Source organism: Labrys sp. HAY1-8F (assembly GCF_056754975.1).
Genome location: NZ_JBPGWZ010000001.1, coordinates 1,146,265 through 1,260,645 on the forward strand (window position 1 = coordinate 1,146,265; position 114,381 = coordinate 1,260,645).

Genomic DNA, 114,381 nt, shown 5'->3' on the forward strand with positions numbered 1-114,381 from the left:
CGATCACGCTCGCCCAAAATCGCTTGACTGGGACGGCCCCGTTACCGAAGATGAGCGATCACAAGGGCGCACGCCTCGTGCTCGGCGCCCTCCCGTCCGCCAAAGACCTCATCGCCGATCGCGGCTACGACAGCGCCGCATTCCGCCAGGCGCTGGTCGCCAAAGGCATCGAACCGTGTATCCCATCGAGCCGAAGCCGGAAAATCCCTTACCCTTACGACAAGGCGCTCTATCGCCAGCGACACAAGGTCGAGAACCTCTTCGCTAAACTCAAGGACTGGCGGCGCATCGCAACCCGCTACGACCGATGCGCTCACACCTTCTTCTCGGCCATTTGCATCGCCGCCGCCGTCATCTTCTGGCTCTGATCAACGAGATGCCGTAACGGGGTCTGCGTCGCGCACCGCTCGTTGCCGCTTGCAAGATCAGGGCAGGCTGTCGCTGTTCCCGTATCGGATCCAGAAGGAGGACTGCGGGATGAGACTGTTTGTCGGTTTGGATGTGTCGTTGGCGAAGACCGCGATCTGCGTGATCAGCGAACATGGGAAGATCGTGAAGGAGGCACAGGTCGCCAGTGAGCCCGAGGCGCTCGCGAGTTGGATCGCAGAACAGCATGGCAGCATCGCCGCCATCGGCCTCGAGGCCGGCCCCTTGTCGCAATGGTTGCATCGTGGATTGGCCGAGGCGGGCCTGGACGTCGTTTTGATGGAAACTCGGCAGGTCAAGGGCGCCTTGAAGGCCATGCCGATCAAAACTGACCGGCGCGACGCGGAAGGAATTGCCCGCCTGCTGCATCTGGGCTGGTTCCGGCCGGTTCACTGTAAATCCGTTTCGGCGCAGGAGGTCCGTACCGTGCTCGGAGCTCGCAAAGCAGTCCAGCAGGGTATGATCGCACTGGAGATGTCCCTGCGTGGGCTTCTGCGGAACTTCGGGCTGAAGGTAGGTGCCATCTCGCGCGGCCAGTTCGAGCATCGCATCCGCGAACTGACAGTCGGCAATCGAATGCTCGAAGCCGCAACGGAGCCGATGCTGCGAGCGCGGGCCTCTCTGCGGCGCGAACTAGCGGAACTGGAACGATGCGTCCGCCAACTCGCCCAGGATGACTCGGCATGCCATCGGTTAATGTCCATGCCCGGGATCGGCGCAGTCGTGGCTTTGACCTTCCGCTCTGCAATAGATGATCCCGCCCGTTTCACGTCATCGAAAAAGGTTGGCCCTTGGGTCGGCCTGACACCTTCACGCAATCAGTCTGGCGAACGTGATGTATCGGGCGGCATCACAAAGGCCGGAGACGTCAGTCTGCGCCGCGCTCTCTGTCAGGCCGCGACCGTCATGATGAATCGGGGGTGCTCGACATGGCTCAGAACTTGGGCAGCACAGATAGCGCGCCGTCGCGGTCGGAAGCGCGCCATGGTGGCGCTTGCTCGCCGCATCGGAGTGATCCTTCACCGGATTTGGGTCGACGGTACCACCTTCCAGATAGTGGCACCGGTCATCCCGCAAGAGGTTTAACGAGCTGAACCTCGCACAGTTGCCTGCTTGACCGCAGGCCTTCGAGGTCCCCCAGGGACGCGATTCCGATGATGCCGAGGTCAGGACTGTTGCCGATCTTCGTCGAGCACGCCAACGAGATGGGCACATCGGAAACTGCATCGAACCAGCATCATGTTGGCAGCTCGCGGGCTGACCACGGACCGAAGCATGCACCCGGGTGATCTCACAGGAAGGCCGCGGCTCTAAGCACACACTGCGCCGCTCAGCATCAAGACGTCAACACACCCGCCTACAAGCGGACGATCACGCTCGCCCAAAATCGCTTGACTGGGACGGCCCCGTTACCGAAGATGAGCGATCACAAGGGCGCACGCCTCGTGCTCGGCGCCCTCCCGTCCGCCAAAGACCTCATCGCCGATCGCGGCTACGACAGCGCCGCATTCCGCCAGGCGCTGGTCGCCAAAGGCATCGAACCGTGTATCCCATCGAGCCGAAGCCGGAAAATCCCTTACCCTTACGACAAGGCGCTCTATCGCCAGCGACACAAGGTCGAGAACCTCTTCGCTAAACTCAAGGACTGGCGGCGCATCGCAACCCGCTACGACCGATGCGCTCACACCTTCTTCTCGGCCATTTGCATCGCCGCCGCCGTCATCTTCTGGCTCTGATCAACGAGATGCCGTAACGGGGTCTGCGTCGCGCACCGCTCGTTGCCGCTTGCAAGATCAGGGCAGGCTGTCGCTGTTCCCGTATCGGATCCAGAAGGAGGACTGCGGGATGAGACTGTTTGTCGGTTTGGATGTGTCGTTGGCGAAGACCGCGATCTGCGTGATCAGCGAACATGGGAAGATCGTGAAGGAGGCACAGGTCGCCAGTGAGCCCGAGGCGCTCGCGAGTTGGATCGCAGAACAGCATGGCAGCATCGCCGCCATCGGCCTCGAGGCCGGCCCCTTGTCGCAATGGTTGCATCGTGGATTGGCCGAGGCGGGCCTGGACGTCGTTTTGATGGAAACTCGGCAGGTCAAGGGCGCCTTGAAGGCCATGCCGATCAAAACTGACCGGCGCGACGCGGAAGGAATTGCCCGCCTGCTGCATCTGGGCTGGTTCCGGCCGGTTCACTGTAAATCCGTTTCGGCGCAGGAGGTCCGTACCGTGCTCGGAGCTCGCAAAGCAGTCCAGCAGGGTATGATCGCACTGGAGATGTCCCTGCGTGGGCTTCTGCGGAACTTCGGGCTGAAGGTAGGTGCCATCTCGCGCGGCCAGTTCGAGCATCGCATCCGCGAACTGACAGTCGGCAATCGAATGCTCGAAGCCGCAACGGAGCCGATGCTGCGAGCGCGGGCCTCTCTGCGGCGCGAACTAGCGGAACTGGAACGATGCGTCCGCCAACTCGCCCAGGATGACTCGGCATGCCATCGGTTAATGTCCATGCCCGGGATCGGCGCAGTCGTGGCTTTGACCTTCCGCTCTGCAATAGATGATCCCGCCCGTTTCACGTCATCGAAAAAGGTTGGCCCTTGGGTCGGCCTGACACCTTCACGCAATCAGTCTGGCGAACGTGATGTATCGGGCGGCATCACAAAGGCCGGAGACGTCAGTCTGCGCCGCGCTCTCTGTCAGGCCGCGACCGTCATGATGAATCGGGGGTGCTCGACATGGCTCAGAACTTGGGCAGCACAGATAGCGCGCCGTCGCGGTCGGAAGCGCGCCATGGTGGCGCTTGCTCGCCGCATCGGAGTGATCCTTCACCGGATTTGGGTCGACGGTACCACCTTCCAGATAGTGGCACCGGTCATCCCGCAAGAGGTTTAACGAGCTGAACCTCGCACAGTTGCCTGCTTGACCGCAGGCCTTCGAGGTCCCCCAGGGACGCGATTCCGATGATGCCGAGGTCAGGACTGTTGCCGATCTTCGTCGAGCACGCCAACGAGATGGGCACATCGGAAACTGCATCGAACCAGCATCATGTTGGCAGCTCGCGGGCTGACCACGGACCGAAGCATGCACCCGGGTGATCTCACAGGAAGGCCGCGGCTCTAAGCACACACTGCGCCGCTCAGCATCAAGACGTCAACACACCCGCCTACAAGCGGACGATCACGCTCGCCCAAAATCGCTTGACTGGGACGGCCCCGTTACCGAAGATGAGCGATCACAAGGGCGCACGCCTCGTGCTCGGCGCCCTCCCGTCCGCCAAAGACCTCATCGCCGATCGCGGCTACGACAGCGCCGCATTCCGCCAGGCGCTGGTCGCCAAAGGCATCGAACCGTGTATCCCATCGAGCCGAAGCCGGAAAATCCCTTACCCTTACGACAAGGCGCTCTATCGCCAGCGACACAAGGTCGAGAACCTCTTCGCTAAACTCAAGGACTGGCGGCGCATCGCAACCCGCTACGACCGATGCGCTCACACCTTCTTCTCGGCCATTTGCATCGCCGCCGCCGTCATCTTCTGGCTCTGATCAACGAGATGCCGTAACGGGGTCTGCGTCGCGCACCGCTCGTTGCCGCTTGCAAGATCAGGGCAGGCTGTCGCTGTTCCCGTATCGGATCCAGAAGGAGGACTGCGGGATGAGACTGTTTGTCGGTTTGGATGTGTCGTTGGCGAAGACCGCGATCTGCGTGATCAGCGAACATGGGAAGATCGTGAAGGAGGCACAGGTCGCCAGTGAGCCCGAGGCGCTCGCGAGTTGGATCGCAGAACAGCATGGCAGCATCGCCGCCATCGGCCTCGAGGCCGGCCCCTTGTCGCAATGGTTGCATCGTGGATTGGCCGAGGCGGGCCTGGACGTCGTTTTGATGGAAACTCGGCAGGTCAAGGGCGCCTTGAAGGCCATGCCGATCAAAACTGACCGGCGCGACGCGGAAGGAATTGCCCGCCTGCTGCATCTGGGCTGGTTCCGGCCGGTTCACTGTAAATCCGTTTCGGCGCAGGAGGTCCGTACCGTGCTCGGAGCTCGCAAAGCAGTCCAGCAGGGTATGATCGCACTGGAGATGTCCCTGCGTGGGCTTCTGCGGAACTTCGGGCTGAAGGTAGGTGCCATCTCGCGCGGCCAGTTCGAGCATCGCATCCGCGAACTGACAGTCGGCAATCGAATGCTCGAAGCCGCAACGGAGCCGATGCTGCGAGCGCGGGCCTCTCTGCGGCGCGAACTAGCGGAACTGGAACGATGCGTCCGCCAACTCGCCCAGGATGACTCGGCATGCCATCGGTTAATGTCCATGCCCGGGATCGGCGCAGTCGTGGCTTTGACCTTCCGCTCTGCAATAGATGATCCCGCCCGTTTCACGTCATCGAAAAAGGTTGGCCCTTGGGTCGGCCTGACACCTTCACGCAATCAGTCTGGCGAACGTGATGTATCGGGCGGCATCACAAAGGCCGGAGACGTCAGTCTGCGCCGCGCTCTCTGTCAGGCCGCGACCGTCATGATGAATCGGGGGTGCTCGACATGGCTCAGAACTTGGGCAGCACAGATAGCGCGCCGTCGCGGTCGGAAGCGCGCCATGGTGGCGCTTGCTCGCCGCATCGGAGTGATCCTTCACCGGATTTGGGTCGACGGTACCACCTTCCAGATAGTGGCACCGGTCATCCCGCAAGAGGTTTAACGAGCTGAACCTCGCACAGTTGCCTGCTTGACCGCAGGCCTTCGAGGTCCCCCAGGGACGCGATTCCGATGATGCCGAGGTCAGGACTGTTGCCGATCTTCGTCGAGCACGCCAACGAGATGGGCACATCGGAAACTGCATCGAACCAGCATCATGTTGGCAGCTCGCGGGCTGACCACGGACCGAAGCATGCACCCGGGTGATCTCACAGGAAGGCCGCGGCTCTAAGCACACACTGCGCCGCTCAGCATCAAGACGTCAACACACCCGCCTACAAGCGGACGATCACGCTCGCCCAAAATCGCTTGACTGGGACGGCCCCGTTACCGAAGTCCTGAGCCTAGTGCCCTAAATCGTATTTCTTTTGTGACCCGCTTGAAACCTAAGGCAGAAGGTGCATGGCTGCCGCAATAATTGCTGCAGCAATGCATAGGGCGAGAAGCATCAAAGCAAAAGACACCTGACGAGCCGCTTCCTTTCTCGAAACACTTATGAATGACACGGTCTTCGCTAGCTTTCGCGCGGGCGGCAAATCAACAGGCATAAGGCCTCGCTAGTGACGGGCTACAAGATTGCAATCCCAGCCGGCCATACCCTAATAAGGACCTTGCTCGCCTTATAGCCTCGGCATTTACCTAGATGTCGCTGAGGCTTCGATATCCACCCGGCGTTGGCTTACCGATACTGGCAGACGCGTTTCCCAAGCAAGCTGCTATAATGGCACCTGCTGCCGCGATGTCGTGGCCTGGTTACGTCCGCGACGACAGCGCCAGCTGCAGCGCCGATAGCTCCGCCAACAATCGCACCGCCGGCAGAACGAGTAGCGACACCACCGATGAGCGCGCCACCCGCGCCGCCGAGAAGCGCGCCCTTGGACATACGCGTATCTCTGGCATTGGCACACGCAGCGACAGACAGCGCTACAACGCACAGTATGATGATATTTTTCATGTCGGTCTTCCGGTCAAGGCATCGAAATGCACATGCGCGGATCATCAATCCGATCCGCTCTGAGACGACTTTATCCCCGAACCGATGCCCGGGAAGAGGATCGGAAACTACTCAGAGCAACCCCGATCCGCGTCGACCAAGGATCCGAGTTCATCTCCCGCCACCTCGATCTCTGGGCCGACCAGAAGGACATCGTGCTCGACTTCTCGCGGCCGGGCAAACCGACCAAAAACTCGCTTATCGAGTCATTCAATGGCAAGTTTCGTGCAGAGTACCTGAACGCCCATTGGTTTCGGACGCTTGACGACGCTCGCCAGAAGATGAAGCAATGGCGTAGGAACTACAGCGAAGTTCGTCCTCATAGCGCCATCGGCACCAGGGTGCCGATGGCGCTGACAAATGGCTCTGGAGCATCCCATCCGCCATGAGCCTCAGCCCGGAAAATATTCCAGCTGGGCGCTTCAAATTCTGGGAGCACCTCACCTACTCATACGGATCGCCTGTCACATTCTTTCAGAAGATGTTCGGACTCCTCCAGCGAAATACGCAGGCATCAAGGGCAACTGTGGCGGGCCCCATCATATCCCAAATAGGTGCCAGTAGCCCTGTTATACGATCTGAAGCGGGCAGCACAGGAATTTCCGGGCGCTCCATGGTGGTCCATCGCTCTACCCATCAGGGCACCTGCAGCCAACCCCAGAATGCCAGCCCCAACGATGGCGCCGGTATTATCATCTTCGCCGTCGTAATACCCCCCGCCATAGTAGCCCCCTCCTCTCCTGCCATAATAGCCTCGTCCGCCTCGATAATGATGCCCGCCCTGAAGGAACCTCTGACCTCCGCTGTGAAATCCATGACCTCCACCGTGGAACCCATGACCACCGGGCGCATGCCTCAATATGCCGGGATTGCGAGCCTCTGCCGGAGCCGGGCTCATCAAACCGGCGATACCGATGGTCGCGGCGAAAACGCTCGTGAGTATTTTACGCATCACTCAGATCCTTTCATACAAAATAATTATAAAGCCATATTATTACTTATTGATACAGGGATTCTTTTCTAAGATATACTTGACATCACCCTTTATTTCCAAATATTATTATCAATATTAAATATATAATCCGTATCAATTTAAAATAATATCACAAAAGTACTAAAAATTGAGATCAATAATACGTTACTTTCTGTATATTTTTCGCCTAAATTTCTGCGAATATTAAGTTATGTTTACTTGGATATCGTCCTGACGGCCCCCCTCTCGGATAAGCAGTTGGTCGACACGCCGCGAGGACCCAGGCGCTTGAGCAGTAATGGGAGCCTGGCGAGCCTATTTGGGAACGCGTTGGCTAGCCGCACCTATATCGAGAAATGACATCGGGAATACTACCCAGACGGTCATCGCCTCGCCTATCTGATCCACTCACCCGCCACAGCTTCGGCGGTGTCCTTGATGGGGCATGTACCGCAATGCCCGCGGCGTGGAGGCATGCAGATCCCGGCTTGTCCCTCGACGCTTCGAGACCGCGACTGTCGAGTGTATGTCGTTGGCAAAAACGATTGCAGGATCGGAAATTACCCAGATACGCCTGCCAGCGCGCTTGATCGCAGTTACCTCTGCATTGATGCGGCAGGCCTTCGATCGAAGCGAGAGATTGACGAGGAGCCGGCATTTTCATGAGATCTTCGAGAGCGTGCCGGAATGAACAATTTGCGATTCTACCCGTTGGCTCTTGGTGCTCGGAGGAGGACCGACTCCTCATCGCGGAACCTGCGAGCCCTCGCGCGCTTTAGGTAGATTCCGATTCTGTGATATTCGAGAGTTTACGAGTATACTTATTTTTTTGGAGGTCACTGCTCCATCGCCGATCAAAATACAAATACTTGCTAATTCCTCTCTTGCTTGAAATGCATCTGTATACATTCTTCACGAATATTTTCTCGCCGTCACTGTACGGGATAGCTTCAGCCGATAGTCCCGGTTCCAGGACCCGGCGGGGACGCAAGCCCTCTCCCCATCGTCGCTAGGCTTAATCTATCAGGGCTGGCCTCGATCCGGTTCGTAACCTCGACGAAAGCATAGGTAGATGCTCTCTGCCTCGGATATTTGGTGCCCTATCGCCTTTTTCCAGCCACCCAGCGGTGCTCGCCTTCCCGCTGCCACGTCACGGAGCATCGGCGCGGCGTCCGAAATCCGCAACGGTTTGGAGGAGGAGTGAAATGGATCTCCGCCTTTGCTTGCCGGTTGCGGCCGTCATCGCCACAGTTTCGACGTTCGGATATACGGCTCATATACTTCGAGTATCGGCCACAGACCGAGTCAATCTCAAGGCCGAGAGAACGCATAGTGTCGTCGTAGAAAAGACCGCACAGTCGCGTGAGGTCGCTGCCAAAGTCTTGATGATTGCGACAAGGCCAGCGTCATGCGTGACCTTCAGAAGCGCGGCATTTTCCAATTCGATAATGCGACACACGGCCTGCTCAAGAAAAGAATGCACAGAGACCATCAGGGGAGCGAGCGGAGTTTCACATGGCCAGGACAACCCTTGGATCAAGCCGTTCCGATATTCCCAACGGTAGAGATATGACAGTCACATGCAGCCCCTACTATAGGATGAGAGCTGATGTACAGAGATCTATGAAGAATCTACCTCCCGTTATTTCCGTAAATAAAAACACGAGCCGTATCAGTACTGCTCTGGTCTGGCGTGAGATGAATAACCTGACTGTCGAGGATCTTGCTCGCAACGCGGATATCTCAATTGAAGAGGTCGCGAGCATCGAGGGTGGAAGTACCGACGCCCCACTCACCACCTACATCAAGATCGCCAAGGCTCTCAGGATCAACGTGGCTAAACTTCTTGACTTGGACAGGAATTCAAATTCCTGACGCACGCCGATCTTCTTGCTTTTTGAGCTTTTCCTGGCCCTTAGCAAGTGTCCGGCGCAGTCATGTTGACATCCCGATCGGAATTTCCAGCCAGATCAGCAGGTTCTAAGATTCGGGGACCCCCCTGACCCGCAGCACTCCTTCAGCCAGACCATGATCCGTCACTTCGGCATGGCAAGGCGCTGCTCTTCCACGTTAAAAGCCGCATCGACAGGGAAGGGGTGCCAGGAAAGAGTTATCTTAAATGAAGACGCTGATCGTAATAGGCCTCTTGCTAAAGATCATGGTGCAGGACTGAGTGCGATTGTGGGAATAAGCGAACCTACAGAGGTGGCTCTCTAATTTTCTGCTTGCCTACCGTGTTCTTGGTAATTCGCCAACTTGAAGGGATACGTCCCGTTGAACGCAGGCTATCGCAGTACGGTCCTGAAGCGGCCTGCCGTCTGGGCAGTCGTGGTTGCACTGCCACTCTCGGCTTGCGCCGATCACGCAAACCTGTCGGTGGCCGCCGGCTCAGGCCCCTCCCCACAACTGCCGCCGCAGAAAACCACACTCCTGCCGACACTCAAGATTGCCCCTGCCAGAGGTTGGGCTTCCGGCGCGGCTCCAATCGCTGGCAAGGGAGTGAGCATAACCGCGATTGCCCAGGGGCTGGAGCATCCTCGCTGGCTCTACGTCCTGCCGAATGACGACATCCTCGTCGCCGAGACCAATGCGCCACCAAAACCGGAGGATTCCAAAGGATTGAAGGGATGGATCACAAAGCTGGTGATGAAAAGGGCCGGTGCCGTCACGCCGAGCGCCAACCGTATCTCGTTGCTGCGCCGGCATCCCGGACGCGAGACCTATGACCGCTTCATTCTCATGGACGGCCTCAACTCGCCCTTTGGCATGGCGCTGCTCGGCGATGGACTCTATGTCGCGGATAGCGATGCGCTGTTGCGGTTTCCGTTTCGGCTCGGACAGACACGCGTCAATGACGCCGGAGTGAAGGTCACGGGTTTGCCGGCCGGGCCCATCAACCACCATTGGACCAAGAACGTCGTTTCCAGCGCGGACGGTAGGACACTCTTTGTGGCCGTCGGCTCCAACAGCAATGCCGGCGAGAATGGCATGGCTGCAGAAAGCGGCCGCGCGGCGATCTGGGCCGTCGATCCGAGGAACGGGAGCCATACGATTTTTGCCTCAGGCCTGCGTAATCCGGTCGGGATGGGCATCGAACCCAGGACAGGAGCCCTATGGGCTGCCGTTAACGAGCGCGATGAACTCGGCAGCGACCTGGTGCCCGACTATATGACCCGGGTGCGCCGAGGCGCCTTCTATGGCTGGCCGTATTCCTACTATGGGCAGCATGTCGACCCGAGGCCGCAGCCGCCGCGGCCAGACCTGGTTGCCAAGGCCATCCCTCCGGATTACGCGCTGGGACCGCATACAGCGTCACTCGGCCTAGCATTTGGCGAGCATGGCGCCTTCATTGGCCAGCACGGTTCCTGGAACCGCAATCCGCCCAGCGGCTACAAGGTGATCTTCGTTCCCTTCCACAAAGGCAGGCCCTCCGGTCGGTCCAGAGACGTACTGACGGGATTTCGGGATGAACACGGGAACGCCTATGGAAGACCTGTGGGCGTGGCGATCGATGGCAAAGGCGCTCTGCTGGTGGCGGATGATGTCGGAAACACGGTATGGCGTGTATCGCCTGCGTTGCCCACCGATTGATATCCAGGCTGGTTGAGCTGGAGGAAGAGGCTTTGCCGGTGGCGGCGCCTTAACCGGTTAGAGCGGGCAGAGTGGAACGATATTTGAGAGACATGACCGACGGCTCGCGCCGGTTAAGGCGACGCCCCCCATCAGCGCTGCGCGAGTTCAGTGACCAGTTTCGACGGCCAAGCCTTGCAGCTTTCCAGTACGCGAACCCATCCGGGAAATAGCATGGTTGGGTACCCTTTGCCTGCGGAACGGTAACCGCATCCGGTGCCGATATGCATCGTGGGCCGCGGCAATGGGCAATAACCTCGTTGTCGCGCAACAACTCAAAACAAACGCTCTTCCAGCTCTTCGTAAGGCATATTGATGGCGGGGACATTGATATTGGCAGCGGGAATGGTTGGAAACAGGGAGGCATCCCAAACACGCAGTCCGTCGAGCCCCTTCACTCGGCCCTGGGCGTCAGTAATGGCCAGGGGGACCCGTTCGCGCCCATCCGGCAAGTTCCGAAGCATGCTACACGCCAGTGACAGCCTCGTCGAGGAAACCATTCAGGGCGACTTCATCGCCGATCATGCGCTCGAGCAGGGTGTCCGTGAGCGGACCGCCCAGATCGAGCAGCATGCCGGCCAGGCCGGTGAGAGCCGTGTTGCGCAGGCTCGGAAAGCCGAAGCGCCGCGCGCGATCGGAAAGGCGCGCCGCCAGGACCCTTGTGCGCGCCCCTTGCTTCTCCAGCGCGCGCAGGACGCCCGCGCCCAGGCGAAAGGCATCGGAAAGTCGCACCCGGTCACGCTCATCGCTCATCATTCGAAAGTCGACATGCATGCCGGGCGTGCCCTCGGCCTGTCTCACGAGACCGACCGTACCGCTCGAATAGAATTTGTTGACCCAGAAGAACAGCAACCGGCACGAGGCAGGCGCGAGCGCGCCGGCAGGTGACAGATCAGGCCTGATGAGGAGTGTTCGAGCAGGTTCTTTCCCACCCCCGGCGCGTCGAGAATGGGAGCAAGCCCGAACTCCTTAAGTTGTTCGGCCGATCCCACGCCGCTCTGCTGGCGAACTTCCGCCTCACGAACCGGGCAAGCGAGTCACATGGGAATGCCATCATGAAGCACCGGGCCGTCTTCAATGCCATCCGATTGCGCGAGCCCGAGGCTGCCCGGCAGGCGATGATGTAGCCCGCGATGAGATCACCGAAGCGTTGCGCAAGGCCAAGACCTAGACCCTATAGCATTGGTCAACCGAAGACGTGGGCCGATCCTGCATCGAACCGCAGCCACGCGGCGTCTCCACGCCCCAGGCTGGCAATGGCCTCGTGGCCGAACGGCAACCGCACGGACAATTCGTCACCCCTGCCCGTCCTGGTCACGACGTGAATGTTGTTGCCCAGGAAGGTGATGTCGCTGACCGTGACGGGCAGTCCCCGTTCCTGCTGGGTCTTCGACAGGAACAAGCGCTCCGGACGCAACATGACGGAGGCTTTGCTGCCCGTGGAGGCCAAACCGTGTACGGGCACATCGGACACCGTCATCGAATCGCAGATCGAAATATCGGCGCGGCCTGTGGTGGTCGAAAGCACGTCGCAGGGCAGGAAATTACTGTCGCCTATGAATTCGGCCACGAAGCGCGTCGCCGGATTGGCGTAAAGTTCCGGCCCGGTTCCGATCTGGTCGATCACGCCCTTGGAAAAGACGGCAATGCGATCGGACAGGCGCAGTGCCTCCTCCTGATCGTGCGTCACATAGAGGATCGTTACGCCGGTCTGCTGATGGATGCGCCGGATCTCGTACTGGATTTCCTCGCGAAGCTTCTTGTCGAGCGCAGACAGGGGTTCGTCCATCAGAAGGACCGGCGGATCGTAGGCCAATGCCCTGGCGAGCGCCACGCGCTGCTGCTGGCCGCCCGACATGTTCGCCGGCTTGCGATCCTCGTAGCCCTCCAGCCGGACCAGCCGCAGCATCTCCTTGACCTTGGCATCGACCTCGGCCTTGGACTTGCGCCGGACCTTGAGGGGAAAGGCGATGTTTTCGCCGACGGACAGATGCGGAAACAGGGTATAGCGCTGAAACACCATGCCGATATTGCGCTGATGAGAAGGGGTGGACAGCAGGGTCGTCCCGTTCAGCCTGATATCGCCAGCCGTCGGGTTGTCGAAGCCGGCAAGAATGTAGAGCGTCGTGCTCTTGCCCGAGCCGGAGGGACCGAGAAAGGTGAGGAATTCGCCCTTCTCGACCTCGAGATTGACGTTCTGAACCGCGACGACCGCTCCGTATTCCTTGCGGATGCCTCGGATTTGCAGGAAGGGCTGCGTCATGATTTCAATCCTTTGCGCACAAGTGCGACAAGCGCCATGAGGACCAGGGTCAACAGGATCAGCAGTGTCGAAGCCGCCGCGACGACCGGTGTCAGATCCTGGCGCAAGGTCGCCCAGACCTTGACCGGCAAGGTCTGCAGAGTGGGGCTCGCCATGAAGATCGCCACCACCACCTCGTCCCACGAGGTCAGGAAGGAGAAGATGGCGGCCGAAAACAGGCCGTGGCTGATCGAAGGCAATGTGATCCTGATCTTCGCCTCGAGCGGCGACGCTCCGCACAGGATGGCCGCGTCCTCAATCGACTTGTCGAAACCCTCGAGCGCACTGCTGATCGAGAGGATGGAGAAGGGCAGCGCGAGCACCAGATGGGAAATCACGAAACCCGTCATGGTGCCGTTCAGCCCGATCTTCAGGAAAAAGGCATAGAGGCCGACGGCCAGCACCACCACCGGCAGGATCATCGGCGTCAGGAACAGGGCCTTCAGCCCTTCGCGGAACCAGAAGCGGCCGCGCACCAGGCCGAAGGAGGTGACGAGTCCCAGCAGAACAGAAAGCACCGTCACGATGGCCGCGATCTTGAAACTGGTCCAGGCCGACTGCAGCCAGCGGGGATCGGCGAACAGATCCGAATACCATTTCAGCGTCCAGCCCGGCGGCGGAAAGATCAGCCATTGCGACGAGCCGAACGACAGGGCCGCGATGAACAGGATCGGCAGGAGCAGGAAAGCAGCCGTCAGGGCGGTGATGGCGAGCAGGACAAATTTCCACCAGCCCAGGCGTTCGAAATTCAACAGCATGCTAGCGCCCTCCCGGATTCTGGCCGCCGAAGAACCGCAGTTGCACGGCATATAGCGCTAGCGTCACGACGAGGAGTACCAGCGCCGCTGCCCCGCCCATGCCCCAATTGACCAGCGATTGCACGAACTGGGCGATGAGTTCCGCCAGCATCATGTTGGCCGTACCGCCAAGCAGCGCGGGGGTGACGAAATAGCCGAGCGACATCACGAAGACCATGAGCGCGCCCGCAACCATGCCCGGTATCGCCAGCGGCAGGAGAATGCGCGTCAGCGATTGCCAGCGCGTGGCGCCGCACAGGGCCGCAGCCTGCAGGATGGCCGGATCGATCTTCCGGATCACGCCGTAGAGCGGCAGCACGATGAAAGGCAGCATGATGTAGACCATGCCGATCGTCACGCCGACGAGATTGTTGACCAGGGCGAGCGGCTTGTCGATAAGGCCAAGGCTCATCAGCAGCTTGTTGATCACGCCGGTGCGCTGCAACAGCACCATCCAGGCATAGGTGCGGGCGAGCAGGTTCGTCCACATCGACAGCAGCAGGATCGCAAAGACGAGGGCGGCGAGCTTCTTGGGCATGATTGCCAAGGCCCACGCCACGGGAAAGCCGATGGTGAGCGACACGATCGTCACCACCGCCGACACCAGGAACGTGTTGAGGAAAATCCGCAGATAGGTGGAGGAACCCAGCAGTTCGGCGTAGTTGCCGAAACCGGCTACGGGCTCGAGGACACTGCGCAGCAGCAATAGGGCTACGGGCACGACGAAGAAAAGGGCGACGAAGACAAGGGCCGGCATGATCCAGGCCAAGCCTCGCGGCCGCGCCGGAAGCGAAACGGCCAGCGCCGCGGCGCTGGCTTGTATCTGCTGGGACATGGCCGTCCTTTCCGCATGGAGCTACGTCGGAATATGGGTGCCGTGGAGCAAAGCCCGTCCTGTCAATGTTCGAGGTTTCCACCGAACCTCGAACGCCCTGGACAGGAGACAGGTGGGAGGGATCGCCCCTCCCCTCCGGGGCCGATGCGATCTACTTTGCCTGCCAGGCGTACCAGCGCTCGCCGATCGCATCGCGGTTGGTAGCCCAATAGGCCATGTCGGCGTTGATCTGGCTCGCCTTCTGCTGATCCGGAAGTGTCTTGACCGTCTCCGCATCCATGATCTTGGCGGAATCGAGATTGATCGGGGCATACCCCGTCGCAGCAGCCATATCCGCCTGGGCCTGGGCCGAGGTAGCGAAGGCGATGAACTGCATGGCAGCATCCTTGTTCTTCGTGCCCTTGGGCACGACGAGCGAATCCGCTGCCGTGATGTTCTGCTCCCAGGAAGTCTCGACCTTGACGCCGGTCTTCGCCAGAGCCGTCATGCGCCCGTTCCAGACGCTGCCGAACGGCGCTTCCGCGGATGCGATGAGCTGCTGCGATTGCGCACCGCCCGACCACCAGATGATGTCAGCCTTGATGGTATCGAGCTTCTTGAACGCGCGATCGAGGTCCAGCGGGTAGAGCTTGTCCGCGGGCACGCCGTCAGCCAGCAGGGCGGCTTCGATGACGCCCGGCGCCGACCATTTGTAGAAGGTACGCTTGCCGGGAAACTTCGTCGTATCGAACAGATCCGCCCAGGTCTTCGGGCAGGTCGCAACCGCATCGGCATTGCAGCCGATCACGAAGGAATAATAGAAGCTGCCGACCGAATAGTCGGTCACAAAGCGCGGGTCGAGCTTGGACTTGTCGATGACGCCGAAGTCGAGCTTTTCGAGCAAGCCTTTCGGACCGGCCTGCGCAGCGTAGTCACCTTCGACGTCGACCACGTCCCAGGTGACGCTGTTGGCCTCGACCATGGCCTTGATCTTGCCGTAGTCGGTCGGGCCGTCCTGCACGACATTGACCCCGGCCTTGGCCGTGAACTTGTCCGCCCATGCCGCCTTCTGGGCATCCTGGGTGGTTCCACCCCAGCTCGAGAAGACCAGGTCCGCTGCGGCTGCAGGCGAAGCCATGATCAGCAATACCGCACAGGCGGCGACTATCGACGTCGATTTCATGTTCCCACGCTCCGGTTGTCAGGGCTCTTGTCTGGATGCGCCATGGTGACCGGCCACCTTCGAAGGGGAGAAGGCAGCCGGTTTCATGATCTTGTTTTCGGCGATTTCAATGAGGTCGCGGATTTTTGGCAGGAAGGCCTGCCAGCGCGGATCGGCGGCGAGCGAGGCCCGGCGCCGTTCCCGGTCATCGAGGCTCGTATAGGCCCAGATATGCATGATTTCGTTGATCGGCCCGATCTCGGAGAAGAAATAGCCGACCAGATGCCCCAGATGCTCCTTCTGGATCGCGATGCCTTCCTCCTCGACGACCTTGAGGTAAACGGGCACGGCACCGTTCCTGAGCCTGTATGTGCGCACCTCGTAGTACATGGTGTCACCGCATCACGAAGGGATCGGGGATGGGATCGTCGGAGGTTCGGAGCCAGACCGTCTTTGTCCGGGTATAGTCCAGCGCCGCGGCCAGGCCGCCTTCGCGGCCATGCCCGGAAAGCCCGAAGCCACCGAAAGGCGCGATCGGCGAGACGGCGCGGTAGGTGTTGACCCAGACGACGCCGGCCCGAATACCCTTCATCAGCCGATGGGCCCGGGTGAGGTTCTGGGTGAACACGCCGGACGCGAGCCCATAGGCGGTGTCATTGGCGAGACGCAGGGCTTCCGCTTCGGTCTCGAAGGAGACGATGGAAAGAACCGGCCCGAAGAATTCTTCCGCCAGCGACGGCGAATCCACGCCGTCACAATCAAGAATGGTGGGAGGATAATAGAAGCCCTCCCCTTCGGGCACCCGGCCGCCGGTAACGATCCTGGCACCCATCGCGGACGAGCGCTCGACCAGCGCGTCGATATGCTGGCGCTGGCGCGCCGTGGCGAGGGGCCCGACCTCGGTTGCCATGTCGAGCGGGCTGCCGATGCGCACGGCTTCCGCCTTGCGCTTGAGGATGGCGATGAACCGGTCCTTGATGCTTCGTTCCACGATCAGGCGCGAGCCGGCGACGCAGGACTGGCCGGTTGCGGCAAAGATCCCCGAGACCTGGGCATTGGCCGCGCTTTCGAGATCGGCATCGGCGAACACGATGAAAGGAGATTTCCCTCCCAGTTCCAGCGAGGTGGAGGCCAGGTTCTCGGCGGAGTTGCGCACGACATGGCGCGCGGTTTCCGGCCCTCCGGTAAAGGCCACATGGGCGATCTTGGGGTGCCGCCCGAGCGTCGCGCCGCAGGAAGGGCCAAAACCGGTGATGATGTTGACGACCCCCGGTGGGAAGCCGGCGTCATGCACCAGCCGGGCGAATTCCAGAAGCGGCGCCGGCCCGTCCTCGGAGGCCTTCAGCACCAGGGTGCAGCCGGCGGCGAGCGCCGGGCCGACCTTGACGGCAGACAGGAAGAGCTGGCTGTTCCAGGGCACGACCATGGCGACCACGCCGATCGGTTCACGACGCAGCCAGACCTCCATGTCCGGCTTGTCGATCGGCAGATAGGCACCCTCTATCTTGTCGGCGATGCCGGCATAATAGCGGTAATACTCCGCGACATAGGCGATCTGGGCGGAGGTCTCGCGGATGATCTTGCCGGTGTCGCGGGTCTCGAGTTCGGCCAGCCTGGGCGCGTTGGCGGCGACGAGATCGGCCAGCTTGTAAAGCAGCTTTCCACGCTGGGTAGCCGTCATCCCTGGCCAGGGGCCTTCGTAAAGCGCCCTGTGCGCGCTCTCGACCGCCCGGTCGACGTCGGCCTCGCGCGCTTCGGGCATATACGCCCACGCGGTGCCAGTTGCCGGGTCGATACTTTCGAAGGAAGCCTCGCCATCGCAAAAGGCCCCGTCGATGTAGAGCTGGAAACGCTGCATCGCCTCAATCCTTGAAGGCAGGCATGACGTCGGCGATGAAACGTTCGAGCGAAGCCTTCTTGCGCTCGAAACTCACGCCGGTATCGATCCAGAACGAATATTCGTCATAGCCCAGCGCCTCGTAGTGCTTGAGGCGGGCGATGATTTCGTCGACCGTGCCGAGCGCCAGATTGGCGCGCATGACTTCGGGCGAGAGCGTGGCGTTCGCCGCGATCTCCTCCTCGCTCAGCCGCTGGATCAGCCCCTGATGGATCGGCCGCTCATTCTTGAACCAGGCGAAGAAGTAGTTGTAGTAGACGCTCAGTTCCCGGGTCGCCTGCACCACATCGGCCGCGTCCGCGCCGACATAGGTGTGCAGTAGGAGCATGATCTTCGGCCTGGGGACCTCGGGCGCCTTGGCACGGGCCGCCTCGAAGCGTTCCATCAGGCTTTCGATCTCCCGATCGCCGTTCCAGAGCGGGGTGACCTGCACATTGCAACCATTGACGACTGCAAACTCATGGCTGTTGGGGTCACGGGCGGCGACCCAGACCGGTACCGGATCCTGCAATGGTTTGGGCGCGGAGGTGGTGGCCGGGAATTTCCAGAACTCGCCCTCATGGGCATAATCCCCAGCCCAGATACCTCTGACGGCGGGAATGAGTTCGCGCATGCGCTGGCCGGCCTGCCAGGCATCGAGACCGGGCAGCAGGCGTTCATATTCAAAGGAGTAGGCGCCGCGTGCGATGCCGAGGTCCAGACGCCCATCGCTGATCAGGTCCGCCATCGCGGCCTCGCCGGCCAGCTTGATCGGATGCCAGAACGGCGCGATCACCGTGCCGGTGCCGAGGCGGACATGGCTGGTGCGCCGTGCCAGATCGGCAATGGTGACGAAGGGGTTGGGCGCAATGGTGAAATCCATGCCGTGATGCTCGCCGGTCCAGATGGCGTGCATGCCTCCCTTGTCGGCGATTTCGCACAATGCCACGAACTCGTCATAGAGCTGCTTGTGGGTCTGGCCGGCATCCAGACGCTCCATATGGACGAACAGCGAGAACTTCATGGGCGGGCCCCCTTCATGGGAATGGAATGCACCTTGCCGGCCGTCTCGTTCCCGAAATAAACGCCGAAATTGCCGATGGAGCTTTCCAGGGCAAAGCGCGAGAGGATGTCAAAAGTGGCCTGGTCCTTGACCTCGCCTGCCCCGATCGCGTCCGGGCGGACGAACCGTCCTGTCCGTGGCTCGCCCTCGCCAGCAAAGGCACGGTAGACGATGTGCTGGCAGCCCGACGTCTTGTCCTCATAGACCGAATAGAGGAAGCCGATCGTAACGGGCAGCCCCGTCAGGTTCCCGAGATGGTTCGCCAAGACCTCGGTGGGATTGCCATCGCCGCCCAGGCAGGCCGGCAAGATCATCGGCCGGTCGCCGAGCAGCAGCACCTCACCCTCGCGCTCGAGAACGGCGGCGAATTCGATCTTGCCCTCGGCCGCAGCCGATACCGCCCTGGCGGACAGGTTGGGCGTGAAGTAGCCGCCGCGCGCATAGCCCAGGCCGTTCAGGCCGGAATTATCGAAAGCAAGGATTCGCCCGACGAGGATGACATGGTCTCCGGCCCCGACCACCTCGTGCATCGCGCACTCGAACCAGGCCGATACCCCGGACAGGATAGGACAACCATTTTCGCCAACCCGCCAGTCCACTGTCGCAAAGCGATCATCGACCGGTCGTGCGAAGGTGTTGGACACATCCTTTTGCACCTCGGACAGAATATTGATGGCAAAGGAGGCCGCCCGCGTCATCGCCTCGTAATTGCGCGAACTCCTCGCGAGGCAGACGAGCAAAAGGGGCGGGTCGAGCGAAACGGACGTGAAGGAATTGGCCGTGAAGCCAATGGGTTTTGCGCCAGCGTCGTGCGTCGTCACCACGGTCACGCCGGTGGCGAAAGCGCCGAAGGCATCCCGCAGTGCCTTGGGATCGAAGTTTTGCGCGTTCATGCCGGCCTCTCCTCTGCCACCAGCCATTCCGCCAGGAAGGCATTGACCGCATCGGGCGCCGTCAGATTAACCATGTGGCGATGCCCCTCGATGATACGGGCCCATCCCTTCGGGGCGGCGGCAGCCATCGCCCTTGCCATCTCCGGCGTGGAATTGGGATCGCCCGAGGCGGTGAGGAAAAGCGCGGGGCAGGCCACCGAGGGCCAGCAATCGGCATATGCTTCATCTCCGCCGGCAAAGGCGGTGTAGGCGGCCGCATATCCTTCCGGATCGACCTGTTCGAGCCAGGTTCGGGTCAGGTCGCGTGCTTGGCGATTGTTAGGTTCGTCATCGAACCATCGCGCCAGCGGGCCTTCCTTGTCGATGCCTGCCGCACGGATGGCCTCGGCCCGGGCCAGCACGGCCGCCTTCGCCTGAGGATCACGCCGATAGACACCGTTCAGGCAAGCGACACGGGCGATAAGCCTGGGAAAGTTGGCAACGGCGCCCCCCGAAATCATCGCACCCATGGAATGGCCGGCGAGGCTGGCGCGATTGAGGTTCAGATCGTCGAGAAATCGGCCAAGCCAGGCGACAAAATCCGGGATGGCGCTCCCCGCTGGCAGCCTTTCGCTCTCGCCATGCCCGGGCATGTCCACGGCGATGACACGGTGCGTTTTCGAGAATTGCTCGATCTGGGGGGCCCAGGCTTCAAGACGCATGCCGACGCCATGGATGAGGACCAGCACGTCGCCCTTGCCCGCTTCGAAATAGGCGGCGCCCCTCGAACTCTTCTTGCGCGGGAGTGTCTCGCCCTGCGCCCGACCGATATCGGCGGATGTCGTCGCGGACTCAGTCTGCATGACGGCCCCCGCTCGTTCAGACGCCGGCCGGATTGGCGATATCCTGTCCAAGATCCTTCAGATCCTGGTAGCGATCACCGATACGGTGATGGGGGCGCCCGCCAACGGAGGCGCCCAATGCCACGACGATCTCGTCAGCGGCAGGAGCATCCGCGATAGCGGTTTGAATGGTCAGGTAGTGGGAACGTCGCCCCTCATCATTCTTGTCCATCAGCGGGATCATGATGGGAGCATTGGCCGGGCCGCGTGTGTTGCAGAAGGCGAGATAGGATTTGGCACCAACTGCCTGACGATAATGATTGCCGAAGCGCAGCGTATGGATCAGGGCGGAGGCATGCTCAATCTCGCCGTCCAGTCCGACCACGGCGGACTTGCCGTAGCCTTCCACCGCCTCGCCAGAGCCGACCGCGTCAAGGATCATCTTGGTCAGCAATTCACCCAGGACGGGTGCGGCGGCATGGATCTCGGGCTTCAAATCATCGACGAAGCCTCTGCCCGCCCAGGGGTTCTTCACCACGGCCATGGCCGCGAAAAGCTTCAAGGGCGTGGAGGCAGCCCTGCCCCCCTCGATCAGCGTTGTTTCGACATGGAGCAATGTCTTGCGGACCTGAGCAGTCATGGCATGTCCTCACATAATCATGCTATCTTATGGTATACCATATTATCACGTGTCAATGCCTTGCCGGGATGATTTTTTGCGGCTACACCAAGACATGAGCAAGAACGCTGACAATCTCGCCGCCCTCAGAATCGAGAATCCGCCTGCGACATTGCGAGAGATCGCCCTCGACAGGATGCGGCGGGCGATCATCAATGGCCTCTTCGAGCCTGAGGAGCGGCTCGTCGAACGCACGCTGTGCGACCAGCTCGGCGTTTCCCGATCCGTCATTCGCGAGGTCATTCGCCATCTGGAAGCAGAGGGGCTGGTGACGATGCTCCTCAACAAGGGGCCGATCGTGGCACGGCTCGATTGGGACGATGCTCGCCAGATTTATGCCATTCGCGCTGCAGTTGAATCGACGGCCGTTGCCGACTGCGCCCGCCTCGCCGATGCGAACGTGAAGAGGCGGCTAAGGAAGGCACTGGACAATCTCGATCGCACGTCGCGGCAGCGTTCCCCGGCCGCCATCATCGACGCGACGACCGAGTTCTACAAGATCATCTTCGAAGCCGGTGGCCACAAGATCGCCTGGGATATCGTCAGCCGTCTGAACAGCCGCATCTCGAGGTTGCGCGTGATGACGCTTTCGACCGCCAATCGCATGGTCACCGGCCCGGCGCAGATACGCGAGATCTTCGACGCCATCGAGAAGAACGATCCGGACGCCGGAGCCGCGGCCTGTCGACGGCACATTTCGGCCGCTGCGACGATTGCCGAGGTGGTTTTGGGAGATATGCGGCCGAAAGCCTAGTGCTCTGAAGCGGATTACGAAGATGCGCTCGCCGAAGTCGAACGGCTTAGGGGAGCCGAAACCGGCACGCCCGAGGGTGGTCGCCTCGATGTCCTCGCGACTTTGATCGATGTCCATGAGGCCAAGTATCATCCGATAGACCCGCCGGATGCGATGGAGGCAATCCGCTTCAACATGGAGCAAAGGGTCTCACCCGGAAGGGTCTTGAGCCAATGATCGGGCCGCTCAACCAGGTTGCGGATATCCTGAGCCGCCAGCGCAGCCTTGCGATCGAGATGATCCGGCTGGGCCGGTTCGACAAAGCCGCGTAAGAGGAAATGGCTCTGTTGCAAACTGGAAGCAGAGACGTGGGATTCCAGTTCGTTAACCCCGTATCACGCAGCGAGGATCTCGAATTGTTCGGCGAGCGATGGAGCTGGATTATAGGCGTATCTTGCCTGTCGTTTTCGCATCATGTGGATCATCTCAATCCATCCAGGATGTCCGAGGCGTAAGTCGTTGATTTGAAGTCAAGCATGGAATGTACATGGCGTTTGATAGCGCAGGTTGGCTTGGGGGCAGACGAGGCTCACATGGATTACGGCGGGCTATGGCTGGATTGCCTTGGTCGTACCGATCGGCGTGGCGGCACCGGCCTATTTTTCCGGAACTCTCTCGTTCGGCGGCCTGATGGTTACAGTCGGTGCATTCAATCAGGTCCAATCCTCGCTACGCTGGTTTATTGATAATTTCAGTGTGATCGCAGATTGGCGAGCCACGTTGCTACGGGTTTCGAGTTTTCGACGGGCAGCGGCAGAAGATGACGAGGCAGGCGAGGAGAGCGATCGAATCGTCTTGGCGGAAGGAGATTCCGGACACTACCGCCTGGATCGTCTCGCCGTGTTCTTTCCAGGTGGAAGCACGCGACTGCGGGAGGAAAGCGCCAACCTCGAGGCCTGCGAGAGGGTGGCAATTCTCGGAGAGCGACGCAGTGGCAAGACATCGCTTTTTCGGGCCTTGGCCGGGCTTTGGCGGTGGGGATCGGGTACGGTAACCCGCCCGCGTGGAGAGGCGATCATGTATATGCCACGCACCCCTTATCTGCCGCCGGGCAGTTTACGAGAGGTTCTCGCCTACCCCGACCCCATACACCTCTTTGAGACCAGCGCTTACGAGACAGCTCTCAAGGAAGTTGGCTTGGCATCTCTCTTCCCCGCCCTCGATACATCAAAACGTTGGGATCGCGATCTGAATGAAGACGAGCAGCAAGCGGTCGCGTTCGCCCGCCTTGTGCTGCACAGGCCAGCCTGGATCATCATGGACGAAGTGCTGGATTCGGTAACGGGAGAGGCACATCGACGCTTCCTCCAGATCCTCAATGAGGATCTAAGACATAGCGGCGTCCTCCACATCGGCCGCAGTGAAGGGCACGATCATGTCTTCGGGAAGATCCTCCACCTCATTCTTGCAAGGACACCCGTCGAACCGACGGAGAAGGTGCACACCGCACCTGCATGATTGGCCGAGCACGAACACGTATAGCTCCCGCGAGCAGGCCCCCTATTTTTCTCCCATGAACCTTCAAACATCTGCAGTACCGCACTTGAACCCCGTTCCTTTGCGATAGATCAACGTCATCATCCCTGCTCCAATCAAAATAAGAAGACCATCGTGTCCGGGCCGGGCCGCTATAGCGGGCATCAAGAGTATTTTAGTCGGCTGAACAGGATGTCCATAGTCACTCAAGGCTGTCGTCCATGACGTTGCCATCCTCAAGACAGGCAGAACCCCAGCAAAGGAGAGGCCATTATGATCGAAGCCATCGTGGACCAATTTACGGCCGACCTGAGGACGTTGGCCTGGTTGATAACGCTTCTCGTCGCAGGCAGTCTGACTACCCTTGTCGTCTACAGGATCCTGCGCCGGCGCTGAGCCCTTTTCTCCCTGGACGGTAACCAGTCATGCCATATCCCACGACTGAAGATCTACCGCCCCTGTTGCGTGCGAGGTTGCCCTATCATACGCAGGAAATCTACCGGGCAGCGTTCAATCACGCATGGGAAAGCTATAGCCGGTGCACGCGAGACCGGCGCGAAGGGATGGCCCGCCGGGTCGCCTGGGCCACCGTCAAAACCAGATATTACAAGGATGGCGATTACTGGATCGAGCACGCATGACCGTCCTCTTCTTTCGAGCGCCTATTTCATGATTGCTCGTACCAAGGCACAGGACAGCATCATGGAAATCGAGACCTGAAAATCTCCCTCCGATTGCCTTCCAAATCAATTGCCAGTTCTGGTACCGAAACGATCATGCAGCAGCATCCCCAACGTCATTGCTGCCACAAATGGGAAGACTGGCGCCCGCCCCGTCGACAGTGCGGCTACCGCAGGTCCAGGACAAAATCCAGCAACGCCCCATCCCACGCCGAAGATCGCCGCCCCGAGAAGCAGCGGCCTATCGATCTTCGTATTTGTAGGAAGGTGGAAGCGATCATCCAGACATGGGCGGGATAAATGGCGTTGAAGGAAGACACCAGGAATCGCAACCATCGCCGCACCGGCGAGGACGAAAACCAGGCTCGGATCCCAATGACCGCTGGCAATATTCAAAAACCCAAGCACGCGGGCAGCATCGATCATTCCCGATATCGAAAGGCCCAAACCAAAAAGGGTGCCGGCCAGAAGCGAGATCGCCAGTCTAGGAATAGCCTGCGCCTTCATCGCACCAGCTCCGTCAGGGACGCGGTCAATATACCGGCCGTCAGGAGTATGACCGTCGCGGCAAGCGATCGGCGTGAAAAGCGAGCAAGGCCGATAATGCCATGACCGGAAGTACACCCCGATCCCATGCGCGTACCAAAACCGACCAGAAGGCCTGCAAGCATGACCCATGGCCATGATGCAGAAATCGTCATGGCCGGAAGGGAACCGTTCAAGCCTGCGAAGACGAGCGGGCCGAGAACCAGCCCCAGGACAAAGGCGCCGTTGTCAAGAACCCGCTGTCCAGCCAGAAGGCGGCCAACAATCCCACTGATGCCGGCGACCCTCCCATTGGCAATGAGCAGGAGCACGGCTGAAACACCGATCAACAGCCCACCAAACAACGCGTTCCAATAGGCAGTCATGACGTCCTTCCCGGTTGGTCCGGCCGTAAAGCGCCCCGCGAATGCAGGTTCATTCCATTCTCTTTCAAAGCTTCCATGCCGGTATGGAGCGAGCTCGCGCAGATGTGCAATGTGGCTGGCGCAAATGCAAGGCGAGGCGGGGAGACTTGGTCAATGAGCCATGAGGACGGGCAAGTCTGCCTTGTCGAGAACATGCTGGGTCAACCCGCCGAGGAAAGCCTGCCGCAAGCGGCTGTGAGTATAGGCTCCCATCACCAGAAGCGTCGCCGCGGCGTGATGGCAGGCTGCCAGGATCCTCTCGCCATCGCTTCCGGTAAAATCAGGCACCAGCGCCGCATTCTCCACGACCACGCCATGCCAGTGCAAATAATCCCCGAGATCCGCGATCCCGGCCTGCCGATCCTGTTCGGAGGGGATGGTAATGATCGAGATTTGCTCCGCCTCATGCAGCAACGAAATGGACTGGCCGACAACACGAGCGCCTTCCAGACTGCCATTCCAGGCGATGACGACATGCCGGAGAAGGTTGTCCGGCAATCGTTCCCCCAGCATCAACGCCGGCCGCCCCGATGAGAACACCGCCGCATCAAAAGCCGCGGCTTCGAAGGGACCTGCCTTGGCGGGATTGTCGACGATGATGAGATCACTGACTCGGCCGTTTAGCGCCACCAGCGTTTCAACATCGCCCCCTTTCTCATTCCAGGAGGCGAAGGTGGCATCCAGCCTTTGATTGGGCTGCATCGCAACCCGAGCACCGGCGCACCAGCGCTCGAAAGCCTGTTGTCCCGTTGTAGCGAGGGCCTTGGCTTCACAGGAGTCGTTGCATTGCGGCAGGATGCCGGCCGCACCGACCGGAAGGATCGAGGGCACCGCGATCTGCAGGTCGGGCCTGACATAGAGTGCATTGATATGGGCATGGGTGCGCTTGGCCAGCCCCAATGCAGCCTCGAGGCGGCGCTCGGGCCTCACGCCTGGGCCGGTTGGAACCAAAATGCAGCGAAGAGGCACGGCAAATCTCCTTGGGTGATCATCTTCTTCTAAGATCCGGATGGGATGCAGCATTGAGCTGAATCAAATTCCGCCACGCCCGCGGCTAAAACAGTGCGCGTTGCGGTGCGAATGCTCACCCTTGATCCGCATCAAGGTCGACCATCACCTCGTTGGCATAAGGTTCGGGCCTCTACTCGCCGATGCACCGGAACCTATGCGCAGCAGCCATGAACGAACTGACTTTCCCCCACACGCTTGTCAATCGCCCCTTCGACGAGTTGGCGATCGGAGATGCCGCAAGCCTGAAATGGACACTCCGCGATGACGACATCATGCTCTTCGCCGCGGCATCTGGCGACCTCGACCCAATGCATCCCGAGCCTACATATGCGGCCCGCTGCGTCTTCGGCCATGTCGGCACGCATGGCATGTGGACGACGGGATTGATCTCCACGCTCCTGGGCACGCAATTGCCAGGCCCGGGAACGATCTATCTCAGCCAGCAAACCGAGTTCCGTCACCCCGTCTCGGTTGGTGACACGGTAACGGCGACCGTGACGGTGCGTGACAAGAACCCCGAAAACTGCGCCGTCAGGCTGGCGACACGCTGCGTCGATCAAGTCGGGCGAGAGGTGCTCACCGGCGTGGCAACCGTCATCGCGCCGAGGGAAAAGCTCACGCTTGCCCCGACGGTGCTGCCATCCATACCGATCCAGCGTCAGCATCGCTTTGACCCCTTTCTGCGTAAAGCGCGCGCCTTGCCACCTCTCGTAACGGCCGTGGTCCATCCGTGCCAACCAGAAGCCATCCAGGCCGCGCTCGAGGCGCGCAATGAAGGATTGATCGATCCCATCCTGGTTGGACCCGAATCCAAGATCAGGGCTCTTGCCGACCTGGCTGGTTTGAGTGTGGACGGTGTGCGGATCGAGGCGACCGAACACAGCCATGCTGCCGCCGAACGGGCCGTCGCTCTGGCGGCCAGCGGCGAGGCGGCCGCCCTGATGAAGGGCAGCCTCCATACCGACGAGCTCCTCGGCGCAGTGGTTTCCCAACACTCCGGCCTGCGCACACAAAGGCGGATCAGCCATGCCTATGTCCTGGACGTGCCAGCCTATCCGAAGCCAATCGTCGTCACCGACGCGGCGATCAACATCGCTCCTAGCCTCGAGCACAAGCGTGACATCTGCCAGAATGCCATCGACCTGCTGCACACGCTCGGCATTGCCGAACCCAAGGTCGCGATTCTCGCCGCCGTCGAGACGGTGAATTCCGCCATGCCCGCGACGCTGGATGCGGCAGCACTGAGTGTCATGGCCATACGAGGCCAGATCACGGGGGCCAAACTCGATGGCCCGCTTGCCTTTGACAATGCCGTCGATCTGGTTGCTGCCCACATGAAGGGCATCGTCTCGCCGGTCGCCGGCCAGGCGGATATTTTGGTTGCTCCGGATCTCGAGGCCGGGAACATGCTGGCCAAGCAACTCATTTACCTGGGAGGAGCGGACGCAGCGGGCCTCGTTCTCGGTGCACGGGTTCCCATCATCCTCACCAGCAGATCGGACTCGCTAGGGGTCCGCCTTGCTTCGATCGCATTCGCCAAGCTTGTGGCCAAAGGAAGGTCTTCTCGATGACCGGCATTATCCTCACTTGCAATCCCGGTTCGTCCACGATCAAGCTCGGCCTGTTCATGCGCAAGGGCAACGCTGCCGAACGGCTCGGCATGGGCGTCATCGATCTTCGACGCAAGCCTCTCGGTCTCCATATCGTCGAAGGCCCCCAGGCCGTGGACATCCCCCTGAAAGCTAGGGACAGCGATGATTTTCACGACGTCATCGATGAGGCATTCGATGCGTTGGCCAAGCATTTTTCCCTTTCGGGTCTGACAGCCGTCGGTCATCGGGTCGTCCATGGCGGCGATACCTTCGCAGGGCCGACATTTGTCGACGATGTCACGTTGAACGCCGTCGAGGGATTGGTACCCCTGGCGCCTCTACATCAGCCCCAAAGTGTACGGCTGATCCGGGCCATCCGGCATCTGCGCCCCAATCTGCCGCAGATGGCTTCCTTCGACACGGCTTTCCATCACACGCAGGCCGACATCGTTCGACGTTTCGCGTTGCCGCGTGGTCTCTTCGACCAGGGGATCAAGCGCTATGGTTTCCACGGGCTGTCTTACAAGTTTATAGCCGGCAAATTGAAAGAGATTGCTCCGCGCCTGGCCGCGGGCCGCGTGGTGGTCGCTCATCTGGGAAGTGGTGCAAGCCTGTGTGCGCTCGCCAATGGCATCAGCCGCGACACTTCGATGGGTTTCTCTACCTTGGATGGCATTCCCATGGCCACCCGATGCGGAGCCCTGGATGCTGGCGTTCCCCTGCACCTGCTGAAGCAAGGTGGTTACTCGCTGGAGGCCCTGGAGGACTTGCTCTACCACCGTTCCGGCCTGCTTGGGCTTTCGGGCTTGAGCGCTGACACGCGTGACCTCCTCGCCAGCGACGCGGTCGAGGCAGCCGAGGCCATCGATCATTTCTGCTTACGCATCGCCCGGGAGATCTGTGCGCTGGCGACCACTGTCAGCGGGCTGGACGCCCTGGTCTTTACGGCCGGTATCGGCGAGAACCAGCCTCTGATCCGCGAGAAGGTGTGTGCCCACCTGGCCTGGCTCGGCCTCGATCTCGACCGACAGGCCAACGACCGGAACGCAAGGCGGATCAGCGCCGACACCAGCGAAATATGCGCCCTGGTCGTCGCGACCAGTGAGGAACAGGTCATCGCCGACGAGGTGCTGAGCCTTCTTGTCCAAGCAGAGCGGGCAGACGCTCCCGATCTTGCGACGGGGGAAACCGCAACCGCACTCGCCGATGGGCGCACCTATCCCTGATGGAGCGGCACCATGGCATCGACGGCATCACCCGAGCCGACGCGCGTTGACGCCACAGACGATGCCGCGTTCTGGACGCGCTCGCTGGAAGACTGCATCAGGACGTTGGACTGCGGCAGGAATGGTCTGACTTCGCAGGAGGCAGAAGCAAGGCTAGCGAGGTTCGGGCCCAACTCCGACAAGAAGGGCAAGCGGGAAACGGCGCTGCACGCAATCCTGCGCCGGCTACTGGAGCCTCTTTCGCTTATCCTTTTTGGTGCCGGGCTTGTCTCCATCGCGACTGGTGACGCTGTTGGCGGGGCAATTATCGTCACAATCCTGGTGATCTCCATCGGTTTGGATACTTTCCAGGAAGGACACGCAGCGGGGGCAGCCGATGATGAGGTATCTCACGGCGTGACCCTTGCTAAGCATAGGTCGCCCGGAGCGAGTTTGCGAGCATATGGCAAGCATTTGATCTGCATCAACCGCACCTCGCCCAAGTGAAGGTAACGAGAATGTATAGGCGCCCTCCGGCGCACAATTCATTCAGGAGCACCTTCCTTGCGCCAGCCCCTTCGCCTTTGTGTTCTCGCGGCTATTGTGGCCGCCGGATGTGCGACAAGCGGCATATCTTTGGCCGCGGACCAGAACATCGGCTTCGGTGAGCGTCTGCGCAGCATATGGAACAGGAATGGCAAGGCTGCCTTACCTGCCGATATTGCCTCCTCGAACGGACGCATCGAGGCCGAACATGTGTTGATCGCGGCGAAACTCGCGGGACGCGTAGCACAGGTCCTCGCCGAGGAAGGACGAACCGTCGAGGCAGGTTCCGTCGTCGCCCGCATGGATGTCTCCGACCTGCAGGCTCAGTTCGCCGGCACGCAGGCACAGGTCCGGCGCGCCGAAAAAACCATTGCGGAAGCCGAGGCGGCATTGGCACAGCGCGAAAGCGAACTCGTTCTCGCTCATCAGGAACTCGACCGCGCCTCCACCCTTGCCACGCGCGGCTACGGCACCACGCAGCAATTGGACCTGAGGCGCAGCCAGCTCAATGTTGCGGAGGCGGCAAAGAAAGCCGCCATCGCCAATCTCGACGAGGCCAATGCGGCGGCCGACGCCGCTCGGGCCGAGGTCGCCCGCGTCAGCTCACTCGTCGACGACGCCGTTCTGACAGCGCCGCGACGTGGCCGGGTCGAATACAAGTTGGTCCAGTCGGGCGAGGTCGTCGCAGCAGGCGCTCCGATCGTTACGCTCCTCGATTTGTCCGATGTCTATATGACCATCTTCCTGCCGTCGCGGGCTGCGGGACGCCTCGCCCTGGGCGACGAGGCCCGCATCATCCTCGACGCTGCACCCGATTACGTGGTCCCGGCCACCGTCAGTTTCGTTGCCACCGATGCTCAATTCACCCCCAAGGCGGTGGAGACGGCGGACGAGCGAGAAAAACTGATGTTCCGCGTCAAGCTGAAGATCGCACCGGCACTTTTGAAGCAGTACGAGGCCCAGGTTAAGACTGGTGTGCGTGGCGTCGCCTATGTGCGGACCAGGCAGACGGCGGCCTGGCCCGATTGGCTCGTGGCGAAGCTGCCGCAATGACCGAACCTGTCATCGAGTTGCGGGATGTCGTCCATCGCTATGGGCGCCATGAGGCTCTGAACAATGTTTCTCTGGCCATACCGGCTGGCTGCATGGCCGGCCTGATCGGCCCGGACGGTGTCGGCAAATCGACCCTGCTCGGCCTTGTTGCAGGGGTCACACGGATCCAGCAAGGCGAGATCCAGGTTCTGGGCGGCGACGTCCGTTCCACCGAGCAATTGCGCCTCAACCGCTCGCGCATTGCCTATATGCCGCAAGGGCTGGGCCGCAATCTCTACCCCACCTTGAGCGTGGCCGAGAACCTCGATTTCTTCGGCCGACTGTTCGGTCAGGACGCAGACGAACGTGGCGCGCGTATCGCTCGCTTGCTGGAAGTGACGGGCCTGTCGGCATTTCGCGATCGACCGGCAGCCAAATTGTCCGGTGGCATGAAGCAGAAACTTGGCATTTGCTCGGCCCTGATCCACGATCCCGAGTTGATCATTCTGGACGAGCCGACGACCGGGATCGATCCATTGTCGCGGCGCCAGTTCTGGAGCCTGATCGGGCACCTTCGGGAGGACACCCCCCGACTGAGCATCCTGGTTGCAACCGCCTATATGGAGGAGGCCGAGCATTTCGACTGGCTGGCTGCCCTCGATGCAGGACGCGTCATCGCGCAAGGCTCGCCAAACGACATCAAGCGGCAGGCCAATGCATCCAGCCTGGAGGCCGCTTTCGTTGCCTTGTTGCCCGGCGCCGGCGGCAGGGTCGAGCTGACGATTCCCCCGCGCCCCGCGGTCCCGGAAGGCAGTCCGGCGGCAATCGAGGCTTCGGGCCTTACCCGCCGTTTCGGTGATTTCACGGCCGTCGACCATGTCAGCTTCCGCATTGAAAAGGGCGAGATCTTCGGATTCCTCGGCTCCAATGGCTGCGGCAAGAGCACCACGATGAAGATGCTCACCGGGCTTCTGCCAGCGAGCGAGGGCGACGCACGACTATTCGGCCATCCATTGAATGCAGGCGACATGCAGACAAGGCGCCGCGTCGGCTACATGTCACAGGCCTTCTCGCTCTATGGAGAACTGACGGTTCGCCAAAACCTTGTCTTGCACGCCCAGCTCTTCGGCTTGGCGCGGGCTGAAATCGAACCGCGCGTGGCTGAAATGCTCGCTCGTTTCGATCTCCAATCGGTCGCCGACACCGGCCCGGAAAGCCTGCCTCTCGGAGTCCGCCAACGTTTGCAGCTCGCTGTGGCGGTGATCCATCGTCCCGAAATCCTGATCCTGGACGAACCCACCTCGGGCGTGGATCCAATGGCACGTGACGGATTCTGGCGCTTCTTGCTCTCGCTCTCGCGTGAAGAAGGCGTCACCATCTTCCTTTCCACGCATTTCATGAACGAGGCCGAGCGCTGCGACCGCATCTCCTTCATGCATCAAGGTAAAGTGCTTGCAATCGGAACACCGTCGGAATTGAAGGCACAGAGAGGCAAGTCGAACCTGGAGGACGCCTTCGTCGAAGTACTCGAGCAAGCCGGCATGGCAAGCTCGATCGGCAAGAGCCAGGCCATGGCTCCAGCGAAGGCGCCATCCGCCAGGGCAAGGCGTCTGGATGGGCGCAGGCTATGGGCCTACGCTCGTCGTGAAACACTGGAAATCTTGCGTGATCCACTGCGTCTCGCCTTTGCCCTGGTGGGGCCGGTCCTGCTTCTGCTCACCTTCGGATATGGCATCTCCTTCGACGTTGAGAAAATTCCCTATGCGGCTTTCGATCAGGATCAGTCCGCGCAGAGCCGGCAATTGCTCGAGAGCTTCGAAGGATCGCGTTATTTCGCCCAGCAGCCTGCCATCCGGTCAGCCGAGGAGCTCGAGACCAGGCTGCAGAGCGGAGAGCTGAAGCTGGCCATCGAGGTTCCCTCCGGTTTCGGCAAGGACCTGGTGCGCCGGATTCCCCCACAAGTCGGCGTCTGGCTGGATGGCGCCATGCCCTTTCGTGCAGAAACCACCCGCGGCTATGTCACCGGCCTGGCAATGAGCTACCTCACCGATGCGGATACAAGGCGTAACGGACGGGCCGCGCCTGCCTATCCGATCGGGATCGAGCCGCGTTTTCGATACAATCAGGCCTTTCTGAGCGCCAATGCCATCGTTCCGAGCGTGATCGTCTTGATCCTGGTGCTCATTCCCGCGGTGATGACGGCCCTGGGCATCGTCAAGGAGAAAGAGACCGGGTCGATCGCCAATTTCCAATCGACCCCGGTGACCAAGATCGAATTCCTTCTGGGTAAGCAATTGCCCTATGTCGCGATCGCCTTCATCAGTTGCCTGACCCTGATTATTCAGGCTGTCTATCTTTTCCAGGTCCCCCTGCGCGGATCGCTCTCCACCCTGCTGGCGGCGTCTTTCGCCTATGTATTGGCCACCACCGGTTTCGGCTTGTTCGTGTCCAGTTTCGTGCGCAGCCAGGTTGCAGCCATCTTCGCCACCGCGATCATCGCGATCATTCCCGCCGTCAACTTCTCCGGGCTGCTTGTGCCTGTCTCCTCCCTCTCCGGCGCGGGCCGCCTGATGGGTCTTGCCTTCCCGGCAGCATGGTATCAGCCCGTCAGCGTCGGCGTATTCGCCAAGGGGCTGGGGTTTTGGGACCTTTGGCCCAATCTCGTCGTCCTCTTGCTGTTCGGGCTGGTCTTCATCGCAGCATCAGTGCTCACGCTACGCAAAAGGGGAACATGACATGCGCCGTCTCACTACGATATGGCGGCTCGGCGTCAAGGAACTCTTCAGTCTGAAGGCTGATCCAGTCCTGGTTGCCTTGATCCTCTATACCTTTACCTTTGCCGTCTATACGGTTGCCACCAGCGCGACATTCGAGGTCAAGAATGCCTCCGTTGCCGTGGTCGATGAAGATCGCTCCATTTTGTCCCTTCGTCTGCGCGACGCTCTGCTCAAACCCTTTTTCGAAGAGCCGGTTCTCATCGGCGCCGATGACATCGATCGTACGATGAATGCCGGACGCTTCGTGTTCGTCGTCGAAATACCCCCGAACTTCGAGCAGGACGCTCTCGCAGGACGTCATTCCTCGGTTCAGCTCAACATCGACGCGACGGCCATGTCCCAAGCAGGAAACGGCGCCTCCTACATCCAGAGCATCATCAATGAGGAGGCACGCAAGGCCCTCCCCGGCGCCGACAGCCCGGCGCCGATCGACTTGGTGATCCGAGCCAAGTTCAATCCCAATCTGCAATCGGCCTGGTTCACGGCCGTGATGCAGGTGATCAACAACGTCACGATGCTGGCGGTCATCCTCACAGGCGCCGCGCTGATCCGCGAAAGAGAGCATGGCACGATCGAACATCTGCTCGTCATGCCGGTCACTCCTTTCGAAATCATGCTCGCCAAGATCTGGGCCAACGGCCTGGTCATCGTCGTTGCGGCCAGCCTCTCGCTGCTGATCGTCGTCGAGCGCCTTCTGGGCGTTCCCGTTGCAGGTTCGCTCGTCCTGTTCGTCGGGTCGAGCATCGTCTATCTGTTCTCAGTCACCGCGCTGGGCATCCTGATCTCCACAGTCTCCACCTCGATGGCGCAATTCGGGTTGCTCGTGATGCCGATCCTCATTGTCATGAACCTTCTTTCGGGAAGCACCACGCCGATGGAAAGCATGCCCGAATGGCTTCAGACGGCCATGCAGTTCACCCCCTCGCCTCATTTCGTCAGCCTGTCCCAGGCCATCCTTTATCGCGGCGCCGACCTTTCGATCATCTGGCCGCAACTCATGGCATTGGCGGCAATCGGTGGCGTCTTCTTCCTGGTCGCCAGCATACGCTTTCGCAAAGCACTCCTGGCAGCGCAGTGAAAGACTGCAACCGGACGATCGGGCTTCGAACCGAGGCTGCAGCCGCACCGGAGGCTTGCGAGGCGCCGGCCTACCAGGGCAATTGAATGCATAAGGTCCAGTCATTCTGGACGCCACGCAACATCTCATCCTGCTTCGCAGATAGGGGACCGCAAAAGGAGAAGGCGCTTTTCTCGGCATGCGGGGCTCGTGTCCACGCCCGCGCTCAACAAGCCTCGGCGCGGCCTTTATTCCCTATCGGTTCACGACGATCGCCCCCAGCTTCTGGGCCTCGCATAAGAGGCTGTATTTGACCCTCGTCGCCTGCAGGTCCCGATACCAGGTAACCAGATCGCCCCACGGATCATTGATCCTGCTCAGCCCCGAAAGGAAGGCCACCACCGTGCCTATTTCGATTTTCCCTATGACGACGAAATAGCCGCCAAGCGCCAGGATCGTAGTCACGCCCGGCTGAGTCATCAGGTTCATCAGGAAATTCATGGAGAATTTGAGCTTGTAGATTGCCATATTCTCCAGGAATCGTGTGGATACGCCTATATTGGCGACCATCGCCATCGATCGCGCCTCCAGCACCGACAATTGCACCGCTCATTTCACGCAGCAGGCCAACCCTCATCTGCACCCGCCGATTGATAGCGTTCTGCATGAGCGGCACGAAGCCGATCTGCGGAAAGAATACGAACACGACGACGAGCGCCATCAAGGGCTGCAGATAGAGCAGATATCCGACGACGGAAATCAGGACCCAGGCTTGCAAGACCGGTTCGGAAAAGGCTTCGCCAATCGGGTCCGCCTCATCCAGAACGATCGAAAGTTGAATACCCTCTGTCCGATCCGGCATCGGCTCAATTGTGGCCGCCTGCCCGATCGTGAATACGGACCGGCGTAATGCCCGGACAGCTTTTTCGCCAACCCAGTTCCTGTAGATGTTGAGGCAGAGTTTCACCAAGCCCTCTGCCACGCTGATGCCCAAATAGAGGCCCGCAAGCAGGAGGATGGGGCGGTAGACCTCGCCGCGCAATGCATCGTTGACGATCCGTCGCTGGCGACGATCCTTCCCTTCGCCACCGCGACGATCCGGCTGCAGACATTGCGCAGGCTATCGAGGTCATGGGTCACCATGAAGATCGTCAGCTTCATGGTGTGGTGAAGAACAGAAATCAGCGTGTCGAAATCACCAGCTCCGATCGGGTCGAGACCCGAAGTGGGCTCATCCAAAAAGACAATCTCCGGGTCGAGAGCCAACGCGCGAGCCAGCGCGACGCGCTTAGCCATACCGCCGGAAAGCTGAGCGGGATATTTATCGGCCGCATCCGCTGGCAATCCCACCGTCTTCAACTTGTACATGGCGAGTTCATCCATCAGATGATCGGAAAGATCGAGAAACTCGCGCATCGGCAATTGGATGTTCTCCCTCACCGTCAGCGAAGAAAACAGGGCACCCTGCTGAGACAGGATGCTGCATCGAAGGCCCAGATCCCGTTACCCACCAGCACCCAGCGCGTCGAGATTCTGTCCCAATATCTCAACGCTGCCGGCGCGCTTGGGCACAAGCCCCAGGATACTCCGCAGCAGGACGGATTTACCCGAGCCCGATGCTCCAATCAGACCAATGATCTCACCTTCGCGAATATCGAGGTCGAGGTGATCGAGAACGACCCTATCCCCAAAACCAACGACGAGGTCGCGTATCTTGATGGCAATCTTGGTATGCGGCAGGGACTGGATCATGGTCTTTCTTCCGACGCCCACGCCATGACGGCCCTAACCTCGACGGTGCCCCGTGAAAGACGTCCGCCTGACGCACCATTTCGGAGCGCGTGCAGGTTAGGATTTTGTCTGTCGATCGGTATCGATCTTCGTCAAAAATGAAAACCCGCGCTGGCATCCGTATTCCTGGCGATTGGGCCAACCACTATTTAGTATCCAAGCGGGAAGATGCTGCAGGACTGATCCGGTGCAGTGTTAAATTGCATTCGGCTCGAACGTGTGGCTTGGCCGGACGCATCCTTCGTCAGTCCAGCTCCTAGGCCAGGCCACAATTCCTCATGGTCAGAGCTATGATGGACGCCGGTGAAGAGCAGGATTTTCCCATCGGCGCCGGCCGCCGAGCCGCTATGGCGATACCTCGGGGGCCGATCGCCTGAGAATCTGACAATATCACACATGGTCTCCCCACGACGTCGACAAGATGCCTCGACAGTGATGCCCTTGCCTTTCTAGGCCTGGAACACGAACTCGGCTTTGATCCAGCGCAAGCCTGGCAAGTTCCCAGGTGACGGCTGCCGATAGGCCGATGCCGAGAGCGCGATACTCGCCCGCCGCATGCTTCCCTTGAGCCAGATCAACGCCATGGAAGCTCGAAAAAGCAAGTCTGCCACCATTCCGATCAAGACACGCCGAGGGCGCGGTCTCCCGCAATCAGGAGGACTCCATGAAAGCCGACATTTCCTCGACCCAGCCACTGGATGTTACGGCTTCGGTTCACCCGGACAGTTACAAGAACATCACCGTTCATCTCGATGGCAGTCCCCAAGACGAGGCTCGGATTTCCCACGGCGAGATGCTGGCGGCCAGTTTTGGAAGCCATCTCACCGGCCTTTTTACCTGCCTCCTCCCCGATATTTCGATTTACACCGGTGACATGGGCACCGCGGCCAGCATGGATATGGTGGATCAAATCCAGCAACGTGCCACTGCTGCGATCGAACAATTGCAACTGCGTTTCCAGCGCCTGTCCATCACCAACGAAATTCGACGCATCGAGGATGCCGCAGGGTGGTTATCCTCCCTTGTGGCAACACAGGTCAGAACCTCCGATCTGTTCATCGGCAGTTGCCCTCGCAAAGATGAAGCGGGAACCGATTGGAGACGGATGATCGAGGCCACGCTGTTCGAAAGCGGCCGGAGCGTCTATCTGGTGCCTCCTGAACAACAGCCCAGGCAGCCGATCCAGACCGTGCTCATTGGCTGGACCGACACCAAGGAGGCCGGGAGAGCCGTGGCGGAGGCGCTGCCGCTCCTCAAGCTTGCGACCCTTGCCAAGGTTGTGACGGTCAAGGAGGACGAGCAAGCAGAGAACCTCAACGAAGACGTGGATCTGGCGGATATTGCGACCTATCTGGCTCGGCACGGCGTGGAAACGGTCGTTGAAGCCCTTCCTCTCACCCAGGACGTAACGACCACGCTCCTGCAGGAGGCGCATCGCATCTCCGCAGATCTGATCGTTGCAGGCGCCTACGGGCATTCGCGCGTGAGGGAATGGATCATGGGCGGTACGACGGTTGAGCTCATCGAGAAGACCGATGTTCCGCTCCTGATGGCCCATTGATCGAGGCTGTCGAAAACCGAAACCTCCGCGCACCACGGCGCGGTCGGGAACATATGAGCGTCTGCCTTGGGCCAAATTGATGGTGCCGTACCGAACCTCGATCCTTGTTTATCTGAAGGCGATCTCATGGCTCGCGAACTCTCCGTAAAAGAACGACACGAAGCGATTGCGAAGAATGTGTCTAACCAACCAACATCGCCCGGTCCGTCTCGGATGGCTTCGGCAGCGCTCGCCACGATTCCCGCTATTGCGCTGCTGGCAGGATTGCTCGCTATCGCACTGGGGCAATCGCAGATCGCTCGGCTTCTATGGCTTGGGGGTACGGCGCCGGTCCTCGTCGTCCTCATAGTCACGATCTTGCGTGGACTGGCGCAGGGCAAGATCGGCCTGGACATCATTGCGGCTTTGGCAATGGCGGGAGCCATCGCGGGCGATGAAGCCCTCGCCGGCGTCGTCATCGCTCTGATGTTTGCCGGAGGCCAGGCCTTGGAGCAATTCGCGCAGGGCCGAGCCAGTTCCGCGATGACGGCCCTGCTCAGTCGCGTCGCTCGTAGCGCTCAACGCTATCAAAGTGGCAAGCTCCTGACGGTGCCGATCGAGTCATTATCGCCTGGTGATCGCATCTTGGTGCGCCCCGGCGATGTCCTGCCCGCCGATGGCTTACTGATCGGGCCAGATGCAACCTTGGACGAATCGGCCCTGACCGGGGAACCCATGCCTGTCCGAAGACCTGCAGGCGATGCACTTGCGAGCGGCGTTGTAAACGCAGGGTCCGCCTTCGATATGCGGGTTTCCAGGCCGGCACGAGAAAGCACATACGCCGCGATCCTTCGCCTGGTGGAAGGCGCTCGTCAATCCAAGGCCCCAATGGCGCGCATGGCCGATCGCTACGCCATCGGCTTCCTGATGCTGACCCTGGGGATGGCCGGGATGGCCTGGTGGATCTGGGCCTCCCCGCATCGCGCGCTCGCGGTCCTTGTGGTTGCCACCCCCTGTCCCCTCATCCTCGCCGTACCTGTCGCCCTCGTCGCTGGCATGTCGCGCTGCGCCGGGCGCGGTGTGATGGTCAAGACTGCCGGCACGCTCGAGGCGTTGGCCAGGATCCGCACGGTGTTGCTCGACAAGACGGGGACGTTGACTCGCGGCTATCCGTCGATCGCCGTGCTCGAGCCCGAGCCATCTGTGAGCGCCGAGCAACTCCTGCGCGTTGCCGGTTCGGTCGGTCAGGCGTCCCATCACGTCATGTCGCAGGCCCTGGTCGAGGAAGCGCGCCGGCGCAATATCAACCTCATTCCGCCGGGTGAGGCCCATGAAAGCGCGGGAGACGGCGTGGAAGGACTTGTCGAGGGGGCGCGCATCAGGATCGGGCGTCAGGACTTCGTCTTGCCTGGCGCTGGCGCGGAAAAGGCCTCCTCGATACCACTAGGCCACGCTGCCCTCTACATCTCCTCAGATGGACGTTATGTCGGCCGTGTTCTGTTCAAAGACGAGCTACGCCCGGATGCGCATTCAACCCTCGGTGCATTCCGTACCAATGGGATCGAGCGCATCGTCCTGCTGACCGGTGACCGCATCGACATTGCTCGGCCCATAGCGCGATCGCTTGGCCTGGACCATGTCATTGCGGATGCAACGCCCGAAGACAAGGTGGCCGCCGTGAAAGCGGAAAAGTGCCTTGCGCCCACCATGATGATCGGAGATGGCATCAATGACGCACCCGCCCTCGCATTCGCTGACGTTGGCGCCGCGCTCGGGGCACGAGGTGCAGTGGCCGCTTCCCAAGCGGCCGACGTCGTGGTGCTGGTCGATAAGCTCGAACGTGTCGCAGAAGCTGTTGCCATCGCCCGCCGAACCCGTCGGATTGCCCTGCAGAGCGTACTCATCGGCATGGGCCTCTCGCTGGTCGGCATGCTGAGCGCCGCCTTGGGTTATCTGGACCCTGTGGCTGGAGCATTGCTCCAGGAGGCGATCGACCTTGCCGTCGTGCTCAACGCCTTGCGGGCTTTGGGACCGGCATTGCGATCCGCTAGCGCGCCCGTGGCCGACTTGTCTGCGGCATGAGGCGAGCCGACGATCCTTCGTCCGGGATATCGACCTGAAGGCAAGATCACGCCGGCGTAAAACGGAGGTCAGGCTCAAGATGCTCAGCCAGTCGCTCGAGGAAGGAGCGCTGAGCAGGCAGTATCTTGCGATGGGCTTGCGCCATCACGAACCATTGTGCCTTATCCACCTCGGGAAACTGCACGATGCGCCGGCTACGAGGCGGCCACTCCATCTCGAACATATTGCTGCGCAGTTGGCCGGGGTCAAAATCGCCTGCCACCGCCCAGGCAGATACCTGTTTGCCGCCAGGTTGAAGGATTTCGCCCAGATCAATCGTCCCGATATCGGGACACGGCGTCCCGAGTTCTTCCTCAAACTCGCGCAAGGCGGCGCCATGAGCATCCTCGTCAGCACCATACTCTCCCTTTGGGATCGACCAGGCCTGCTCGTCTCGTTTCGCCCAGAATGGCCCTCCGGGGTGAACGAGGAGAACCTCGACGTCGAGGTTCTTCAGCCGATAAAGCAAGATCCCTGCACTCATCTTCGCCATCGGTCACAATTCCTTTGCGCAAGATCAAGGACGTCTTCCCGGGATCCGCTACTCCTTCAGAGACGATGATTTTTTCATCCCGCAGGCGGAGCGAAAACATGACGTATACCAGCATGCTGGTCCATGTGCAGGACAACAAGGAAAGCGACGAAAGGATCAAGCTCGCGGGATTGGTGGCCTCACGCTTCAACGCCAAGCTCATCGGTATCGACTGTGTGCCCGCGATCGATACCGCGGCAAGAGAGCGTGTGAAGCCGGTTTTTCTCGGCCACGATGCAGCCCATAGCCGCCCGGTCCTGCCCTGGTATGGCGACGAGGACCTGGAGCCTCGGTTCCGCAGTGCGGCGGTCTCCAATCGTGGTGACCTGGAATGGAAAACCAGCATGCAGTTTCCGGCCGATGCGCTGTACCATGAAAGCGCCAGGGCCGATCTCCTCATCGTTGGACAGCGCGGCCGCAGCCCCGTCAACCAGCCGCACTTGGCGCTGGACCCGGCAGAAGTTGTGCTGCGTTGCGGCAGGCCGGTTCTGATCGTGCCACCCAGCCTGTCACAACTGACAGCGGACCATGTCCTCGTGGCCTGGAGTAACACCCGCGAAGCCCGCAGGGCCGTGATTGACGCACTTCCGTTTCTGAAGGAAGCGTCGCGCGTCAGCATCGTCGAGATCGTCGAAGAAGGCGGCAGGGACAACGCCGCGAGGCGTGTCGATGCCGTTGCGGAGTTTCTCCGGCTGCACGACGTCGAAACCCATGCCGAGGTCCTTGAAACGATCGACGGCACGGTTTGCGAGACCCTTCTGGTCCATGCCGAGCAGCAGCATGCCGACTTGATCGTTTCCGGAGGCTACGGCCACGCACGGGCCAGGGAATGGATGTTTGGTGGCGTCACCCGCGATCTCCTGCATTATTCATCCAAATGCTGCCTGCTGAGCCATTAGCGGGCGGATCCGGCTTGCACCACTTTCGGGAAAGCAGGCCGGAGGGACGCAGCACTATCGCATGCCCATCAGGTAAATTGCGGCTCCGCCCGCTGCCATAGCAAGAAGACTGATCAATCCAAAAGGTAGAGCGCAGCGCCACCCACCGGCATAGGCAGCCATGGCCACCTTCGCCACCCCATTCACGCCAACAGCCAGGCCGATGGTCAGGGCCGCAGAGTTGGGCGCCATATCCGCAGGGCTCATCCGAGCAATCGAAATAGTGATCGCATCGACATCCACTATCCCAGATATAGCGGCGAGCACCATCACCCCCGCCCCGCCATAGGCCTGCTTCAACAGCTTACCGGCCACCAGGACGACAGCCATAAAGGCTGCCAGCTTGAGCGCCGAGCCAATCTCGAGCGGATTGGAAAGCTCGAGTTTCGGCGCCTCATGGTCAACCCTCCTGATCGCCAAGGCACAGGCACCGATCGCCTGGACCGCCGCGGCAGCCAGAACGGGAGGGGCAAGGCTCGTCAGCAGGGAGGGATTGAGCAGGGAAGCGACAAAACCGACACGAAACGCCATGATGGCGCCGGCCGACAGCATACCCGCAACCAGAATCGGCGAGGATTGCGGGTGGGTTCCGGCCATGCGGGCGAGCGCAACCGTGGTCGCCGTGGAGGATGACAGGCCCCCTGCAAGGGATGCCAATATGACTCCGAGCCTGTCGCCAAACAGGCGGATAGCGACATATCCGCCGAAAGAAATCCCCGCGATGAGGATCACAAATAGCCAAAGCTGCCATGGATTGAGTGCCTGCCATGGGTCCACAGGGCGATCGGGAAGGATGGGGAGCAGCACGAAGGACATGGCAAGAAGCACGAGTACAGCCTGGATCTCCGGCCAGGACAGCCCCCGCACCCACCCGTGCAGTTGCTCCCGCAAGGCCAGCAGAATGGTCGTCGCCACGCCGGCGGCGGCAGCGATCTGCACCTCACCCACGACCGCATAGGTACCGAGGATGAAGGTGAGCAGGCCCGCCACCAGTGAGGTGGCCGAGAAATTGCCTTCTGCCTTTGCCTCAAGCCAATGGAATGTCGTGAGTGCCCCGGCAAATCCTAAGAATACAAAGCCGAGAATCAGCGGCCCGGCGGGAAGAGACAGGGCGCCGGCGACACCCCCGGTGAGCCCGGTAAGCGCAAATGTGCGAAGCCCGGCGGCTCTCTGGTGGTCTTCCTCCTCGCGTGTTCGCCAGCCCCTTTCCAGGCCGACGAGCAGGCCGATGCCAAGCGCGACCGCAAGGCGGGCAAGGATCTCGGTCTGGTTCATGCCAATTCCGCCACGCCATGCGAGGCGCCACGCTCATCGATCGTGGTAAGACGGCTTACCGTCCACGCATCTGAGCGCCAGACATGAAAGGGCTTCATCTTCGATGTCCTTGGGCGATAAAGCTGCGTTGAGACGATGCCATGAAACGCGCCCGAGATCATAGCCGGCCTGCTTTCGTACGACCTGGACGTCGGCATCGGAGGCATCGTTCCTGCGGGCAGACACGCGATGCTCCATGACTGGCAGCGGAGCCTCGAGCCAGAAACCGGTGAAGCTGACGCCGGCACGCAGTGCAATTCCCTCCGCGACATGCCGCTGCGGCGCACGGGCATAGACGGCGTCCAAAATGACGCTGTACCCCGCGGCCAAGACAAGATCGGCCTTGCGGCTGAGCGAGTCATAAACTGCGCCAGCCGCAGACGGCCCATAAGCGGAGGTCGGCAGCGATTGCGTTTCGGCGATGCCGGCGATGCGCTTGCGCTCGATGTCGCTGCGCAGGACGATGGCACCGGGTACTCTACCCAGGGCTGGTGCCAGCGCCATGGCCAAGGTGGTCTTGCCCGTCCCGGAAAGCCCCCCGACGGCCGCCAGTCGCGCCGGCAGCTTCACCAGGAAACGATGAGCAAGTTCGAAATACCGCCGAGCCTCCGCCCGACTGGATTCAGCCTCCTCGGGCGCCTGGACCAGGGCAGTCGCCGCCGCGATCTTGGCTCGCAAGGCCGCCCTGATGGAAAGGAAAAGGGGTAATGCGGCGAGGCCGACCAGATGGCCCTCGGCTGCACCCCACAAGTATCGATTGAGCACCACATTGGCATGATGGCACAGGCCACGGTCCCAAAGGTCCATCAACAGAAAAGCCAGATCGTACAATACGTCGCAGGTTGCGATCGCCTCGTCGAATTCGATGGCATCGAACAAGGTGGGCTGCTCGTCGATCACGGCAATGTTGCGCAAATGCAGATCCCCGTGACAGCGCCGGACGAAACCAGCCTCGCCACGCTCGATCAACAGATCGAAACAATCGCGATACGCACGGCGGGCCGCCTCGGATAAGGCTTCGACCTCCTGGACCGGAAACAAGGCTGGGTTTTCGCCAAACGCCTCCTCGTTTTGCCCGATATATCGCTCCAGGCTCAAAGTAGCCTGCAGCCCATCCCGGATCGGTGCTTTCTCATGCGATACCAGGATTGCCGCAACGATATCGACCAGAAGGCTCTCGCCGATGGCGTTGCGATCGGCGAGCCGATCGAGCGTCTTCGTCTCGTCGAAACGCTTCATCTCCACGACCCAGTCGACGACCTCCCCTTCCCCCCTCAATTGCAGACCGTCATGGGACCGCGTGACAGGTATGGCGTCGAGGTAGATTTGCGGCGCATAGGCGCGATTGATCTCGACTTCCTGCTCACATGCGCGCTTCCGATACTCCACCGTCGACAAGTCCATGAACGGAAAGCGCACGGCCCGCTTAAGCTTGTAGACGCGATCTCCAGCCAGGAAGACGACCGCACCATGGGTATCTATGCGCTGCACGCGTTCGATCCTGCCATGGCTGGCCGGCGAAAGCAGAAACTCGATCACATCCTCCTGGCTGGCAACGACATGGGAGGGGCCAGGAAGAGGCATTTTCAACGTTGTGGAAGCAACCATGGTTCATCCTCATCGGCTTTGTCGGGCAGGCACCTGGCACCATTGGAGGGGATTGGGCCGCGCAGGTATTGATCCAACGCAACATTGTTGAATTTGGCGCGTGAACACGCAGCACAAAGGCACGAATGGCCGTTCTACCATCCTGACGATGCCCAGGCTTTCTGGCAGCAAGAGTGAGGGCCAAGTGCCTATGCGGAAGAGACACGAGACAACGCCACGCCCAACCTGAATAACCGATCCATATTCAATAAATCCGAATTATTATTTATTTTCATTGCTATATAAAGAATAAATACGAAATTAAATTCAGAATATAGTTTTAAAATATAAATACAACGTACAACCACTTAAGAATTTGCGCCTCAGATCAGTCATCTTGATCGAAATCAACTTCTCCATTCCTGGAGTGTGATGGACTGAGGTGGCTGGCAATGTGGCCAGGATCAATGGAGGCCGAATATGAATGACAAGGCCATGCGTCAATCGATCATCGACGCCCTCGACTTCGATCCAAGCATTGAGCCGCTCGTATCGGTGTCGCAGTCGAAAACGGCGTCGTCACGCTGAGTGGTCATGTCGGCAGTTACGCCGAAAAGATCGCTGCCGAAATGCTGGTGCGTCGCATCAAAGGCGTTCGTGCGATTGCCGAGGAAATCGAGGTTCGCTACCCCGACAACAAGAAGACGGCCGACAACCAGATCGCGTCGCGAGCCATTTCGGTCATCTCGTGGGACGCCATGGTCCCCGAAGGCGTTGTCAAGGTGAAGGTCGAAAAAGGCTGGGTCACCCTCGCAGATGCCGTCGACTGGCAGTTTCAGCGCGGGGCCGCCTACCGGGCCGTTCGCAAACTCACCGGTGTCATCGGCGTCACCAACGGCATTGAGGTCAAGGCCCGCGTGCAGGTCCAGGGCGTCAAGGCCAAGATCCTGGCCGCACTGAAACGGGATGCCGAGTTCGAGGCCGACGGGATCAAGGTGAATGTGGTCGGCGACAAGGTCATACTCGACGGCAAGATCAAGGCCTGGCACGAGCGGCAGGTGGCCGAGCGAGCTGCCTGGTCCGCCGCCGGTGTATGCAGTGTCGAAGACAATCTGCACGTCGCCTGAAACAGGGAAGCGTACCGCCCTGTTTTGAACAATTCTTCTTGATAGATCACGTCCTCCTTCCTCTATAGGGAATGTCCTTTTGAGGAGGCCGGGCGTGGTCTTGCCACAACAGCATACGTCTATTCAGGATCGGGTGCTCCGAACCGGCCTCGAATGCACGGGTATCGGCACCTGGACCTTTGATATCGCCTCTCAGACATTGACCGTGTCGGCCACGACGCGTGTCCTCTTCGGCCATGGCATCGATCAGCCCTTTGATTTTCACACGTTCCTCTCACTGCTGGACCCCACGGACCGCGAAGCGACGACAACGGCCTTGGATGCCTCGATCGGGTCGGGTGCCGCCTTTGACATCGCCTGCCGCATAACGGCGCCTGGCAAAACAAGTCATTGGCTGCGTCTGCGGGGAGGCGTCCTGAAGGATGACGACGGCAGGCCCCTGCATCTGGGCGGCATCGTGATCGATATCGACGAGGAAAAGCGCCTCGAGGAAGCCCTGCGCACGCGCGAAGAGCACCTTCGCTCCATCCTGGAAACCGTTCCTGACGCCATGATCGTCATCGACGAGGCCGGGACCATGCAGTATTTCAGCCGGGCAGCCGAAAGGCTTTTTGGCTATTCCAGATCCATTGCCATCGGTCGGAACGTCAATAGCTTGATGCCGGAACCGGACCGTACGCGCCATGATGGCTACCTTCATCGCTATCAAACCACAGGGTATCGCCACATCATCGGCATCGGACGCATCGTCACCGGCAAGCGCGAGGACGGCACGACCTTTCCGATGCATCTGTCGGTGGGCGAGATGCAATCGGGGGGGCGTCGCTACTTCACCGGCTTCGTGCGGGACCTGACAGAACATCAACAGACGCAAGCCCGTCTTTCCGAATTACAGTCAGAACTTGTCCATATGTCCCGGCTAAGCGCCATGGGCGAAATGGCATCCGCCCTTGCCCACGAACTCAATCAGCCCTTGACCGCAATCAGCAATTATCTGAAGGGTTCGCGACGCTTGTTGAGCGCCTCAGGCCTCACTGAGCTCGACAAGGTCGAAATCGCCCTTGATCAGGCGGCCGAGCAAGCCCTGCGCGCGGGACAGATCATTCGGCGTTTGCGCAGTTTCGTCACCCGAAGCGAAACTGAAAAGAGGATCGAAAGCGTCGCCAAGCTCGTCGAGGAGGCGGGCGCGCTCGGCCTCGTCGGCGCTCGCGAACAAGGGGTCTTTCTGCGTTTCGATCTCGATCCCTCCTGCGACCTCGTTCTGGCCGACCGCGTTCAAATCCAACAGGTTCTGGTCAACCTTTTCCGCAATGCGCTTGAGGCAATGCAAGGATCCGTGCGGCAAGAGCTGACGGTTTCCAATACCCCGCTCAGCGACGACATGGTACTTATCCGCGTCGAGGACACCGGCCACGGTATCGCCGGCGACATCAGATCAAGCCTGTTTCAGCCCTTCTTCACCACCAAGCAGACTGGCATGGGCGTCGGCCTTTCCATCAGTCGCACGATCATCGAAGCCCATGGCGGACAGCTTTGGGCCGAGACGAACGAAGCGGGCGGCGCCACATTCCATTTTTCGTTGCCATCCGGTATCTCCGCCGACTTCAAGAATTTGCCCGAGACTTCTTCTGATGCCGAATAATGCCAGGGTCTTTATCATCGACGACGACGCGGCCGTGCGGGACTCGCTCGCCTTCCTCCTGTCGGCCTCCGGCTTTTCCGTTACCGTTTTTGAAACCGCCGGGCGTTTTCTCGGCGCCTTGCCCCAGCTCGGTTTCGGCTGCGTGATCACGGACATTCGCATGCCCGAGATCGATGGCATCGAATTGCTCAGGCGTTTGAACACCGCGGCCGTTCATTTGCCGGTCGTCGTCATGACCGGCCATGGCGATGTGCCCCTTGCCGTGGAAGCCATGAAGCTGGGCGCAATGGACTTCCTGGAAAAGCCGTTCGAGGACGAACGCCTTGTCAATGTCCTGCATACAGCATTCGAACAAAGCACCAGGGCGACGAAAGTCGCCACCGACACGCGCGAACTGGCCGCTCGTCTCGCCTCCCTCAGCCCGCGCGAACGCCAGGTCATGAACGGCTTGGTTGCCGGCCTGTCGAACAAGATGATCGCCAAGGACTACGACATAAGCCCGCGCACCGTCGAAGTCTATCGTGCCAATGTCATGACGAAGATGCAGGCCGGCAGCATCTCCGAGCTGGTCAAGCTGGCGATCCGAAGCGGTGCCCTGAACGATTGACGCCTTTTGGCGGCGTTGCCGGCACCGCACGATCGCGTCTTGCGATCGGTCACGCCACGACCAGATCGTTAGAGACGTCTGTCACGCCAGGCGCCGGCCAGGCGGTTGCCGCCGCGATCTGCCGCTCATGCTGCGACTTGACCGTGCTCGTCAATTTGACCTGCCCACCTTCGGCGCTCACCTGGATGGTTTGAGGATCGAAGAACCATGACCTGTCCAAGGCATGAGTAATGTCGTCACTGATATTGGACACGTTTACCTGCGGCTTGATGGTAATAAAATTGGTAACGCCCAGCACGCCAGGCAGTCGCCAAACGCATTGTTCCGCCGCTTCTTTCTGGCAGTTCCATTTCACTTCACCGTTGAGAGTAATCCACCATCCTCGACCACGGCCTGAACGCTGTCGGAAGGAACATAGATGTCTTCATTCAGGCGAAGGGCCGCCGAGGCTGCGATCTTATCGTCACCGATGCGAACATCGCCCGGAAGCTTGATCTCGATGTGCTCGATCACGGCCTTGACCCCTTTGCCCCGACGAGCCGCCATTTCCGCGCTGCCTTTCTCGGCAAAACTCGCGACATGGCCCGTAAGCGTCACGACACCATCCTCGGCCGTCGCGCCAACATGACCGGCCGCCACGCTCGGCTCCTAGGCCAGTTCGTCGAGAACGGCTTGCTGCAGCTTGCTATCGTTCGACATTGCTCTCTCCGTCTTTCATCGTCATCTCGGGCGACCACCACCCCAGAGACAGGACGAAACTCCCATTGAAGGGTGCGGCATGCCTTGACACCGATCAAGCCGTGCCGGGCCCGGCACCTTGAGCTGTATCAATTCGCGCCGGGGAACACGGGATATGCTCACTGATTGCGCCGCCCCGCTTCAGTCAATCCGGTGCCGGAAACAACGATGTCAACTTCGCCCCCCCTCTCCGTCATTGCTGTTATCGACGATGATCGCGATGTCCTTGGGTCGCTCCGCTTTCTGCTGGAAGCGGAGGGTTTCAAGGTGAGGACATATATGAGTGGCGCCGATTGCCTTTCGCAATTGACCTCATGTTCACCCGATTGCTTCGTCATCGATTACAAGATGGCCGAGATGGACGGCCTCCAGCTCGCACTCCATCTACGCGAACGCGGACAGCGCGGCCCCGTCATCCTGATCACCGGCTATCCCGACGAGACGATCGAGCACAAGGCCCGCCGTATCGGCATCCAGCGTGTCGTCATCAAGCCGCATATTGCGGAAAGCCTGGTCGTGAATGTCCGAGCCGCCATTGCCGACACAAGCTTCCGCAGCGATATCCGCAAAAGTCCTTAGGGGGTTCTCCCTAGGGATTCGACCGAAATTTTCGAACGCTTCATTCAAGCCTACGACTTGGTCATCCACCGCATCCAGGAGATGGCCACGATGTTCTCGCGCAACGAATTGCTCGCCCCTTCGAATGCCGATCTACCGTCTCTGTCTTCATCGCGAACGGTTGGTAGCGCTCATTTCGGCTCCTCCCTTTTCAATCTCCATCCGGCATTACTTGGAACCATTCACACCTATGACAAGGGAGAGGAGATCTATGGTGACGATGAACCAGCGAACTATGTCTACGAAGTCGTCAGTGGCGCCGTTCGCACCTGCAAACTCCTGGACGATGGCCGCAGACAGATAGGCGCCTTCCATTTGCCCGGCGATATTTTCGGTTTGGAATTGGACTCGACCCATCGCATGACCGCCGACGCCGTCGTCGACACCACGGTGCGTCTTGTCCGCCGCAGAAGCTTGGAAGCGGCTGCGCTCAGCGATATCGGTGTCGCCAACGCTTTGCGCACTTTGACCTCGCGCGATCTCAGGCATGCCGAAGACCACATGATCCTGCTGGGACGCAAGACAGCACTCGAGCGCGTCGTCACCTTTCTGCTCGAAATGGATCGCCGACTTGCGGTGGCCGGCATGCTCGAGCTGCCGATGTGCCGGCGCGACATCGGCGACTATCTCGGTCTGACGCTCGAAACCGTTTCACGCGTGATCTCCTTGCTCCACGCCAAGGGAGTGCTTGGTCTGTCGAGCGCTCGCCAGATCGTTTTGCGCAATCGGCAACTTCTCAGCGGCATGTCCGTTTAATTGGAAGCCTGCCCGACGACGCTCCCGTTTTGCTTTTCCGGAACCCAAAGGCCTTGTCATGACCACAGCCACAGCCCTCACGCGGGAGGAACTTGCACTCATCGACCGCTATTGGCGTGCCGCCAACTACCTCTCGGTCGGACAGATCTATTTGTTGGACAATCCGCTCCTGCGCGACGCCCTTACGCTCGATCATGTCAAGCCACGTCTGCTCGGCCATTGGGGTACCACGCCGGGGCTGAACTTCCTCTATGCGCATCTCAATCGCGTCATCAAACGCGACGATCTCGATGTCATCTTCATATGCGGCCCGGGCCATGGTGGGCCTGCCATGGTGGCCAACACCTATCTTGAAGGCACCTACAGCGAAATCTATCCGGAGATCACCGAGGACGAGAACGGGCTGCGGCGTCTGTTCCGCCAATTCTCCTTTCCAGGCGGCATCCCCAGTCACGCATCGCCTGATACCCCCGGCTCGATCCACGAAGGCGGGGAATTGGGTTATGCGCTCGTCCACGCCTATGGCGCGGCGTTCGACAATCCCGATCTGATCGTCGCCTGCGTGGTGGGGGATGGTGAAGCCGAAACCGGCCCCCTCGCTGCCTCCTGGCACTCCAACAAATTCATCAATCCCGCTCATGACGGTGCGGTACTGCCGATCCTCCATCTCAATGGCTACAAGATCGCCGGCCCTACCATTCTAGGGCGTCTCGGCGATGATGAAATCCGCAAGCTTTTCGAGGGCCTCGGCCATGAGGTTTTCTTCGTCGAAGGCTCCGAGCCCGCCTTGATGCACCAGGCGATGGCCAACACCCTCGATCAGGCCCTCGTCCGCATTCGCACGATCCAGGAAGCGGCGCGGACCAATGGCAGCGGCGGGCTCCCGCGCTGGCCAATGATCGTGCTGCGCAGTCCCAAGGGCTGGACCGGCCCCAAGGAAGTCGATGGCCTGAAGACCGAAGGCTTCTGGCGCTCGCACCAGGTGCCGCTCAGCTCTCTTGCAGAAAAGCCCGGTCATCTCGCTCTGCTCGAGTCCTGGATGAAGAGCTACCACCCCGACCAGCTCTTCGATGCACAGGGCCGCCTCATGCCGGAGCTGCGTGCCCTTGCTCCTGCAGGGTCACGGCGCATGGGGGCCAGCCCCCATACCAATGGCAGCGCTAGAAGCCACCTCCAATGCGCCGATGCACGCGACTTCGCCGTGGAGGTGAAGGCACCCGGCAAGGTGAATGCCGAAGCAACACGCGTTCTCGGGCATTATCTGCGCGAGATCATGCGGCTGAACGCAGCGGCGCGTAACTTTCGCATCATGGGGCCTGACGAGACTGCCTCCAACCGGCTGGATGCCGTCTTCGACGTGACCGACCGCACCTGGATGGAAGCCCGCATTCCCGAAGACGTCCATCTTTCCCCCGATGGGCGGGTGATGGAGGTGCTCAGCGAGCATCTGTGCCAGGGATGGCTGGAAGGCTATCTGCTGACAGGCCGCCACGGGCTGTTCAATTGCTACGAGGCCTTCATCCACATCGTCGATTCCATGTTCAACCAGCATGCCAAATGGTTGAAGGTGTCGCGCGAGCTCGCCTGGCGCCAACCGATCGCCTCGTTCAATTATCTGCTCAGCTCCCATGTCTGGCGGCAGGACCACAATGGCTTCAGCCATCAGGATCCTGGCTTCATCGACTTGGTCGCCAACAAGAAGGCCGACATCGTCAGGGTCTATTTGCCACCCGATGCCAACACGCTCCTCTATGTCGCGGACCATTGCTTGCGCACCTATGACCGCATCAACGTCATCGTCGCGGGCAAACAGCCAGGTCCTCAATGGCTCGACATGGAAACGGCCATTCGCCATTGCCGCGCCGGCATCGGCATGTGGGATTTCGCCTGCAATGATCAGGATGACGAACCTGACGTCGTGATGGCCTGCGCCGGCGATGTGCCGACGCTGGAAACACTCGCCGCAGTCGATCTCCTGCGTCAGCATTGCCCTTCGCTGAAGATCCGTGTCGTCAATGTCGTCGATCTCATGGCCTTGCAGGATCCCGGCCAGCATCCGCACGGGCTCGACGCTCGCGATTTCGACGGCCTTTTCACCACCGACAAACCGGTGATCTTCGCCTATCACGGCTATCCCTATCTCATCCACCGCCTGACCTATCGGCGAACCAATCACCACAACTTCCATGTTCATGGCTTTCAGGAAGAGGGGACGACCACCACGCCCTTCGACATGACGGTATTGAACAGGCTGGACCGCTTCCATCTCGCCATCGCGGCGATCGATCGTATTCCAGGCCTTCTACCGGGCGCCGCTCACATAAAGCAGGCCCTGCGCAACAAGCTGATCGAGCACGAGGACTATGTACGCCGCCATGGCGACGACATGCCCGAGATCAAGAACTGGGTCTGGCCGCATGGCACAAATTGACATTTGCCTGATCCATCCCGGTGGCCAGTGCTTGCGTGAGATCAATGCGGCTGTGTCTTTCACCGATAATATTAGTCACCATGCGGTCACACCCGGTGTCCCGGCTGGCCGCCGATCAAGAAGGAGGCCATCATGCGGGTCGCGGATGTAATGACACGAAACGTTGTCAGCGTGACGCCCCAAGCCACCCTGTCGCAGGCGATCGACGCCATGGTCCGGGCACATATAAGCGGCCTGCCTGTCATCGCCGACGACGGCCGGCTAGCCGGCATTCTTAGCGAAGGGGATCTGCTCCGCCGGCCCGAACTGGGCACCGAAAAGCCTCGGGCGAGCTGGTTCAGCGCCTTGTTCAAGGCCGGGCATCTGGCACAGGCTTACGCACAGACCCATGGGCGCCGGGTCGATGACATCATGACTCGCGACGTCGTTGTCGTCGATCAGAATGAACGCATCGAGGAAGCTGTGCTCCTCATGGAGCAGCACGGCATCAAGCGCCTGCCGGTCGTCGAGGATGGCCGGGTCATCGGCTTGTTGTCCCGCGCCGATCTTGTGCGCGTATTGGCCGAGTTCCTGCGCCAGCCCTATGAAGAACAACCGGTCGGCGACAACGCCATCCTTGCGGCTATTCAGGCTGAACTGGAGGCGCAGCCATGGGCACCGGCTGGTTCCATCAGGATGGAGGTCCATAACGGGGTCGTGGAGCTGAGCGGTGCGATCACGGATGAAAACCAGCGCAATGCCGTTCGGATCATCGCCGAAAATACGCCCGGCGTGCAATCGGTGCGCGACAATCTCCTCTGGATCGAACCAATGACCGGAATTGTACTGACTTCATCCGAAACTTCGGACGGGACCAAGCCGACCTGATCCCATTTACGCTCAGCAAGGAGCCGTCACATCAACTGGCGGAAAACAGCGATCGAGACTCGCTCGATCGCTGTCCGCTAAGTTTTCCGGAAGAAAACCTCAGTTGCTCACCAACAGGCAGGTGGAGCACTTCTTAAGCATGTCATGTGTCTCCCCGCCAATTGTCCAATCGTGCAGGCGGGCGTGGACCCGAGCTCCCATGACGATGAGGCCGGCCCGGTTCGCCTTGGCAAAATCGTTGATTTGCCGTGCCATCGAGCGCCCGTCATCCCCCAAGAGGACAGATTCTGATTTGACGCCGTGATGGGCCAAAAAACTCACCACGTCGTTTATTTGTTGTCGGGCGGTCTGCTGTTGTTCGTCCCCGGCAATGTCGATGACGCTGACCTTGCTCGCTTTGCGCAGCAAGGGCAGTGCGTCGAGTACAGCGCGCCGAGCCTCACGACAATCCTTCCAGGCAATCACGGCACGCGAGCCCAGAGGACTGATTTTGACCGATGTCGGTACCACCAACACCGGACGACCTGCGCGAAAGACCAGGTTGGCAGGATCGATAGCGTGATAGGAAGAAACGTCGTTCCCCATCCGACCGACGAGAATGATATCGGCAGCCCTCGCTTCGCTGGCCACGAAATCGTTCGGGTTGTCGATTGAGCCGCGCCACTCGAGATGGCATTCGCGAGTTTGCGAACCACGATAAAACAACTGCTTGGCACAGCGTAGGTCGGCCTCGGCTCGCCCCAAATGGATATTGATGGGATCCAGGCAAACCGACTCTTTCGTTGGAAGCGTCACTTGCACTTGCGGAGCACTCACCGACGCCCCGATCAATCGAGCGTTGAAGAGTTCCGCGATATCACACGAGCGTTGCTCCCCCAATCAGCATGCGCTCAAAGTAGTCCATGCGCGGCTCCCGGCTTTGACGATGATCAAAGATAAAGCGCCAGGCGGCATAAGAGAGTGAGACAATGAGGACAGGCTCCCAACGAGTATCCGGCACAGCCTGACCTGCCATCATCTGATGTTGATGCGGATCAATGCGATACATGTTCCGGGCGCCGATATTTGATCCTCCTCATTTTTCCACTGGACGATCGACATTGCTCGACCGGCGTGGCTACCAACTGCGGAGGGTAAACTCATGGGCGAAACGAAGAAGAGAATCTACGAAGCCTTGATCTCGGGAGCCGCAAAGGGCTTGCATAGCGCGCCACTCTACGCCTATGTCGCCAACAAAGTCCCAAGATCGGACAACAAACGTGTCATTCGCGCAGCACTCCAATCCTTACGCGATCCTGAACTGACCGATCCGGCTAGCCTTAGGGCAATCTGTTCCTTGGCGGTGGAGCGGCGACTGATCGATTTGGGGATAGAACCCAGGCACGCCGGATCCAAGCACAAGAAGAATGCTCATCCTTCTGGCGAGCAGGTCTGACAACACCCTTCGCACGATTGCGAAAACTGGGACCTTTTCATCTGCCTGCCGGTGTCGGGGCCATCTGAAGTCACCCAGCGGCTCCAATTCGTTCTTATCCGGACGTTCGGTTCCGACTTCGCGCTATCTGGAGAGGAAGCAGCCATGTCACCGTCCGAAGATGTCGGTGGGACACCCCATGCGAAAGCTCTTCGCACCCTGTGGGCGCGGCTGAAGGAACATCCGCTTGCTCGGGTGGGGCCTGGCCTTATCACCGGTGTCGCCGACGACGATCCCAGCGGAATCGCGACCTATTCCCAGGCTGGCGCCCAGTTCGGCTTGAACATGCTGTGGACGATGCCTCTCACTTTCCCGTTGATGGCTGCGATCCAGTCCATATGCGCCCGAATCGGCCGCGTAACCGGAAAGGGGCTAGCCGCTAACATCAAGCTGGCTTTCCCGCCCTTTGTGCTCCAGGGCGTGGTGCTGCTCCTTCTGCTCGCCAACATTCTGAATATTGCAGCCGACGTCGCGGCCATGGGTGAAGTTGCCGAGCTCGTCATCGGCTTCAATCGCCATCTGATGACGGTGACTTTCGTACTCGGAACCCTGATTCTGCAGGTTTTCATTCCATATCATCGCTATGTCGTCTTTCTCAAATGGTTGACCCTGTCTCTTCTCGCCTATGCCGCCGTTCTGTTCACGGTGCATGTTCCCTGGCGAGAGGTTGGATTGCGAACAATCTGGCCAAAATTCACGCTCAACGCCGATGCGGCCGCAGTCGTGACCGGGGTGTTCGGCACCACGATCAGCCCGTACCTTTTCTTCTGGCAGGCCTCCGAAGAGGTCGAGGACATGCAGCGGGGGCGCGGAGCCGCCCCTCTCCTCAACGACGAGCCCGAGGCAGCAAGGGAACTGCGCCGAATTCGCTGGGACACCTGGAGTGGCATGTTCTATTCCAATATCACCGCCTATTTCATTATCCTGGCGACGGCTGTGACGCTCAATGCAGCCGGCGTTACCGACATCAGCACCGCTGCACAAGCGGCGGGCGCCCTGAGGCCACTCGCCGGCGATTTCGCCTTCCTCTTATTTGCACTTGGTATCCTGGGAGTGGGGCTGATTGGTGTCCCCGTCCTGGCGGGCTCCGGCGCCTATGCACTCGCCGAGGCCATGGGTTGGAAGGAAGGGCTCGAACTCAAGGTGACGAACGCCCGCGGCTTTTATAGTGTGATCGCCGTCAGCGTTCTCGCCGGAATGATCATCCAATACTCGCCGATCAGTCCTATGAAGGCCCTTTTCTGGAGTGCCGTCATCAACGGCATCGTGGCCGTGCCCCTGATGGTCGTGGTCCTCTTGCTGGCATCGAGAAAATCGACGATGGGAGCATTCACCGCACCCAGATCCATCGTCATCCTTGGGTGGGTGGCGACAGCCATTATGGGCATGGCAGCCATTGCGATGTTCATTCCGGGTTGATCGAGATTGCTTGGCAGACGTCCCGGTCACAAAGCTGAGTTGTGCGGAGCTCCATTTTTCCCAACAGAGCAAATCAAACGCGACATCATGGCTTTCCAGAGAAACGGGGAGCAGCGCCGCATTCGAATTGAACCGGTATAGATGCGATACACTGATATCGTATAAAGGCATCGGGAACCTCAGCGTCAGGCTCAATGCCGTGGCATTAACGACCAAAAATAAAACCCATATCGAGTAATTACATCGATCAGGGTTTTTGATATTTGAGATATTTGCGGAAGAATTATTTAATCATTACTTGCGGTCATTGCAGGAACGCCGCAGCGTACTAGAAAATCTACATTCCAATACTCCTAGCGGATTATTTCGTACTGCGTCCTAGCTTCTTCATATGCTGTCACTGAATGTGCCGATGCCACCTCCCCACCGGTTGCTTCAATTGTACATCTATCAACTAACAGGACCTTCCGACCATCCAATTGAAGCATAAACTTTAGGTCGTCGTACCGCAGAGAGCGATGACCTATGCAGTGCGGTTTAGCGATCTTGCCCTTGGGAGCCGGGCAAGTTCCGTGTGTCGAACAGTCCTGACGGCGGGAATAACTGTGAGGTGGCACCGAACCTCACCCCCGGGGTTCTCTAACTTAACCTGATGATCTTTCAGGCAAAATCTGCGATACCGTGGGGACACCATCGGCGCCGACAGCAACCCCCAATAAAGTCGAATTTCGCTGTCCTTTCAGCTGGTTGCGGGCGAACTACCCAGGATCAATCTTTGGATGCCGATTTACAAATCCGATATTCTGATGCGCCGTCATGCGCGGACAGATGGCATCGTTCTGAAACACCATCACAACGTTTCGAGCTTGGGCTTGCGCTGATTGACGACCTCGCCGCCGATCTTGAGTTGGATGCCCGAGATGTCTTCCAGGCCGGCCATCATGCGCCTCCTGCAAGTTCTGTAATTTTCGTTTCCAGTTCCGCCGCCACCATGGCCTCCCGTTCTTCTGGCACTGCTCCACCTGACCTCCGCATATATGTACGCTACCAGGGAGAATTGGGTTCGGCAGGCGCTGGCTGGCCTTGGCTATCCAGCCTACCTCGTGCCGTTCATGATCGCCGTCAAAGTCATGGGGCCTATCGCGATCTTGTCGCGCATCAGCGTGGGGTTGAGCGACCTCGCCTATGCTGGGATCTTCTATCACCTGCTCCTATCCGGCCTGGCATATGTCGGTGTCGGCAAACGCAAGGGTGCAGTGCCCGCCATGGTGGGGCTTGTGCTGCTGGTCACTTCCTTCGCTACGCAGGATCGTCGGCCTATGCGCCGGCCTCACGTGGAGAGCTCACCAACACTGTCAAATCGAGATGAAAATGGGTCGTCTCAACGGCAAGGTGGCGCTCGTCACCCGCGCTGGACGCGGCATCGGTCGTGCCATATCGAAGCCTCATTCATCGCAGCGAATATTGCAGCGCGGCGGCGAGCATCCGAACTCGTCGAACTCGACGAGTTCGGATGCTTCCTCTTCTACCTACCGCGCCGCGAAGCGTTCAGGGCGAAAAGTGGCGAGCATGGGATGCTCGGCGCCTGTTGCCACCTCGTAAGCAAGCAGTTCACCGACGATGAGGCCCAAGGTTGCTCCGCTGTGGCTGAAGACAACATAATAGCCGGGGATGGCCTTGAGGGCGCCCACCACCGGCTCGCCATCGCCCGGGATCGGCTTGCCGCCCACGTCAATGGAGGCGGCTTCAAGCTTCGGATTGCCCTCCATCACCTTGGCTGCCTCGGCCAGCAGAGCATCGACCACCGACCCGTCGACGTCGTATCCGCCATCTGGACGGAGTTTCACCCCCTGGTCCGCCGCCCAGTCGGCGTCCAGCGAAAAGGTGCCGCCAGGCGCCGGTCTGACGGCGACGCGCGGCGTGTTGAGAACAGCGCGCAGCGGATGGACGAACGGCTTGGTCTGGACCAGTAATGCGACCGGGGTTCCGTCACCGATCGTCTGGCCGCTTTCCTCAGCCATCCTTGGCACTGCAGGTCCGGTTGCGAGCACGACGGCGTCTGCCGGAAAGCGGTTGCCTGCGGCAGTTTGCGCACCGACCGCCCGGCCGTTCTCGACCAGGACGCGTGCCGCGCCCTCCTCCGTCACCAGCGCACCGCCTCGCGCAGCGAATTCCTCGAGGAGCACGCCGATCAAGGTTGGCAGATCGACCCAGCCTTCCCCCGGATTGAAGATCGCGCCTTGTGGCGTGATCGCGCTCGCATCGACGCCTGGCGCAACATGGGCGACCTCGCCAGCCGAAAGCCGCAGGGCGTCATAGCCGATGGAAACTTCATGGCAATATGCCGCCTCGATTTCGTTGCTCGCATCGTTGGCATCCCAGGTCAGGCCCCCTTCGAAGCGGAGCCAGTCCGCATTTGGAAACCTGACCGAAAGCGTACGGTAGCGGTCGATCCCGGCCATGCGCAGAAGGTGATAGGGTTCAGAGCGCATGCGGGCGGAATTCAGCCAGGAGAGCGAGCGGCCGGAGGCGCCGTTGGCCGGCGGACCATCATTGAGGATGGTGACGCGAATGCCACGCCGGGCGAGTTGCACACCCGTGGAAACGCCAAGAATGCCGGCGCCAATGATGACGGCCGAGGTGATGGTGGTATCGGTCATAGTCGGGTCTTTCGATCAGCTAATCATGCGATGAAAATGACTGGGGCACCTTCCGGCGTCCGCAAGAGCCCCGCGTCGTCTGGGGGGCATTGAAGAACATCGGACTTTTCAAACGGCCCGGGTCATATGGCGATGTCATCGTGGGACTTTGGTCGAGCATTCACAGCACTTCGGCAAGGAAGCGCTTGAGGCGCGGGCTTTGCGGGGTATCGAAAATGCTATCCGGAGGACCTGCCTCGACGATGCAGCCTTCGTCCATGAAGACGACCTGATCGGCAACACGCCGAGCAAAGCCCATTTCATGCGTGACGACCACCATGGTCATGCCACGCTTGCCGAGATCGGCCATCAGGTTGAGCACGCCCTTCACGAGTTCGGGATCGAGGGCGCTGGTCACTTCATCGAAGAGGATGACTTCTGGTTCCATGGCAAGTGCACGGGCAATGGCGACGCGCTGCTGCTGGCCTCCGGAAAGACCACCGGGCCGATGGTGTTGGCGGCTCGCAAGGCCGACATCCGCCAACCGCGCCTTGGCAATGCGTTCGGCTTCTTGCGCCGAAAGGCCCTTTATCCGGTTTGGCGACAACATGACGTTTTCCAGCGCCGTGTGATCCGGAAACAGGTTGAAATGCTGAAACACCATGCCGACGCGGCGGCGTAGTTTTTCCGGCTTCATGGCAAGGATGCTGCTGCCATCGAGCAGGATGTCGCCGCTCTTCGGCTCGACCAGACGGTTGAGACAGCGCAGCAGGGTCGACTTGCCCGACCCCGAGGGGCCAATGATGCAAGTGACACTGCCGGGCTTGACCGCAAGATCGACGCCCTTTAGCACCTCCAGTTCGCCATAAGCCATACCGAGGCCGCTCACGTCCAGGCTGCCTCCCTTGAAGACTGTGCTGATCTCGCCGCGCTTGACACCTTCCAACTCGCTGACTTCCTCCAGTCCACTGGAGACGGCCGTGGGCCGCTGTTTGCCAACGCGCAAGCGGTTGTCGATATGGTTGACCAGGTGGGTGAGCGGCACTGTTACGACGAGATAGAAAACTCCTGCAAGCAATAGGGGCGAGAGATTACCCGTAACCACCGCCTGGTCCTGGCCGACACGAAAAATCTCGCGTTCGGACGCAAGCAGGCCGAGAAAATAAACCAGGCTTGAGTCCTTCACATTACCTATGAACTGGTTGACCAGTGCCGGCAAAACGCGGCGCACGCCCTGCGGCACGACAATGAGCCGCATGCCTTCGCCGTAGCTCATCGACAAGGCCCGGCAGGCTTCCATCTGGCCGCGATCGACACTCTGGATCCCTGCGCGAAAAATCTCTCCGATATAGGCTCCAGCAATCAGGCTGAGCGCCAGAATACCGAGCGGATAAGGCGATGGGCCGAACAGATCGCGTCCGAGGCGGGCGAAACCCTGCCCAATCAGCAAGATGGTGACGATAGCCGGCAGACCACGAAAGACATCGGTGTAGACGCGGGCGGGAATGCGCAGCCAGGGTGAGCGCGAAATGCCCATGATCGCCAATACCATGCCGATCGCCACGCCCAGTACGGTGGAGGCTGCGGCCAGGATCAGCGTGTTCTTCAGGCCGACCGTGATCATGGTCGGCAGCACCTCGGCCATCGCATTCCAGTCAAGGAAGCTGCGACGAAGGTTTTCAAGCCAGTTCATAGGGAAGTCCCTTGAATGAAAGACCGGTCCGGCCGGCGGGTTCGGACCGGCAAAGTGGCATCATGGCTTGGGCAGATAGTCGGCCGGCATTGGCGTGTCGGGGAACCACTTTTCGTGCAGTTTCTTCCAGGTGCCATCCTGCATGGCCTCATGCAGTGCTTTGTTCAGCGCAGTGCGCAGCGCATCATTGCCCTTCCGGATGACAAAGCCGGCCGGGGCGTCAAAACTCGGGATGTTGACCGCAACCTTCAAGGCCGGATAACGGGCCGAATAGTCCTTGGCCGCCTCATAGTCGAGGAAATGGGCGTCGATGGTGCCATTGTTGAGCGCTGCTACAGCCGAATTGTTGTCGGGGAACTTCACCAAGTCGGTCCCGGCGAAATTCTTTTCGGCATAAATTTCCTGCAGCGTGCCCTGCACCACGCCGAGACGCTTGCCTTTGAGACCGCTCGCATCGGTGATGCCGGCATCTGACGCCAACACACTGAGGAAACCTGCAAGATAGCCATCGGAAAAGTCGACGGTTTGCTTGCGCTTGTCGGTCGTGCCGATCGCTGCGGCAGCAATGTCGAAGCGGCCATTGGCGACCGAAGGCATGAGCGCGGAGAATTCCTGGCCGGTGAAGACGACCTGATCTTTCTTGTAGCCCATGCGCTCGGCGACATTGAGAAAGAGTTCGATGTCGAAGCCTGTAAAGCCGCCGTCGGCGGTGGTGAAGGCGTAAGGTTTAGCGTCACCCATGGTGCCGACGCTGATCGTCTTGGCATCGATGAGACCGAGCGGGTTGTCGTCGGCCAGCGCGGCTGAGGCCATGCCACCGGTGATGGCAAGCGCCAGGACCAGGACTGCGGTCCGTATCCGGCCCAGAATCCCGGGGGTTGTAGTTGCATGGGTCATCGGTCTTGTTCTCCTGCTCTGATGGTCATTTGCCGGACGGACAGACGCATAATCGTGCACCGGACTATGGTGCTCGGCCGTGCGTCCGGCCCTCCATCGCTTACCGCGCGGATGAGATATATTTTTTATATGAGACCGGTCTCTTTTTAATTGAGACCGGTCTCTTTTGATTTTTAGATTGTTATATCTGCATTGACCGGTCGTCAATATGTCTTGTAAAGCTGAGGCCATGGATCAGGATCATGGCAAGGTGCCCTCCGTGACCGTCGCCGACGTGGCGCGCGTCGCCAGCGTTTCGAAAGCAACTGCGGCGCGTGTTCTGGGCGGATATGGCACGGTGAGCGACAAGGTAAGGATCAAGGTCCTTGCTGCCGCCAAGATGCTCGACTACCGGCCGAATGAGCTGGCACGCAGCATGACCACGGGTCGCTCCGGCACGATCGGCGTCGTGGTCGGCGACATCGAAAACCCGTTCTTCAGCTCGGCGGTGCGCGGCATCACCGATGTCGCACGCCTTGCCGGCTTCGATGTCATTCTCACCAATTCCGGCGAGGAGATCGCGGCGGAAAAGGCGGCGGTGAAGACACTGGTCGCCAAGCGGGTAGACGGGCTGATCGTTTCGCCCGCGCGCGACAACGATATCGAGCACCTGCGCGATATCGAGCGCTCAGGTCGTCCGCTCGTCCTGCTCGATCGCGCCGTTGAAGGCCTATCCATCGACACGGTGACCACCGACGATCGGCACGCCGCCGAGAACATCACGCGCCGGCTTATCGCGCTCGGCCATCGCCGCATCGCCTATCTTACAGCCTCCGACACGCCGAACCATCGTTTCAGCAACCCGTTCGACATCAGTACCGGTTCCGTACGCCAACGCATCGAGGGCTTTCTCGGCATCTGTCGCGAAGCAGGCCTGGAAGGCATGGAACGCTGGGTGCATGTAGGGGCAATCACGCCGGAACAAACGCACCGCATCGCGACCGCGATGCTCAAATCTTCGCAGCGCCCGACGGCGATCATCGCCTCAGACAGCGTGATCGGCCTCGAGGTGTTCAAGGCCCGCCGCGAACTGGATCTTAGCATTCCCGATGATTTGTCGCTGGTGTCGTTCCACGATGCTGACTGGACGTCCGTCACCACGCCCCCCATCACTGTCGTCCGCCAACCGGTCTACCGCCTCGGCGAGGCGGCGGCCAGGTTGCTGGTCGAGCGGTTGAACGGAAGCAACGTTGAGGCGAGACGCATCATCCTGCCGACGGAGATCGTTGAGCGCGCCTCTGTTGCCGTCGCACCTGCATAGACATTCCATACGCACTTACGATCAAGCGCGACGACAGACTGTTTTGTTCGACGGCATAGTTCATTGTCCGTTCTGGAGCTTCGCGGTGGCCCCTCCCCAACGAATTCTTCGGATGGGGCCCGTCACGCTACAGCGCAAAATAAGTCGCGCAATGCGCAAAACTGCCATTCGAGATCCCCACCGCATGAGAAGGAACGGGCAGATCGAAATACTGTGCCTCCGCTTCCGGTCTGCAAGCGAGCTTTTGTTAGCAGCACCAACACGCCAGCCAATCCAGTATCGTATCGATCCAGCGTCAGAATAGGCGGTCAATTCCGACCACGCCCCCATCGCACGTATCATCTGGCTCGATCCCAAGAAATTCCATTCCCGTCGCATTGCCGATTTCGTCACGGCCCGTTGCCAGTCGAAGGCTGAAAGGCGGCGGCGCCTTCGGCAGGTTTAAAATGACCTTCCGTCCTCCCGTTCGCATACACTCGTCATAGTCTGTCTGGCAGGTCTTTCCGGTGGCCGGGATCCTGAACCACTTGCCATAGGAGCCGCCATGCGCCGCGATCGCTGCATACTCATATTCGACGTCGGTGATATTGATGACGCACAGAATCCAGGCCGAGTCTGCGGGCACGGGCTTCGGCGGGTCATATAAGCGATCGATATCCGCATCCTGAATTATGAAATTGTCGTGGTTTGCTTTGCTTTGTAGCCGCTGCAAATTCATCGTCTTCTCCCTGTTCAACAGAACGCATGGTGCGTTTGCTGGCGGATTTGTCGTTGTGTGCTATGGACCCTGCGCTCCACGGGGCGGCAGGACGTTGGTGGCCTGTTTCGCGCCCGAGCAGGCCGGAGCGGTCAACCGAGATCAACCATCCGTCCGAGGTTTCCTCCTTCAAGGACACAGCGATATCCCTGCCCGCCGAAAGACAGGCGTTGTTGCACTGCCAGTTGCAAAGCAACACGCGTGCCAAAGCGAAAACGGTCGGCAATTCGCTTTGTTGCCGTGCCGTACCGACCAATATCGGACAGGTTGTCGTCTCCAGCTCGGACAAAACGTCCGAACATATCAAGGCGACGGCATTCGCGCGCCCGGCACGATTGGCACGCAGGGCGGCGGGTTCCGGAAGCGGTCCCGACCCTGTGGGGGCTCGAGGGGTTTCCGCATCGGCCCATAGCTTGGGTTCTCATATCGCTCGGTGACGCCTGGATTTGCGTTCGGATCATCGTGGCTTGCGGTCCTGCACACCCCGGTTTGGCATGACATTTTGTTCGTCGCCTCGGACAGATTGGCAGTAGCCACCATCCGACATTCCTGTAACTATTTGATACTGCTCACTATATTGAATGGCGTGCGTCTTGCTGGCGTCTTGTCGATGGCCTTGAGCCAAGCATCGGCCCCACCAAACGATGGGCCGGATCAAATCGGCAAACGCAGCCGACAAGGTGCTGCGAAGACGGGGGGTGTCATGACAACCGATGCGGGCACACGTGAGGATATATTGTCTGCACCAAGAAGGGCCGGATTTCTCGATCGGCAAAGGATCGTCGCCAGGCCCGGCTTCAAGGCCCTGCTTCAAGGCCCTGCTTGCCTGAGCCGCCGTCGCCATCCTGCTTTTCTGGGGTCTGTGGATCACGCTCAAAAGCGTCGTTGCATTGTTCTGAAGCTCGGCAGCATATGCGGCCGCCTTCCTGGCGGCCGCAATCCAACGGTGGGAAGATCATGGTTTCTTGGAAGTCATGATCGGCGGACACCGAGAGGCCGAGATGGAACAGGCCCATAGCAAAGCCGCGGACCTGAAGGCCCTCGCAGCCTCCCGCATAGACGCTCACATGCCTGGCGGATGCTATGTCCGGACGGCACTGTCGACGGCAGCCTCGTCGAGCTTGTTGAGCGGCCCTGCCACTTCGGCGATCGCCTGTTGATGCAAAGTCATCGGCATGTCCTTCTCATCGTCCGTTGCTTCCAACGGATGAATGTGAATCGCATCCTGCCGAATGCTGGCCCCACAAGGTCAGGCACCGTCCCGAACGAAAGCCCGCGACATTGCCAGTCAGCCGAGCACGAACCGCGAGAATTCCAGCGACCGGCGCGCATCCTCGTCCAGCCTGGCTTCATCCGCATTATTGCTCAGATCGCGCCAGACCTTGATGTCGTTGCCGACCTGGCCGCCCATCTTGACGAAGGGCTCCATCACGACCGCACCGCTGTAACCGATCTCGCGCAGTGCCGTCCCGATCTCGTGCCAAGGCAGACGGCCCGTGCCGGGAACGCGGCGATTATTTTCGCCGGTATGGAAATGACCGAGCAACGGCCCCGCAGTTCGGATGGCCTGTGCGAAACTGTCCTCCTCGATGTTCATATGGAACGTGTCGAGCATCACCTTGACGTTGGGCTTGCCAACTTCGCGAACGAAAGCCACCCCTTCTTCGGCGGTGTTGAGAACGTGGTTCTCGAACCGATTGAGCACTTCGAGGCACAGATTGATGCCGAGATTGCCGGCGAAATCGGCCAGACCCGCAATACCCTCAACGCCTCTCGCCCAATCCCCTGCCTTGTCAACGGGCTTGGAATAGTCGATCGGCCAGTAGGAATGGAGAGCGCCACCGATGACGTGGATGTCGAGCTTGGCGAGGTTCGTCAGCGTCTCCTCGAAAAAGGCCCGGCCTGCCTTCCTGACCGCCGGATCGGGGGAGGACAGGTTCCTCTCGCGGGACGGACCTATTCCCGCGGTAAGCGTGATCCCGTTCTCTCGAGCAGCGCGGGCAACTTCCGCAATGTGAGCCGGGCTATAGCTGTTCAGATGATGCGCTGCGATCTCGATCACATCGAAGCCGAGCCTGGCAACCTTCTCGACATATTTCAGGCAGTCCGCGCTCCACTCCTGTTCCCAGTACGAGTAGTAAATGCCGAACTTCATTTGTATCTCCAATATGATGGGAAGCGCTGTTGGCACGGCGACGACTGGGGCAGTTCTCCGGCGAACGGCCCCCTCGACAGCCGGGCGTGACGAGTGAGCATGGTCGGACGAGTTCATCGTCTCATGAACATGAATGGCGGGAAGCCGTTCGCCCAGATCGAGCGCACGACCATGACCAGTAGCAGGAAGCCGCCCCACAGCGCGGTCGCCAAGTGCTGGTTGGCACCCAGCGAGTTCAGGCCCGAGGCGATCACCTGCAGGATGACGAGCGAGATCGCGACCGGCAGTACACGACCGAAACCGCCGTTCGGAGAAACGCCGCCGAGGAAGCATCCGAGCACGGTGATGAGCAGGTAGGCCTCGCCGTGCCCAACGCGCACCGAGTTGAAGCGAGACAGCATGACGATACCGGCAAGACCGCACATGAGGCCGGACAACGTATAGATCAGCGTGAGCGAGCGGTGCGTCGAGATGCCCGAATAGCGCGTCGCCTCGAGATTCGAGCCGATCATCCTGGTCGCGAAGCCGAGGCGGGTCCGCGACATCACGACATACCAGATCAGTACAGCTGCGACGAAGACGAACACCGGTGCCGGTATGCCGAGCAGGGTTCCCTGCCCTATCGCCTGGACGGCATCGGGCATGCCCGAGATGTCACCGCCGCGAGTCAGAAATTCACCGAGGCCCCGCACGAAGATCATCATCGAGAGCGACACCAGGATCGGATGCGCCCCGGTGGTGGCGATGATCAGGCCCATAAGCCAGCCGATCGCCGCTCCCGTCGCCAGCGCCGCCAGGATGCCGAGCGCGATGGCAAACGGCCCGGCATCGACGCCGCCGAAGGCGTGCAGAACCGCCGCCATTGCGAGTCCCGACAGGTTGGCGGTGAAGGTGACGGAGAGGTTGAAGCCGTTGGAGATGATCGGCATCAGCATCGCCAGCGTCAGGAGCCCGAGTTCGGGTAGCTGGAAGGCGATCGAGGTGAAGGTCGTGCCGCTCAGGAAGCTCGGCGACGACACGCCGAAGACGAGACAGACGAAGACCAGCAGGGCAAGAAGCGCCCCGATTTCGGGATCGAAGAGCCGGTTCGTGCCGCTCGTCTTGTTTTGAGTGGTCACTGGGCCGTCCTCCGCGTGGGCGCAGCGCGCCAGTTTCCGATGAGTTTGCTGACACCCTCGCTCGAAAGCGTGATGGCGACGAGGATGATCACGCCGATGATCATCTTGAAGGCATAAGGCGAGATGCCGAGCAGGTTCAGGCCGTTCTGTGTCATCGCCACAAGGATGATGCCGAGGATGACGCCGAGGATCGAGCCGCGCCCGCCACCGAGTCGCGCGCCGCCGAGAACGACCGCGGCGAGCACATCGAGTTCGCGACCGTAGAGCGCGGTGGGGACGACCTCCTGCGCGTAGTGCGCTTGCATGAGCCCCCCGATGCCCGCCATGAGGCCGAGCCAGCCGAAGGCGAGATAGTGCATGGCGCCGAGGCTGACGCCGATGCGCCGCGCACCCTCGGTATTATCGCCCATCGCGTAGAGCTGTCGCCCGGTGCTGGTCCGCCTGAGAAGCAACCAGGTGGCAACGACACACGCGGCCATCACCGCCACCAGGATCGTGATTTCCGCGCGGCCGTCGGCGGTATCCAAGCTGATGATCGTGATCCGATCGGTCAGCCAGTCCGGAAGGTCGTAGAGCGACGAACCGCCGGTGAAGAACATCAGCAGGCCGAAGAAGAGATTATAGGTCGCAATCGTCACGACGATCGAAACGATGCGGAACCGATAGATCCAGAAAGCATTGAAGCAACCGAGCGCCGAGCCGATGGCGCCCGCCAGAATGAAGCCGAGCACCCAGTTTCCGCCGCCAACGGCCCCTAGGGCGAGCACCGTGAGATATTGGACGATCGATGCGGCGACGGCGAACGAGATATCGATGCCGCCTGCAATCAGCACCACCAGCAGGCCGACGCCGAAGATGATGTTGACCGAACTCGCGTTTAGGAGATCGAACAGATTGGACAGTGTCAGGAAAGTCGAGGTCGAGACACTGAGAAATGCGCCCATGACGAGAATCACGAGGATGAGCCAGCGCTCGGTAGAGCCGATGCCGAGGCTACGCATGAACGGCCTCCTCAATTGCGTCGATTTCAACGTCCTGCGGCCGATATTGGCCGACGATCTGGCCGTCACGCATGTGCAGCACCACGTCCGAGTTGAAATAGACTTCCGGAATTTCATCGGAGATGAGCAGGATCGCCATCCCCTCGTCGGCAAGCTGGCGCACGATGTTGAAGATGCCAGCGCGAGCACCGACATCGACGCCAACCGTCGGCGAGTCGAGGATTAGCAGGCGGGGCTTGGTCGATAGCCACTTGGCGAGGACAACCTTCTGCTGGTTGCCGCCGGAGAGGGTCGAAATGGCATTGCCCGGCTTGCCGATCTTGACGCCGAGATCCCTGATCCATTTGCTGACCAGCGTATCCCGTTTCCTGAAAGACAGAAGCGGCTTCGGATCGAGCAGGGTATCGAGGACCGAGATGACGGCGTTATCCTCGATCGATTGCGGCTGGATCAGTCCCAGCGTCAGCCGATCTTCCGAGACATAGGCGACGCCGGCATCGATAGCGTCTCGATTGCTGGCGAAGCGGATGGGCTTGCCGTCGAGACGTATGTCGCCTTGGTCCGGCTGTGTCATGCCGAACAGGCTCAGCGCGAATTCCGTGCGGCCCGACCCGAGCCGCCCGGTCAGCCCGACGATCTCACCTTCGCGGACCGTCAGGCACACGTCCTTGTATTCGCGGCCCTGTGACAGGCCCTTGACTTCGAGCACCGGCCTCTTGGCCGAGAGATCGCGGCGGCTGACGGCATAGTCGAAGGTCTTGCCGGTCATGAGTTCGGTGAGCCGGGTCTGGGTCATGCCGGCGGTCGGAAATGTTCCGACGAGCTTGCCGTCCTTGATCACCGTGACGCGGCTGCAGACATCGAGCACCTCAGCGAGCCGATGGCTCACGAGCACGACCGATATGCCTTCGGCGGAAAGGCGCCGGATGATGTCGAGCAGCGCTTCGGTCTCGGCGTGGCTCAGCGATGCGGTCGGCTCGTCCATGAAGACGAGCGTGGCCTCGGTCACCAGCGCACGGGCAACGGCCACGATCTGGCGCTGGGCGATCGGCAGTGTGCGTAGCGGCGCGTCGAGATCGAGCGTGACGCCGAGGCGCTTGAGGATTCTCTCCGCGTCGGCGCGCATCGCACCGTAATTCACGAGGCGTGGACGGCCGCCGAGATTGCGCTCGAAGCCGATGTTCTCCGCCACCGACATTTCGGCGAACAGCGCGAGATCCTGCCAGATGACTTGAATCCCGAGGCCGCGCGCACCCGCCGGGCTCAGGTCGGCAATCGGGCGCCCCATGAAGCTCATCACCGCCCCGGGCTCGGGCTGATACACGCCGGTAATGATCTTGATCAGTGTACTCTTTCCGCAGCCATTCTCGCCTGCGAGGCACAGAACCTCTCCCGGCATGATGTCGAAGCGGACGTCATCGAGCGCTTTGATACCACCAAACTGTTTGGAGACATGCTCGATTTTCAGCAAGGGAACAGCGGGCGCCGCCGCGGCCTCTCCTGCCGCAGTTGCATGGACATTGGCCATTGTCTGAAAGCTCACGGAATGAGGGCTTCATCGGGAGCACACCCGGCGGCGACACCGGGTGTGTTTCCAGGCAAATACGTCGAGGGGTCAGAGGCCCATCTTCGCCAGATCGTCGATCGTGTCCTTGTTGAGCTCTACCAGTTCGTTCACGATAAGATTGTGGCCATCCGGATGCACGACACCGAGACCGGGAATATTGGTCCCGTCCTTGATCGGCTCGCCCTTGGCAACCATCTGGCCGAGGGTGACAAAAATCTCTCCCGCCAGCGCCGGATTCCACATGAAACCACCGGTCAAAACACCATCATGCACGAGCTTCCGGCCCTGGCCAGGCGAGAACGGGCCGAGCACCAGCACCTTGCCGTCGAGATGCTTCTCCTTCACCGCGCGCGCCGCCCCGATCGGGCCCTGGCTGCCAAAGGCGAGGAAAGCCTTGAGGTTCGGATTGGCACGAATCAAGTCGAGAGCCGTGCTCCGCGATTGATCGACGTTCTCCGCCACACCGTACCGGTCGCCGACCACCTTCATGTCGGGTGCGTTCGCCTTGATATAAGCAATCGCCGCATCGGCCCAGGCGTTGTGCAGCGGCACTGTGAGCGATCCGACGAACACCGCATATTCGCCCTTGCCGCCCAGCGCGTCCACGAGACGCTTGCCGTAGGCCTCGCCGAAGCCTTTCGCGGACGCCAGCTCGAAGTCGTAGTCGGCGTTCTTTTGCTTCGGTGACTCGTGGGTGATCACCTTGATGCCCGCCTTGCGGGCGCGGTCGAGCACGGGCTCGAGCACCTCGGCATCGTTAGGAACGACACCGATAACATCGACTTTCTTGGCAATTAGATCCTCGATCGCACGAACCTGCAGGGCCGGGTCGGCGCTGGTAGGGCCGACCATGAAAGCGTCGACGCCGAGCTCGGCCGCTTTCTTTTTGATACCGGCCTCCATGGCATTGAACCACGGAATACCACCGATCTTCACCACTACGCCGATGACCGGCTTGTCCGCCGATGCGCGGGCGCCACCGAGCACGCCCGGTATCAGCAAGCCGCCAACCCCGAGGGCCGAGCCAGAGAGAAAGGTGCGGCGGCCGATCTTCGACGCACGGATGGAGTCAGAATGCGAAGTCACGAGAGTCCTCCCAGTTTGTTTTGCCGGCGACGGCGTTAGCTGCTCCCGAAGCCTTTCTTAGCTAAATCCATTCAGCACAGATTGTCAAGATAGCTGAAAGGATTTAGCATGCATTTTCAGAAAGTACCGAACTCGATCCGTATAGCCAGCGAGGGGACGATGGCGCGCTCGCCAAGCACACGTAGATCCACCATCTATGACATCGCCAAGGCGACCCAGGCCTCCCCGTCCACGGTGAGCCTCGTGCTCAACGACAGTTGGAAGCGCTATCGCATCAAGGAAGAAACCGCCAAGCGCGTGCTGAAGGCAGCCCAGGAACTCGGCTACGCCGTCAACATGAAGGCCAGGGGCTTGCGCCTGTCGCGCTCCGGCCTTGCCGGCATGATCATCCCCCATTACCGCAACCGCTTCTTCGCCGGCCTTGCCGAGGCTTTCGAGGCGGACACGCGCCAGCGCGGCCTGTGCCCCATTGTGGTGAGCACGCGGCGCGACGAGGAAATCGAGGCCAGCGTCACCAGTACCTTGCTGTCCCAACAGGTCGAGTTCCTGTTCATCGCTGGCGTGCGCAACACGAAGCCGCTCAATGCCCTGTGCCGGGCTGCGGGCATTCCTTGCGTCAATCTCGACTTACCCGGCAGCGATGCGCCCTCGGTGGTCACCGACAATTACGGGGGTGCGCGTGCCCTCACCGAAAAACTGATCGCCAAACTACGAAAGCGTCGGAAAGCACCGCGTGACCTGCTCTTTCTCGGCGGCGTCGCCGGAGAGCATGCCACTGACCGCCGTATCGACGGCTTTCGCGACGCCGTGGCAGCCAATGGGCAGGAAATAGTGCTTGAAGTCGCCTGCTGCGGCTATCGTCCTTCATCGGCTCGGGAAGCCCTCACTGCTCACTTCGAAGCGCTCGGCCGCATGCCGGACGGCCTCTTCATCAACTCCATCACCTCTTTCGAAGGGCTCGTGCAATTCTCCCTGCAGGTACCGCGCCAAGCCATGCGCGAGGTCAGCACGGTGTGTTCCGACTGGGATCCGTTCGCAGCCCACCTGCCCTTCGACGTGATTATGACACGTCAGAACGTCGAGACCATCATCGCCGAGGGCTACGCGCTGGTGGACAATTATGTTCCGGGCGAGAATCCGATGGTGGTGGTGCCACCGGAATTCGCACCGAGCTCGGAGCGGGAAAGCAATTGGCGCTGAGGAGAAAGGGCTAAGAGGCGGACGGCTAAGAAGTTCTCACCTACGCCAAGGGCAATCGGGGCGTTCGCTAGATCTTCAAGAAAGTCGCCCGTGAAGTAGTCGCGTTCAGGCGGGTGCAGTTGACTGCGCGTGCTCGTGAGCCGCCGAGCGCGGCCAGGAAGAGGGCGCAAAGCAGGCAGAGCCATTTAAGGAGCAGGCTGAAGTTGTAGCGTGCGGCGGCGAGAACGGCGTTGGGGGCATCGCCTGAGGAATGGGCGAGGAAGTTGCGACCCATGCGGTGGTCACTCTTGCAGTGGCCGATGACGGGTTCGATCGCGGCGCTTAGCGTCGGAAGGCGCTTTGGTTCTGTTGCAGACGTTTCGGTAGTAGGCTGTCGGTCCAAGGGGTAGAGGCAGCAGCCGATACCGTCAACGTCGTCTCTCCCGAGACCTATATCGGCTATGAGCGTGCGGACAATTTCGTGTCGCCGTCAAGGATGATCGTCAACAAACCGCAGGTCTATGCCAAAGCCGGTAGTCTCGACATCAATCAGTGGACGCTCAGCGGAAATTGGACGGTCGAGAAAGAGAGCGCCTCTCTCAATGCCGCCAACGGTGGCATCACCTTTCGCTTCCATGCTCGTGACCTGCATCTGGTCCTCGGTCCTGGCGCCGACAGCAAGCTTGTACGTTTTCGGGTGCTGATCGACGGCAAGGCACCGGGTGCGGCTCACGGAGTAGATATCGATGCCGAGGGTAACGGCACAATCGTTGGCCAGCGCCTCTACCAACTGGTTCGACAAGATGAGCCGATTGGCGATCAAACGTTCCAGATCGAGTTTCTCGATCCGGGCGCCCAGGCCTTTGCGTTTACCTTTGGCTGAGGCCCGCCTGAGCCTCATGCCGTTGTGGGGGCAGAAAGGCAGAAGCCCCCACAAGACAGCGTCTGAGCCGCCGGCCGACTCGACCAAGCCATCGCTTTGCATCAGTGACGGAAGGAGGACCGCACCTTCCCTCGAAAGTCGGTAGGCTTCAGGTGATGATCGCGCGGGGTTCGAGGAAGGCTTCCAATCCGAATGGCCCGAATTCGCGGCCAATGCCCGACTGCTTGAACCCACCGAAAGGCGCAAGCGGCTCGTGCGGGGCGCCATTGATCGCGACACGTCCGGCCTCCAGTTGTCCCGCGACCCGGCGTGCCCGTTCCGGATCGGAAGACTGGACATAGGCCGCCAACCCGTAATCGGTGTCGTTGGCGATCGCGATGGCCTCTGCCTCGTCCCGATAGGAGATCACGCAAAGCACCGGTCCAAATATCTCCTCGCGCGCGATCCGCATCTGGTTGGTGACGCCTGTGAAGATAGTCGGGCGGACGAACCAGCCCCGATCAAGATGATCGGGGCGCCCCTCACCGCCGATGAGCAATGTGGCTCCTTCTTCCTGCCCGAGCCGAATGTAAGACTGGACGCGTTCCCACTGTTTCAGGCTGACCATCGGGCCAATCTGGACGGCGGGATCATTGGCGGGACCGACCTTCATCGCGGCGCCTGCCGCCTTCAGTCGCTCCAAAATCTCGTCGAGACGGCGTTCGGGCACGAGGATGCGCGTGCCGTCGATGCAGGCCTGCCCGCTGTTGCCGAAACCTGTCATCAGTACCTGCGGGATCGTGCGATCCAGATCGGCATCGTCGAGAATGATGGTCGGGCTTTTGCCGCCTAGTTCGAGTGTTACCCGCTTGATCGTCTGGGCCGCCGCAGCGAGGATCGCCCGGCCGCTGGCGGTGGAGCCGGTGAAGCTGATCTTTGCGATGTCCGGATGCGCGCTGAGGGCGGCGCCTGCCACTGAACCAATGCCATTGACAATGTTGAACACACCGCGCGGCAGCCCGGCCTCATGCAGGCATTGCAGGAGGAGTTGCGTCTGGAGCGCGCTCATCTCAGAAGGCTTGATGACGATCGTGGTGCCGGCCGCGATTGCGGTTGCGAGCTTGGAGCAGATGAAGCCGTAATTGCTGTTCCAGGGCGTGATCGCCGCGGCGATGCCGGATGCGCGCATCTCTACTTCCGCGCGACCGATAGTGCGGCGGAACTGATATCCCTCCAGTGTCTCCGCCATGTCGAGGAAAACGGACGCTGCATGCGGCACGGCAAAGCTTGTGAAAATGGCAGGTGCGCCATATTCCTCGGTCATCGTCGCAACGAGATCATCGCTGCGAGCGGCCACGACGGCGGAAAGCCGCTTGAGCATGGCGATGCGCTCGGCCTTCGACGTACGCGCCATGTCGGAAAAGGCACGCTTGGCGGCAGCGACGGCCGTATCAACGTCACGCGCATCCGCGAGGCGGACGGTACCGATCTGCTCCTCGGTGGCCGGATTGAACAAGGACGAGCGCTCCTCGCCCTGCGGCCTGATAAAGGCGCCGTCGATATAGATCGTGTCGATATTGCGCATTGGAAAGGGCTCCACATTGAAGGCTGGTGAAGGCCTATATGTCCCACGACCACTGATCTGATAAGAAGGCCAAAGCGGGACAGTCTGATGAAGGATATCGCGCAATGGCAAAGGCCAGCCTGGTCGAACTGGAAGCGGTCGCTGCGGTCGCCCGCTCGGGCGGTTTCCGCGCTGCGGCGCGAGAACTCGGTATATCCTCTTCCGCGCTTAGCCACGCCATCGCGACACTGGAAGAAAGACTGGGCGTAAGGCTATTCAACCGGACGACCCGTAGCGTCGCATTGTCACCGGCGGGGGAACAGTTCGTTGGGGAGATCACGCCGGCTCTGACGGCCATCGAAGACGCGATCGATCACGCCGGCGAACACAGTGCCGAGCCCACCGGCACGTTGCGCATCAACACCTCACTCGGTGCGGCAAGAATGTTCCTGACGCCATTGTTCCTCGAATATGCCAGCCTCTATCGCCGCGTGGAGGTGGAGATTGTCACAGAGGGCGCACTGGTCGACGTCACCGGGCAAGGCTTCGATGCCGGCATTCGCCTCGCCGAGGCAGTACCTCCCGACATGATTGCTGTCCCCATACTCCCGGAGATCCGCTCGCTGGTCGTCGGCACCCCCGATTATTTCAAGAGGCGGGGTGTGCCCAAGGTGCCGACCGACCTCAGCCGTCACCGCTGCATCCGTGCTCGTATGGCGAGCGGAAAGCTGTACCGCTGGGAGTTCGAGCGTCGGGGTGAAACCATGCTGATCGATGTGCCGGGTACGCTGACACTCGATGAAAGCAGCCTGATGCTGGAAGCGGCATTAGCGGGTGTTGGCCTGACTTATCTCGCCGAGCCGGTGGTCGCAGAATATATTGCCGCCCACCGACTGATGGTGGTTCTGGAAGACTGGACACCGCCCTATCCGGGGCCTTGCCTTTACTTCGCCGGACGCCGACATATTCCGGCAAGGCTCCGAGCCCTTATAGATCTCATTCGGGCGTGGCCATTGGCGAAGCGAACTGCTTCGACATCGCGAAGCCACGCGCCCCAGGAGCAATCGCTTTAGAGACGAACTTCCTCCAGCGCTGGACGCCATGCAACGTGATGGGATTGCCTTTCGAGTCCGTAGTTACGTTTGGATTGCCGACCGCCTTCAATTGTTGCTGCCAGAAAACAAAAAGATGAGAGTTTTATATCCAACCCTTACTTCTAGGTCATACGTTATTCACACACCATAAATTTACTTTCTGTAAAAACAAAAAATATCTTCATTTATTCAAATAAAAACTCAAGACATCGCATACAATATGCCCTCAAGGATAATTTTAGTCCACGCCAACACGTCTCTATTTTTCTAATTTATTTTTATGCCACGCGCATACGGCTTTTAATTATTTCACAAAACTACAAAATACCTTATCATCTTTGCACGGCGCTAGGATGTCGTCGGCAACCGCCGGCACCTGATCACGATCCGCATCCAAGGATGCTCGTTCCTATTCTTTCCGTCTCTACCGTTCGACAGCAGTCCAACGACACAAACCATGGGGGGACAAACGATGGGCGCGACGACACCAGACAATATCATGCAGCTCGGCATGGGCTTCTGGGCCTCCAAGACATTGCTCAGTGCGGTCGAACTCGGTGTCTTCACCGAACTCGCTACGGGACCGGCCGATCTGCCGACGCTGCAGACCAAGTTGGAATTGCATCCCCGTGCGGTTCGCGATTTCCTCGATGCCCTGGTGGCTCTTGGGATGCTTGAGCGCGACGATGGCATCTATCGCAATTCCCCCGATACGGATCTCTTCCTCGACAAGGCGAAGCCGTCCTATATCGGCGGTATCCTCGAAATGGCCAATGCCCGGCTCTATGGTTTCTGGGGCTCGCTTACCGAGGCCCTGCACACAGGCGAAGCCCAAAACGAAGGCAAACACAGCGAAGACTTCTTTGCGGCCCTCTACGCGGAACCCGAGCGCCTGAGTGGCTTCCTCAAGGCCATGAGCGGTATCAGCGCCGGCGCGGCACATGCGATTGCAGCCAAGTTCGATTGGTCGAAATATGCGACTTTTGTCGACGTGGGTGCGGCGCAGGGCATGGTGCCCGTGGTGGTCGCGCAGAGCCATCCGCATCTGCGCGCGATCGGCTTCGATCTGCCCGCCGTACAGCCGATATTCGACGAATTCGTCGCGCAACAAGGACTCACCGAGCGCATACGCTTTCAGGCCGGCAGTTTTTTCGATGGACCCATGCCGAACGCGGATGTGATCGTGATGGGACATATCCTGCACGACTGGGACCTCGCCCAGAAGAAGCTGCTAATACAAAAAGCCTTCGCCGCCTTGCCGACAGGTGGCGCCCTGATCGTCTACGACGCCGTCATCGATGACGAACGCCGCAAGAATGCCTTCGGCCTTCTGATGAGTTTGAACATGCTGATCGAAACTCGTGGAGGCTTCGACTATACTGGTGCGGACTGCCAGACTTGGATGCGAGAAGCAGGCTTCGTGTCCACACGCGTCGAGCCATTGCTGGGACCGGATTCGATGGTGGTCGGATTCAAGCCTGAATGAACCCTCCAAATGGCGCGCGGGATCTGGATCGGCGTGGTGATGTGGCTCGAGTTGCCTGCCGCACTCACGATGTTCAGCAGATGTTTCGCCACGAAGCGGACATACGATCGGAACTATAAAAAAGCGCCCGCGCGACGAACGTGTCGAGGCTCCCATCTGGCTGGTTCGGAAAAGACCGGGGGAATTTGATCGGCAGGAGATTGGTGAGCGCAAGGGAAGCGATCGGTCGTTCCATAAGGCCGATATGCGAACAAGGCGCCTGCAACAGGCCAAGCAATCGCAGGACCGAGCCCAGCCACGGTACCCCCATGCCCTCACTCGTCCAGAAGACACCGAATGCTTAAAGCATCACGCCGACACCAAACTTCAGGGTATTCTCCGGAACCTGGGCGAGAGGCTTTCGCAGCAGCAACCCGATTGCGAGTACCACCAAACACGCAGCGAGCGCTCCCAAGGCAGCGGGAAGCAGCAGGCCACGCCCAGCACCAACGGCTATGACGATAAAAACCACCTCAAGGCCTTCGAGAAGAACAGCCTTGAAGGCCGTCAACCCTGCGATCCACGAGAGGGCTTCATGCCCGGAAGCGGCCGCCAGCCGAGCGGATTCCGATCCAAAAATGGCGTCCTCATCATGCAACGGGATGATGTCGGCACTCCGCAGGAGTGCCTTTCGCAGCCACCCCATGCCGAACAGCAAGAGGAGAATACCGATGACAAGCTGCAGCACCTTAAGCGGGATAAGACCTAGCAAAGGGCCGAAGACAGCGATCAGCAGGCCAAGGACGACAAGGGCGGCCATTGTACCGATTAAAGCCGGACGCCACCCCCGCAAGGTGCCTACCGCCAAGACGATGGTGAACGCTTCGACCACCTCGACGACGGAGGCGAGGAACGCGGCACCTAGCGCGGGTGCCGCGACACCTAGGGAAACCAATTCCAATATTGCCATCGCTGAAAAGGAACTTTCTCGACCTGCCGTAGACACCGCCTCGCCGCGAGCCATGGTAGAAGGGGTTGCCTTAGCTGAGAATTAGAAGGACCGGCCGCGGGCCGGTGACAGCCGTGCCGAGCGACGCGGCGAGAAAGCGTCGCCTCCGGCAAGCCTGATCCTCAGATTCAAGCGATCGCCTGCCTCGTGATTGGCGAAGAATACATCCGAAATGGACGTTGCTTCGGTGAAAGTCCGCAAAAACAGAAGGGATCAGACAGGCTCACGGTGACCTGCTCCCCTGGAAAGTCCTCGCCTTGAGGTTAGCCTGCTCTCTGACAGAGGAGACGGGCCATGAAACGATCGAGGTTTTCGGACGAACACATCATCGGCATCGGGCGCCTCACGGCAGGGTGTCCGTGTTGACGGTCTTTGCGTTGCAGGATTTGGAGAAGGATCGCCCGGCTCTATCAGCGGCCTAGCGGCGGCGTTTGACGTTACCCTAAACGCGCTGGCATGCACGAAGCACCGGGCGACAGCCCTTGATCAGGTCGAACGCAGGATGGGTCGAGGCCGTTTCGATCATGCAGACCGCTGGCCAGAGCGGCGCGGAATTATATCGCCGCGCCTGCGCGGTAGGCGCGGGGTCGTCGTTCTGCAGATCTTCGCTGGCGGGGATCCAAGCCTCGCGGCTGGGCTTTCGGCAAAAGCCCCCCTGCTCGCCCGAACGAAGCGCATCCTTGACTGAGCCTGCCGCCGGCATCCGGGATCATGAAGGGCCGGATTTCCGGCATGTTTCCTTTTCAGTTTTCAATGTTTGATCGGCATGGTGTTCATGAAGGCCAATGTGTCCTCGAACGACCGAATGCCTGCATCGGAGCCGAGACCCGTCGCCACCAGTGCCGCCGATGCCTGGGCAAAGTTCAAAGCGGTCTTCAGGTCCATCCTGCGATGCAGGGCCGTGATGAAACCAGCATCGAACGCATCGCCGCACCCGGTCGTGTCCACGACCTCGATTTGGAAGGCCGGCTGGCGAACGATCTCGCCGTGAGCGTCCATGAAGCACACGCCATCACCGCCAAGCGTGAACACGCAATGTTTCACGCCGCGATCGAGGAAGAACCGGCCCGCACTCTCAATGCCGGACGCGCCGGAAATCTGCCGCGCTTCCTCGATGGAGGGCATGAAATAGTCGATATAGGGAAACAGGGGTGCGATAAGATCGAGCGTGCCGTCATTGGCACCGAGCAGGTCGAACGTTGTCGTCCGCCCACGCGCTTTTGCCTCGGCCAGCAATTTGCGGCTCGGCTCGCCGTCGAGCTTGGCCAATAATCCGGTACCGCCAAGGTGAATGATCGCCGGAGCCAGCACCGCATCAAGATCGCTCTCGGCAATCTCGAAATGATCGGAGGCGCCTCGCGCATGGAGCGCCGGCCGGTCGCCATTGCGCCGAATATTCAAGATGGTCGACGATGTCTGCACACCTGTCAGGCGCTGCATCTGAGCCGTATCGACGCCGAAGCGCTGAAGTGTTGCAAGAACGAAATCGGCTTTCTCGTCGTCGCCCACGGCACCGACTGCGAGGCAATTCAGCCCAAGCTTTGCAAGATCCACCACCGTCCCACCGGCGGTACCCGCAACCGTCAGCCTGATTTCGTCAATGAACTCCACATTGCCGCCAGGTGGAATGGCATCAACCGGCCGCCCGAGCACGTCGAGAATGTAAAGCCCAATGACTGACACATCATGAGACATGGAAACCTCTTGAAATAAGATACATGGTGGGCAGGCGCTTGCTAGCTGCGATTACGCAAGGCGAAAATGGTGCCTGCAATCAGGATGAAAATGCCGACGATGGCCAGTTGCAACGTGCTGGGAATACCCACGAAGATCAGTACGTTGCTGACCAGCGTTATCAACAGCACGCCGAGCAGGGTCCCGACCACCGATCCGGAGCCGCCCGTGATGCGTGCGCCGCCCAGAACGACGGCCGCGATGATTTCAAGCTCCATGCCGGCAAGATCGAACGGATTGGCGAGGCGATTGCTCGAAACGTGGATTACACCCGCAATGCCGGCGAGCAGCCCGGCATAGGCAAACACGAACACCCGCACGCGAAACAGATTGATACCCAGACGTTCGGCAATCGCGGAATTACCACCGATGGCGAAGATGGCGCGGCCCATCAGCGTGCGTTCCAGGATGTACCAAGTGATGAAAGCGGCAACGACCAGAACCAGAACCGTCGCCGGCAACACGGACACAACGCCATTCGAGGCGCGATGGGTGAACAGCGAGGCCTTGCCGAAAGCGTCCATCGCGGACGGGATGTTCATGAACAGAGCGGTCCCGATGAATGTCAGCAAGAAACTGCGGATGACATATTGGGTGCCGATCGTGACGATCAGCGAAGGTGCCTGGAGTTTTTGTACGAGCAGCCCGTTTACGATTCCAAAGGCCGCACCGCCGAGAGCCGCAAGGATCAAGATGACCGTCATCGGCATGCCCGGGAACCAGTTCGTCACGACCATGGTCAGGACATACATCACGAAAGCGGCAATCGCCGTGAACGATACGTCGATGCCCCCGGAAGCCAGCACGACCAGCACCCCCATCGCGAACAGCCCGCGCACCACCGACGCGCGCAGTATGTCGACGATATTGCTCATCTGGAGGAAGTCGGGATTGGCGGCGATCACGACCAGGCAGGTCGCAATCGTCAGCACCAATGTGAAGAGTTCGGGCCGGCGCCCCATCAAATCCCACCAGCGGCGTGCGACGCCGCGGCGCTGGGGGGCGGCAGCGGTCGCGGATACAATCTCGGTCATTGCGCGATCTCCTTCGACGTGCCGGCCATGGACTGATAGATCGCGTCTTCGGTCAGCCCTTCGGCCTCGTGCGCGGCCACGATGCAGCCGTGGCGCATGACGAGAATGCGATCGCAATTCTGCAAAAGCTCCGGCAGGTCATCGCTGATGATGATGACGCCCATGCCCTCATCGGCCAGGCGCTGGATGATCCGGAAGATCGTGTCTTTCGATCCCACATCCACGCCAACGGTCGGCCCGTGCAGGATGAGCAGTTTCGGGTTGATGGTAAGCCACCGCCCGATGAGCACTCTTTGCTGGTTGCCGCCGGAAAGGGACTGCACCGGAACCGTTACATCCGGCGCGACGATCTGCAGGTCGGTAACACTGGCTTCCGCAGTGCGACGGGCGCTGCGGGAACTGATGATGCCGAGCGCATTGCGCAGGCGATCCAGGATCGGCAGCGTTATGTTGTCCTGTATCGACTTTTCAAGAAACAGGCCCTCGGTAAGGCGATCCTCGGGCACATAGCCAATACCATTTTGTATGGCTTGCAGCGTCGATTGGGGCGCAATCGTCCTGCCGGCCAGGCGTATCTTGCCGCCAACCGCCGGCTTCACGCCGGCCAGCGCGAGAGCGAGCTCGTTGCGGCCGGAATCCAACAGCCCCGTGACGCCCAGTATCTCGCCCTTTCTCACGCTCAGCGAGATATTTCGAAAAGCGCGGCCATCCTCGAGCTTCTCGACTTGGAGCAGAACGTCGCCAAGGTTTGGATCGGTGCGATAGCGCGTCTCGCCGATCTTGCGGCCCGTCATCCGCTGACTGAATTCAGCCTTGCTGTGATCGGCGACATCGAGTTCGGCGACCTTCAGCCCGTCGCGCATGATGATTGCGCGGCCCCCGAGTAGTTTGCACTCGTCGAGCTTATGCGTGACGAACAAAACCGCGACACCTTTGGCGAGTAGCCGCTCGACAACGCCCAGCAAATTCTCGACTTCCTGCCGCGTAAGCGACGTCGTTGGCTCGTCCATGATGACCAGGCGCGCTTCGGACGCGATAGCGCGGGCGATGGCAATCAGTTGGCGCGTTGCAAGCGGCAGCGTGTCCGTGCGACGCGTGAGAAAATCACTACCGGTCGGAAGATGCACTTCCGCCAAGGCCCGGCGCGCCGTTTCATGAAGCGCCGTGACATTCAGTCTGCGAACCAGACGTCCCGACGCCTCGACGAGTTGCTCGGTAAACGCGACGTTTTCGGCAACCGAGAGGTTGGGCAGGAGCGACAGGTCCTGATAGACCGTCTCGATGCCGGCCCGTAGCGCCCCGATCGCGCCCAGATCTCCGGCTTTACTTCCGGTCGACTGGCCATCGATCAGAATTTGCCCCTCGTCGGCAAGCTGGGCGCCGGAAAGGATCTTGATCAGCGTACTCTTGCCGCAGCCATTCTCCCCCATCAGGTGATAGATCTGCCCCCCCTCGATCGTCAGGCTGACATCCTTCAGCGCCATAACGCCGCCAAAGGACTTCCTGACGTTTCTAACCTCGAGAAACGGCGGCAAAAGGCGCGGCGTAGGATCGGTCGCGTGCATGGCAAATTCCTAAAACTCCCCGATGCGCCTTCCATGACGGGATCGACGCCCATCGGAAGACGCATCGGTGAGCGATGCTCGTTGTCAGAACGGGAACTGCTTGTAGTTGGACTTGTCGACATCCACCCAGGCCTGGCCCTGCATGATGATGCCCTTGCCCGGTCCCTTTATGACGGTCATCTTTTCATAGCCCGGCACGCCGAGATTGACCCCGTCCTTGATCTCTTCGCCCTTCAGGACCATCTCGGAGACCTTGTTCATGACGTAACCGGCGTCCTTGGGATCCCAGAAGAAGATCTGATTGACGGCGCCGCTTTCCAGATAAGGTCCGGTATCCTTGGGAAGGCCAAGGCCATAGACGCAGACCTTGCCCTGAAGGCCGGCTTCTTCCACAGCCCGGCCGATACCAATCACGTCAATGGCAGAGGAGCCCTGGAAACCCTTGATGTCCGGATATTTGCGCAAGATCTCCTTGGCCTTTTCATAGGCGCGATTGGCATCGTTGAAGGATTCGTTCTTGGCGGCAACCAGTTCCATACCCGGATATTTCTTAGCGTTTTCCGCGCCGGCATCGACCCACTGATTATGCGTCAAGCTGCCCAACGAGCCGACGAACGACGTCCATTTGCCTGACTTGCCCATGCAGGCGGAGAGCTTTTCGTTGATACGCGCACCAAAGGCCTTGTTGTCGAAGGCTTCGATGTCGACATCGGTATTCTTGAGGCTATCCCCCTCATGGGTGATGACCTTGATCCCGCGCTGAGAGGCCCGGCGAAGCACGCCTTCGAGTGCGGACGGGTCCATCGGAACAACTGCGATCGCCGATACTTTCTTCGCGACGAGATCTTCGATGATGCGGGCCTGCTGAGCCGCATCCGCCTTGGCGGGGCCGATCTGGTTGGCGCTTAAGCCGGGATTGTCCTTCCCAAACGCATCCACGCCTTCATTCATGCGGATGAACCAGTTTTCGCCGGTGACCTTGACCACCGTCACGATGGATGGCTTGTCCTGAGCGAACGAAGCCCCGGCCATCAACACGCCTGCCAGCATCGTACAAGCTGCCAGTTTGGTAATTTTGCTCATAGTTTCCTCCATTTTAAGCAAAATCGTCTTCAAAGATCGGCATTGCCGGTTCTATGGGATCTTCACGGTGCCGAGCCGATCGCGAACCGAGCTATCGTCGCTTCGGCTTGACCCAGACGCCCAGATGCACCCGTGAGAAGGCCAGGAGGGCCAACAGCAAGACGCCCCAGGCAAGGTCGCGGAAGAAATTGGAAATGTTCATGAAGTTGAACAGGCTTGAGAGAATCTGCAGCGCCGTCGCAGCCAGCAGCACGCAGCTCACCTTGCCGTATCCACCTTCGGGCTTAACGCCGGCCAGAACGGCAATCAGAATGGCGATCAACACATAAGAACCGCCGTAATCCCATTTCACCGAGGAATTGCGGGCCGCGATAATGACGCCGGCAACGGAAGACAGCACGCCGCAGAGGGTATAGGTAACAAGCAGCATGCGCTTTTCGTTGATGCCGCCATACCGTGCTGCCTTGGAATTACTTCCAAGCAACATGAGTTTCATGCCGAACGGCGTATACTTCAAGAGAAACGCCAGGCCGGCTGCAATTGCCAGAAACAACGCAAAACACAGGGGAATGCCGAGTACCGGCATGTTGCCGAAATCATCCAGCGGCTCGATAAAGCCCATGGTGATCGCGGAGCCGTTGGTCAGGAACACCGCAATGCCGGTGAACAGCAGTTGCGTCCCCAGTGTGGCGATCAGGGGTGTGAGCCGCGCATAGGCGATCACGCTTCCATTGACGAAGCCGCCGACCAGGCCCACGAGAAGCGCCAGACCGATGAAGCCCCAGAAAAACAGCAGCGGTGCGTCATCGGCCACGATGAAATGGGTTGTCACCTGAAAGGCTGCGATGCCGGCAAGGTTCGCCAGGGCGATGCCCGACAGATCGATGCCGCCATTGCCCGAGATCATGGCCAGCATGACGCCCAGCGCCAGAAGGCCGAGTTCGGGAACCTGCGACGCCATGGATTGCAGATTGTAGCTGTCGATGAAACTGGAGCCCGCCAATAGAGCCCCGGCAGCGAGCACCGCGCAATTGATCAACAGCAGAAAGGGCGCCTGCCGGTTCAGGCTATATGACGACACTTTTTCCTCCCGTCTCCGAAGAGCGTGTTTTACCGGCGAGGCCGGCCAAGTCCGCCGGCGGAGCAGCTTCTTTGTCGATTGCGCAATAGTCCATTGCCGCACTCCATCGTTCGCTATGACAAATGCGGATAGGTCAACTCACCCGCTGAGGTGCAGCAACCTCATGTATTGGATGCATTTCCCCTCCTCGCGTCCAAACGATCGATCGCCTTGACGTTGTCCGCCGATGGGCCGTTTGGATCGAAGCTGGATGCGAGGAAAACGTCGACGATGGCTTTAGCCAGTTCCGGGCCAATCACACGGGCGCCCATGGCAATAATCTGAGCATTGTTAGATCTTGCGGCTCGTTCCGCTGAATAGGTGTCATGGGTCAGGGCGGCGCGGATACCTGGCACTTTGTTCGCCGAAATCGACACGCCGATTCCGGTGCCGCAGAACAACAGTCCCCGATCGTATTCGCCGTTGACCACGCTTTCGGCGAGGACCTTTGAGATGTCGGCGTAGTAGCCCGGCCGGCTCAGATCCGTAACCGTAATGTCGCCCCTTCCGGCCAGATGATGCGCGATGACATCAAGCAGGGGCTTTCCCGCGCCATCCGCGCCGAGAGCAATCTTCATCGATGGTTCCCTCCCGAGACATGCCGGTGCCCGACGGCCACGGCTCTTGTTCGTTTTTGCAGTTATTGACATTTGTCGATCCTTATTTGACAATTGTCAATATCGACGCTCGAGCTTGGACCTCGTGACGTTGATGTGCCCCGCCGGCCAGGCGGCGTGCGCATATGAGGAGAGGAAGCGTGGATCTCTTGCTTGAGGTAGAGGGGCTCAAAAAGTCCTTCGGCGGCGTTGCTGCTTTGCGAAATGGCGCCTTCAAGCTCCATGCGGGTTCCGTCCATGCCCTGTGCGGCGGCAACGGCGCGGGCAAGTCCACCTTCCTGAAGATCCTGATGGGGCTGCATCGGAGAGACGCCGGCGCGATCCGCCGCCGCGGCAAGGCCGTGGAGTTCTCCGGTCCGGCCGAGGCGCTTGCCTCCGGCATTGCCATCATCGAACAGGAACTCAGCCCGGTTCCCCACATGACAGCGGCCGAGAACATCTTCCTCGGGCGCGAACCGTCGGCGCGCTTCGGCGGCATCGATTTCCGCAAGATGAACCGGGCGGCGCAGGCGCTGTTCGATCAGCTCGGCTTCAATATCCGTGCCGGCCAATACATGATGAATCTCTCGGTGGCGCAGATGCAACTCGTGGAGATCGCCAAGGCGCTCAGTCACGATGCCGAGGTCATCTTCATGGACGAGCCGACCTCCGCCATCGGCGAGAAGGAAGCTCAGCATCTGTTCTCGGCCATCGAGCAGCTCAAGGCCGCCGGCAAGGGTGTCGTCTATGTCTCCCACCGGCTGTCGGAAATCTTCCAGATCGCCGACTCCTACACCGTCTTCCGGGACGGCAGTTATGTCGGCAGCGGTGCCTTGGCCGATATCACCCGTCCCGAGCTGATCCGCATGATCGTCGGCCGGGAGCTCGGGGAAGAATACGTCAAGACCAACGTTCCCGACGACCACATCAGTTTCCAGGTTCGCGGCCTCACGGCTCCCGGTAAGATCGACGACATTTCATTTTCCGTGCGACGGGGCGAGATCTTCGGAATCTACGGTCTCATGGGATCAGGGCGTACGGAGATCTTCGACTGCCTGTTTGGCCTGAACAAGCCGACAGCCGGCAGCATCGTCCTGGACGGTCAGCCGCTCACCATTTCCCGTCCCGCCGATGCCATGCGCGCAGGCATCGCGCTCGTCACCGAGGATCGCAAGCTCACCGGCCTCAATCTCTCCGACAGCGTGCGCAACAACATCTGTCTGGCGAGCTTGCCGGAGTTGAGCCCGGGTTTCATCATGCAGCGCCGGCAGGAACGGGCCGCCTCGGCAGACATGATCGCGCGTTTCGGCATCAAAGCCGCGCGCGATACCATGCCGGTTTCCGGCCTATCGGGTGGCAACCAGCAAAAAGTCGTGCTCGGCAAGTGGTTCTTGCGCCAGCCCAAGCTTCTCCTGCTGGACGAGCCCACGCGCGGCGTCGATGTCGGCGCCAAGCGCGAGATCTACCGCATCATCTGCGATTTCGCGGCGGCAGGCGGCATGGTCGTGATGGTCTCATCCGAAATAGACGAAGTGCTCGGCATGTCCGACCGCATCCTGGTGATGCGGCAGGGACGGTCCGCCGGGATCCACCGGCGTGAAGAAACGGACGCGCAGTCGCTCGTGCATTTGTCCACCTGAGATCGGCGCCCCGGCGTATCGCCTGGCACAAAAAGGAAATCCACGTGTCCGCTAACGAGAATCCTTCGACCAGCATCTGGCCCGGCAGGGAGCATCGCCGGCTGATCGTCCAGGAATACGGCATCTTCATCGCCTTCCTGTTGCTTGCCCTGATCCTATCGGTCTCCAACCAGTACTTCCTCACCGCCGGCAACATCTCCAACGTGTTGTTGCAGACCGCCATCAACGGTGTGCTGGCGGTCGGCATGACTTTTGTCATCCTCACCCGAGGTATCGATCTGTCGGTCGGCTCGGTCGCGGCGCTCACTGGCATCATTGCCGCCAGCTTCGCCACCACCTCGGCAACGGCGGGCCTGCCGGGCGCGCCTTATCCGTTCTACCTCGCATTGGCTGCGGGCCTGCTCGTCGGTGTCGCCTGCGGCGCCGTGGCCGGTATCATCGTCTCGCGCTTTGCCGTCCCCGCCTTCGTGGCCACCCTCGGCATGCTTTCGGCAGCGCGGGGCCTGACGCTCATCTATGGCGGGGGCCGGCCCGTGCCTGCCCTCACGCCCGAATTCCGCTGGATCGGCACCGGCAACCTGTTCGGCATTCCTGCGCCGGTCGTCCTGCTCGCTCTGGTGTTCGCCCTCTCCTGGTGGGTACTGAACCGTACGCGCTTCGGCCGCTACATCTATGCGGTGGGCGGCAACCCGCATGCCGCCAAGACGTCGGGCATCAGCGTTGCCCGCATCCGTTTCAGCGTCTACGTCATCTCCGGCGGACTTTCGGGCCTGGCGGGGATGATGCTGGCGGCCCGCACCGGTTCCGCCTTGCCCCAGGCCGGCATCGCCTACGAACTCGATGCCATCGCGGCCGTGGTGATCGGCGGGACCAGCCTGTCGGGTGGTGTCGGTCGTATCACCGGCACACTGATCGGCGCCCTGATCATCGGCGTGATGAACAACGGCCTCGATCTGATGGGCATCCAATCCTACTACCAGCAGGTTCTCAAGGGCGCCCTGATCGTCGGTGCCGTGATGCTGGATCAGAAGAGAAACCAGGGCGAGTAAGCCCGTGCCATCCGGACGCTCGCGACCGCGATCCAGAACCGCGTGCCATCATGGCTGCGGCAATTTTCGGAGGAGAACGACCATGAGGAAACTGCTTGTCGTCCTGGCCGCGGCCACGGCGTTGCTGGTGACGCCTGCTCTGGCGCAGGACAAGAAAATCAAGATCGGTGCGGCCCCCTACGGCCTCAACGCCGAGTTCATGCAGATCTGGACGGCAGCGCTGAAGGAGCACCCTGCCGTCAAGAATGGGGAGGTGGAACTGACCGTATTCGATGGGCGCTATGATGCGCTCGTGCAGCAGGAACAGTTCAACACGATGATCACGCAGAAATTCGACGCGATCATCTTCGTGCCCATCGACATCGAGGCCGGTGCCACCGCCGTCCAGGCCGCGCATGATGCCGGCATTCCCGTCGTCGGCTCGAACACACGCGTCCATTCCGACCTGTTGTCGTCCTATGTCGGCTCCGACGACACGGTCTCGGGCTATCTGGAAGCCAAGAGCGTGCTCGACAAGATCGGCTGCAAGGGCAATGTCGTCATCATCGAAGGCCCGATCGGCCAGTCGGCGCAGATCTCCCGTCTCGAAGGCAACAAGAAGGCGCTGGCCGAGTGCCCCAATGTGAAGATCCTCGAGGACCAAACCGCCAACTGGTCGCGCGCCGAGGCGCAGACCCTGATGGAGAATTGGCTGACGGCGCATCCCGGCCAGATCAATGGCGTCATCGGCCAGAATGACGAGATGGCGCTCGGCGCGATCGAAGCCATCAAGGCAGCCAAGCTCAATGTTAAGGACTTTGCGATTGCCGGCATCGACGGCGTCACCGATGCGCTCAATGCTGTCAAGCAGGGCACGATGACCTCGATCCTGCAGGATGCCCGCGCCCAGGCGCAGGGAGCCCTGGACCTGGCCATCTTCCAGGCCAGGAAAGGCAATTACAAGCCGCAATCCGATATCTGGGCCCAGTATCCCAGCATGCCGTTCAAGGATGGCAGCGCCAAGGAATACAACGTGCCGTGGACGCCCGTCACCGCCGACAATGTCGACAAGCTGCTCGCTGCCCGCAGCAAGTGATTTTTACGCGTGGGGCATCGCCTTGCCCCGCGCCTTCCGCCGCCAGGACCCATCGACATGACCGATATCGCGCCTCAAATCGACCTGACCTTCCCGCTCTCCGGCAAGATCGCCCTCATCACCGGAGCCGCCTCCGGCATCGGTGCGGCCATTGCAGGGGCTTTCGCCACCAAGGGGGTCCGGGTCGCCGTTCTCGACATCAACGCCGAACTTGCCGCCGCGAAGGCGGCGGAGCTTGGGAATGGCGCGCAAGCATTCGTATGCGATGTCACCGATCCTGCGTCCGTCAACGCCGCGATCGCGGGTACGAAGGCGGCTTTTGGCGGCATCGACATCGCGGTCAACAGCGCCGGTGTCGTGTTCCTGGCTCCGGCCGAGGATCTGTCCCTGGACCACTGGACCAGGACGATCGACATCAATCTCAAAGGCAGCTTCCTGGTCACGCAGGCTGTCGGCCGGGAAATGATCAGCGCCGGCAAGGGCGGCAGGATCGTTAATCTCGCCTCGCAGGCGGGCACTGTCGCCATCGAGGAGCATGTGGCCTATTGCGCCTCGAAATTCGGCGTCATCGGCATGTCCAAGACCTTTGCGGCCGAGTGGGGCAAATACGGCATCACCGTCAACACGCTTTCCCCCACCATCGTGCTCACCGAACTGGGCAAAAAGGCCTGGGCGGGAGAGAAGGGCGAGGCCGCCCGAAAACGCATTCCCACCGGTCGATTCGCCTTTCCCGAGGAAATCGCGGCTGCGGCCGTTTTCCTCGCTTCCGCCGGTGCGGATATGATCAACGGCGCCGATCTACTAATCGATGGCGGCTACACGATCCTTTGAGCCGAAGCGCTCCAGGAACCCATAGGAGAAATCATGCAGCGTTTCGTCAACAATCCCGACGAAGTCGTCGAAGACACGGTGAAGGGTTTCGTCAAGGCCCATTCCGATATTGTTCGCCTCGCCGACAATCCCCGTGTCATCGCCGCCAGGAATGCCCCCCATGCCGGCAAGGTGGGTGTCATCACGGGCGGCGGCTCCGGCCACGAGCCGGCCTTCATCGGCTATACCGGCAAGAACATGCTCGATGCCGTCGCCGTTGGCGAGCTGTTCTCCTCGCCCACGGCCAAAAGCTTCCATGACGCCATCCGCGAAGCCGATGGTGGCAAAGGGGTCGTCGTGCTCTACGGCAATTATGCCGGCGACAACATGAACGTGAAGATGGCGATCCGGCTCGCAGCCAAGGATGGCATCGAAGTGGCGACCGTCGTCGCCAACGACGATGTCTGCTCGGCGTCCCGCGAAGAGCGCGAAAAACGCCGGGGCGTTGCTGGCGAAATCTTCATGTGGAAGGTTGGCGGCGCCAAGGCGGCAAAGGGGGCCTCGCTCGAAGCAGTCCGTGCCACCGCGCAAAGGGCGATCGACAATTGCCGCTCGATCGGCGTGGGGCTTGGTCCATGTACCTTGCCTGCCGTCGGCCATCCGAATTTCGAGATCGCCCCGGGCACAATGGAGGTGGGCATTGGCCATCACGGCGAGCCGGGCGTCCGCGTGGAGCCGCTGAAATCCGCGGCCGAGATCGCCCGCGACATGTGCGAAATCGTTCTCGACGACCACGATCTTCCCGAAGGCACCGAAGTCGCCGTACTGGTTTCCGGCCTCGGCGCGACACCGCTCAACGAACTCTATATCCTGAACGATACGATCGAATCCGAGATCGTCAAACGCGGCCTGAAAATCCATCGTACCTATATCGGCAATTACTTCACCTCTCTGGAAATGATCGGCGCAACCTTGACGGTTATGGCTCTTGACGACGAACTGAAGGAACTGCTCGATACGGACGTGCGCTGCACTGCAATCTTGTAAAGAGAACGCCTCATGCAAACCCTCAACAATGCAGAAGCCGGCCACATCGTTTTGGCCATGGCAGAACGCATTATCGAAAATCGGGCCTTTCTCAGCGAAATCGACGGCAAGATCGGCGACGGCGATCACGGCGTCAACATGGCGAAAGGCTTCAACCTGGCTGCCGAGCGGCTCAAGGGCAAGAACGCATCCCTTTCAGGCTCGCTCGACACGCTTGGCACCGTCCTGATGACCGAAATCGGTGGCTCGATGGGACCGCTCTATGGCGTCATGTTTACGGAATTCGCCGAAAAGATCGACGGTGTCGACGCCATTGATGCCACCGCCTTCAGCCGTATGCTGCATGCAGGCCTAGAAGGTATTCAATCCATCGGCGCAGCCAAGGTCGGCGATAAGACGCTTCTCGACACATTCGTTCCTGCCCTTGCCGCGTTCGATGACGCGAACATGGCCGGCAGATCCTTTGCCGAAGCGCTGGATGAGCTCGTCGAAGCCGCGGAAAAGGGGCGAGATTCCACAATAGATTTGGTGGCCAGGATCGGACGCGCCAGCCGTCTGGGCGAACGTTCCCGCGGCGTCTTGGACGCTGGGGCAACCTCCTGTGCCATCATTCTGAAGGAATTGTCACTTCGCGCCCGCGAGCAACTGCAATAAGGGACAGCCGATTTGCGCAACATGGCGGCCCCACTTTATGCTTGGAAAGTTGGGCCGCCCTTTGTTTCGAATTTTCTCAAAACGAGACAAAGGCATTGTCCTGCAAGCCTTCCCGACCGACGCAGGAGCGATGGCAAACAAGATGGCGCCGAGTAATAAAACCGCGATGGCCAAGCCTGGTCAGGCGGAATTGGCCGATGTCATACCGCTGCGATATGGCGACGATCCCTATGTGTGGGCATGCTGGCTTTATTACGAGGACGGGCGCACACAGGGCGATATCGCCGAGATAATGGGAATCTCACGCGCAACGGTCAACAGCTACCTTGCCGAAGCGCGCAGCCGTGGAATCGTCAGCATTTCCATCGAGCCTTCGCGGCTGAGCTCGCTGGTAATCGCGCAGGAGCTGAAACAGCATTTCGGATTGACCGACTGCCTCGTCGTGCCCAATGACGACGGATCGCGAACCTTGATCGACCGCCTGGGAGCCGCCGGCGCGCAAGCGGTTGCGAAGCTGCTGAAATCCGGCGATACGGTCGCCGTCGCATGGGGGCGCACAATCCTATCCATTGCCCAAAACCTGCATATCTCCAATCTGCAGGATGTGACGGTCGTCCAGGCAACCGGCGGCACGCGAGCCGGTTTCGCCTACACGCCGGAGCTGTGCGCGGCGGCGGTCGCCACAGCCACGAATGCTCATCTCATCAACATCACCGCGCCGGCTATCGTGTCGAATGCGCAGGTCAAATCGGCTTTTTTGGACGAACCGGTCATTGCCGAGCAATTTCAAGCACTGACCCGAGCCAACAAGGCACTTTTCGGCATTTCGTCCCTTCGGCCGAATTCGACGATCCATACCAGCGGATTCTTTGAGGACGTGTCGATCCAGGACTATCTGGCCAGAAATGCCGTCGGCGTGATTGCAGGCCGTTTCATCGACTCCCATGGCCAGCCCGTTTCGGGACCTCTAGACGACAGAACTATCGGCATTTCGCTCGATCGGCTGCGAGATAGCGACATGCGCATTGCGGTTGCCGGCGGTTTCGACAAGGTGCCGGCAATTCTGGCGGCGCTGAGAGGCGGCTATGTCAGCGTGCTGATCACCGATGCGGCGACCGGGCGTGGCATCCTCAACGCCGATGGCGTTGCGCAGATCCACAACAGGCCCGCCCAACGCTTGCGCCAGGAATCCGAGGCTGCCCCGCCCAGCCACAATCGCACCCACATCAAGAAATTTCTCAACAACCCGGACGATGTCGTCGATGAAATGCTCGACGGGGTGGTCAAGGCCCATGCCGCTCATATCGTGCCGATCAACGGCTCGAAGCGTGCCCTGGTTGCGCGCAATGGTCCACGTGCGGGCAAGGTCGGTCTGGTCATCGGCGGTGGCTCCGGCCACGAACCCTGCTTTCTCGGTTATGTCGGCAAGGGGCTGGCCGACGCAGTCGCGGTCGGCAACGTCTTCTCCTCGCCTCCCCCTGTTCCAATCCTCGAATGCGCAAAGGCTGCCTCAGGCGGAGCCGGCGTCCTTTTCGTCTACGGCAACTATGTCGGCGACGTGATGAACTTCGAGATGGCGGCCGAGCTGGCACAGGAGGCGAACATCCCCACACGGACGGTGCTGACGACCGACGATATCTCCTCCTCACCGGTAGAGGATCGCGACGGACGGCGCGGCGTGGCGGGCAATTTCTTTGTCTTCAAGATTGCCGGCGCCGCCTGCGATCGCGGGCTGTCGCTCGAGGAATGCGAGGCCATTGCGCGCAGAGCCAACAGGCGCACCTATACGATGGGGGTCGCGCTGGAACCGTGTTCCTTGCCGCAAACTCGCCGGCACAACTTCGAGATCGGCCCTGACGAGATGGAAATCGGCATGGGCATTCATGGCGAGCGGGGCGTTATCCGCGAGAAAATGATGCAAGCCGACGAAATCGTCGACCGCATCATGGACAAGGTCTTTTCCGAGATGACCGCCGGCCCGGGTGACCGGGTGGCGGTTCTCGTCAATTCGTTCGGCTCGACCCCCCTGATGGAGCTCTACATCCTGTTCAAGCGCGTGGAAGAGCGCCTCAGCGCCAAGCGGATCAGCATCGTGGCGAACTGGGTCGGCCATTATTGCACATCGCTCGACATGAACGGTGCGTCCATATCCATCCTGCATCTGGATCAGGAACTATCCGATCTCCTGTCGCATCCTTGCGATACGGCCTTTCTTCGGATCACCGAAAAAGGGCCGCTACCTGCGGCCCAATGAGAATTCCACGCTGTTCGGGAGATCAATACAATGTCGGAAACCGCAGCGCGCCGCCTCGGCTGGATGTTCCAGCTAATTGCCCTGTCGATAAAGGCGGAGAAGGAATATCTGTCCGATCTCGACGGCGCCATCGGCGACGCCGATCACGGGATCAGCATGGCTCTGGGCTTTTCGGCCGTCAACGGCGCCCTTGCAAAACTCGATCTCGATCAGGCATCACCCTCCGATGTCTTTGCGGCAGCGGCCTCCGCCTTTCTCGATGCCGTCGGCGCATCCACCGGCCCCCTTTATGCCGCGGCTTTTCAAAACGCATCCAAGGCCTTGAAAAACCAACTGTCCCTCGACCTGCCGGAACAGGTCGCTATCGTCGAAGCCATTACCAAAGGTATCCAATTACGTGGCAAAGGGCAGCGCGGGGACAAGACGATGCTCGACACGTGGATTCCGGCCATGGAAATCGCCGTTCATGCCAATGCAAATGGCCTGACCACTGGGCAGATGTGGCGCCATATTGTGGAGGCCGGCACAGAAGGCGCGCAATCAACAAGGTCCATGGTCGCAACCCGCGGCCGCGCCGCGCGGCTTGGGGAACGTTCCCTGGGCCATATGGATCCCGGCGCAGCTTCTGCCCTCATCATTCTGCGGGCAATGCAGGAAGCCTTTGCTGAAAAACTGTAATCTTGGCATTAAACTGGTGATTTTAGATGGCTTCTGAATCGATGGGCTTCCATGATTCGGAGGTGATGGACGATGGCCTCATCGATCGAAATGACGCTTGAACTGTACTTGTCATCTCCTCGTGTCGGAACGTGAAGAGGCCTTGGCCGCCCAGATGCACCGTTCGGCATGGAAAAGATCGTGCCGCAGATCGTGGATACGCCTCGCGCGCAGCGGGGTCGCCCGGGCCTTCTGTACCGCTCCCCTGATGAGTATCGCCTGGGGAGGCGATGTTCGTCGAACGGAGAAAAAGTCAGCGCTCTGTTCGTATGAGCCGAAACATGGGGAACATATAGGCCGGTCGACCATCTGAGCGTGCCCTGCTTCCAGAGGGAGACTCGTAGCGCGTCACTTTGAAATACGCCGATAATCTAAAATCGGGCGCTGTTCGAACTTTTTGCCGCCAAACGCCGCCGTTTCCACGCTTTTCTCCCCCAGACTTTCTCCCGCTCATTGCACGGGGCGTCGTTTCGGCGGCTATTGCGCACTAAGAGATCGAACGTCGTCAGGACGACATCTTCTCCCCGATAGCTGAAGCGGGGATCGACGGCCGGCGAGAACCGTGACCAGATGTCGACAATGGTGAGAATGCGTAGCTTCTTGCCGGTCGCTAATTGATCATGGACGAAATCCATCGCAGGTCTGGTCGCAACGCGTTGCCTCCGATCGGTCCTCTCTGAGCTTGGCCTTCACACGCCTCTTCGGGGTCTTGTTGCGCAACTGCAGGTCCAACTCGTTGTGCGTGTTCGCTTAATGTTGATCGCCCAGCCGTCGCGCACGGGAAGGACGTGCACGCGCCTATAGCCATAGCGCAGGCATAGCACGTCAGAGATCGGTCAAAATGGCGACCTTTGAACATGAGGGGGTCCCCAAATTGCGGAGGAGCGATCTCATGCCAGTGCAGCCTTGCCGAAAAGTCTGCGACACAACCCTCGGCACAAAAGTATACGCGGTCGCCCTCAGCTCACTCCTGCATTCGTAGGAGTGAGCGGGGACGCGAGGCGGCACGCAGCGCTGCTTAGCAGATGGGGGATGACCCTACTGTCGTGCAGCGGGATGAAACCGACGCGCGACCTTCGCGGATCATCGAGAAATAGTCGTCGCCACCCACCTGGCCACCCTTGAGGGCAATCTCAAGCCCGTCGAAGGCGGCGGCATCCGCATGAACGGTGCAGAGCGGAGACCCAGGACAGGAGAGCAAGGGCAGCCTCGTCGTCAAGGCAAAGGCGCCCAGTTCGCGCAAAGCATGGCTCGAGGTGTCGCCACCCGCGATGACGGCACGGCGTAGGCCGGCGCGCTCGACCAGAGCTTTTTGAATCCGGCCCAAAGCGAGACCGATGCGGTTGCGGTCTCCCTCGGTCTCGAGCTCGTCGCCGACATCGGTACTCGGCCCCAGGGCGGTATAGAGGATCACGCTATGCCCCTGGGCCAATCCTTCGAGGCCGGCGGCAACGGCCTCTGCAATTGCAGCCTCGCCATGATGGATGAGCGCGCGCGGATCAAGGGCAATACCGTCGAAGCCGTGGGCGACGGCGTGGCGGATCTGCCGTTCCGTGGTGAGCGAGCAACTCCCCGACACAACGGCGATACGATCTGCCACGCCCGGCGCGGAAAAGGAGGCTCTCCCCCGATCCGGCCGGCTTCCTGCCAGGCCTGCAGCAACGCATATTCCACTCCCGAGGAACCGGCCACGAAGGGCCCGAGCCGCGACTGCAGGCGCAGGAGCTGGCGCCCCGCCTGCAATTGGGTGGCATCGTCATGGACATCGAGAAGCACGATGTCCTCGCCCTTCGCCAGGACGGCATCGACGGTATCGTCGACATCGGCTGCCGCCAGCGCCGCAATGTCGACGAGGCCGATACCGCTTTGCGTCTGCCGGGCAAGGTGCAGGCGCAGGTCCGCCTCATCCATTGGCGTCACCGGATGGCGGCTCATCACCGGGTGGCGATCGATGCGGTAGACCTGGCCCTGATAGGCGGCGAACAGGGTACCGAAGCTGGTGTAGCGCCTGAGCTGGGGTGCACCGATCACCAGCGGGACTTGCCGCTGCCCGAAGACTTTGCTGCCGATCTCGATGGCGCGGCCGATATTGCCGACAGCCGGGCTCGAATCGAAGGTGGAGCAGACCTTGTAGTGGCAGGTAGCGGCGCCGAGCTGCCTCAGCCATTCGAAAGCCGGCGTGAGCTCGGCATCCATCCAGGCCGGGCTCTGACTGCGGCTGGTCCCGGCGAGGCCGATGGCATCGCATTCGCCGAAGCGCTCGCGCTGCGCCGGAGAAGGCGGCTGCAGGAACAGGGCGGTACGCACGCCATGCGAGGCCAGCGCTTCCATCACATCGGTGGACCCAGTGAAATCATCGCCATAATAGGAGAGCAGCAAGCCCGGCATCGTTCTTTCCTCGGAAGCTTCAGGACGCAGCGGTGTCGGCGCCGAATTTCTGCAGGGACTGCGCGAGTTCGCGATGCTCGCGTGCATAGGTTTCGAGCGGCACGCCCTCCACGGTCGCCTGCCAGGCCTGGCGAACGGCGCGCACACCCGCTGCCGGGCCGCCGGGATGGCTGACGACCCCACCACCGCACAGATAGAGCAGATCGAGCGTCCGGCCGGTGCGGGCATAGGTATCCGGGGCCTGACCGCCCCATTGGCCCGAACACACGACGGGCATGGGGCAGACGTCGCCCTCGAACAAGGGCGTCGTCACCGACTTGAAAGAGCGCACGAAGGATTCGTCCGATTCCCAATATTTGGCCCGGATGCCGTTGATCTGGAACTGGTCGATGCCGAGCAGTCGCCAGAATTGCTGGTAGACCTCGAAATCCATGCCGAGGCCGGGGTGCCGCGTGAGGATATCCCAGCCGTTGCGATGGGCATGCAAGGCAAGATGCGAGCGTTTGCGCAGGAAAGAGAGGCCGCCGAGGCCCACCGAGTTGATGTTGATCACAGCGGCATTGCCACCGGCCCGAACGACGATATCGTGGTTGCGCATCATCTCGTCGGGATCTGTGTGCGAGATGCCGAAGGCATACATCACCTTCTTGCCGGTCTTCTGCTCATGATCGAGGATGACTGGCATGATCGCCTTCACGCGATCCTCGAGGCTGGAATAGGCCGGGCTCGCCAGCTTCTCGTCATCCTTGATGAAGTCTACCTCGGCTTCGACGAGTTCGCGCACCTGGCCGGCCGATTCAGGCGGGCGCAGCCCCAGCGCTGGCTTGACGATGGAACCGATCACCGGCCGGTCGACGATACCGGTCAGCCGTCGCGTGCCGGCCGTACCGAATTGCGGGCCGGGATAGGCAGCCGCGAAGGCCGTGGGCAATTGCATGCCTGTGACACGGATGCCGCTGAATCCCTTGATCGAATAGACGCCGCCGATGGCAATCGTCATCAACGCCGCCAGATCGGTGCCGATCGCCTCGATCGGAAAATCGATGTCGACATCGGCACGCTTGTACACGGCGCCGGCCTGCGCGGAGGGTTCGGGGATCGACGGCACCTCAAGGGCCTCCAGCGGCCGGATCGCCACGACGCGCGCGGCGACACGCGCCTTGAGCTCCGGCGTCTCGCCCGGCAGGCTGACGAAGGTGCCGGTCGACTGATCGCTGGCAATCTTGGCGGCGAGCTCCTCGATGTCGCCAGCCGTCTCGATGCGATAGGTCATGCGGATGACGGACATGGCACCCATTCAGTCTGGGGCGCTCGCAGCGCCCGGCCTGGAATTGCTTAACAGGTATGATGAGTATATCATGACTTAAGTCGAAGCAATGGAAATTCGCCTTGTCTGTTTCTGGACAGCGGTGGCACTGTTGCAGCAGCGGCCTTGCCTCACGGAAGAACAGACGGCAAAGACCGCCGAACCTACTGCCTCAATCGGAATGCCTCATGCCCCTCCCCGATCAACGCATTGTCCGTCGCAAGCTCTCCGATGAGGTTTTCGACCGCCTCAAGGCGCTGATCACCAGCGGAGAGTTGCAGCCGGGGGACCCCTTTCCCTCCGAGCGCGAATTGATGGACCGCCTCGGTGTCGGCCGTCCCGCCATCCGCGAAGCCATGCAACAGCTCAGCATCTTCGGCCTGCTCACCATCTCCCACGGCGAGCGGGCGCGCGTTCGCCAGCCCACCGCCAGGTCGATCTTCCAGCAGGTCGACGATGCTGCCAGCGTGCTCCTGTCGAGCTCCCCGGCCTCGCTGGAGCATCTGAAGGAGGCACGCCGCTTCTTCGAACTGGGCATGGTGCGCCAGGCAGCGCAGAAGGCCGATGCGCAGGCGGTTGCCGGCCTGCAGGAAGCCCTGGCCCGCCAGCGCGCGAGCCTTGGCGACGCGGATGCCTTCATCAATGCGGACATGCTGTTCCACACGCGTATCGCCGCCATCTCCGGCAACCCGCTGTTCGAGGCGATGAGCGAGGCCATGCTCGGCTGGCTGAAGCAGTACCACACCGATTTGCTGATCTGGACCGGCAAGGAGAACTACACCTTGTCCGAGCACGAGGACATCCTCAACCGCATCATCGCCCATGATCCGGACGGGGCGGAGCAGGCGATGGTCAGGCACCTCGATCGTTCCGCCTCGCTCTACGTTCACCAGACCACGGCGTCGGCCTGAACGACGCTGCGGGGCGTAGGCAGCACGGACAGGTCGCGCATCAATGGTTGCGCGGCGTCATATCGAGGCCATCTCGATCGTCTGGCCAGTGGACGCGCTGGCATAGGCCGCCTCGACCAGGGCCATCGTTGCGATATTGTCCCGCCCGCAGGTGGAAGGCTCCTTGCCGTTGCGCAGGCAATGCAGCCAGTGGCGCTGGATGGCGAGCACGCTCTCCTGAATATTGTGCCAGGGACGCGAGGCCCAGGGCAGCAGAGGCGGCGACAGATCGACCTTCTCCTGCCCGCCAGGCCCGTTCACGACGAGCCGATAGCCTGCGCCGAGCCGCAGCGTGCCCGCCGAGCCATCGATTTCGACGAGGGTTTCGGGAAAAGGATCGACCGGCAGCCTGGTGGCATAACTGCAATCGACCACCGAGGAGAGACCGCCCTCATGGTCGAGCAGCATCGTCGCGACATCCTCGCCCCTGATGTCGGGATTGACGCGCCGGGTGCGTGCACTCAGCCGCGTCACCTCGCCAAACAGGAAGCGGGCGATGTCGAGGATGTGGATGCCGAGGTCCTCGATGATGAAACGCTTGCCTTCGGCAAGATAAGGCTGGCCGCTGAAAACATCGAAGCCGGAGCGGAAGGAGACGCGCGCCCAGAAGGGCTGGCCAATGACATTGGCGTCGAGGCGAGCCTTGACGGCCTGGATGGCACTTTGCCAGCGGAAATTCTCATGCACCATCAGCGGCACGCCGGCGAGGCGGCAAGCCTCGACCATGGCACGCGCATCCGTGATCGAAAGCGCGAAGGGCTTCTGGCAGATGACGGGAATTCCCATCTTCGCCGCGAGCTCGACGAGCGGGCGATGGCTCGCCACGGTGGTGGCGATATCGACGAAGTCCGGCTTCTCAGCCCGAAGCATCTGCTCGGCATCGCCGTAGCGCCTGTCGATGCCGAAAAGCTCACCGGCCTGGGCAAGGCGCACCGGATCGCGATCGCAGAGTGCGACGATGTCGGCTCCTTCGGCGTCGCGCCAGGCATGAAGCTGGTTGATGGCGAAGAAGCCGCAACCGACCAGGGCACCGCGATAGGACGCCATCAGGCCAGCCTCGCCATCTGGCGCAAGGCAACGCGCTGCTGCAGCCGGCGCTGGGCCTGGTCCACCACTACGGCGATGACGATCACCAGGCCCTTGATCACCATCTGCCAGAATTCGCTGACGCCCATCATCACCAGCCCGTCCGAAAGAATGCCGATGACGAAGGCACCGATGATGGTGCCGCCGATGGTGCCGCGGCCACCGGACATCGAGGTGCCCCCGAGTACCGCTGCGGCAATGGCATTGAGTTCGAAGCTTTCACCCGTGGCGGGGTGCGAAGCCATCAATTCAGAGGAAACGACCAGGCCGACGACGGCGGCACAAAAGCCCGAGAACATATAGACGAAGAGCTTCACCCGGTTGACCCGGATGCCCGACAGACCCGCGGCTCGCTCATTGCCGCCAACCGCGAAGATGTGGCGGCCGAGCGGCGTGCAGCGCGCCATATAGGCGGCAGCCAGCGCCAACACGGCGAGGATCCAGACCGAGGCCGGCAAGCCGAGGAGACGCCCAGCCCCCAGGATGGCATAGCCCTGCGTGCCGAAATCGGGGCGCCCGACCAGATTGGGGAAGGTTGCGCCATCTGATGAAAGAAGCGCCAGGCCGCGGGCGATGTAGAGCGTTCCGAGCGTCGCAATGAAGGGCGCGACGTTGAGCCTGGTGATCAGCAGCCCATTGACGGCGCCGATCAGGATACCCACCAGCAGTGTGATCGCCATCACCTCATAGATGTTGAAGAAGATGGTGTAGCCGATGCGCAGGTCCAGGCCATTGAGGATCAGCCCGCCGGCGACCATGCCGCACAGGCCCACGATCGATCCGACCGACAGGTCGATGCCGCCGGTGACGATGACGAAGGTCATGCCCATCGCCAGGAACGCGTTCAGCGCCACATGCTTCGACATCAAGATGAGATTGGCGGTGCTGAGGAAATTCGGCGCCGCCAGCGAAAAGAAGATCAGCACCGCGAAAAGGGCGATGAAGGTGCGCAGCTTCATCAGGTTCAGGGCAAGCGAGCCGCTTCCGGCGGACGGATGGTTCAAGGTGTCCTGCGCGACTGTCATGCCAGCGCTCCGTGATTTGTAGAAGAGGGGGAAGGAACAGGGCCATGGCCGAGCGCGGAGGCGGCCACCACCTTGGCGGCCGTGGCCTCGGCCCGCTCGAAAAGGGCGGTGAGCTTGCCGTTGCTCATCACGGCGATGCGATCGGACAGCGCCATCACCTCGTCGAGGTCGGAAGTCACGAACAGGATGCCGAGGCCGTCAGCGGCGAGCCGCCGCATGGTGCGGAAGACATCGGCCTTGGCGCCGACATCGATGCCGCGGCTAGGCTCGTCCATCAGCAACACTTTCGGGCCGGTCATCAGCGCCTTGCCGATCACCACCTTCTGCTGATTGCCGCCTGACAGGGAGCTCACCTCCAGTTCGGGATCGGCTACCTTGATCGACAGGTCCCTGACGGCAGCGCGAATGGCGCCCTGCTCGCGGGCTCGCCGGATATGGAAGCCGGCGAGGAAGCGACCGAGGGCCGCCATCGACAGGTTGGCGGCGATCGACAGGATGCTGACCAGCCCTTCGCGCTGGCGGTCTTCCGGGATCAGGGCAAGGCCCCGACGGATGCCCCCCGTCACGTCCTTTTCCGCCACCGGTTTGCCGTCGACGAAGAGGCGGCCGGTGGCGTGGCGGTGGCGTCCCATCACGCATTCGAAGAATTCGCTGCGCCCGGCTCCCATCAATCCGTAGATACCCACGATCTCGCCTTGCCTGACCGACAGGGAGACATGGTCGACGGCGAATCCGCCGCTCACGCGCGGCAGGCAGATATCCTCCGCGCGAAAGACTTCCGGACCGAGCGGGTGATCCTCGGTCTTGGCGAAGTCCTTGGCATCGGAGCCGATCATCTGGTGCACGATCCAGGGCACATCGACATTGGCGATGCGCTCCTGTCCGGTGACGCGGCCATCGCGCAGCACAGTGATGTAGTCCCCGATGCGGATGAGCTCTTCCAGCCGGTGGGAAATGTAGACGATGGCGACGCCCCGCGCCTTGAGGTCGGCAATCACACGGAACAGGATCTCGACCTCGGCGGAGCTGAGGGCGGAGGTCGGCTCGTCCATGATCAGGATGCGGGCATCTTGCGCCACCGCCTTGGCGATCTCGACCAGTTGCTGCTGGCCGATGCGCAAATCCTCCACCGGCGTGCGGGCATCGATGCCTGCCTCGAGCCGCTCCAGGAATTCGGCGGCGCGGCGTTCCTGAGCGCGATGGTCGATGCCAAAGGGCAGCCGTACGATTTCGCGGGCGGCGAAGATGTTCTCGGCGACCGAGAGATTGCCGAACAGGTTGAGCTCCTGGAACACCATGCCGATGCCATGGGCCACTGCCTCGCCGGCATCCCGGAAGGTGACAGGCTTGCCATCGAGCAGGATGCGCCCGTCGGTAGGTTGCACGACCCCCGCTATGATCTTCATCAGCGTGGACTTGCCGGCGCCATTCTCGCCGACGAGCACGTTCACGGCGCCGCGCCGCACATCGAAATCGGCATGCCTGACGGCAACCGTCCCGGAATAGACCTTCGACACGCCCTCAAGGCGCAGCACCACGTCGTCATCGGGCGTCGCAGGGTGGCCCTCCCCCGTCATGACGCTGCCCCGAGGTTCAGTTCGGCAGGCGTTACCAGCGGTGGCTTGCCGCCCGGCTCGAACACATAGGCGCCGAGCACCGTCACGGAGCGGCCGACCAGGTGCTCGCGCGGCAGGGCCTGCAGCACGTCCGCGTTGACCCTGGCGTTGAAGGCCTTGCCGAACTGGGCGTAGTCGATCTGGTTGGTGAAGGCGTTGAAGGACACGAAATCCAGGCTGTCGCGTAGCGCCGTGCCGCGCAGGGCCGGACCGATCTGCACCACCATGTCGGCCTTGCCGTCCCTGTCGACATCGACGTCGATGGTGGCGGCGCGCGAACCGGCGTTCGCCGCGACGATGCGGCCTTCGGCCTTGACCACATAGGCCCAGGGCACGGTGCCTTCCTTGGCACGATAGCCGTATTTCTGCCCGGCCTCGTCCGCGTTCCTCGCGGCCAGGTCGCGAACGACGGCAAAGTCGCCCGCCTTCGCCCTGAGATAGGGCAGCACCTTGGCTGCCCAGATCGCATCGACAGCCTTGTCCGGGTCGAAGACGGGTCCTGCGCCCGAAGCGCCGGTCTGTCGGGCGGCCTCAACCTCGACGGTCGGCACGATCTTGCAAGCTGCAAGGGCGAGCGCCATTGCGGCGATCATCAGCCTGTTGGCAAGCCTGGGCATGGATTTTGGCTCCGGCCTCGATTGTCGGGATCAGGAACAGGCCCGGGACGCCCCCAGCGAGGCAGCCCCGGGCATCTTTCATCGCAGCGTCAATTCGCCAGCGCGAAGGTTTCGAGCTTGCCGGCATTGTCGGGCGTGATCAGCACGCAATCCATCAGCTGCTTTTCCTGCGCGGGGCCCTTCTTGGTCTTGATGAAAGTGTCGGCCTGCTCGACGGCGGTCTGGGCCTGGAGATAGGCAGGCTGCAGGACCGTAGCCTTGATGCCGCCCTGCTTGATGGAGTCGCGCACATCGTTGGACCCATCGAAGCCGACCACGATCACATCCTTGCGGCCAGCGGCCTGCAGCGCGGCGATCGCCCCCATCGCCATGGTGTCGTTGCCGGAGATCACGCCCTTGATGTCGGGATTGGCCTGCAGAATGGTCTCCATCTTGCTGTAGGCCTCGGTCTGGCTCCAATTGGCGGACTGGCGCGCAACCATCTTGAGGTCAGGATAGTCGTCGATGACGTCGTGATAGCCCTTGGAGCGGATGCCGGCATTAGTGTCGGCCTCCCTGCCGACCAGTTCGACATAATTGCCCTTCTCGCCCATCAGCTTGACAAACTCCTGCGCGCCGACCTGGGCGCCCTGATAGTTGTTCGAGACGATCTGGGCAACGGCGATGCCGGCCACATTGATCTCGCGGTCGATCAGGAAGGAGGGCACGCCGGCATCCTTGGCCTTCTGCACGGCGGCCACTGTGGCGGCGGCACCGGCATTGTCGAGGATGATGGCCTTGGCGCCGCGAGCGATGGCGGTGTCGATCAATTGCGACTGCTTGTTGGCGTCGTCGTCATGCACCAGCACCAGCGTGTCGTAGCCGAGCGCCTTCGCCTTGACCTCGGCGCCCTGCGCTTCCGCCTTGAAGAAAGGGTTGTCGTGCGAGGGCGTGATGATGGCGATGAGGTCGGCGGCCAGGGCCGTGCCCATCGCCGCCGATGCCATCACGCCGGCAAGCGCAGCGCCCAGTAAAAGTCGTTTCAAGCTCATGTCGTCCTCCCATTTGTCTGTCGACGGTTCAGTCCGGATGGCCGCCGGTTGTATCCGGCGGGTCTTTCTTGGCTATCGGTGCGAATGCGCCCTCATGGCTTGAGGGGTGCGTAGGCCTGCGAGACCTCTCCGCCCTTCCTGATCTCCTGTCCGACGAGGAAGGCGAGGATGGCCGAGACCAGCATGAAGGCTCCCACGATGATCATCGGGGCCTGGTAGAGGCCGGTGTAGTCCTTGACCGCGCCGGTGACATAGGGTGCGGCAAAGCCGGCCACATTGCCGATGGTATTGATGAGGGCGATGCCGGCGGCCGCCGCCGCGCCCGACAGGAAACGCCCTGGAAGGGACCAGAAATTCGGCAGGGCCGAGAAGATGGCGCAGGCCGTTACGGTGATGCAGGCAACCGTGGTCTCAGGCGATGGCATGTAGAGGGCCAACGGAATGCTGATCGCGCCGATCAGGGCCGGAATACCGATATGCCAGGCCCGAACCCCGCGCCTGGTTGCATCCCGGCTCCACAGATAGAGCGCGATGGCCGCGGGAAGGTAGGGAACGGCAATGACCAACCCGGCCTGAAAGACCGTGAATTTGGTGGCAAACTTCGCCTCGAAGCCGGAAACGATGGTGGGCAGGAAGAAGGCCAGCGCGTAGAGGCCATAGATCATGCCGAAATAGATGAACGCCAGCATCCAGACCCGGCCGCTCGACAGGGCCGCTGCGATCGAGCCATTGTGCGGCTCGCGCTTGGTGCTGTCTTCACGGGCGAGTTCGCCGGTGAGCCAGGCCTTCTCCTCCGGGCTGAGCCACTTCGCGTCCCTGGGTGAATCCGGCAGATAGAACCAGGTGACGATGCCGACCAGGACGGCCGGGATCGAGACGCCGAAGAACATGATGCGCCAGCCCTCGAGGCCGAAAAAGCCATGGGCCTGGATCAGGGAGGAAGCCAGCGGCGCGCCGATCACGGTCGTCATCGGCTGCGCGATGTAGAAAAGGGCGAGGATGTTGGCCCGGTGGCGGGCCGGCACCCAGGTGCTGAGATAGAGGATCGCGCCCGGGAAGAAGCCAGCTTCGGCAATGCCCAGCAGGAAGCGCAGGACATAGAGCTCGGTGACCCCGCTGACCCAGGTGAACAGCAGTGAAACGATGCCCCAGGTCACCATGATGCGGGCAAGCCAGCGGCGGCCGCCGAATTTGTGCAGGGCCAGGTTGCTGGGAATTTCGAGCAGGATATAGCCGATGAAGAAGATGCCGGCGGCGAACCCGAATTGAGTGGCTGTTAGCCCCAGATCCGTCGTCAGGCCGTGCGGACCGGCAAAGGAAATCGCGGTCCGATCGAGGAAATTGATGAAGAACATCAGCCCGAGGAACGGCGCCAGGCGCCAGGTGGCCTTACGGATGGCCGATGTTTCGATTGAGCTGATCGCGAGGGTATTCGGACTCATTTTTCCTCCCCATGAGGCCAGGCGTCCCCTCCTGTTTGTTCTTTTGTGGAGGACGCCGACGTTTGGCTGCTCGACTGCTCGCCGAAAAGCCCGGTCGAATGCAGCAGCCGCCACCAAAGGTGACGGCTGCTGCAGGGTCTTGTTCAGGTGATGCGGCGAATGCTGTCGGCGATCTCGTTCGGCTCGAAGACGCGCTTCCAGTCGTCCCGCATCAGAGCCGGCTTGCCGAAGGCGATGGCCTTGTTGCAGGCATCGGAGAACACGCCCTTGACCTCGTCGAAGATCACGGCGCCGAGCACGTTCATGTGGCCGAGCAGGAAGTCGCGAGCTGCCTCGCGCGGTACACCCCGAGCCACGACTTCGTCCATGGCCTCCCGCATCACCACCAGAAGGGTTGCGCAAACGGTCTCCGACAGGCCCGGCTCCAGCAACGCCATCTGCTCGACGGTGACACGATGGGAACGCATGACCGGCGCCCAGATCACCTTGGCGACCTCCTCGCCGATCGCATAGGCGCTCTCCGGGCCCTGCATCAGGGCGCTGACGATATGCTGCTTGGCAGCGATTCCGCCGAAATGGTCCTTCTTGGCGGCCATCTCCGTCTCGTCGTTGAAGATCGGAGGATGACAGGGGTGGGTGACGAAATAGGTCAGGTCCGGGCGATCGGGCAGATGTCCGGCAAAAGGTGCGGCAGCGTCGAGCACCACCACCATGGTACCGGGCTCGAGCTTGTCGACGATGCCGCCGGCCACCTTGCCGATCAGCGTATCAGGCACGGCGAGGATGACGACATCGGTGCCTTCCAGAGCCGCATCCGGCGCTACGCTGTCAAGGCCGAGACCGGTCTTGAGGCGCTCCTGGCCTGCTGCGCTCACTTCGACATGCCGGACCTCGAAGCTCGACGCTTTGAGGTTGCTGGCCAGCCGGTAGCCCATTTTTCCGCCGGCGCCAAAGAGCGCGATCGTCGTCATGCAGATTTCCTCCCGAGTTCGGGTGACTTATAGATCTACTGGTATGATGAGTCAATCATCACTTGTAGCATGATACGATATCAAAATTTCCTTTTTGGCCGAGATCCATGGACCTCGCCCCGGCGCTGCCGACATGGCGGCGGCTTCCTTGTATGCAGAGGCGTCGCAATAAAGTGTGTTTTCTGCTGCATTATCAATATTTTAGGAGGAATTTCGTTATTTCGGGGGCAAGCGCCCGTGGACAGCCGAGTGCATGGCCTCCGGCAAAGCCGAAAGATTTTCGTTGTCATCGATGGGCATATTTCGGACGTGGCAGGAGTGGTTGCATCGGCGCAAAGATCGCCGAGACTCTTGATCATAGAGCAACCGCCAGGAAGCCCGCATCGGCGTGCGCCGGATGCTCAGGGGTGTTGCTGGACGCAGAGGCCGCCGTCGACGGTCAGGCAGACCGCGTTCATGAAAGGACATTCGTCGGAAATCATGAAGAGCGCGGCAAGCGCGATTTCCTCAGGCGTGGCGATGCGCCCGCCCGGGTGCAGCTTCAGCGTCTCCGCCTTGGCGGCCTCGGGATCGGGGAAGCTGTTCCAGTAGTCGATCACCTTCTGGGTCGAGACATAACCGGGCGCGCGCGCGTTCACCCGCACATTGCGGCCGGCATATTCCAGTGCCAGCGACTTGGTCATGCCGAGCAAGGCGTGCTTTGCCAGGGGATAGGGGAAGGTATGGGGAATGATGGTGAGGGCGGGTGTCGAGGCAATGTTGAGAATGACGCCACCGCCGCCGCGATCATTCCCGGCAGGACCGCCTCGCAGCAATTCCAGGCTCCCTTGAGATTGACGTCGAAGCATCGCTGCCACTCTTCGTTCGTGGTCTGCAATGGCTCGGCGAAAACGTTGATGCCGGCATTGTTGACGAGTGCGTTGATCTCGCCGATCGCCGACGCCGCCTGTGAAACGGCCGGTGCAATGCCTTGCTCGTCGGTGATGTCGACGGCCCGGTAGGCGATGGGCGCCGCTTGCCCCGCCAGTTCCTCACCGACACCGGCAAGCAGCTTCTCGTCCCGATCAAGGAGGAAATCGATATCCGAAGGGTTGATGTTCTTGACCGCGGCGCTGCCGACCCATTCGCCGGCTATCATATTCTGATGGAGGGTCATTACAGATACTCGAATTGCTCGTTCGGCGAGTGGGAGCGAACAGTGAGGGACCACCACCAGCAGGCTGGAGGTAGTCCCTTTTCCTCGTCTCTATCGTCTATGCGGCCCGATAAGAGCCTCCATCATGCCCGTTTCCTCTACGGTGAGATCCGTTAGAGGGGGGCGAACGGAGCCCGCATCAAAGCCCTGCAGACGCACGCCGGCTTTAATCGCAGCAACGGCGTAGCCTTTGGAGCGATTACGAATAGCCATGAAGGGGTAGAAAAAGTCATTCAGGAACGCTTCGCACTTGGCCCGCTCACCAGCACGCAAAGACTTGTAGAATTCGATCGCAAGGCCGGGAACGAAATTGAAAACGGCGGAAGAATAGGTCGTGAAGCCCGCGCCCAGATAGGCTTCCGCAAACAGTTCTGCGGTCGGCATTCCGCCTAGATAAGTCAGCCGCTCGCCTATCTTGGCCGTGATTTGACGCACGAGGCCGATGTCCCCCGTGCCGTCCTTGAAGCCGACGAGATTGGGACACTCGTCGCAAAGCCGAGCCAATGTATCGGCCTGGAGGACCGAATTGTCGCGATTGTAGACCATCACCCCCAAACCGGTCGACTGACACACGGCTTTGATATGTCGGTACAGACCTTCTTGCGGCGCGTCGATGAGGTAGTGCGGCAAAAGCAAAATGCCATCCGCTCCGACCTTTTCCACCGACCTGACGATCGATACGGCGATTTCGGTCCCATAGCCGCATCCCGAAACGATCGGTGTATTTCCGGCGGCATCCTTGGCTACGCGAACGATCTCGGGAATCTCTTGCGGGGTCAGCGAGAAGAATTCGCCAGTGCCGCCGGCGGCAAACAGCGTTGCTGCTTCGAAACCCGAAAGCCAGGCAACATGCTCCGCGTAACTCTTGGCGTTGAAATTGCCATCGGCATGAAAATGCGTCACAGGAAAGGAAAGCAGGCCCGCTCCCAACACATGCTTCAATTCTTCAGTCTTCATAAGTATAGTCCTTGTTTGGAGACAGCACCGAAAGAGCACCGCTCTCTCGTTGATCTTTGAATGGGTGCATATCGTTAGAGCCCGAGCGAGTACACCATGGCAGCGAGGCGCTCACAGGCACCTTCAAGTTCGCGATCCGACGCCGCGATCGACAGTCGGATGAATCCAGGCGCACCGAACGCCACGCCGGGAACGCCAGACAGACCGAATTCATTCAGCAGGTGAGAAGCAAACACCGTGTCGTCCGTGATCACTTCGCCTGCCGCGGTCTTCCGGCCAAGCAGCCTCTCGATGCCGACGAAGGCATAGAAGGCCCCTTCAGGCGGCGTGAAATCGATCCCATCGATACCAGCCAGGTTATCGGCCATGATCTTTGAGCGTGCGGTGAATATCGCTGCGGCATTGCCAACAAAGCTCTGATCGCCTGTCAGCGCGGCGAGGGCGGCCGCCTGCGCCACCACCGAAACGGAGGTGACGCTTTGCGACTGCATCTTGTTGAGGGCCGCGATCAGGGCTTTTGGCCCTGCCGCATAACCCACCCGCCAGCCGGTCATGGCATAGGCCTTGGAAACCCCGTTGACGATCAAGGTTCGATGGCGCAACCCAGCGCAGGCCTTGGCGAAAGAAATGAAGGCAACATCCGTCAACAAAATGTGCTCGTAGATCTCGTCGGAGATCACCAGAACCTGACAATGGCGGGCGAGGACCTGCCCAAGCGCTCGATATTCTTCCTGCGAATAGATCGCGCCTGTTGGATTGGATGGCGAATTGAGCATCAGCCAGCGCGTTTTCGGCGTGATCGCTGCTTCCAGCTTCTCCGGCGTTATCTTGAAGCCGGTTTCCCGCCCACACGTCACATAGACGGGCGTGCCACCATGCAAGGCAACGATGTCGCCATAAGATACCCAGCAAGGGGTTGGAATAATGACCTCGTCACCCGGCTCGAGCGTCGCCAGAAAGACATCGAAGAGGATCTGCTTTGCTCCGTTCGCAACCATCACCTCTTCGAGGCCGTAGTCCAGCTTGTTCTCTCTCCTGAACTTATCGACGACCGCCTGGCGAAGCTCCTCCGTGCCGGCGGCCGCGCCATAGCGCACGCGGCCTTTTCGGATGACCGCACATGCCGCTTCGGCAACATGAGGCGGTGGCTCGAAATCCGGTTCACCCAGTGAGAGGTCGATGATGTCGCGGCCGTGCGCCGCAAGTTTCCTGGCGGCCATCGCAATCGCCATGCTGGGCGAGGATTTGATGCCTGCGGCGCGCTTGTTCTCGAACGCCATCTCAATCTCCTTGGACTGTTTGATCAGTAACGCCGAAAAGGCTTTCACCGTGCCCGGCGTCATGGAGGGTCACTTCACTGAGACGTAGTCAAAATCTCGATCGCGCTGCGAAGCAGAAGGGTCACGCCTGTCCGCGGGACCATATCCACCGCCCCCTGGAAGCTGCAGGATGAGCCGGCGGCCTGCCGGTACATGCTGCCGTCCCTTGGAGGCGAGGCGGGTGCCGTCATCGAGCAATACCGCACCGGGCGCGCCGCTTTCGCCGCCATCGCGGCCACGAGCGGGATGCTCGATGCGGTCGAACATTGCGTTGAAGTGCATTTCGTGACCTTCGGTCGGCGAGATCTCCACGATTTGACCGAGCCCGCCACGAAACTGTCCCGCGCCACCGGAGCCGTCTCGCAATTCCTTGCGCCAGAAGATCACCGGCCCGACATGCTCCGTGGCTTCAATCGACATTGAATGAACACCGCTGGGAAAAGCGGTCGCATTCAAGCCATCGAGACGAGACCGAGCCCCTGCACCGCCACTATTGAAGAGCAGGACCTCGGCGCGCTGTCCGCCATCTGCGGGCGCTTCCTCGCCCGTTAGCGGCCTTACACTGACATGGAGGTTCCACAGCGCACCCGCTCCCTCCGCCGGTACTCTGCCGGGTAGCATCTTGTGGACGGCGCCCAGCACCGCATCCGGAACGAGGTGGCCCAACACATGTCGAACCGAGACGGGGGCCGGATGCTGTGCGTTCAGGATGCAATCTTCGGGTGCCGTGACACGGAATGGCAACAGCGATGCATGGTTATTGGGGATTTCCGGAGCAATCGAGCATTTCAGGCCATAGCACGCATAGGCGGCCGAATAGATCAGCGGGCAGTTGATGCCTTTTGGACTTGGCGGCGAGGTGCCCTGAAAGTCGGCGAGTATATGGTCTTCGGCGACGTCGAGACGAACGGCGATATCGATCGGTGAGCCATAGCCATCGACGCGCATCACATTGGAATAGGAACCCTTGGGCAGAGCCGCCAGTCGTTCCAGCGTGGCATCATAACTGCGCTTGAAGATGAATTCGGCAAGCGTCTCCAGATCGGCGAGCTCGAACTCATCCATCATGTCCATCAGTCGGCGATGGCCAATCTCGTTGCAGGCCGCCAGCGAATAGACGTCGCCAACCACCTGGTGGCTCTCGCGCACATTGTTGCGCAGGATGTTCACGAGATCCTTGTTGACCACGCCTCGCTCGGCAAACTTCATGATCGGAACGAAGATGCCTTCTTCGTAGACCTCATTGGCATCGGGGCCGAAGCCGCGGCCGCCGACATCCACCACATGCGCCGTGCAGGCGAAATATCCGACAAGGGCACCTTCACGAAAGCTCGGCGATACGACGGTGAAGTCGTGCAAGTGGCCGGTGCCCTTCCAAGGATCGTTGGTGATGTAGACGTCGCCTTCGAAAATACTCTCCGAACCGATGTCACGGATGAAGTGGCCCACGGCTTCGGCCATGGCGTTGACATGGCCGGGCGTGCCGGTCACGGCCTGGGCAATCATCTTGCCACTGCGGTTGAACACGCCAGCAGAAAGGTCGCCCGATTCACGCACGCTGGTGCTGAAGGCTGTGCGGATGAGTGTAACAGCCTGTTCTTCGACCACGGAAATCAGCCGGTTCCACATGATCTGCATGCGGACGTCGGAAAGTGCATTGGCCTTCATGGATATTCCTCCGTTCAAGCGTCTTGCTTGAGACGCACGAGCAGGCAGCCATCGGCCTGCATGATGACTTCGCGGCTTGCCGCGATGATGGTGGACGTCTCGCGTTCGGTGATCACGGCGGGGCCTGCGGCCCAATCTCCCGGCTTCATGTCATGGCGCGAAATGATCGCAGCCGTTTGAAAGCTGCCTTGCTGCACGTCGAAGATAGCGCGAGTGCCACGCACCGTTGCGTCAGCGGCCTTTTCCGTCCTGCCGATCTTCTGCGGTGGGACCGTCCTGGAAGTTGCTCGCAACGACCAGCCGACGATCTCAACATCGAGGCCATCGATGAGGCGGCCGAAGAAGCTCTCATATCGTTCGTCAAATAGTTTTCGGAACAGGACGCCATCGGCGTCGGCGTAGTCGCGAACTGAGATGGCGACCGGCACTTCCCAGCCCTGCCCGACATAGCGCATATAGGCTGTGCATTCGAGATCGGGATCGGCATCCGGCACACCGGCGCGCACGAAGGATGTTGCTTCCGCAATCAGATCCGTGATCGTGGCGTTGATGGCTTCAGCCTCAAAGCGGCTCAGCCTGCTATAGGCGCTGCGAACGGACTCAAAGCCGAATGGTGCCCGCAAGAAGCCGATGGCCGAGCCGACGCCCGCGCCCGGCGGGATCAACAGCTGCGAAATGCCGAGTTTCTCGCAAAGCCGGGCAGCATGGATCGGCGCCGCGCCGCCGAAGGCGATCATGGTGAACTCGGAGAGCTCCTTGCCGTTCTCCACCGCATGCATGCGGGCGGCATTGCTCATGTTCTCGTCGACGACTTCGCTCAAACCATAGGCGGCGGCGGCAACATCTGTGCCCAGCCTATCAGCAACATCGTTGTGCAGGGCCCGATCGGAGGCTGAGCGATCGAGCCTCATGGTGCCGCCGGCGAACTCACCGGCATCAAGACGCCCCAGAACGAGGTCAGCATCGGTGACGGTTGGGCTTGCCCCGCCGCGGCCATAGCAGGCCGGACCTGGCTCCGACCCTGCACTATGGGGCCCGACACGGATCTGGCGCATGCTGTCGACGGTTGCAATCGACCCCCCGCCGGCACCGATCTCGACCATTTCGATGACTGGAATGGAGATCGGCATGCCGCTCCCCTTCTTGAAACGATAGGTGCGGGCGACTTCGAAGGTCTTGGATGTCCTCGGCGTCTTGTTTTCGATCAGGCAGATCTTGGCCGTCGTGCCCCCCATGTCATAGGACAGCACCTTGTCCAGACCATAACGGCTGGCGATATGCGCGGCGAAGATCGCGCCGCCGGCTGGACCGGACTCCAACAGGCGAACCGGAAATTCGATCGCGCTTTCGATACTGATGATCCCGCCGCCAGAATGGATCATGAAAACCGGGCAACGGGTGCCCTCCTGCCTCAATCGTCCAACCAGGCGGTTCAGGTAGGACGCCATCAGCGGCTTGACGAAGGCATTGGCGCAAACCGTGTTGAAGCGCTGAAATTCGCGCATCTGGGGCGAGACTTCGGACGAGATCGACACCGAGATGTCGGGCTTCCTGGCCAGCAGGCGCTCGCGCACGATCTTCTCGTGATTGCCGTTCAGATACGAATGGATGAAACCGATCGCGACGCTCTCATAACCATCGGCAATGATGCTGTCACACAAGGCATCGGCTTCAGCGATATCGAGGGCCCTGAGCACGGATCCGTCCGCACCAACACGCTCGTCCAAGACAAAGCGCTCATTACGGGCGACCAAGGGTGCCGGCAGCACGATGTCGAGATCATATTGTTCGAAACGGCTTTCGGTGCGCATTTCGATGACGTCACGAAAGCCCTTGGTGGTGATGAAGGCCGTTTTCGCGCCGCGACGCTCAATCAGGGCGTTGGTGGCGAGCGTCGTGCCGTGGATAATCGTATCGATGGCGGCAAGGTTCACCCCCGCGACGTCGGCAACCTCACGGATCGCTTTGACGATCGCATTTTCAGGAAAAGAATAGTCGGTCAGCACTTTGACCGAATGGAGGGTGCCGCCGACCTCCATCGCGACGTCGGTGAAGGTACCGCCGATATCGACGCCGACCCTGATTTGTTCGCCATCTTTCGCCATTTACTTACGATGCTCCGTAATCAAGCTGTTGTTGCGCCGCGTGCGGGCGTATTTTGGACATGCGGTGCCCGTCCCCCGCCTGTTTGATCAAGCGGGAGCCAAAGGTCTTTTGGTCGTTGGTGTTTTGGTGGCCCTATGCGGCGGCTGGAACGCTCGCGCAGGGCTCGAGCGTTATTGCTTGCCGGTAAAGTCGATGTCCGGCAACGCGGTGGGGAGTTTGGCGCGGTCTACACCGATCCATTTCTTGTAGAGTGCATCCAGGGTGCCGTCGGCGCTGTGGCGGGTCACGAAATCCGTCAGGAAGGCGAGCATTTCCTGGTCACCCTTGCGCACAGCCATGCCCTGGAAGTTATCCGCAACCTTGTACTTGCGCTCATAATCGGCGCCATGGCCCGTCTTGGTGATCACCAGACCATAGGTTACACTGCCCAAGATCGCGTCGACCTGGCCTGAGAGCAATGCTTGGACGGTCGTCGCATCATCATCGAAACGCTTGATTTCGGTATTGGGCGGCGCAGCTTTGGCCAAGATCGGCTCAAATACGCTGCCGCGATTTACGCCGATGACATAGTTTCCTAGATCCTCGTTATCTTTGATTTTGGCATCTTTCTTTGCCCAGACTGTAATGTCATTTGAAGAATAGGGAATGACATACTGGATCACCTTGGCACGCTCTTTCGTGATCGTCATCGAGGGCACGAGGAAATCGACATTGCCGTTGGCCAGGAGAGGAATACGGTTCTGGCCGGTGATGCGCTCGAACCTGACCTCCACGCCCAGTTCCTGGGCGATGAGCTTGGCGACTTCGATATCAAAGCCGTTGCTTTGGCCATTCTGGTCGATGAAGCCCCAGGGAAACTGGTCCATCTGAACCCCGATGGTTGCCGTGCCCTTGGCCCTGATCTCCTCCGGGCTGATCGCCTGTGCAGGGGTCGTCAAAGTGGTCGCCAGCAAAATTGCCGTGAACCCCGACACGATCTTGGTGCGCAAAGTCAACAATGCCGAATTGAACATGTGGTTACCTCTGGTTGATTATCATGCGTTCTTTGTTATCGAGCAGCATTGAGGCGCCGTTCGACACTTGCGCCGAAATAGGTCAGGGGCAGGCAGATGAAGAAGTATACCAGCCCGACTGCTCCATAGACTTGCAGGGGCTGAAAGGTGATGTTCGCCATCAACTGGCCCGAACGAGTAAGCTCTGTCAGACCCAGCAGCGCCGC

General features: G+C 60.6%; 98 protein-coding genes and 14 pseudogenes (1 of these 112 only partly in view). 49 read left to right on the top strand and 63 right to left on the bottom strand.

The features are described 5' to 3' along the window. Positions 1-47 precede the first annotated feature (47 nt). From ACR9ZN_RS05190 to ACR9ZN_RS05225, 8 genes and pseudogenes are all read left to right on the top strand, one after another. Positions 48-368 (top strand): annotated as a pseudogene (locus ACR9ZN_RS05190) (transposase); the annotation flags it as partial. 109 nt (positions 369-477) lie between these two features. Beyond that, positions 478-1,512, top strand: coding sequence for an IS110 family RNA-guided transposase (locus tag ACR9ZN_RS05195; protein ID WP_481271956.1), 1,035 nt, complete (start codon positions 478-480; stop codon positions 1,510-1,512). Positions 1,513-1,841: 329 nt separating this feature from the next. Next, positions 1,842-2,162, top strand: a pseudogene (locus ACR9ZN_RS05200) (transposase); the annotation flags it as partial. 109 nt (positions 2,163-2,271) lie between these two features. Further along, a complete protein-coding gene (locus ACR9ZN_RS05205) occupies positions 2,272-3,306 on the top strand; it encodes an IS110 family RNA-guided transposase (RefSeq protein WP_481271956.1) in 1,035 nt (344 codons plus the stop codon). A 329-nt stretch (positions 3,307-3,635) separates the two neighbouring features. Beyond that, positions 3,636-3,956 (top strand): annotated as a pseudogene (locus tag ACR9ZN_RS05210) (transposase); the annotation flags it as partial. Between the two features lie 109 nt (positions 3,957-4,065). Then, entirely contained in the window at positions 4,066-5,100 is a 1,035-nt protein-coding gene (locus tag ACR9ZN_RS05215) for an IS110 family RNA-guided transposase (RefSeq protein WP_481271956.1), read from the top strand. Between the two features lie 717 nt (positions 5,101-5,817). Next, positions 5,818-6,114, top strand: coding sequence for a hypothetical protein (locus ACR9ZN_RS05220; protein ID WP_454817339.1), 297 nt, complete (start codon positions 5,818-5,820; stop codon positions 6,112-6,114). Between the two features lie 62 nt (positions 6,115-6,176). Further along, a pseudogene (locus ACR9ZN_RS05225) lies at positions 6,177-6,479 on the top strand (integrase core domain-containing protein); the annotation flags it as partial. A gap of 125 nt (positions 6,480-6,604) precedes the next feature. Here ACR9ZN_RS05225 and ACR9ZN_RS05230 read toward each other — a convergent pair. Then, on the bottom strand, positions 6,605-7,042 hold the full coding sequence (locus ACR9ZN_RS05230) for a BA14K family protein (RefSeq protein WP_481271536.1): 438 nt from the start codon (positions 7,040-7,042) through the stop codon (positions 6,605-6,607). A gap of 1,536 nt (positions 7,043-8,578) precedes the next feature. On the opposite strand from ACR9ZN_RS05230, the gene ACR9ZN_RS05235 reads away from it, so the two are divergent. Next, positions 8,579-8,938 (top strand): helix-turn-helix domain-containing protein, encoded by a 360-nt coding sequence (locus ACR9ZN_RS05235; protein WP_454817337.1) that lies wholly within the window; start codon positions 8,579-8,581, stop codon positions 8,936-8,938. 453 nt (positions 8,939-9,391) lie between these two features. Next, complete coding sequence (locus ACR9ZN_RS05240) at positions 9,392-10,654, top strand: PQQ-dependent sugar dehydrogenase (protein ID WP_481271957.1); 1,263 nt, start codon at positions 9,392-9,394, stop codon at positions 10,652-10,654. Positions 10,655-10,968: 314 nt separating this feature from the next. Here ACR9ZN_RS05240 and ACR9ZN_RS05245 read toward each other — a convergent pair whose 3' ends face one another. Both ACR9ZN_RS05245 and ACR9ZN_RS05250 read right to left on the bottom strand, forming a co-directional pair. Continuing rightward, positions 10,969-11,157 carry a GMC oxidoreductase gene (locus ACR9ZN_RS05245; protein WP_454817335.1) on the bottom strand — a complete coding sequence of 63 codons (189 nt, stop codon included), beginning with the start codon at positions 11,155-11,157 and terminating at the stop codon, positions 10,969-10,971. Position 11,158: 1 nt separating this feature from the next. Continuing rightward, positions 11,159-11,494: a hypothetical protein gene (locus ACR9ZN_RS05250; RefSeq protein ID WP_481271537.1), complete on the bottom strand. Its 336-nt coding sequence runs from the start codon at positions 11,492-11,494 to the stop codon at positions 11,159-11,161. Positions 11,495-11,601: 107 nt separating this feature from the next. Here ACR9ZN_RS05250 and ACR9ZN_RS05255 point away from each other — a divergent pair, with 107 nt between their 5' ends. Further along, positions 11,602-11,820 (top strand): FCD domain-containing protein, encoded by a 219-nt coding sequence (locus ACR9ZN_RS05255; protein ID WP_481271538.1) that lies wholly within the window; start codon positions 11,602-11,604, stop codon positions 11,818-11,820. A 59-nt stretch (positions 11,821-11,879) separates the two neighbouring features. On the opposite strand, the gene ACR9ZN_RS05260 is transcribed toward ACR9ZN_RS05255, so the two are convergent. The 10 genes and pseudogenes from ACR9ZN_RS05260 to ACR9ZN_RS05305 all read right to left on the bottom strand — a co-directional run bounded on the left by ACR9ZN_RS05260 (position 11,880) and on the right by ACR9ZN_RS05305 (position 21,061). Continuing rightward, entirely contained in the window at positions 11,880-12,956 is a 1,077-nt protein-coding gene (locus ACR9ZN_RS05260; protein WP_481271539.1) for an ABC transporter ATP-binding protein, read from the bottom strand. Then, the gene (locus ACR9ZN_RS05265; RefSeq protein ID WP_434960336.1) at positions 12,953-13,753 is read right to left on the bottom strand and encodes an ABC transporter permease; all 801 of its coding nucleotides are present in this window, start codon (positions 13,751-13,753) and stop codon (positions 12,953-12,955) included. Before ACR9ZN_RS05265 ends, ACR9ZN_RS05260 begins: the two co-directional genes overlap by 4 nt. A gap of 1 nt (position 13,754) precedes the next feature. Further along, positions 13,755-14,546: pseudogene (locus ACR9ZN_RS05270) on the bottom strand (ABC transporter permease); the annotation flags it as partial. 232 nt (positions 14,547-14,778) lie between these two features. Beyond that, complete coding sequence (locus ACR9ZN_RS05275) at positions 14,779-15,789, bottom strand: ABC transporter substrate-binding protein (RefSeq protein WP_441773528.1); 1,011 nt, start codon at positions 15,787-15,789, stop codon at positions 14,779-14,781. An 18-nt stretch (positions 15,790-15,807) separates the two neighbouring features. After that, positions 15,808-16,158 carry an NIPSNAP family protein gene (locus ACR9ZN_RS05280; protein WP_434960334.1) on the bottom strand — a complete coding sequence of 117 codons (351 nt, stop codon included), beginning with the start codon at positions 16,156-16,158 and terminating at the stop codon, positions 15,808-15,810. Between the two features lie 4 nt (positions 16,159-16,162). Then, positions 16,163-17,626 carry an aldehyde dehydrogenase gene (locus ACR9ZN_RS05285; RefSeq protein WP_481271540.1) on the bottom strand — a complete coding sequence of 488 codons (1,464 nt, stop codon included), beginning with the start codon at positions 17,624-17,626 and terminating at the stop codon, positions 16,163-16,165. Positions 17,627-17,630: 4 nt separating this feature from the next. After that, positions 17,631-18,668, bottom strand: coding sequence for an LLM class flavin-dependent oxidoreductase (locus ACR9ZN_RS05290; RefSeq protein ID WP_454817323.1), 1,038 nt, complete (start codon positions 18,666-18,668; stop codon positions 17,631-17,633). Further along, positions 18,665-19,600: a flavin reductase family protein gene (locus ACR9ZN_RS05295; protein ID WP_454817321.1), complete on the bottom strand. Its 936-nt coding sequence runs from the start codon at positions 19,598-19,600 to the stop codon at positions 18,665-18,667. The genes ACR9ZN_RS05290 and ACR9ZN_RS05295 overlap by 4 nt, the downstream gene beginning before the upstream one ends. Continuing rightward, positions 19,597-20,442 carry an alpha/beta fold hydrolase gene (locus ACR9ZN_RS05300; RefSeq protein WP_454817319.1) on the bottom strand — a complete coding sequence of 282 codons (846 nt, stop codon included), beginning with the start codon at positions 20,440-20,442 and terminating at the stop codon, positions 19,597-19,599. Before ACR9ZN_RS05300 ends, ACR9ZN_RS05295 begins: the two co-directional genes overlap by 4 nt. A 16-nt stretch (positions 20,443-20,458) precedes the next feature. Next, on the bottom strand, positions 20,459-21,061 hold the full coding sequence (locus ACR9ZN_RS05305) for an amino acid synthesis family protein (RefSeq protein ID WP_454817317.1): 603 nt from the start codon (positions 21,059-21,061) through the stop codon (positions 20,459-20,461). Between the two features lie 94 nt (positions 21,062-21,155). On the opposite strand from ACR9ZN_RS05305, the gene ACR9ZN_RS05310 reads away from it, so the two are divergent. Continuing rightward, positions 21,156-21,854 carry a GntR family transcriptional regulator gene (locus ACR9ZN_RS05310; protein ID WP_434960328.1) on the top strand — a complete coding sequence of 233 codons (699 nt, stop codon included), beginning with the start codon at positions 21,156-21,158 and terminating at the stop codon, positions 21,852-21,854. Positions 21,855-22,228: 374 nt separating this feature from the next. On the opposite strand, the pseudogene ACR9ZN_RS05315 reads toward ACR9ZN_RS05310, so the two are convergent. Further along, positions 22,229-22,392 (bottom strand): annotated as a pseudogene (locus tag ACR9ZN_RS05315) (IS6 family transposase); the annotation flags it as partial. A 65-nt stretch (positions 22,393-22,457) separates the two neighbouring features. Between ACR9ZN_RS05315 and ACR9ZN_RS05320 the strand changes: the two are divergent. The 3 genes from ACR9ZN_RS05320 (at position 22,458) to ACR9ZN_RS05330 (ending at position 24,010) form a co-directional block, all read left to right on the top strand. Further along, complete coding sequence (locus ACR9ZN_RS05320; RefSeq protein WP_481271541.1) at positions 22,458-23,351, top strand: ATP-binding cassette domain-containing protein; 894 nt, start codon at positions 22,458-22,460, stop codon at positions 23,349-23,351. Between the two features lie 291 nt (positions 23,352-23,642). After that, positions 23,643-23,765, top strand: coding sequence for a hypothetical protein (locus tag ACR9ZN_RS05325; RefSeq protein WP_454817313.1), 123 nt, complete (start codon positions 23,643-23,645; stop codon positions 23,763-23,765). A 29-nt stretch (positions 23,766-23,794) separates the two neighbouring features. Beyond that, positions 23,795-24,010 carry a ChaB family protein gene (locus ACR9ZN_RS05330; RefSeq protein WP_454817311.1) on the top strand — a complete coding sequence of 72 codons (216 nt, stop codon included), beginning with the start codon at positions 23,795-23,797 and terminating at the stop codon, positions 24,008-24,010. Between the two features lie 105 nt (positions 24,011-24,115). Here ACR9ZN_RS05330 and ACR9ZN_RS05335 read toward each other — a convergent pair whose 3' ends face one another. The 3 genes from ACR9ZN_RS05335 to ACR9ZN_RS05345 form a co-directional block, all read right to left on the bottom strand. Continuing rightward, positions 24,116-24,556, bottom strand: a complete 441-nt coding sequence (locus ACR9ZN_RS05335; RefSeq protein WP_454817309.1) for a DUF6691 family protein — start codon at positions 24,554-24,556, stop codon at positions 24,116-24,118. Beyond that, positions 24,553-24,960, bottom strand: coding sequence for a YeeE/YedE family protein (locus ACR9ZN_RS05340; protein ID WP_481271542.1), 408 nt, complete (start codon positions 24,958-24,960; stop codon positions 24,553-24,555). Before ACR9ZN_RS05340 ends, ACR9ZN_RS05335 begins: the two co-directional genes overlap by 4 nt. A 150-nt stretch (positions 24,961-25,110) precedes the next feature. Next, entirely contained in the window at positions 25,111-25,968 is an 858-nt protein-coding gene (locus ACR9ZN_RS05345) for a universal stress protein (protein ID WP_454817305.1), read from the bottom strand. Between the two features lie 209 nt (positions 25,969-26,177). Between ACR9ZN_RS05345 and ACR9ZN_RS05350 the strand changes: the two genes are divergently transcribed. From ACR9ZN_RS05350 to ACR9ZN_RS05375, 6 genes are all read left to right on the top strand, one after another. Further along, positions 26,178-27,581 carry a bifunctional enoyl-CoA hydratase/phosphate acetyltransferase gene (locus ACR9ZN_RS05350; RefSeq protein WP_481271543.1) on the top strand — a complete coding sequence of 468 codons (1,404 nt, stop codon included), beginning with the start codon at positions 26,178-26,180 and terminating at the stop codon, positions 27,579-27,581. Then, the gene (locus ACR9ZN_RS05355) at positions 27,578-28,828 is read left to right on the top strand and encodes an acetate/propionate family kinase (protein ID WP_481271544.1); all 1,251 of its coding nucleotides are present in this window, start codon (positions 27,578-27,580) and stop codon (positions 28,826-28,828) included. The genes ACR9ZN_RS05350 and ACR9ZN_RS05355 overlap by 4 nt, the downstream gene beginning before the upstream one ends. 12 nt (positions 28,829-28,840) lie before the next feature. Beyond that, entirely contained in the window at positions 28,841-29,314 is a 474-nt protein-coding gene (locus ACR9ZN_RS05360; protein ID WP_454817299.1) for a cation-transporting P-type ATPase, read from the top strand. Positions 29,315-29,443: 129 nt separating this feature from the next. Beyond that, positions 29,444-30,406, top strand: coding sequence for an HlyD family secretion protein (locus tag ACR9ZN_RS05365; RefSeq protein ID WP_481271545.1), 963 nt, complete (start codon positions 29,444-29,446; stop codon positions 30,404-30,406). Continuing rightward, complete coding sequence (rbbA, locus tag ACR9ZN_RS05370) at positions 30,403-33,120, top strand: ribosome-associated ATPase/putative transporter RbbA (protein WP_454817295.1); 2,718 nt, start codon at positions 30,403-30,405, stop codon at positions 33,118-33,120. The genes ACR9ZN_RS05365 and rbbA overlap by 4 nt, the downstream gene beginning before the upstream one ends. A gap of 1 nt (position 33,121) precedes the next feature. Beyond that, complete coding sequence (locus tag ACR9ZN_RS05375; RefSeq protein WP_481271546.1) at positions 33,122-34,240, top strand: ABC transporter permease; 1,119 nt, start codon at positions 33,122-33,124, stop codon at positions 34,238-34,240. A gap of 234 nt (positions 34,241-34,474) precedes the next feature. On the opposite strand, the gene ACR9ZN_RS05380 is transcribed toward ACR9ZN_RS05375, so the two are convergent. Next, positions 34,475-34,795, bottom strand: coding sequence for a hypothetical protein (locus ACR9ZN_RS05380; protein ID WP_481271547.1), 321 nt, complete (start codon positions 34,793-34,795; stop codon positions 34,475-34,477). Between ACR9ZN_RS05380 and ACR9ZN_RS05385 the strand changes: the two genes are divergently transcribed. Continuing rightward, positions 34,779-35,129: a hypothetical protein gene (locus ACR9ZN_RS05385; protein ID WP_481271548.1), complete on the top strand. Its 351-nt coding sequence runs from the start codon at positions 34,779-34,781 to the stop codon at positions 35,127-35,129. The genes ACR9ZN_RS05380 and ACR9ZN_RS05385 overlap by 17 nt on opposite strands. A gap of 155 nt (positions 35,130-35,284) precedes the next feature. Here the strand turns inward: ACR9ZN_RS05385 and ACR9ZN_RS05390 are convergent. After that, positions 35,285-35,971, bottom strand: a pseudogene (locus tag ACR9ZN_RS05390) (ABC transporter ATP-binding protein); the annotation flags it as partial. A 703-nt stretch (positions 35,972-36,674) separates the two neighbouring features. On the opposite strand from ACR9ZN_RS05390, the gene ACR9ZN_RS05395 reads away from it, so the two are divergent. Both ACR9ZN_RS05395 and ACR9ZN_RS05400 read left to right on the top strand, forming a co-directional pair. Continuing rightward, positions 36,675-37,571 (top strand): universal stress protein, encoded by an 897-nt coding sequence (locus ACR9ZN_RS05395; protein WP_481271549.1) that lies wholly within the window; start codon positions 36,675-36,677, stop codon positions 37,569-37,571. A gap of 126 nt (positions 37,572-37,697) precedes the next feature. Next, positions 37,698-39,632: a heavy metal translocating P-type ATPase gene (locus ACR9ZN_RS05400; RefSeq protein ID WP_481271550.1), complete on the top strand. Its 1,935-nt coding sequence runs from the start codon at positions 37,698-37,700 to the stop codon at positions 39,630-39,632. Between the two features lie 46 nt (positions 39,633-39,678). On the opposite strand, the gene ACR9ZN_RS05405 is transcribed toward ACR9ZN_RS05400, so the two are convergent. Further along, complete coding sequence (locus ACR9ZN_RS05405) at positions 39,679-40,164, bottom strand: NUDIX hydrolase (RefSeq protein WP_481271551.1); 486 nt, start codon at positions 40,162-40,164, stop codon at positions 39,679-39,681. A 14-nt stretch (positions 40,165-40,178) separates the two neighbouring features. On the opposite strand from ACR9ZN_RS05405, the gene ACR9ZN_RS05410 reads away from it, so the two are divergent. Continuing rightward, entirely contained in the window at positions 40,179-41,102 is a 924-nt protein-coding gene (locus tag ACR9ZN_RS05410; RefSeq protein WP_481271552.1) for a universal stress protein, read from the top strand. A 54-nt stretch (positions 41,103-41,156) separates the two neighbouring features. Here the strand turns inward: ACR9ZN_RS05410 and ACR9ZN_RS05415 are convergent, their stop codons facing one another. Together ACR9ZN_RS05415 and ACR9ZN_RS05420 are read right to left on the bottom strand one after the other, a co-directional pair. Further along, positions 41,157-42,416, bottom strand: a complete 1,260-nt coding sequence (locus tag ACR9ZN_RS05415) for an MgtC/SapB family protein (protein ID WP_454817281.1) — start codon at positions 42,414-42,416, stop codon at positions 41,157-41,159. A gap of 33 nt (positions 42,417-42,449) precedes the next feature. After that, a complete protein-coding gene (locus tag ACR9ZN_RS05420; RefSeq protein ID WP_454817279.1) occupies positions 42,450-44,063 on the bottom strand; it encodes a bifunctional aminoglycoside phosphotransferase/ATP-binding protein in 1,614 nt (537 codons plus the stop codon). A 459-nt stretch (positions 44,064-44,522) separates the two neighbouring features. Between ACR9ZN_RS05420 and ACR9ZN_RS05425 the strand changes: the two are divergent. The 3 genes and pseudogenes from ACR9ZN_RS05425 (at position 44,523) to fixJ (ending at position 47,418) form a co-directional block, all read left to right on the top strand. Beyond that, positions 44,523-45,169, top strand: a pseudogene (locus tag ACR9ZN_RS05425) (BON domain-containing protein). A 94-nt stretch (positions 45,170-45,263) separates the two neighbouring features. Continuing rightward, on the top strand, positions 45,264-46,811 hold the full coding sequence (gene fixL, locus ACR9ZN_RS05430) for a sensor protein FixL (RefSeq protein WP_454817277.1): 1,548 nt from the start codon (positions 45,264-45,266) through the stop codon (positions 46,809-46,811). Next, complete coding sequence (fixJ, locus tag ACR9ZN_RS05435; RefSeq protein ID WP_454817275.1) at positions 46,801-47,418, top strand: response regulator FixJ; 618 nt, start codon at positions 46,801-46,803, stop codon at positions 47,416-47,418. The genes fixL and fixJ overlap by 11 nt, the downstream gene beginning before the upstream one ends. A 49-nt stretch (positions 47,419-47,467) precedes the next feature. On the opposite strand, the gene ACR9ZN_RS05440 is transcribed toward fixJ, so the two are convergent. Both ACR9ZN_RS05440 and ACR9ZN_RS05445 read right to left on the bottom strand, forming a co-directional pair. Continuing rightward, entirely contained in the window at positions 47,468-47,716 is a 249-nt protein-coding gene (locus tag ACR9ZN_RS05440; protein ID WP_481271958.1) for a BON domain-containing protein, read from the bottom strand. Positions 47,717-47,769: 53 nt separating this feature from the next. Continuing rightward, positions 47,770-48,057 carry a BON domain-containing protein gene (locus tag ACR9ZN_RS05445; RefSeq protein WP_481271553.1) on the bottom strand — a complete coding sequence of 96 codons (288 nt, stop codon included), beginning with the start codon at positions 48,055-48,057 and terminating at the stop codon, positions 47,770-47,772. A 267-nt stretch (positions 48,058-48,324) separates the two neighbouring features. Between ACR9ZN_RS05445 and ACR9ZN_RS05450 the strand changes: the two genes are divergently transcribed. From ACR9ZN_RS05450 to ACR9ZN_RS05465, 4 genes are all read left to right on the top strand, one after another. Further along, a complete protein-coding gene (locus ACR9ZN_RS05450) occupies positions 48,325-48,735 on the top strand; it encodes a response regulator (RefSeq protein ID WP_434960310.1) in 411 nt (136 codons plus the stop codon). A 90-nt stretch (positions 48,736-48,825) separates the two neighbouring features. After that, the gene (locus ACR9ZN_RS05455; protein ID WP_434960309.1) at positions 48,826-49,530 is read left to right on the top strand and encodes a cyclic nucleotide-binding domain-containing protein; all 705 of its coding nucleotides are present in this window, start codon (positions 48,826-48,828) and stop codon (positions 49,528-49,530) included. Between the two features lie 58 nt (positions 49,531-49,588). Then, a complete protein-coding gene (locus ACR9ZN_RS05460; RefSeq protein ID WP_481271554.1) occupies positions 49,589-51,961 on the top strand; it encodes a phosphoketolase family protein in 2,373 nt (790 codons plus the stop codon). 150 nt (positions 51,962-52,111) lie between these two features. Further along, entirely contained in the window at positions 52,112-52,828 is a 717-nt protein-coding gene (locus ACR9ZN_RS05465; protein ID WP_481271555.1) for a CBS domain-containing protein, read from the top strand. A 99-nt stretch (positions 52,829-52,927) separates the two neighbouring features. Here the strand turns inward: ACR9ZN_RS05465 and ACR9ZN_RS05470 are convergent, their stop codons facing one another. Both ACR9ZN_RS05470 and ACR9ZN_RS05475 read right to left on the bottom strand, forming a co-directional pair. Continuing rightward, positions 52,928-53,623: a universal stress protein gene (locus ACR9ZN_RS05470; RefSeq protein WP_481271556.1), complete on the bottom strand. Its 696-nt coding sequence runs from the start codon at positions 53,621-53,623 to the stop codon at positions 52,928-52,930. Positions 53,624-53,684: 61 nt separating this feature from the next. Beyond that, positions 53,685-53,876 carry a hypothetical protein gene (locus ACR9ZN_RS05475; protein WP_481271557.1) on the bottom strand — a complete coding sequence of 64 codons (192 nt, stop codon included), beginning with the start codon at positions 53,874-53,876 and terminating at the stop codon, positions 53,685-53,687. A gap of 93 nt (positions 53,877-53,969) precedes the next feature. On the opposite strand from ACR9ZN_RS05475, the gene ACR9ZN_RS05480 reads away from it, so the two are divergent. Continuing rightward, entirely contained in the window at positions 53,970-54,263 is a 294-nt protein-coding gene (locus tag ACR9ZN_RS05480) for a hypothetical protein (RefSeq protein WP_454817263.1), read from the top strand. Between the two features lie 144 nt (positions 54,264-54,407). Beyond that, complete coding sequence (locus tag ACR9ZN_RS05485; protein ID WP_481271558.1) at positions 54,408-55,721, top strand: NRAMP family divalent metal transporter; 1,314 nt, start codon at positions 54,408-54,410, stop codon at positions 55,719-55,721. 791 nt (positions 55,722-56,512) lie between these two features. Here ACR9ZN_RS05485 and ACR9ZN_RS05490 read toward each other — a convergent pair. Continuing rightward, positions 56,513-56,667: pseudogene (locus ACR9ZN_RS05490) on the bottom strand (ABC transporter ATP-binding protein); the annotation flags it as partial. 61 nt (positions 56,668-56,728) lie between these two features. On the opposite strand from ACR9ZN_RS05490, the pseudogene ACR9ZN_RS05495 reads away from it, so the two are divergent. Beyond that, positions 56,729-57,067 (top strand): annotated as a pseudogene (locus ACR9ZN_RS05495) (hypothetical protein); the annotation flags it as partial. A gap of 183 nt (positions 57,068-57,250) precedes the next feature. Here the strand turns inward: ACR9ZN_RS05495 and ACR9ZN_RS05500 are convergent. The 3 genes from ACR9ZN_RS05500 to ACR9ZN_RS05510 all read right to left on the bottom strand — a co-directional run bounded on the left by ACR9ZN_RS05500 (position 57,251) and on the right by ACR9ZN_RS05510 (position 60,866). Beyond that, the gene (locus ACR9ZN_RS05500; protein WP_481271559.1) at positions 57,251-58,381 is read right to left on the bottom strand and encodes an NAD(P)/FAD-dependent oxidoreductase; all 1,131 of its coding nucleotides are present in this window, start codon (positions 58,379-58,381) and stop codon (positions 57,251-57,253) included. Between the two features lie 160 nt (positions 58,382-58,541). Continuing rightward, positions 58,542-60,053, bottom strand: a complete 1,512-nt coding sequence (locus tag ACR9ZN_RS05505) for an amino acid ABC transporter permease/ATP-binding protein (protein WP_454817255.1) — start codon at positions 60,051-60,053, stop codon at positions 58,542-58,544. A 60-nt stretch (positions 60,054-60,113) separates the two neighbouring features. Continuing rightward, complete coding sequence (locus tag ACR9ZN_RS05510; RefSeq protein WP_434961373.1) at positions 60,114-60,866, bottom strand: ABC transporter substrate-binding protein; 753 nt, start codon at positions 60,864-60,866, stop codon at positions 60,114-60,116. Between the two features lie 313 nt (positions 60,867-61,179). Between ACR9ZN_RS05510 and ACR9ZN_RS05515 the strand changes: the two genes are divergently transcribed. Continuing rightward, positions 61,180-62,250, top strand: a complete 1,071-nt coding sequence (locus ACR9ZN_RS05515) for a LacI family DNA-binding transcriptional regulator (RefSeq protein WP_454817253.1) — start codon at positions 61,180-61,182, stop codon at positions 62,248-62,250. A 295-nt stretch (positions 62,251-62,545) separates the two neighbouring features. Here the strand turns inward: ACR9ZN_RS05515 and ACR9ZN_RS05520 are convergent, their stop codons facing one another. The 7 genes from ACR9ZN_RS05520 to ACR9ZN_RS05550 form a co-directional block, all read right to left on the bottom strand. Next, positions 62,546-62,968, bottom strand: a complete 423-nt coding sequence (locus ACR9ZN_RS05520; protein WP_481271560.1) for a hypothetical protein — start codon at positions 62,966-62,968, stop codon at positions 62,546-62,548. An 836-nt stretch (positions 62,969-63,804) separates the two neighbouring features. Then, on the bottom strand, positions 63,805-64,074 hold the full coding sequence (locus ACR9ZN_RS05525; RefSeq protein WP_481271561.1) for a hypothetical protein: 270 nt from the start codon (positions 64,072-64,074) through the stop codon (positions 63,805-63,807). 221 nt (positions 64,075-64,295) lie between these two features. Continuing rightward, positions 64,296-65,162, bottom strand: a complete 867-nt coding sequence (locus ACR9ZN_RS05530; protein ID WP_454817247.1) for a D-psicose 3-epimerase — start codon at positions 65,160-65,162, stop codon at positions 64,296-64,298. Between the two features lie 113 nt (positions 65,163-65,275). Further along, entirely contained in the window at positions 65,276-66,280 is a 1,005-nt protein-coding gene (locus ACR9ZN_RS05535; RefSeq protein ID WP_441774268.1) for an ABC transporter permease, read from the bottom strand. Further along, positions 66,277-67,281: an ABC transporter permease gene (locus tag ACR9ZN_RS05540; protein WP_441774267.1), complete on the bottom strand. Its 1,005-nt coding sequence runs from the start codon at positions 67,279-67,281 to the stop codon at positions 66,277-66,279. Before ACR9ZN_RS05540 ends, ACR9ZN_RS05535 begins: the two co-directional genes overlap by 4 nt. Beyond that, positions 67,274-68,809, bottom strand: a complete 1,536-nt coding sequence (locus ACR9ZN_RS05545; RefSeq protein ID WP_481271959.1) for a sugar ABC transporter ATP-binding protein — start codon at positions 68,807-68,809, stop codon at positions 67,274-67,276. The genes ACR9ZN_RS05540 and ACR9ZN_RS05545 overlap by 8 nt, the downstream gene beginning before the upstream one ends. A gap of 87 nt (positions 68,810-68,896) precedes the next feature. Beyond that, on the bottom strand, positions 68,897-69,850 hold the full coding sequence (locus tag ACR9ZN_RS05550; RefSeq protein ID WP_434961375.1) for a substrate-binding domain-containing protein: 954 nt from the start codon (positions 69,848-69,850) through the stop codon (positions 68,897-68,899). Positions 69,851-70,042: 192 nt separating this feature from the next. Between ACR9ZN_RS05550 and ACR9ZN_RS05555 the strand changes: the two genes are divergently transcribed. Then, positions 70,043-71,134, top strand: a complete 1,092-nt coding sequence (locus ACR9ZN_RS05555) for a LacI family DNA-binding transcriptional regulator (protein ID WP_441774266.1) — start codon at positions 70,043-70,045, stop codon at positions 71,132-71,134. A gap of 67 nt (positions 71,135-71,201) precedes the next feature. On the opposite strand, the pseudogene ACR9ZN_RS05560 reads toward ACR9ZN_RS05555, so the two are convergent. Then, positions 71,202-71,453, bottom strand: a pseudogene (locus ACR9ZN_RS05560) (hypothetical protein); the annotation flags it as partial. Positions 71,454-71,504: 51 nt separating this feature from the next. On the opposite strand from ACR9ZN_RS05560, the gene ACR9ZN_RS05565 reads away from it, so the two are divergent. After that, positions 71,505-71,996, top strand: coding sequence for a hypothetical protein (locus tag ACR9ZN_RS05565; RefSeq protein WP_481271960.1), 492 nt, complete (start codon positions 71,505-71,507; stop codon positions 71,994-71,996). A 148-nt stretch (positions 71,997-72,144) separates the two neighbouring features. On the opposite strand, the gene ACR9ZN_RS05570 is transcribed toward ACR9ZN_RS05565, so the two are convergent. Next, positions 72,145-73,560: an aldehyde dehydrogenase family protein gene (locus ACR9ZN_RS05570; protein ID WP_481271562.1), complete on the bottom strand. Its 1,416-nt coding sequence runs from the start codon at positions 73,558-73,560 to the stop codon at positions 72,145-72,147. 104 nt (positions 73,561-73,664) lie between these two features. Between ACR9ZN_RS05570 and ACR9ZN_RS05575 the strand changes: the two genes are divergently transcribed. Both ACR9ZN_RS05575 and ACR9ZN_RS05580 read left to right on the top strand, forming a co-directional pair. Further along, the gene (locus ACR9ZN_RS05575) at positions 73,665-74,612 is read left to right on the top strand and encodes a LysR family transcriptional regulator (protein WP_454817242.1); all 948 of its coding nucleotides are present in this window, start codon (positions 73,665-73,667) and stop codon (positions 74,610-74,612) included. A gap of 493 nt (positions 74,613-75,105) precedes the next feature. Further along, entirely contained in the window at positions 75,106-76,119 is a 1,014-nt protein-coding gene (locus ACR9ZN_RS05580) for a methyltransferase (protein ID WP_454817240.1), read from the top strand. A gap of 340 nt (positions 76,120-76,459) precedes the next feature. Here the strand turns inward: ACR9ZN_RS05580 and ACR9ZN_RS05585 are convergent, their stop codons facing one another. The 7 genes from ACR9ZN_RS05585 to derI all read right to left on the bottom strand — a co-directional run bounded on the left by ACR9ZN_RS05585 (position 76,460) and on the right by derI (position 84,221). Then, on the bottom strand, positions 76,460-77,059 hold the full coding sequence (locus ACR9ZN_RS05585) for a COG4280 domain-containing protein (RefSeq protein ID WP_481271563.1): 600 nt from the start codon (positions 77,057-77,059) through the stop codon (positions 76,460-76,462). 798 nt (positions 77,060-77,857) lie between these two features. Further along, on the bottom strand, positions 77,858-78,802 hold the full coding sequence (locus ACR9ZN_RS05590) for a carbohydrate kinase family protein (protein WP_441774263.1): 945 nt from the start codon (positions 78,800-78,802) through the stop codon (positions 77,858-77,860). 41 nt (positions 78,803-78,843) lie between these two features. Next, positions 78,844-79,875 (bottom strand): ABC transporter permease, encoded by a 1,032-nt coding sequence (locus tag ACR9ZN_RS05595; RefSeq protein WP_454817238.1) that lies wholly within the window; start codon positions 79,873-79,875, stop codon positions 78,844-78,846. Beyond that, on the bottom strand, positions 79,872-81,440 hold the full coding sequence (locus ACR9ZN_RS05600) for a sugar ABC transporter ATP-binding protein (RefSeq protein ID WP_481271564.1): 1,569 nt from the start codon (positions 81,438-81,440) through the stop codon (positions 79,872-79,874). The genes ACR9ZN_RS05595 and ACR9ZN_RS05600 overlap by 4 nt, the downstream gene beginning before the upstream one ends. Positions 81,441-81,524: 84 nt before the next feature. Then, a complete protein-coding gene (locus tag ACR9ZN_RS05605) occupies positions 81,525-82,523 on the bottom strand; it encodes an autoinducer 2 ABC transporter substrate-binding protein (RefSeq protein WP_441774260.1) in 999 nt (332 codons plus the stop codon). A gap of 91 nt (positions 82,524-82,614) precedes the next feature. After that, on the bottom strand, positions 82,615-83,604 hold the full coding sequence (locus ACR9ZN_RS05610; protein WP_454817234.1) for an ABC transporter permease: 990 nt from the start codon (positions 83,602-83,604) through the stop codon (positions 82,615-82,617). A gap of 161 nt (positions 83,605-83,765) precedes the next feature. Next, positions 83,766-84,221, bottom strand: a complete 456-nt coding sequence (gene derI, locus ACR9ZN_RS05615) for a D-erythrulose-4-phosphate isomerase (RefSeq protein WP_434961235.1) — start codon at positions 84,219-84,221, stop codon at positions 83,766-83,768. 179 nt (positions 84,222-84,400) lie between these two features. Here derI and ACR9ZN_RS05620 point away from each other — a divergent pair, with 179 nt between their 5' ends. The 8 genes from ACR9ZN_RS05620 (at position 84,401) to dhaL (ACR9ZN_RS05655) (ending at position 93,446) form a co-directional block, all read left to right on the top strand. Then, positions 84,401-85,879, top strand: a complete 1,479-nt coding sequence (locus ACR9ZN_RS05620) for a sugar ABC transporter ATP-binding protein (RefSeq protein ID WP_481271565.1) — start codon at positions 84,401-84,403, stop codon at positions 85,877-85,879. 44 nt (positions 85,880-85,923) lie between these two features. After that, a complete protein-coding gene (locus ACR9ZN_RS05625) occupies positions 85,924-86,928 on the top strand; it encodes an ABC transporter permease (protein ID WP_434961237.1) in 1,005 nt (334 codons plus the stop codon). An 82-nt stretch (positions 86,929-87,010) separates the two neighbouring features. Beyond that, positions 87,011-88,003 carry a substrate-binding domain-containing protein gene (locus ACR9ZN_RS05630; RefSeq protein ID WP_454817229.1) on the top strand — a complete coding sequence of 331 codons (993 nt, stop codon included), beginning with the start codon at positions 87,011-87,013 and terminating at the stop codon, positions 88,001-88,003. A 57-nt stretch (positions 88,004-88,060) separates the two neighbouring features. Beyond that, positions 88,061-88,834, top strand: a complete 774-nt coding sequence (locus tag ACR9ZN_RS05635) for a GolD/DthD family dehydrogenase (RefSeq protein WP_454817227.1) — start codon at positions 88,061-88,063, stop codon at positions 88,832-88,834. 33 nt (positions 88,835-88,867) lie between these two features. After that, on the top strand, positions 88,868-89,860 hold the full coding sequence (locus ACR9ZN_RS05640) for a dihydroxyacetone kinase subunit DhaK (RefSeq protein WP_441774257.1): 993 nt from the start codon (positions 88,868-88,870) through the stop codon (positions 89,858-89,860). Positions 89,861-89,872: 12 nt separating this feature from the next. Then, entirely contained in the window at positions 89,873-90,514 is a 642-nt protein-coding gene (gene dhaL / locus ACR9ZN_RS05645; RefSeq protein WP_434961241.1) for a dihydroxyacetone kinase subunit DhaL, read from the top strand. Between the two features lie 142 nt (positions 90,515-90,656). Beyond that, positions 90,657-92,768: a bifunctional sugar-binding transcriptional regulator/dihydroxyacetone kinase subunit DhaK gene (locus ACR9ZN_RS05650; protein ID WP_434961242.1), complete on the top strand. Its 2,112-nt coding sequence runs from the start codon at positions 90,657-90,659 to the stop codon at positions 92,766-92,768. A 30-nt stretch (positions 92,769-92,798) separates the two neighbouring features. Continuing rightward, the gene (gene dhaL, locus ACR9ZN_RS05655) at positions 92,799-93,446 is read left to right on the top strand and encodes a dihydroxyacetone kinase subunit DhaL (protein ID WP_441774256.1); all 648 of its coding nucleotides are present in this window, start codon (positions 92,799-92,801) and stop codon (positions 93,444-93,446) included. A 542-nt stretch (positions 93,447-93,988) separates the two neighbouring features. On the opposite strand, the pseudogene ACR9ZN_RS05660 reads toward dhaL (ACR9ZN_RS05655), so the two are convergent. From ACR9ZN_RS05660 to oiaX, 3 genes and pseudogenes are all read right to left on the bottom strand, one after another. Beyond that, a pseudogene (locus ACR9ZN_RS05660) lies at positions 93,989-94,300 on the bottom strand (IS3 family transposase); the annotation flags it as partial. Between the two features lie 203 nt (positions 94,301-94,503). Beyond that, positions 94,504-95,873 (bottom strand): annotated as a pseudogene (locus ACR9ZN_RS05665) (four-carbon acid sugar kinase family protein). 19 nt (positions 95,874-95,892) lie between these two features. Beyond that, entirely contained in the window at positions 95,893-97,161 is a 1,269-nt protein-coding gene (oiaX, locus tag ACR9ZN_RS05670) for a 3-oxo-isoapionate-4-phosphate decarboxylase OiaX (RefSeq protein WP_481271566.1), read from the bottom strand. A 206-nt stretch (positions 97,162-97,367) separates the two neighbouring features. On the opposite strand from oiaX, the gene ACR9ZN_RS05675 reads away from it, so the two are divergent. Beyond that, positions 97,368-98,090 carry a transcriptional regulator NanR gene (locus tag ACR9ZN_RS05675; RefSeq protein WP_441774253.1) on the top strand — a complete coding sequence of 241 codons (723 nt, stop codon included), beginning with the start codon at positions 97,368-97,370 and terminating at the stop codon, positions 98,088-98,090. 57 nt (positions 98,091-98,147) lie between these two features. On the opposite strand, the gene ACR9ZN_RS05680 is transcribed toward ACR9ZN_RS05675, so the two are convergent. From ACR9ZN_RS05680 to ACR9ZN_RS05745, 14 genes and pseudogenes are all read right to left on the bottom strand, one after another. Further along, positions 98,148-99,176, bottom strand: a complete 1,029-nt coding sequence (locus ACR9ZN_RS05680) for a Gfo/Idh/MocA family protein (RefSeq protein ID WP_481271567.1) — start codon at positions 99,174-99,176, stop codon at positions 98,148-98,150. Beyond that, positions 99,176-100,240, bottom strand: coding sequence for an ABC transporter permease (locus tag ACR9ZN_RS05685; RefSeq protein ID WP_454817218.1), 1,065 nt, complete (start codon positions 100,238-100,240; stop codon positions 99,176-99,178). Before ACR9ZN_RS05685 ends, ACR9ZN_RS05680 begins: the two co-directional genes overlap by 1 nt. Continuing rightward, on the bottom strand, positions 100,237-101,817 hold the full coding sequence (locus ACR9ZN_RS05690) for a sugar ABC transporter ATP-binding protein (RefSeq protein ID WP_481271568.1): 1,581 nt from the start codon (positions 101,815-101,817) through the stop codon (positions 100,237-100,239). The genes ACR9ZN_RS05685 and ACR9ZN_RS05690 overlap by 4 nt, the downstream gene beginning before the upstream one ends. Continuing rightward, on the bottom strand, positions 101,814-102,473 hold the full coding sequence (locus ACR9ZN_RS05695) for a DUF2291 family protein (RefSeq protein WP_481271569.1): 660 nt from the start codon (positions 102,471-102,473) through the stop codon (positions 101,814-101,816). The genes ACR9ZN_RS05690 and ACR9ZN_RS05695 overlap by 4 nt, the downstream gene beginning before the upstream one ends. 89 nt (positions 102,474-102,562) lie before the next feature. After that, the gene (locus tag ACR9ZN_RS05700; RefSeq protein ID WP_454817212.1) at positions 102,563-103,504 is read right to left on the bottom strand and encodes a D-ribose ABC transporter substrate-binding protein; all 942 of its coding nucleotides are present in this window, start codon (positions 103,502-103,504) and stop codon (positions 102,563-102,565) included. 92 nt (positions 103,505-103,596) lie between these two features. Beyond that, a complete protein-coding gene (locus ACR9ZN_RS05705) occupies positions 103,597-104,946 on the bottom strand; it encodes an MFS transporter (protein WP_481271570.1) in 1,350 nt (449 codons plus the stop codon). A gap of 143 nt (positions 104,947-105,089) precedes the next feature. Further along, positions 105,090-105,917, bottom strand: a complete 828-nt coding sequence (locus ACR9ZN_RS05710) for a phosphogluconate dehydrogenase C-terminal domain-containing protein (RefSeq protein ID WP_481271571.1) — start codon at positions 105,915-105,917, stop codon at positions 105,090-105,092. Positions 105,918-106,318: 401 nt separating this feature from the next. After that, positions 106,319-107,055 (bottom strand): annotated as a pseudogene (locus ACR9ZN_RS05715) (SDR family oxidoreductase). A gap of 108 nt (positions 107,056-107,163) precedes the next feature. After that, entirely contained in the window at positions 107,164-108,069 is a 906-nt protein-coding gene (gene kdgD / locus ACR9ZN_RS05720) for a 5-dehydro-4-deoxyglucarate dehydratase (protein WP_481271572.1), read from the bottom strand. 74 nt (positions 108,070-108,143) lie between these two features. Further along, complete coding sequence (locus tag ACR9ZN_RS05725; protein ID WP_481271961.1) at positions 108,144-109,349, bottom strand: pyridoxal phosphate-dependent aminotransferase; 1,206 nt, start codon at positions 109,347-109,349, stop codon at positions 108,144-108,146. A gap of 69 nt (positions 109,350-109,418) precedes the next feature. Further along, positions 109,419-111,056 carry a hydantoinase B/oxoprolinase family protein gene (locus tag ACR9ZN_RS05730; protein ID WP_454817204.1) on the bottom strand — a complete coding sequence of 546 codons (1,638 nt, stop codon included), beginning with the start codon at positions 111,054-111,056 and terminating at the stop codon, positions 109,419-109,421. 14 nt (positions 111,057-111,070) lie between these two features. After that, the gene (locus ACR9ZN_RS05735; protein WP_481271573.1) at positions 111,071-113,161 is read right to left on the bottom strand and encodes a hydantoinase/oxoprolinase family protein; all 2,091 of its coding nucleotides are present in this window, start codon (positions 113,159-113,161) and stop codon (positions 111,071-111,073) included. A 171-nt stretch (positions 113,162-113,332) separates the two neighbouring features. Further along, positions 113,333-114,175, bottom strand: a complete 843-nt coding sequence (locus ACR9ZN_RS05740) for a transporter substrate-binding domain-containing protein (protein ID WP_481271574.1) — start codon at positions 114,173-114,175, stop codon at positions 113,333-113,335. Positions 114,176-114,210: 35 nt separating this feature from the next. Continuing rightward, on the bottom strand, positions 114,211-114,381 hold the end of the coding sequence (locus ACR9ZN_RS05745) for an amino acid ABC transporter permease (protein ID WP_434960146.1). It continues 480 nt past the right edge of the window; 171 of the gene's 651 nt are visible here — the last part of the coding sequence; its start codon lies beyond the right edge, outside the window; the stop codon is at positions 114,211-114,213.

Bases quoted from the DNA above. Each gene is read 5' to 3' on its own strand.
- ACR9ZN_RS05205 (WP_481271956.1), top strand. From the start codon at position 2,272: ATGAGACTGTTTGTCGGTTTGGATGTGTCGTTGGCGAAGACCGCGATC.
- ACR9ZN_RS05360 (WP_454817299.1), top strand. From the start codon at position 28,841: ATGGCATCGACGGCATCACCCGAGCCGACGCGCGTTGACGCCACAGAC.
- derI (WP_434961235.1), bottom strand. From the start codon at position 84,221: ATGAAGATTGCTCTCGGCGCGGATGGCGCGGGAAAGCCCCTGCTTGAT.
- ACR9ZN_RS05545 (WP_481271959.1), bottom strand. From the start codon at position 68,809: ATGGCCAATGTCCATGCAACTGCGGCAGGAGAGGCCGCGGCGGCGCCC.
- ACR9ZN_RS05595 (WP_454817238.1), bottom strand. From the start codon at position 79,875: ATGACCGAGATTGTATCCGCGACCGCTGCCGCCCCCCAGCGCCGCGGC.
- ACR9ZN_RS05420 (WP_454817279.1), bottom strand. From the start codon at position 44,063: ATGGTTGCTTCCACAACGTTGAAAATGCCTCTTCCTGGCCCCTCCCAT.
- ACR9ZN_RS05740 (WP_481271574.1), bottom strand. From the start codon at position 114,175: ATGTTCAATTCGGCATTGTTGACTTTGCGCACCAAGATCGTGTCGGGG.
- ACR9ZN_RS05405 (WP_481271551.1), bottom strand. From the start codon at position 40,164: ATGGCGAAGATGAGTGCAGGGATCTTGCTTTATCGGCTGAAGAACCTC.
- ACR9ZN_RS05330 (WP_454817311.1), top strand. From the start codon at position 23,795: ATGCCATATCCCACGACTGAAGATCTACCGCCCCTGTTGCGTGCGAGG.
- ACR9ZN_RS05540 (WP_441774267.1), bottom strand. From the start codon at position 67,281: ATGCGTAGCCTCGGCATCGGCTCTACCGAGCGCTGGCTCATCCTCGTG.
- dhaL (WP_434961241.1), top strand. From the start codon at position 89,873: ATGCAAACCCTCAACAATGCAGAAGCCGGCCACATCGTTTTGGCCATG.
- ACR9ZN_RS05380 (WP_481271547.1), bottom strand. From the start codon at position 34,795: ATGGCGATGGTCGCCAATATAGGCGTATCCACACGATTCCTGGAGAAT.
- rbbA (WP_454817295.1), top strand. From the start codon at position 30,403: ATGACCGAACCTGTCATCGAGTTGCGGGATGTCGTCCATCGCTATGGG.
- ACR9ZN_RS05600 (WP_481271564.1), bottom strand. From the start codon at position 81,440: ATGCACGCGACCGATCCTACGCCGCGCCTTTTGCCGCCGTTTCTCGAG.
- ACR9ZN_RS05230 (WP_481271536.1), bottom strand. From the start codon at position 7,042: ATGCGTAAAATACTCACGAGCGTTTTCGCCGCGACCATCGGTATCGCC.
- ACR9ZN_RS05335 (WP_454817309.1), bottom strand. From the start codon at position 24,556: ATGAAGGCGCAGGCTATTCCTAGACTGGCGATCTCGCTTCTGGCCGGC.
- ACR9ZN_RS05235 (WP_454817337.1), top strand. From the start codon at position 8,579: ATGGCCAGGACAACCCTTGGATCAAGCCGTTCCGATATTCCCAACGGT.
- ACR9ZN_RS05635 (WP_454817227.1), top strand. From the start codon at position 88,061: ATGACCGATATCGCGCCTCAAATCGACCTGACCTTCCCGCTCTCCGGC.
- ACR9ZN_RS05340 (WP_481271542.1), bottom strand. From the start codon at position 24,960: ATGACTGCCTATTGGAACGCGTTGTTTGGTGGGCTGTTGATCGGTGTT.
- ACR9ZN_RS05505 (WP_454817255.1), bottom strand. From the start codon at position 60,053: ATGAACTGGCTTGAAAACCTTCGTCGCAGCTTCCTTGACTGGAATGCG.
- ACR9ZN_RS05265 (WP_434960336.1), bottom strand. From the start codon at position 13,753: ATGCTGTTGAATTTCGAACGCCTGGGCTGGTGGAAATTTGTCCTGCTC.
- oiaX (WP_481271566.1), bottom strand. From the start codon at position 97,161: ATGTCCGTCATCCGCATGACCTATCGCATCGAGACGGCTGGCGACATC.
- ACR9ZN_RS05415 (WP_454817281.1), bottom strand. From the start codon at position 42,416: ATGAACCAGACCGAGATCCTTGCCCGCCTTGCGGTCGCGCTTGGCATC.
- ACR9ZN_RS05475 (WP_481271557.1), bottom strand. From the start codon at position 53,876: ATGTATCGCATTGATCCGCATCAACATCAGATGATGGCAGGTCAGGCT.
- ACR9ZN_RS05705 (WP_481271570.1), bottom strand. From the start codon at position 104,946: ATGAGTCCGAATACCCTCGCGATCAGCTCAATCGAAACATCGGCCATC.
- ACR9ZN_RS05605 (WP_441774260.1), bottom strand. From the start codon at position 82,523: ATGAGCAAAATTACCAAACTGGCAGCTTGTACGATGCTGGCAGGCGTG.
- ACR9ZN_RS05695 (WP_481271569.1), bottom strand. From the start codon at position 102,473: ATGCCCAGGCTTGCCAACAGGCTGATGATCGCCGCAATGGCGCTCGCC.
- ACR9ZN_RS05260 (WP_481271539.1), bottom strand. From the start codon at position 12,956: ATGACGCAGCCCTTCCTGCAAATCCGAGGCATCCGCAAGGAATACGGA.
- kdgD (WP_481271572.1), bottom strand. From the start codon at position 108,069: ATGAAGACTGAAGAATTGAAGCATGTGTTGGGAGCGGGCCTGCTTTCC.
- ACR9ZN_RS05290 (WP_454817323.1), bottom strand. From the start codon at position 18,668: ATGAAGTTCTCGCTGTTCGTCCATATGGAGCGTCTGGATGCCGGCCAG.
- ACR9ZN_RS05465 (WP_481271555.1), top strand. From the start codon at position 52,112: ATGACACGAAACGTTGTCAGCGTGACGCCCCAAGCCACCCTGTCGCAG.
- ACR9ZN_RS05515 (WP_454817253.1), top strand. From the start codon at position 61,180: ATGGATCAGGATCATGGCAAGGTGCCCTCCGTGACCGTCGCCGACGTG.
- ACR9ZN_RS05640 (WP_441774257.1), top strand. From the start codon at position 88,868: ATGCAGCGTTTCGTCAACAATCCCGACGAAGTCGTCGAAGACACGGTG.
- ACR9ZN_RS05570 (WP_481271562.1), bottom strand. From the start codon at position 73,560: ATGCGCAATATCGACACGATCTATATCGACGGCGCCTTTATCAGGCCG.
- ACR9ZN_RS05520 (WP_481271560.1), bottom strand. From the start codon at position 62,968: ATGAATTTGCAGCGGCTACAAAGCAAAGCAAACCACGACAATTTCATA.
- ACR9ZN_RS05455 (WP_434960309.1), top strand. From the start codon at position 48,826: ATGTTCTCGCGCAACGAATTGCTCGCCCCTTCGAATGCCGATCTACCG.
- ACR9ZN_RS05580 (WP_454817240.1), top strand. From the start codon at position 75,106: ATGGGCGCGACGACACCAGACAATATCATGCAGCTCGGCATGGGCTTC.
- ACR9ZN_RS05510 (WP_434961373.1), bottom strand. From the start codon at position 60,866: ATGGCCTCAGCCGCGCTGGCCGACGACAACCCGCTCGGTCTCATCGAT.
- ACR9ZN_RS05355 (WP_481271544.1), top strand. From the start codon at position 27,578: ATGACCGGCATTATCCTCACTTGCAATCCCGGTTCGTCCACGATCAAG.
- ACR9ZN_RS05575 (WP_454817242.1), top strand. From the start codon at position 73,665: ATGGCAAAGGCCAGCCTGGTCGAACTGGAAGCGGTCGCTGCGGTCGCC.
- ACR9ZN_RS05280 (WP_434960334.1), bottom strand. From the start codon at position 16,158: ATGTACTACGAGGTGCGCACATACAGGCTCAGGAACGGTGCCGTGCCC.
- ACR9ZN_RS05245 (WP_454817335.1), bottom strand. From the start codon at position 11,157: ATGCTTCGGAACTTGCCGGATGGGCGCGAACGGGTCCCCCTGGCCATT.
- ACR9ZN_RS05395 (WP_481271549.1), top strand. From the start codon at position 36,675: ATGAAAGCCGACATTTCCTCGACCCAGCCACTGGATGTTACGGCTTCG.
- ACR9ZN_RS05275 (WP_441773528.1), bottom strand. From the start codon at position 15,789: ATGAAATCGACGTCGATAGTCGCCGCCTGTGCGGTATTGCTGATCATG.
- ACR9ZN_RS05450 (WP_434960310.1), top strand. From the start codon at position 48,325: ATGTCAACTTCGCCCCCCCTCTCCGTCATTGCTGTTATCGACGATGAT.
- ACR9ZN_RS05710 (WP_481271571.1), bottom strand. From the start codon at position 105,917: ATGACGACGATCGCGCTCTTTGGCGCCGGCGGAAAAATGGGCTACCGG.
- ACR9ZN_RS05400 (WP_481271550.1), top strand. From the start codon at position 37,698: ATGGCTCGCGAACTCTCCGTAAAAGAACGACACGAAGCGATTGCGAAG.
- ACR9ZN_RS05310 (WP_434960328.1), top strand. From the start codon at position 21,156: ATGAGCAAGAACGCTGACAATCTCGCCGCCCTCAGAATCGAGAATCCG.
- ACR9ZN_RS05690 (WP_481271568.1), bottom strand. From the start codon at position 101,817: ATGACGGGGGAGGGCCACCCTGCGACGCCCGATGACGACGTGGTGCTG.
- ACR9ZN_RS05630 (WP_454817229.1), top strand. From the start codon at position 87,011: ATGAGGAAACTGCTTGTCGTCCTGGCCGCGGCCACGGCGTTGCTGGTG.
- ACR9ZN_RS05530 (WP_454817247.1), bottom strand. From the start codon at position 65,162: ATGAAGTTCGGCATTTACTACTCGTACTGGGAACAGGAGTGGAGCGCG.
- ACR9ZN_RS05300 (WP_454817319.1), bottom strand. From the start codon at position 20,442: ATGCAGACTGAGTCCGCGACGACATCCGCCGATATCGGTCGGGCGCAG.
- ACR9ZN_RS05685 (WP_454817218.1), bottom strand. From the start codon at position 100,240: ATGACAGTCGCGCAGGACACCTTGAACCATCCGTCCGCCGGAAGCGGC.
- ACR9ZN_RS05285 (WP_481271540.1), bottom strand. From the start codon at position 17,626: ATGCAGCGTTTCCAGCTCTACATCGACGGGGCCTTTTGCGATGGCGAG.
- ACR9ZN_RS05220 (WP_454817339.1), top strand. From the start codon at position 5,818: ATGGCACCTGCTGCCGCGATGTCGTGGCCTGGTTACGTCCGCGACGAC.
- ACR9ZN_RS05555 (WP_441774266.1), top strand. From the start codon at position 70,043: ATGCATTTTCAGAAAGTACCGAACTCGATCCGTATAGCCAGCGAGGGG.
- ACR9ZN_RS05295 (WP_454817321.1), bottom strand. From the start codon at position 19,600: ATGAACGCGCAAAACTTCGATCCCAAGGCACTGCGGGATGCCTTCGGC.
- ACR9ZN_RS05460 (WP_481271554.1), top strand. From the start codon at position 49,589: ATGACCACAGCCACAGCCCTCACGCGGGAGGAACTTGCACTCATCGAC.
- ACR9ZN_RS05725 (WP_481271961.1), bottom strand. From the start codon at position 109,349: ATGGCGTTCGAGAACAAGCGCGCCGCAGGCATCAAATCCTCGCCCAGC.
- ACR9ZN_RS05485 (WP_481271558.1), top strand. From the start codon at position 54,408: ATGTCACCGTCCGAAGATGTCGGTGGGACACCCCATGCGAAAGCTCTT.
- ACR9ZN_RS05650 (WP_434961242.1), top strand. From the start codon at position 90,657: ATGGCGCCGAGTAATAAAACCGCGATGGCCAAGCCTGGTCAGGCGGAA.
- ACR9ZN_RS05735 (WP_481271573.1), bottom strand. From the start codon at position 113,161: ATGGCGAAAGATGGCGAACAAATCAGGGTCGGCGTCGATATCGGCGGT.
- ACR9ZN_RS05215 (WP_481271956.1), top strand. From the start codon at position 4,066: ATGAGACTGTTTGTCGGTTTGGATGTGTCGTTGGCGAAGACCGCGATC.
- dhaL (WP_441774256.1), top strand. From the start codon at position 92,799: ATGTCGGAAACCGCAGCGCGCCGCCTCGGCTGGATGTTCCAGCTAATT.
- ACR9ZN_RS05500 (WP_481271559.1), bottom strand. From the start codon at position 58,381: ATGACCGATACCACCATCACCTCGGCCGTCATCATTGGCGCCGGCATT.
- ACR9ZN_RS05590 (WP_441774263.1), bottom strand. From the start codon at position 78,802: ATGTCTCATGATGTGTCAGTCATTGGGCTTTACATTCTCGACGTGCTC.
- ACR9ZN_RS05375 (WP_481271546.1), top strand. From the start codon at position 33,122: ATGCGCCGTCTCACTACGATATGGCGGCTCGGCGTCAAGGAACTCTTC.
- ACR9ZN_RS05305 (WP_454817317.1), bottom strand. From the start codon at position 21,061: ATGACTGCTCAGGTCCGCAAGACATTGCTCCATGTCGAAACAACGCTG.
- ACR9ZN_RS05480 (WP_454817263.1), top strand. From the start codon at position 53,970: ATGGGCGAAACGAAGAAGAGAATCTACGAAGCCTTGATCTCGGGAGCC.
- ACR9ZN_RS05730 (WP_454817204.1), bottom strand. From the start codon at position 111,056: ATGAAGGCCAATGCACTTTCCGACGTCCGCATGCAGATCATGTGGAAC.
- ACR9ZN_RS05680 (WP_481271567.1), bottom strand. From the start codon at position 99,176: ATGGCGTCCTATCGCGGTGCCCTGGTCGGTTGCGGCTTCTTCGCCATC.
- ACR9ZN_RS05350 (WP_481271543.1), top strand. From the start codon at position 26,178: ATGAACGAACTGACTTTCCCCCACACGCTTGTCAATCGCCCCTTCGAC.
- ACR9ZN_RS05675 (WP_441774253.1), top strand. From the start codon at position 97,368: ATGCCCCTCCCCGATCAACGCATTGTCCGTCGCAAGCTCTCCGATGAG.
- ACR9ZN_RS05700 (WP_454817212.1), bottom strand. From the start codon at position 103,504: ATGAGCTTGAAACGACTTTTACTGGGCGCTGCGCTTGCCGGCGTGATG.
- ACR9ZN_RS05195 (WP_481271956.1), top strand. From the start codon at position 478: ATGAGACTGTTTGTCGGTTTGGATGTGTCGTTGGCGAAGACCGCGATC.
- ACR9ZN_RS05325 (WP_454817313.1), top strand. From the start codon at position 23,643: ATGATCGAAGCCATCGTGGACCAATTTACGGCCGACCTGAGGACGTTG.
- fixJ (WP_454817275.1), top strand. From the start codon at position 46,801: ATGCCGAATAATGCCAGGGTCTTTATCATCGACGACGACGCGGCCGTG.